Source organism: Streptomyces sp. NPDC058697 (assembly GCF_042715345.1).
In the GTDB taxonomy this organism is placed as follows: domain Bacteria; phylum Actinomycetota; class Actinomycetes; order Streptomycetales; family Streptomycetaceae; genus Streptomyces; species Streptomyces liliifuscus.
In genome coordinates this window covers 144,389-258,723 of sequence record NZ_JBHXSU010000013.1, presented here as the reverse complement: position 1 = coordinate 258,723, position 114,335 = coordinate 144,389, and the positions used below count along the sequence as shown (strand labels likewise).

General features: G+C 71.2%; 89 protein-coding genes, 3 tRNA genes and 5 pseudogenes (1 of these 97 cut by a window edge). 38 read left to right on the top strand and 59 right to left on the bottom strand.

Translation table 11 applies throughout. The features are described from left to right. Positions 1 to 561: the 3' portion of a TetR/AcrR family transcriptional regulator gene (locus ACFWXQ_RS28775; protein ID WP_383948236.1), read on the top strand. It extends 24 nt beyond the left edge of the window; the window shows 561 of its 585 coding nt (coding positions 25–585); its start codon lies off the left edge, out of view; it ends in the stop codon at positions 559 to 561. An 84-nt stretch (positions 562 to 645) separates the two neighbouring features. On the opposite strand, the gene ACFWXQ_RS28770 is transcribed toward ACFWXQ_RS28775, so the two are convergent. After that, a complete protein-coding gene (locus tag ACFWXQ_RS28770; protein ID WP_383948239.1) occupies positions 646 to 1,017 on the bottom strand; it encodes an iron chaperone in 372 nt (123 codons plus the stop codon). A gap of 200 nt (positions 1,018 to 1,217) precedes the next feature. Here ACFWXQ_RS28770 and ACFWXQ_RS28765 point away from each other — a divergent pair, with 200 nt between their 5' ends. Beyond that, positions 1,218 to 1,841, top strand: a complete 624-nt coding sequence (locus ACFWXQ_RS28765) for a calcium-binding protein (RefSeq protein ID WP_383948241.1) — start codon at positions 1,218 to 1,220, stop codon at positions 1,839 to 1,841. A 79-nt stretch (positions 1,842 to 1,920) separates the two neighbouring features. Here ACFWXQ_RS28765 and ACFWXQ_RS28760 read toward each other — a convergent pair whose 3' ends face one another. The 6 genes from ACFWXQ_RS28760 to ACFWXQ_RS28735 form a co-directional block, all read right to left on the bottom strand. Continuing rightward, positions 1,921 to 2,343: an LAETG motif-containing sortase-dependent surface protein gene (locus tag ACFWXQ_RS28760; protein WP_383948244.1), complete on the bottom strand. Its 423-nt coding sequence runs from the start codon at positions 2,341 to 2,343 to the stop codon at positions 1,921 to 1,923. A 241-nt stretch (positions 2,344 to 2,584) separates the two neighbouring features. Next, the gene (locus ACFWXQ_RS28755) at positions 2,585 to 3,490 is read right to left on the bottom strand and encodes an FG-GAP repeat domain-containing protein (RefSeq protein WP_383948247.1); all 906 of its coding nucleotides are present in this window, start codon (positions 3,488 to 3,490) and stop codon (positions 2,585 to 2,587) included. A 151-nt stretch (positions 3,491 to 3,641) separates the two neighbouring features. Next, positions 3,642 to 4,802 carry an alkaline phosphatase PhoX gene (locus ACFWXQ_RS28750; RefSeq protein ID WP_383948250.1) on the bottom strand — a complete coding sequence of 387 codons (1,161 nt, stop codon included), beginning with the start codon at positions 4,800 to 4,802 and terminating at the stop codon, positions 3,642 to 3,644. Between the two features lie 190 nt (positions 4,803 to 4,992). Next, on the bottom strand, positions 4,993 to 5,925 hold the full coding sequence (locus ACFWXQ_RS28745) for an oxidoreductase (RefSeq protein WP_383948253.1): 933 nt from the start codon (positions 5,923 to 5,925) through the stop codon (positions 4,993 to 4,995). 157 nt (positions 5,926 to 6,082) lie between these two features. Then, positions 6,083 to 7,978, bottom strand: coding sequence for a SulP family inorganic anion transporter (locus ACFWXQ_RS28740; RefSeq protein ID WP_383948256.1), 1,896 nt, complete (start codon positions 7,976 to 7,978; stop codon positions 6,083 to 6,085). After that, complete coding sequence (locus tag ACFWXQ_RS28735) at positions 7,975 to 8,580, bottom strand: carbonic anhydrase (RefSeq protein WP_383397123.1); 606 nt, start codon at positions 8,578 to 8,580, stop codon at positions 7,975 to 7,977. The genes ACFWXQ_RS28740 and ACFWXQ_RS28735 overlap by 4 nt, the downstream gene beginning before the upstream one ends. Before the next feature lie 296 nt (positions 8,581 to 8,876). Between ACFWXQ_RS28735 and ACFWXQ_RS28730 the strand changes: the two are divergent. The 3 genes and pseudogenes from ACFWXQ_RS28730 to ACFWXQ_RS28720 all read left to right on the top strand — a co-directional run. Further along, positions 8,877 to 9,287, top strand: a pseudogene (locus ACFWXQ_RS28730) (response regulator transcription factor); the annotation flags it as partial. Between the two features lie 981 nt (positions 9,288 to 10,268). Next, positions 10,269 to 10,571, top strand: a pseudogene (locus ACFWXQ_RS28725) (winged helix-turn-helix domain-containing protein); the annotation flags it as partial. 239 nt (positions 10,572 to 10,810) lie between these two features. Next, on the top strand, positions 10,811 to 12,286 hold the full coding sequence (locus tag ACFWXQ_RS28720; protein ID WP_383947264.1) for a sensor histidine kinase: 1,476 nt from the start codon (positions 10,811 to 10,813) through the stop codon (positions 12,284 to 12,286). A 175-nt stretch (positions 12,287 to 12,461) separates the two neighbouring features. Here ACFWXQ_RS28720 and ACFWXQ_RS28715 read toward each other — a convergent pair whose 3' ends face one another. The 6 genes from ACFWXQ_RS28715 to ACFWXQ_RS28690 all read right to left on the bottom strand — a co-directional run bounded on the left by ACFWXQ_RS28715 (position 12,462) and on the right by ACFWXQ_RS28690 (position 19,799). Beyond that, complete coding sequence (locus ACFWXQ_RS28715) at positions 12,462 to 13,229, bottom strand: SDR family NAD(P)-dependent oxidoreductase (protein WP_383947267.1); 768 nt, start codon at positions 13,227 to 13,229, stop codon at positions 12,462 to 12,464. Between the two features lie 88 nt (positions 13,230 to 13,317). Next, on the bottom strand, positions 13,318 to 14,688 hold the full coding sequence (locus tag ACFWXQ_RS28710; protein WP_383947270.1) for an MFS transporter: 1,371 nt from the start codon (positions 14,686 to 14,688) through the stop codon (positions 13,318 to 13,320). A 153-nt stretch (positions 14,689 to 14,841) separates the two neighbouring features. Beyond that, on the bottom strand, positions 14,842 to 15,426 hold the full coding sequence (locus ACFWXQ_RS28705) for a TetR/AcrR family transcriptional regulator (RefSeq protein ID WP_383947272.1): 585 nt from the start codon (positions 15,424 to 15,426) through the stop codon (positions 14,842 to 14,844). A 67-nt stretch (positions 15,427 to 15,493) separates the two neighbouring features. Beyond that, positions 15,494 to 15,853 (bottom strand): nitrite reductase small subunit NirD, encoded by a 360-nt coding sequence (gene nirD, locus ACFWXQ_RS28700; protein ID WP_383947275.1) that lies wholly within the window; start codon positions 15,851 to 15,853, stop codon positions 15,494 to 15,496. After that, entirely contained in the window at positions 15,850 to 18,456 is a 2,607-nt protein-coding gene (nirB, locus tag ACFWXQ_RS28695) for a nitrite reductase large subunit NirB (RefSeq protein ID WP_383947277.1), read from the bottom strand. The genes nirD and nirB overlap by 4 nt, the downstream gene beginning before the upstream one ends. Further along, positions 18,456 to 19,799, bottom strand: coding sequence for an NAD(P)/FAD-dependent oxidoreductase (locus ACFWXQ_RS28690; protein ID WP_383947280.1), 1,344 nt, complete (start codon positions 19,797 to 19,799; stop codon positions 18,456 to 18,458). The genes nirB and ACFWXQ_RS28690 overlap by 1 nt, the downstream gene beginning before the upstream one ends. A 290-nt stretch (positions 19,800 to 20,089) precedes the next feature. Between ACFWXQ_RS28690 and ACFWXQ_RS28685 the strand changes: the two genes are divergently transcribed. The 3 genes from ACFWXQ_RS28685 to ACFWXQ_RS28675 all read left to right on the top strand — a co-directional run bounded on the left by ACFWXQ_RS28685 (position 20,090) and on the right by ACFWXQ_RS28675 (position 22,951). After that, positions 20,090 to 21,394, top strand: a complete 1,305-nt coding sequence (locus tag ACFWXQ_RS28685) for a sensor histidine kinase (protein ID WP_383947282.1) — start codon at positions 20,090 to 20,092, stop codon at positions 21,392 to 21,394. Between the two features lie 25 nt (positions 21,395 to 21,419). Then, positions 21,420 to 22,070, top strand: a complete 651-nt coding sequence (locus ACFWXQ_RS28680) for a response regulator (RefSeq protein WP_383947286.1) — start codon at positions 21,420 to 21,422, stop codon at positions 22,068 to 22,070. Positions 22,071 to 22,165: 95 nt separating this feature from the next. Beyond that, positions 22,166 to 22,951 (top strand): sulfite exporter TauE/SafE family protein, encoded by a 786-nt coding sequence (locus tag ACFWXQ_RS28675; RefSeq protein ID WP_383947287.1) that lies wholly within the window; start codon positions 22,166 to 22,168, stop codon positions 22,949 to 22,951. Between the two features lie 31 nt (positions 22,952 to 22,982). Here the strand turns inward: ACFWXQ_RS28675 and ACFWXQ_RS28670 are convergent, their stop codons facing one another. Together ACFWXQ_RS28670 and ACFWXQ_RS28665 are read right to left on the bottom strand one after the other, a co-directional pair. Then, positions 22,983 to 23,603 carry a class F sortase gene (locus tag ACFWXQ_RS28670; RefSeq protein WP_383947290.1) on the bottom strand — a complete coding sequence of 207 codons (621 nt, stop codon included), beginning with the start codon at positions 23,601 to 23,603 and terminating at the stop codon, positions 22,983 to 22,985. 138 nt (positions 23,604 to 23,741) lie between these two features. Continuing rightward, positions 23,742 to 24,266: a hypothetical protein gene (locus tag ACFWXQ_RS28665; protein ID WP_383947293.1), complete on the bottom strand. Its 525-nt coding sequence runs from the start codon at positions 24,264 to 24,266 to the stop codon at positions 23,742 to 23,744. Positions 24,267 to 24,594: 328 nt separating this feature from the next. Here ACFWXQ_RS28665 and ACFWXQ_RS28660 point away from each other — a divergent pair, with 328 nt between their 5' ends. Then, a complete protein-coding gene (locus tag ACFWXQ_RS28660) occupies positions 24,595 to 25,260 on the top strand; it encodes an NADPH-dependent FMN reductase (RefSeq protein ID WP_383947296.1) in 666 nt (221 codons plus the stop codon). Between the two features lie 13 nt (positions 25,261 to 25,273). Here ACFWXQ_RS28660 and ACFWXQ_RS28655 read toward each other — a convergent pair whose 3' ends face one another. The 4 genes from ACFWXQ_RS28655 to ACFWXQ_RS28640 all read right to left on the bottom strand — a co-directional run bounded on the left by ACFWXQ_RS28655 (position 25,274) and on the right by ACFWXQ_RS28640 (position 30,045). Further along, complete coding sequence (locus ACFWXQ_RS28655; RefSeq protein WP_383947299.1) at positions 25,274 to 26,242, bottom strand: aminoglycoside phosphotransferase family protein; 969 nt, start codon at positions 26,240 to 26,242, stop codon at positions 25,274 to 25,276. Between the two features lie 60 nt (positions 26,243 to 26,302). Then, positions 26,303 to 27,460 carry a protein kinase family protein gene (locus ACFWXQ_RS28650; RefSeq protein ID WP_383947302.1) on the bottom strand — a complete coding sequence of 386 codons (1,158 nt, stop codon included), beginning with the start codon at positions 27,458 to 27,460 and terminating at the stop codon, positions 26,303 to 26,305. Between the two features lie 195 nt (positions 27,461 to 27,655). After that, positions 27,656 to 28,084, bottom strand: a complete 429-nt coding sequence (locus tag ACFWXQ_RS28645) for a VOC family protein (RefSeq protein ID WP_383947304.1) — start codon at positions 28,082 to 28,084, stop codon at positions 27,656 to 27,658. Between the two features lie 317 nt (positions 28,085 to 28,401). Beyond that, a complete protein-coding gene (locus tag ACFWXQ_RS28640) occupies positions 28,402 to 30,045 on the bottom strand; it encodes a M4 family metallopeptidase (protein ID WP_383947307.1) in 1,644 nt (547 codons plus the stop codon). A gap of 266 nt (positions 30,046 to 30,311) precedes the next feature. Between ACFWXQ_RS28640 and ACFWXQ_RS28635 the strand changes: the two genes are divergently transcribed. Beyond that, positions 30,312 to 30,725 carry a gamma-glutamylcyclotransferase family protein gene (locus ACFWXQ_RS28635; RefSeq protein ID WP_383947310.1) on the top strand — a complete coding sequence of 138 codons (414 nt, stop codon included), beginning with the start codon at positions 30,312 to 30,314 and terminating at the stop codon, positions 30,723 to 30,725. A gap of 39 nt (positions 30,726 to 30,764) precedes the next feature. On the opposite strand, the gene ACFWXQ_RS28630 is transcribed toward ACFWXQ_RS28635, so the two are convergent. The 5 genes and pseudogenes from ACFWXQ_RS28630 to ACFWXQ_RS28610 all read right to left on the bottom strand — a co-directional run bounded on the left by ACFWXQ_RS28630 (position 30,765) and on the right by ACFWXQ_RS28610 (position 36,099). After that, on the bottom strand, positions 30,765 to 31,811 hold the full coding sequence (locus ACFWXQ_RS28630) for a PP2C family protein-serine/threonine phosphatase (protein ID WP_383947312.1): 1,047 nt from the start codon (positions 31,809 to 31,811) through the stop codon (positions 30,765 to 30,767). Positions 31,812 to 32,158: 347 nt separating this feature from the next. Continuing rightward, a pseudogene (locus ACFWXQ_RS28625) lies at positions 32,159 to 32,452 on the bottom strand (PAS domain-containing protein); the annotation flags it as partial. A 131-nt stretch (positions 32,453 to 32,583) separates the two neighbouring features. Then, entirely contained in the window at positions 32,584 to 34,749 is a 2,166-nt protein-coding gene (locus ACFWXQ_RS28620) for a molybdopterin oxidoreductase family protein (protein ID WP_383947315.1), read from the bottom strand. Positions 34,750 to 34,916: 167 nt separating this feature from the next. After that, positions 34,917 to 35,216: a hypothetical protein gene (locus ACFWXQ_RS28615; RefSeq protein ID WP_055614138.1), complete on the bottom strand. Its 300-nt coding sequence runs from the start codon at positions 35,214 to 35,216 to the stop codon at positions 34,917 to 34,919. A gap of 154 nt (positions 35,217 to 35,370) precedes the next feature. After that, the gene (locus ACFWXQ_RS28610; RefSeq protein ID WP_383947323.1) at positions 35,371 to 36,099 is read right to left on the bottom strand and encodes a vancomycin high temperature exclusion protein; all 729 of its coding nucleotides are present in this window, start codon (positions 36,097 to 36,099) and stop codon (positions 35,371 to 35,373) included. 211 nt (positions 36,100 to 36,310) lie between these two features. Between ACFWXQ_RS28610 and ACFWXQ_RS28605 the strand changes: the two genes are divergently transcribed. From ACFWXQ_RS28605 to dnaG, 4 genes are all read left to right on the top strand, one after another. Continuing rightward, on the top strand, positions 36,311 to 37,210 hold the full coding sequence (locus ACFWXQ_RS28605; RefSeq protein WP_384090796.1) for a sirohydrochlorin chelatase: 900 nt from the start codon (positions 36,311 to 36,313) through the stop codon (positions 37,208 to 37,210). A 224-nt stretch (positions 37,211 to 37,434) separates the two neighbouring features. After that, a complete protein-coding gene (locus ACFWXQ_RS28600; RefSeq protein WP_383955152.1) occupies positions 37,435 to 38,757 on the top strand; it encodes a deoxyguanosinetriphosphate triphosphohydrolase in 1,323 nt (440 codons plus the stop codon). 121 nt (positions 38,758 to 38,878) lie between these two features. Continuing rightward, on the top strand, positions 38,879 to 40,144 hold the full coding sequence (locus tag ACFWXQ_RS28595; protein ID WP_383955155.1) for an NAD(P)/FAD-dependent oxidoreductase: 1,266 nt from the start codon (positions 38,879 to 38,881) through the stop codon (positions 40,142 to 40,144). A gap of 46 nt (positions 40,145 to 40,190) precedes the next feature. After that, complete coding sequence (gene dnaG / locus ACFWXQ_RS28590; protein WP_383955158.1) at positions 40,191 to 42,098, top strand: DNA primase; 1,908 nt, start codon at positions 40,191 to 40,193, stop codon at positions 42,096 to 42,098. 60 nt (positions 42,099 to 42,158) lie between these two features. Here dnaG and ACFWXQ_RS28585 read toward each other — a convergent pair whose 3' ends face one another. Further along, positions 42,159 to 43,181 carry a nucleotidyl transferase AbiEii/AbiGii toxin family protein gene (locus tag ACFWXQ_RS28585; protein ID WP_383955161.1) on the bottom strand — a complete coding sequence of 341 codons (1,023 nt, stop codon included), beginning with the start codon at positions 43,179 to 43,181 and terminating at the stop codon, positions 42,159 to 42,161. Beyond that, positions 43,178 to 43,888: a hypothetical protein gene (locus tag ACFWXQ_RS28580; protein WP_383955164.1), complete on the bottom strand. Its 711-nt coding sequence runs from the start codon at positions 43,886 to 43,888 to the stop codon at positions 43,178 to 43,180. The genes ACFWXQ_RS28585 and ACFWXQ_RS28580 overlap by 4 nt, the downstream gene beginning before the upstream one ends. Positions 43,889 to 44,026: 138 nt before the next feature. Here ACFWXQ_RS28580 and ACFWXQ_RS28575 point away from each other — a divergent pair, with 138 nt between their 5' ends. Next, positions 44,027 to 45,313 (top strand): RNA polymerase sigma factor, encoded by a 1,287-nt coding sequence (locus ACFWXQ_RS28575; protein ID WP_383955167.1) that lies wholly within the window; start codon positions 44,027 to 44,029, stop codon positions 45,311 to 45,313. A 252-nt stretch (positions 45,314 to 45,565) separates the two neighbouring features. Here ACFWXQ_RS28575 and ACFWXQ_RS28570 read toward each other — a convergent pair whose 3' ends face one another. The 4 genes from ACFWXQ_RS28570 to ACFWXQ_RS28555 all read right to left on the bottom strand — a co-directional run bounded on the left by ACFWXQ_RS28570 (position 45,566) and on the right by ACFWXQ_RS28555 (position 51,220). Further along, the gene (locus ACFWXQ_RS28570; RefSeq protein ID WP_383941906.1) at positions 45,566 to 47,494 is read right to left on the bottom strand and encodes an ABC transporter ATP-binding protein; all 1,929 of its coding nucleotides are present in this window, start codon (positions 47,492 to 47,494) and stop codon (positions 45,566 to 45,568) included. After that, positions 47,494 to 49,227 (bottom strand): ABC transporter ATP-binding protein, encoded by a 1,734-nt coding sequence (locus tag ACFWXQ_RS28565; protein WP_383941903.1) that lies wholly within the window; start codon positions 49,225 to 49,227, stop codon positions 47,494 to 47,496. The genes ACFWXQ_RS28570 and ACFWXQ_RS28565 overlap by 1 nt, the downstream gene beginning before the upstream one ends. Positions 49,228 to 49,393: 166 nt before the next feature. Next, positions 49,394 to 50,848: an FGGY family carbohydrate kinase gene (locus ACFWXQ_RS28560; protein ID WP_383941899.1), complete on the bottom strand. Its 1,455-nt coding sequence runs from the start codon at positions 50,846 to 50,848 to the stop codon at positions 49,394 to 49,396. 63 nt (positions 50,849 to 50,911) lie between these two features. Continuing rightward, positions 50,912 to 51,220 (bottom strand): YtxH domain-containing protein, encoded by a 309-nt coding sequence (locus ACFWXQ_RS28555; protein WP_383941896.1) that lies wholly within the window; start codon positions 51,218 to 51,220, stop codon positions 50,912 to 50,914. 165 nt (positions 51,221 to 51,385) lie between these two features. Here ACFWXQ_RS28555 and ACFWXQ_RS28550 point away from each other — a divergent pair. The 3 genes from ACFWXQ_RS28550 (at position 51,386) to ACFWXQ_RS28540 (ending at position 51,781) form a co-directional block, all read left to right on the top strand. Further along, a tRNA-Asn gene (locus tag ACFWXQ_RS28550) sits at positions 51,386 to 51,458 on the top strand. A 6-nt stretch (positions 51,459 to 51,464) separates the two neighbouring features. Beyond that, a tRNA-Asn gene (locus ACFWXQ_RS28545) sits at positions 51,465 to 51,537 on the top strand. 167 nt (positions 51,538 to 51,704) lie between these two features. Next, positions 51,705 to 51,781, top strand: a tRNA-Ile gene (locus ACFWXQ_RS28540). A gap of 120 nt (positions 51,782 to 51,901) precedes the next feature. Here the strand turns inward: ACFWXQ_RS28540 and ACFWXQ_RS28535 are convergent. Continuing rightward, positions 51,902 to 52,714, bottom strand: coding sequence for an LLM class flavin-dependent oxidoreductase (locus ACFWXQ_RS28535; protein ID WP_383941893.1), 813 nt, complete (start codon positions 52,712 to 52,714; stop codon positions 51,902 to 51,904). Next, positions 52,711 to 53,565: an alpha/beta fold hydrolase gene (locus tag ACFWXQ_RS28530; RefSeq protein WP_383941890.1), complete on the bottom strand. Its 855-nt coding sequence runs from the start codon at positions 53,563 to 53,565 to the stop codon at positions 52,711 to 52,713. Before ACFWXQ_RS28530 ends, ACFWXQ_RS28535 begins: the two co-directional genes overlap by 4 nt. Before the next feature lie 373 nt (positions 53,566 to 53,938). Between ACFWXQ_RS28530 and ACFWXQ_RS28525 the strand changes: the two genes are divergently transcribed. From ACFWXQ_RS28525 to ACFWXQ_RS28510, 4 genes and pseudogenes are all read left to right on the top strand, one after another. Beyond that, positions 53,939 to 54,781 carry a PhzF family phenazine biosynthesis protein gene (locus ACFWXQ_RS28525; RefSeq protein ID WP_383941887.1) on the top strand — a complete coding sequence of 281 codons (843 nt, stop codon included), beginning with the start codon at positions 53,939 to 53,941 and terminating at the stop codon, positions 54,779 to 54,781. Between the two features lie 4 nt (positions 54,782 to 54,785). Further along, positions 54,786 to 55,052: pseudogene (locus ACFWXQ_RS28520) on the top strand (hydrolase); the annotation flags it as partial. Positions 55,053 to 55,211: 159 nt separating this feature from the next. After that, positions 55,212 to 55,445 (top strand): type II toxin-antitoxin system VapB family antitoxin, encoded by a 234-nt coding sequence (locus tag ACFWXQ_RS28515; RefSeq protein ID WP_383941884.1) that lies wholly within the window; start codon positions 55,212 to 55,214, stop codon positions 55,443 to 55,445. Beyond that, entirely contained in the window at positions 55,442 to 55,849 is a 408-nt protein-coding gene (locus ACFWXQ_RS28510; protein ID WP_383941881.1) for a PIN domain nuclease, read from the top strand. Before ACFWXQ_RS28515 ends, ACFWXQ_RS28510 begins: the two co-directional genes overlap by 4 nt. Positions 55,850 to 55,955: 106 nt before the next feature. On the opposite strand, the gene ACFWXQ_RS28505 is transcribed toward ACFWXQ_RS28510, so the two are convergent. From ACFWXQ_RS28505 to ACFWXQ_RS28475, 7 genes are all read right to left on the bottom strand, one after another. Next, complete coding sequence (locus ACFWXQ_RS28505; RefSeq protein ID WP_383941878.1) at positions 55,956 to 57,056, bottom strand: glycoside hydrolase family 5 protein; 1,101 nt, start codon at positions 57,054 to 57,056, stop codon at positions 55,956 to 55,958. Between the two features lie 274 nt (positions 57,057 to 57,330). Further along, positions 57,331 to 58,896: a GAF domain-containing sensor histidine kinase gene (locus ACFWXQ_RS28500; protein ID WP_383941876.1), complete on the bottom strand. Its 1,566-nt coding sequence runs from the start codon at positions 58,894 to 58,896 to the stop codon at positions 57,331 to 57,333. Positions 58,897 to 58,982: 86 nt separating this feature from the next. After that, complete coding sequence (locus ACFWXQ_RS28495; protein ID WP_055618758.1) at positions 58,983 to 60,020, bottom strand: rod shape-determining protein; 1,038 nt, start codon at positions 60,018 to 60,020, stop codon at positions 58,983 to 58,985. A gap of 155 nt (positions 60,021 to 60,175) precedes the next feature. After that, positions 60,176 to 63,937: an SAV_2336 N-terminal domain-related protein gene (locus tag ACFWXQ_RS28490; RefSeq protein WP_383941872.1), complete on the bottom strand. Its 3,762-nt coding sequence runs from the start codon at positions 63,935 to 63,937 to the stop codon at positions 60,176 to 60,178. Beyond that, the gene (locus ACFWXQ_RS28485) at positions 63,927 to 64,961 is read right to left on the bottom strand and encodes an AAA family ATPase (RefSeq protein WP_383941869.1); all 1,035 of its coding nucleotides are present in this window, start codon (positions 64,959 to 64,961) and stop codon (positions 63,927 to 63,929) included. The genes ACFWXQ_RS28490 and ACFWXQ_RS28485 overlap by 11 nt, the downstream gene beginning before the upstream one ends. A 109-nt stretch (positions 64,962 to 65,070) precedes the next feature. Further along, positions 65,071 to 66,900 carry a trypsin-like peptidase domain-containing protein gene (locus tag ACFWXQ_RS28480; RefSeq protein ID WP_383941866.1) on the bottom strand — a complete coding sequence of 610 codons (1,830 nt, stop codon included), beginning with the start codon at positions 66,898 to 66,900 and terminating at the stop codon, positions 65,071 to 65,073. Further along, positions 66,897 to 67,247 (bottom strand): CU044_2847 family protein, encoded by a 351-nt coding sequence (locus ACFWXQ_RS28475; protein WP_383941863.1) that lies wholly within the window; start codon positions 67,245 to 67,247, stop codon positions 66,897 to 66,899. The genes ACFWXQ_RS28480 and ACFWXQ_RS28475 overlap by 4 nt, the downstream gene beginning before the upstream one ends. A 253-nt stretch (positions 67,248 to 67,500) precedes the next feature. On the opposite strand from ACFWXQ_RS28475, the gene ACFWXQ_RS28470 reads away from it, so the two are divergent. Next, complete coding sequence (locus ACFWXQ_RS28470) at positions 67,501 to 71,154, top strand: S8 family serine peptidase (protein ID WP_383941859.1); 3,654 nt, start codon at positions 67,501 to 67,503, stop codon at positions 71,152 to 71,154. Between the two features lie 85 nt (positions 71,155 to 71,239). Here the strand turns inward: ACFWXQ_RS28470 and ACFWXQ_RS28465 are convergent, their stop codons facing one another. From ACFWXQ_RS28465 to ACFWXQ_RS28455, 3 genes are all read right to left on the bottom strand, one after another. Then, positions 71,240 to 72,652, bottom strand: coding sequence for a carboxyl transferase domain-containing protein (locus ACFWXQ_RS28465; protein ID WP_383941857.1), 1,413 nt, complete (start codon positions 72,650 to 72,652; stop codon positions 71,240 to 71,242). After that, a complete protein-coding gene (locus ACFWXQ_RS28460; RefSeq protein WP_383941854.1) occupies positions 72,645 to 74,219 on the bottom strand; it encodes an acyl-CoA synthetase in 1,575 nt (524 codons plus the stop codon). Before ACFWXQ_RS28460 ends, ACFWXQ_RS28465 begins: the two co-directional genes overlap by 8 nt. A 117-nt stretch (positions 74,220 to 74,336) precedes the next feature. Then, positions 74,337 to 75,719 (bottom strand): SLC13 family permease, encoded by a 1,383-nt coding sequence (locus tag ACFWXQ_RS28455; protein WP_383941851.1) that lies wholly within the window; start codon positions 75,717 to 75,719, stop codon positions 74,337 to 74,339. 261 nt (positions 75,720 to 75,980) lie between these two features. Here ACFWXQ_RS28455 and ACFWXQ_RS28450 point away from each other — a divergent pair, with 261 nt between their 5' ends. Next, positions 75,981 to 76,706, top strand: a complete 726-nt coding sequence (locus ACFWXQ_RS28450; RefSeq protein WP_383941848.1) for a FadR/GntR family transcriptional regulator — start codon at positions 75,981 to 75,983, stop codon at positions 76,704 to 76,706. 208 nt (positions 76,707 to 76,914) lie between these two features. Beyond that, entirely contained in the window at positions 76,915 to 77,589 is a 675-nt protein-coding gene (locus ACFWXQ_RS28445; RefSeq protein ID WP_383941845.1) for a Type 1 glutamine amidotransferase-like domain-containing protein, read from the top strand. A 28-nt stretch (positions 77,590 to 77,617) separates the two neighbouring features. Here ACFWXQ_RS28445 and ACFWXQ_RS28440 read toward each other — a convergent pair whose 3' ends face one another. Continuing rightward, positions 77,618 to 78,238 (bottom strand): TetR/AcrR family transcriptional regulator, encoded by a 621-nt coding sequence (locus tag ACFWXQ_RS28440; protein WP_383941842.1) that lies wholly within the window; start codon positions 78,236 to 78,238, stop codon positions 77,618 to 77,620. A 67-nt stretch (positions 78,239 to 78,305) separates the two neighbouring features. Here ACFWXQ_RS28440 and ACFWXQ_RS28435 point away from each other — a divergent pair, with 67 nt between their 5' ends. Continuing rightward, the gene (locus ACFWXQ_RS28435; protein ID WP_383941839.1) at positions 78,306 to 80,657 is read left to right on the top strand and encodes a 2Fe-2S iron-sulfur cluster-binding protein; all 2,352 of its coding nucleotides are present in this window, start codon (positions 78,306 to 78,308) and stop codon (positions 80,655 to 80,657) included. Between the two features lie 46 nt (positions 80,658 to 80,703). Here ACFWXQ_RS28435 and ACFWXQ_RS28430 read toward each other — a convergent pair whose 3' ends face one another. After that, positions 80,704 to 81,810, bottom strand: coding sequence for a MerR family transcriptional regulator (locus ACFWXQ_RS28430; protein WP_383941837.1), 1,107 nt, complete (start codon positions 81,808 to 81,810; stop codon positions 80,704 to 80,706). A gap of 180 nt (positions 81,811 to 81,990) precedes the next feature. Between ACFWXQ_RS28430 and ACFWXQ_RS28425 the strand changes: the two genes are divergently transcribed. Then, positions 81,991 to 82,875, top strand: coding sequence for a RimK family alpha-L-glutamate ligase (locus tag ACFWXQ_RS28425; RefSeq protein WP_383941834.1), 885 nt, complete (start codon positions 81,991 to 81,993; stop codon positions 82,873 to 82,875). Between the two features lie 50 nt (positions 82,876 to 82,925). Here the strand turns inward: ACFWXQ_RS28425 and ACFWXQ_RS28420 are convergent, their stop codons facing one another. The 11 genes from ACFWXQ_RS28420 to ACFWXQ_RS28370 all read right to left on the bottom strand — a co-directional run bounded on the left by ACFWXQ_RS28420 (position 82,926) and on the right by ACFWXQ_RS28370 (position 96,660). After that, the gene (locus tag ACFWXQ_RS28420) at positions 82,926 to 83,291 is read right to left on the bottom strand and encodes a hypothetical protein (RefSeq protein ID WP_383941831.1); all 366 of its coding nucleotides are present in this window, start codon (positions 83,289 to 83,291) and stop codon (positions 82,926 to 82,928) included. Between the two features lie 283 nt (positions 83,292 to 83,574). Continuing rightward, positions 83,575 to 84,192 carry a hypothetical protein gene (locus ACFWXQ_RS28415; protein ID WP_383941828.1) on the bottom strand — a complete coding sequence of 206 codons (618 nt, stop codon included), beginning with the start codon at positions 84,190 to 84,192 and terminating at the stop codon, positions 83,575 to 83,577. Continuing rightward, positions 84,158 to 84,994 carry an FkbM family methyltransferase gene (locus ACFWXQ_RS28410; RefSeq protein ID WP_383941825.1) on the bottom strand — a complete coding sequence of 279 codons (837 nt, stop codon included), beginning with the start codon at positions 84,992 to 84,994 and terminating at the stop codon, positions 84,158 to 84,160. The genes ACFWXQ_RS28415 and ACFWXQ_RS28410 overlap by 35 nt, the downstream gene beginning before the upstream one ends. Further along, positions 84,991 to 85,227, bottom strand: coding sequence for a Trm112 family protein (locus ACFWXQ_RS28405; RefSeq protein WP_383941823.1), 237 nt, complete (start codon positions 85,225 to 85,227; stop codon positions 84,991 to 84,993). Before ACFWXQ_RS28405 ends, ACFWXQ_RS28410 begins: the two co-directional genes overlap by 4 nt. Beyond that, entirely contained in the window at positions 85,127 to 86,200 is a 1,074-nt protein-coding gene (locus ACFWXQ_RS28400) for a hypothetical protein (protein WP_383941820.1), read from the bottom strand. Before ACFWXQ_RS28400 ends, ACFWXQ_RS28405 begins: the two co-directional genes overlap by 101 nt. Positions 86,201 to 86,203: 3 nt before the next feature. Next, positions 86,204 to 86,959, bottom strand: coding sequence for a class I SAM-dependent methyltransferase (locus ACFWXQ_RS28395; protein ID WP_200398341.1), 756 nt, complete (start codon positions 86,957 to 86,959; stop codon positions 86,204 to 86,206). Further along, positions 86,956 to 88,278, bottom strand: coding sequence for a condensation protein (locus ACFWXQ_RS28390; RefSeq protein WP_383941817.1), 1,323 nt, complete (start codon positions 88,276 to 88,278; stop codon positions 86,956 to 86,958). The genes ACFWXQ_RS28395 and ACFWXQ_RS28390 overlap by 4 nt, the downstream gene beginning before the upstream one ends. Then, positions 88,275 to 93,302 (bottom strand): alpha-(1->3)-arabinofuranosyltransferase family protein, encoded by a 5,028-nt coding sequence (locus tag ACFWXQ_RS28385; protein WP_386269456.1) that lies wholly within the window; start codon positions 93,300 to 93,302, stop codon positions 88,275 to 88,277. Before ACFWXQ_RS28385 ends, ACFWXQ_RS28390 begins: the two co-directional genes overlap by 4 nt. Next, positions 93,299 to 93,994, bottom strand: coding sequence for a class I SAM-dependent methyltransferase (locus ACFWXQ_RS28380; protein WP_383955920.1), 696 nt, complete (start codon positions 93,992 to 93,994; stop codon positions 93,299 to 93,301). The genes ACFWXQ_RS28385 and ACFWXQ_RS28380 overlap by 4 nt, the downstream gene beginning before the upstream one ends. 107 nt (positions 93,995 to 94,101) lie before the next feature. Continuing rightward, positions 94,102 to 95,253 carry a glycosyltransferase family 4 protein gene (locus tag ACFWXQ_RS28375; protein ID WP_383955917.1) on the bottom strand — a complete coding sequence of 384 codons (1,152 nt, stop codon included), beginning with the start codon at positions 95,251 to 95,253 and terminating at the stop codon, positions 94,102 to 94,104. A 429-nt stretch (positions 95,254 to 95,682) separates the two neighbouring features. Next, on the bottom strand, positions 95,683 to 96,660 hold the full coding sequence (locus ACFWXQ_RS28370) for a DUF3068 domain-containing protein (RefSeq protein ID WP_383951511.1): 978 nt from the start codon (positions 96,658 to 96,660) through the stop codon (positions 95,683 to 95,685). 288 nt (positions 96,661 to 96,948) lie between these two features. Here ACFWXQ_RS28370 and ACFWXQ_RS28365 point away from each other — a divergent pair, with 288 nt between their 5' ends. The 8 genes from ACFWXQ_RS28365 (at position 96,949) to ACFWXQ_RS28330 (ending at position 107,372) form a co-directional block, all read left to right on the top strand. Further along, the gene (locus tag ACFWXQ_RS28365; RefSeq protein ID WP_383951509.1) at positions 96,949 to 97,101 is read left to right on the top strand and encodes a hypothetical protein; all 153 of its coding nucleotides are present in this window, start codon (positions 96,949 to 96,951) and stop codon (positions 97,099 to 97,101) included. Positions 97,102 to 97,103: 2 nt separating this feature from the next. Further along, entirely contained in the window at positions 97,104 to 98,345 is a 1,242-nt protein-coding gene (locus ACFWXQ_RS28360; RefSeq protein ID WP_307524758.1) for a CdaR family transcriptional regulator, read from the top strand. 189 nt (positions 98,346 to 98,534) lie between these two features. Next, the gene (locus ACFWXQ_RS28355) at positions 98,535 to 99,308 is read left to right on the top strand and encodes an IclR family transcriptional regulator (protein WP_383951506.1); all 774 of its coding nucleotides are present in this window, start codon (positions 98,535 to 98,537) and stop codon (positions 99,306 to 99,308) included. Further along, on the top strand, positions 99,305 to 100,291 hold the full coding sequence (locus ACFWXQ_RS28350) for an SMP-30/gluconolactonase/LRE family protein (RefSeq protein WP_383951503.1): 987 nt from the start codon (positions 99,305 to 99,307) through the stop codon (positions 100,289 to 100,291). The genes ACFWXQ_RS28355 and ACFWXQ_RS28350 overlap by 4 nt, the downstream gene beginning before the upstream one ends. A 72-nt stretch (positions 100,292 to 100,363) precedes the next feature. Beyond that, complete coding sequence (locus ACFWXQ_RS28345; protein WP_383951500.1) at positions 100,364 to 101,125, top strand: hypothetical protein; 762 nt, start codon at positions 100,364 to 100,366, stop codon at positions 101,123 to 101,125. After that, complete coding sequence (locus ACFWXQ_RS28340) at positions 101,118 to 104,483, top strand: hypothetical protein (protein WP_383951497.1); 3,366 nt, start codon at positions 101,118 to 101,120, stop codon at positions 104,481 to 104,483. Before ACFWXQ_RS28345 ends, ACFWXQ_RS28340 begins: the two co-directional genes overlap by 8 nt. Before the next feature lie 283 nt (positions 104,484 to 104,766). Then, the gene (locus tag ACFWXQ_RS28335; RefSeq protein WP_383951494.1) at positions 104,767 to 106,278 is read left to right on the top strand and encodes an alpha-N-arabinofuranosidase; all 1,512 of its coding nucleotides are present in this window, start codon (positions 104,767 to 104,769) and stop codon (positions 106,276 to 106,278) included. A gap of 185 nt (positions 106,279 to 106,463) precedes the next feature. After that, positions 106,464 to 107,372 carry a sulfite exporter TauE/SafE family protein gene (locus ACFWXQ_RS28330; RefSeq protein ID WP_383951492.1) on the top strand — a complete coding sequence of 303 codons (909 nt, stop codon included), beginning with the start codon at positions 106,464 to 106,466 and terminating at the stop codon, positions 107,370 to 107,372. A 248-nt stretch (positions 107,373 to 107,620) separates the two neighbouring features. Here ACFWXQ_RS28330 and ACFWXQ_RS28325 read toward each other — a convergent pair whose 3' ends face one another. Together ACFWXQ_RS28325 and ACFWXQ_RS28320 are read right to left on the bottom strand one after the other, a co-directional pair. Then, a complete protein-coding gene (locus ACFWXQ_RS28325; protein ID WP_383951489.1) occupies positions 107,621 to 109,141 on the bottom strand; it encodes a helix-turn-helix domain-containing protein in 1,521 nt (506 codons plus the stop codon). Positions 109,142 to 109,219: 78 nt separating this feature from the next. Further along, the gene (locus ACFWXQ_RS28320) at positions 109,220 to 110,125 is read right to left on the bottom strand and encodes a LysR family transcriptional regulator (protein WP_383951486.1); all 906 of its coding nucleotides are present in this window, start codon (positions 110,123 to 110,125) and stop codon (positions 109,220 to 109,222) included. 123 nt (positions 110,126 to 110,248) lie between these two features. Here ACFWXQ_RS28320 and ACFWXQ_RS28315 point away from each other — a divergent pair, with 123 nt between their 5' ends. The 3 genes and pseudogenes from ACFWXQ_RS28315 to ACFWXQ_RS28305 all read left to right on the top strand — a co-directional run bounded on the left by ACFWXQ_RS28315 (position 110,249) and on the right by ACFWXQ_RS28305 (position 111,330). Further along, entirely contained in the window at positions 110,249 to 110,539 is a 291-nt protein-coding gene (locus tag ACFWXQ_RS28315) for a hypothetical protein (protein ID WP_383951483.1), read from the top strand. A gap of 138 nt (positions 110,540 to 110,677) precedes the next feature. After that, a pseudogene (locus tag ACFWXQ_RS28310) lies at positions 110,678 to 110,929 on the top strand (transposase); the annotation flags it as partial. A 152-nt stretch (positions 110,930 to 111,081) separates the two neighbouring features. Beyond that, entirely contained in the window at positions 111,082 to 111,330 is a 249-nt protein-coding gene (locus ACFWXQ_RS28305) for a hypothetical protein (protein ID WP_383951480.1), read from the top strand. Between the two features lie 176 nt (positions 111,331 to 111,506). Here the strand turns inward: ACFWXQ_RS28305 and ACFWXQ_RS28300 are convergent, their stop codons facing one another. Next, positions 111,507 to 112,106: a hypothetical protein gene (locus ACFWXQ_RS28300; protein WP_386269452.1), complete on the bottom strand. Its 600-nt coding sequence runs from the start codon at positions 112,104 to 112,106 to the stop codon at positions 111,507 to 111,509. A gap of 935 nt (positions 112,107 to 113,041) precedes the next feature. Beyond that, positions 113,042 to 114,022 carry a helix-turn-helix domain-containing protein gene (locus ACFWXQ_RS28295; RefSeq protein WP_383951475.1) on the bottom strand — a complete coding sequence of 327 codons (981 nt, stop codon included), beginning with the start codon at positions 114,020 to 114,022 and terminating at the stop codon, positions 113,042 to 113,044. Between the last annotated feature and the right edge of the window lie 313 nt (positions 114,023 to 114,335).

Here is a 114,335-nt window from a genome sequence, read left to right as displayed (position 1 = left end):
TCCGCCATACATGGGCTCGACATCGCCCTCGACGAGATCGCCCGCGCGGCCGGAGTGAGTATCGGCACGCTCTACAACCGCTTCCCCAACCGCGCGGACCTGGTGAACGCCGTGTTTGCCGACCGGACCGAGACCGTCGTGCGGATCGCCGAGCACGCCCTGTCGATGCCCGACCCATGGGCGGGCCTCGTGCACTTCCTGGAGCGGATCTGCGAGCTGCAGGCCGCCGGCCGCGGTTACAACGACCTGGTCTCCCGGCGCCTGCCGCAGGCCACCCCGCCCGAGGACCATCTGCGCGGGTACGAGCTGATGACGCAGGTCGTCGAGCGGGCCAAGGAGGGGGGCGCGCTGCGGGCCGACTTCACCCCGGAGGACATGGCGTTCGTGACCTGGGGCACCGCACGCACGGTCGAGGCGACCGCGGGCGTCCGGCCCGAGGTATGGCGGCACCACCTCGCCATGATGCTCGACGGGATGCGCACCTCAGCAGCCCATCCGCTGCCCGAACCGCCCATGCGGCCCCAGGAACTGGCCCGCGTCATGGGAGCGGCCTGCGACTGAAATCCGCCTGTCGCCGACTGAAGTGCTCAATGGCCGACCTCGCGGCGGTCGCCCGTCAGAGGTCTCGCCCGGCCCGCACCGCCGTCACATCCACAGCACGCCGTCGTCCTCGTGTTCGTGCAGGCGGAAGGCGATCATCCGGCGCAGCAGGTCACCGGGCACGGGCCGGTCGTACGGGAGCTTGACCGAGCCCTTGCCGGTGACGAAGTCGGTGAGGTCGGCGTCGAAGGCCTCGCGGGTGCTGGGGGTGAACACGATGTTCGCGTGCTTCGCGTGGCCGCTGACCATGAAAAGGATCGTCCCGGACGGGTGAACCCACGCGGGATGGCCCCACTTGATCGCCTCACCCGCCCCGGGGACCGACTCGACGGCCAGCGCCCGTACCTGCTCAAGCACCTCGCGGCCCTGCCCCGCGAAGCCCTCGATGTACTCGTCGATCGTCTGCGGCTTTCCCATGGCGCCAGTCTGGCACTGCCCACCCCCGATGGTCGGCAACCGAGCCCCCATCGCGTTCAACTCAAGTCAGACGTACGGGACTTGAGCGCGGCCCCGCGTCGTTAATTGGGGGTTCTCCCCCCATGCGCCCCCACCGCTCCACTCCTACGGTTGATCACGGCAAGACCAGCCCGTGTTCATCAGGGGGAAGAGGAGGGGCATTGAAGACCTCAATGCGCAGAGCGGTACAGGCCGGCGTGACGACCGTGGTTCTGGGTGTGGCGACAGTGCTGTCGGCCGGACAGGCGCACGCGGCAACCGGTGTGAGTGTGAGCACTGTTCGTATCTTCGTCAACGCCGTGGAGGGGAAGGCGAACGATCTTTCCATCACCCGGTCCCTCGACACCGTCACCATCAGCGACGGAGGCGACACCGTCACCGCGGGAGCCGGCTGCACCCAGGTCGATGTCGACACGGTCCGCTGCCCGTACGGCGGCCGCACCCTCACCCTCGAAGGCGGGAACCTCGGTGACATCATCACCGTGACGGGGAGCGTGCCCGCCATCATCAACGGCGGCGCGGGCAACGACATCATCACGCTCGACCCCAACGCCACCGCGGGGACCACCCTGGACGGTCAGGCCGGGCACGACTCCATCTTCGGCGGTGGAGGGGCCGACCGAATCACCGGTGGCACCGGAGACGACGTCATGTTCGGCCGAAACGGCAACGACCGCCTGGACGCCCTCGACTCCTCGCAGGCCAACGACCGCTCCTTCGGGGACGCCGGTACCGACACCTGCGTCGGGGACCTCAACGACCTGAAGGACAGCTGCGAGAGCTGAGCCCTTCGCCCCCTCGGACATCGACGCGGCGGGGACCCTCCACAGGGTTCCCGCCGCGTCCTGTGCGTCCGCCGACGTGTCAGCGGGCGTCGCGGCGCTTGCGTGCCGCGAGCAGCATGCCGCCTCCCGCGAGGAGGACCACCGCACCGCCACCCGCGACGTACGGCGTGGCGCCGCTGCCGCCCGTCTCCGCCAGGTCGGTGTTCTTTTCCCCCGTGTCGGAGGCGGTGTCCTCGGTGCTTTCGTCGTCCTTGCCCTGGTCGTCCGCCGGGACGAAGTCCGAGGGCGGCTGGTCGCAGCCGATGCCGTCCTGGTCGCGGTCCAGGTCGTCGGCGTAGTGCTGCTCGTCGCTCCTGGGGATGTCGGAGAACCCGTTCTCGTATGCCTCGGTGCAGTTCTTGAACGGGTGGTCGCCGTCGTGGGCCTGGGCGGTGGTGGCCGACAGAGCGGTGAGCGCCAGCGCGGCGACGGCAACGGCGGCGGGCTTGCGGAGCAACTTCACGAGAGCACCTCAGATTTGGGTCGTTATCCGTACGCATGATCACGGAGGGCGATCAGTCGGATTTGAGGTGACGAAAGTATTAGGGGGCTGATGGTGCGGTGGCGGAATGACGGACCCGTGATGCGAACGTGACGTGACCGGACGGTAGCTCTCCGCTCATGGGTCCGTCATCTGTAAACCAAGAGGAGGGTGGCTCCCCGTGCGGGGCCCTCGCTCGTTCGCCGGTCTGCCGGTCTGCCGGTCAGGCGGAGCGGCGGACGGTGATGCCGGTGTTGTTGACCACGATGGCGTCGGCCCGGCCGTCGCCGGTCACGTCGGCGAACGCGCCGCCGGGGGAGTGATCTCCGTAGTACGGGTCGCTGGTCCAGGTTTCGTTGGCGGTGAAGGCGGTCCCGTTGGAGCGGCGGACGGTGATGCCGTCGTAGTTGACCACGATGGCGTCGGCCAGATCGTCTCCGGTGACGTCCGTGAACGCGCCGAAGGGGGCCCGCTCTCCGCCGTACGGGTTGCTGGTCCAGGTTTCGTTGGCCGTGAAGGCGGTTCCGTTGGAGCGGCGGACGGTGATGCCTTCGGAGTTGACCACGACGGCGTCGGCCAGATCGTCGCCGGTGACGTCCGCGAACACCTCGTAAGGGGGCTGGCTTCCGTAGTACGGGCCAGTGGTCCAGGCTTCGTTGCCGGAGAAGGCGGACCCGGTGGAGCGGCGGATGGTGATGCCGGTGTCGTTGACGGCGATGGCGTCGGCCCGCCCGTCGCCGGTGACGTCCGCGAAGTACGTGCCGTAGTTCCCGTAGTACGGGTTGGCGGTCCAGGCTTCGTTCGCCGCGAAGGCGGTTCCGGTGGAGCGGCGGACGGTGATGCCGGTGTCGTTGATCGCGATGGCGTCGGCCCGCCCGTCACCGGTGACGTCGGCCATCTGCGTGCTGTTGCTCCCGTAGTACGGGCCGCTGGTCCAGGCCTCGTTGCCGGAGAAGACGGACCCGGTGGAGCGGCGGACGGTGATGCCGGTGTCGTTGATCGCGATCGCGTCGGCCAGACCGTCACCGGTGACGTCCGTGAACTGGGTGTCGTAGTTCCCGAAATACGGGTTGCTCGTCCACGTCTCGTTCGCGGAGAACGCGGCCTCCGAGGGCGTGGCGAGTGCCACCACCCCCACTAAGGCACAGGCAGGGGCCAGAACCTTGACTAGGTGTCTCATACGCATGTCCTGTCGGATGAGTTGAGCAAGGAACGGAGGAGCTTGGCAGTCTATGAATCGGTTCATGAGCGGCACAGGGTGATGCCCGGCCATTCACGGCTCAGGCCCGGAACGGACCCCTCACCTCGTACGTGATGCCGCCGGACGAACTGCCGCTGGTGCCGCGCTGGCTGGAGAAGTAGAGGCGGGTTCCGTCGGGGGAGAAGGCGGGGCCGGTGATCTCCGAGCCGGACTGGCCGTCGATGCGGAGGAACGGGGCGATCACGTCGTTCGGCGTGATGACGCAGATCTCCATGTTGCCGCCGTCCTCCGCGACGAACAGGTCGCCCGAGGAGCTGCCGGTGATGTTGTCGACGCCGGTCAGCGGTGCCGTACCGGAGGTCACGAGCGAGTCGTCGTACGCCAACTCGTAGGTGTTCGCGGCCAGGTTGAGCTGCCAGACGCGGTTGTCGCCCTTGGTGGTGAACCAGACCGTGTCGTCGGCGTAGTGGCAGCCCTCGCCGCCGTTGAACTTCTTCGAGCCGGAGACCTGTGTACGGGTCGTGGTGGGGGAGCCGTCCGGGTCGGGCACGTTCGCCCAGGTGAAGGAGCCGGAGGTGGCGGTCCCGGCGACCATGACCTGGAGGGTGCCGGCGGACAGGCTGCCCCAGGTGGTGGGGACGAAGCGGTAGAGACAGCCGTTGGTCTCGTCCTCCGTCAGGTACACCACCCTGCGCACCGGGTCGGCGGCCGCCGCCTCGTGCTTGAAGCGGCCCATCGCGTCCCGGCGCACGGCCGCGTTGACGCCCCACGGGTCCGTCTCGTAGACGTAGCCGAGGGACACCTCCTCGCAGGAGAGCCAGGTGTTCCACGGGGTCTTGCCGCCCGCGCAGTTCTGCCGGGTGCCGGACAGGACGCGGTACGCGCCGGTGACCGCGCCCGCCGACGAGAACTTCACCGCGCTCGCGCCGCCGGAGGGGTTGATCTCCGAGTTGGAGACGTAGATCCAGCCGCTGCCGTCGGCGTAACAGGCCCCGCCGTCAGGGGCGTTGTGCCAGGTGTAGGACGTGCCGGTGACCGTCTGGCCGGACCTGGCTATCACCCGGCTGGTGAAGCCGCTCGGCAGCCTGACGCCGTTCGCGTCCGCCGCGCCGAGTGCCCCGTACGGGCCGGTGCCGGGCTGGGCGGGTGCGGCGTACGCGGCGCCGCGCCACAGGGTTCCGCCGAGGACGGCGGACGAACCGCCGAGTACGGCCGCGCGCAGGAGGGTACGACGTTCCACTGTCGCTCCAAGGGGGTGCTGTGACCGCCCCGTCCGCCGGTCGGCGACGGGGTCGCGCACCGCCGGAGCCTAGGAGTGCGGGGTGGACGCGCCATGGCCAGGCGGTGACGTGTACGCGTCACTGCCTGTGTGCCCCGTACGCCCGTGCGTCATGCCTTCCGCGGGCAGCACGTCGCGAGCATCCCCCGCTTCACACCTTCAGCGTGTCGTAAGTGACACCCGTCAGCCGCTCCGACTCCTCCCAAAGCCGTTGTCCCGCAAGGTCGTTGAGGGTCCACCCGGCGCGCCGCGACTTCGCCGGGGAGCCGCGGAGGCCGAGGATCGAAGGGCCGGTGAAGGAGTCCGGGCGTACGCCGGGTGCCGTCGCCGCGTACAGCGTGGGGAGCGCGCCGGCCTCCGCGGACTGGGCGAAGACGCGGGTGCCGATCTCCATGAACCGTTCGGAGCCCTTGCGGCCCCGCATTCTCGGGGCCACGCTCATGAGGTTGGTGGCTGCGTATCCGGGGTGCGCGGCCGCCGCCACGACATCGGAGCCGATGGCGGCGAGCCTGCGCGCCAGCTCGTGCACGAACAGCAGGTTGGCCGTCTTCGACCGCCCGTACGCGGTCCAACGCCCGTACTTGCGCTCGCTGTTGAGGTCGTTGATGTCGATGTTGGCCAGCGCGTGCACGAAACTGGACACGCTCACCACGCGGGCGCCGGGCGTGGCGAGCAGCGCCGGCAGCAACAGCCCGGTGAGCGCGAAGTGTCCGAGGTGGTTGACCCCGAACTGCGTCTCGAACCCGTCCGCCGTACGCCCCTGCGGCAACGCCATGACGCCCGCGTTGTCGATCAACAGGTCCAGCCGGTCGTACTTCCGCCCGTACGCCGCCGCGAACTCCCGTACGGAGTCCAGGTTCCCGAGATCGAGAGGCGCGAACTCGGCCTCCGCGTCCGGCACTTCGATGGCCACCCGGTCGGCGGCCTCGACACCACGGCTCTCGCTGCGGCACGCGAGGACGACCCTGGCGCCCCGCCGGGCCAGCTCACGGGCGGTGACATACCCGATCCCACTGTTCGCCCCGGTGACAACGACGGTACGACCGCTCTGATCGGGAATGTCCCGCGCGCTCCAACCGCTCATGGCCTTGGCTCCCTCCGCGTACGAGTGGCTTCACAGCGTAAGCACGCCCGAGGGCCGGCGCCCCCTCAGGGGCGCGGGGCTGTATCGATATGCGGCTCCGCCGCGTGGGCGCGACAAGCCACGGCCGACCCGCACGTACGAACGACCGGGGCGGAGCTCAACGAGAGGCGTACTCCTCAGGCATGGGCCGCGTATCGAGATAGAACCACTCGGCCGTGGGCCCGGGCCCCTGCGCCGGCCCCGCGGCCGTGGGCGCGTACGGCCGCCGGGGCAACTCGGCTCCGGCCGACGGCCGCCCCCGCTCACCGGCCAAGTCCGCCACAGGCGCAGGCGCCGGCGTGCCAACCGGCTTCGCCGGCCCCGGCATCAGCAACTCCACCCGCAGGCCGAACCCCCGCTGCTGGGCGACGAACTCCTCCACCTGGTTGCGGCAGGCATGATCCAGGTGGGTCACACCGGTCAGGTCGAGCCGAATGCGCGGCTTGCCCGCCTCCGCGGCGGCCTCCAGCGCCTCGATCAGCTGCGGCAGCCGCAGGAACGTGGCGTTGCCCGCCATGACGACCTTGGCGGTGTCCTCCTCCAGGTGCTGCTTGATGACGGTCTGCGACATGCGCAGTGCGGCCAACACGATCCCGGCGGCGAGGCCGAAGAGGACACCTTCGAGGAGCGCGGTCGCCACGATGACCAGCGTGGTGAGGGTCATGACCGCGAACTCGCCCCGGTCCTGGCGCCACATCTTCGGGAACTCCTCGGGGGCGAAGAGCTTCCAGCCGCTGTGTACGAGGACGCCCGCGAGGACGGCGATCGGGATCAGGGCGAGGACCTGGGGCAGGAGCAGCGCGAAGGCCAGCAGCCACAGGCCGTGCAATGTGCGGGACAGCCGGGTCTTGGCGCCCGCCTGGACGTTCGCGGAGCTGCGGGCCACGACCGCCGTGATGGGGAGCGCGCCGAGGAGGCCCGCCACGGTGTTTCCGGCACCCTGGGCGATGAGTTCGGGGTTGTAGCGGGTGCGCGGGCCGCTGTGCATACGGTCCACCGCGGCGGCCGTGAAGAGGCTCTCCGCCGAGGCGATCACCGTGAAGGTGAGGATCGCGGTGATGATCCCGACGTCGGCGAGTCCCGCGAACTCGTTCGGGCCGGGGACGTCCACGGACGCGAGCAGATTGCCCACCTGGAGCGTCTTCACGTCCACGCCCGGCAGGGAGGCGACCCCGATGCCGATCCCGACGGCCACGAGCGCGGCCGGGATCTTCTTGACCGGGCCCGGCAGCTTCTTCCACAGGAAGCTGAGCGCGATGGTGGCGATACCGAGTCCGGCGGCGATCAGCGCCTGGGGGTTGGCCACTGTGTCGGCGATGAGATCGGGGAGGCCCGCCATGTTCTCGATCGGGGTGCCCGGGGCCTTGGAGTCGGACATCGGGTACAACTGGCTGAACATCAGCGGGAGTCCGATGCCCGCGAGCATGCCCTGGACGACGGCCAGGGAGATCGCCTGGAAGATCCGGCCGAGTCGGACCAGGCCCAGGACGATCTGCAGGATGCCCGAGCCGAGGACGATCACACCGAGCATGGCGACGCCGAACTCAAGCACGGTCTCCGCCACGAGGGCCGCCAACCCGGCCGCCGGACCGCTGACTTGGAGGGTACTGCCGCGCGCCGCGCCGACCACCAGGCCGCCGATGACACCGGAGATGATGCCCAGCTCCGCGGGGACACCGGAGGCGACGGCCACGCCGATGCACAGGGGGAGCGCGACGAGGAAGACGACGAGGGAGGCGGTGATCTCGGTGGCGAGGTCGGCCTTGGGCCCCTTGGCGTTCTTGTCCGCCTTGGCCGTCCTGGCCGTCCTGTTCACCTCGTCCGTCCCGTTCGCCTCCTCCGTCCTGGCCGTCGCGGCCGCCTTGTCCATACGGGAGGTGGCCGGCGGCGTGATGTCCGGGGCGTACGTGGGGGAGTGGGCGGGGGCGTTCGGGACGGGGAAGTCCGGGACGGGCGGGGCGTCCGGGATCTTGGCGTGCGCCGGTACGCGTCCGCGTGCGTGCATCCCGCTCATACGGCGTGCACCCGGAAGCTGCCGTCCTCGTCCAGCTCGTGGACCTGGCCGGTGTCGACCTCGTAGTACCAGCCGTGCAGCCGCAGCCGTCCCGAGTCGAGCCGTGGCTTGGTCACCGGGTAACTCCTCAGTGCCGCGAGCTGGTTGACGACGTTGAGCTGGGCCACGGCCGGCATCGACGGGTCCTCGAAGGCCCCGTCGAGCAGCGGTGCCAGCTCCGGGCGGGCCAGGTCCAGCCAGGCGTCCACGCCGGGCAGCGCGGACAGGTCGTCGCCGGACTTCAGGGCGCCCATCGCGCCGCAGTGGGAATGGCCACACACGACGATGTCCTGAACGCCGAGCACCTCCAGTGCGTACTCGATGGTGGCGGCCTCGCCGGACGCGCCCTGCCGTCCGTGCGGTGGAACGATATTGCCTGCGTTCCGCAGCTCGAATATCTCTCCGGGCCGTGCGCCTGTGATCAGGGCGGGTATGACCCGTGAGTCCGAGCAGGTAATGAACAATGCCTCCGGATATTGGCCTTCGGCCAGCTTCCGGTATTCGCCGCTCTCGAAATCGACGCGCCTCTTGAACGAGCGGGCGCGGTCCAGCAGTGCCTTCACGGTTCCTCCCGGCAGGGGGTTCGACCAGGGCTTTCCCGTCGTGCTCCCACCGTAGAGGGGCGACTGCCAGGCGAAAGTTAAGGGAACACTAGAGCGCGACCAGGAATGGCACATATTTCGTCCCGGGCAGCCTTCCGAGGGCTCCGAATCACCGTCAACGAGCCATCCAGGGACGGTTTTTGAGCAGCCGGTCACATTACCTCGGGTATGGGCGACGTGCCCATGACGGCTCTTGTAGCGTGTTCGCTCCACGGCACGGAATTCGTGCTGTCCGGATTCATGGGGAGACAGGGCCTATGGGCGTACGAGTGCTGCTCATCGAGGACGACGAGACGATCGCCGAGCCGCTCGCCGAGGGTCTGGGTCACTTCGGGCTGACGGTCGACCACGTCTCGACCGGGGCCGCCGGGCTGAGAGGGCCGTACGGCGATGTCGTCCTGCTCGACCTGGGGCTGCCCGACATGGACGGCATCGACGTCTGCCGGGGGATCCGGCAGCACTCCGACGTGCCCGTCATCATCCTCAGCGCGCGCGGCGAGGAGGCCGACCGCGTTCTGGGTCTGGAACTCGGCGCCGACGACTATCTGGCGAAACCTTTCAGCCTGCGCGAGCTGGTGGCCCGCATACGGGCGGTCACCCGACGCACCCAGCAGGGCCGCGGCCTCCAACAGGGCCTCACCGAGGGCGATTTCATGGCGACACCGCCGGGCGGGACGCCTGCGGTGGGCCCGTTCGGCACGGGAACGCCGGGCACGGGCCCGCTCGGATCGGGTCCCGTCGGCACGGGGACCCTTGGGGCGGGGGTGCGGGTGGCGGGCGTGCTCGGCGACGGGGCGCCTGCCGCCTCCGCGGGGGCGCGTGGTGCCGGGTATCCGGATGCCGGGACTTCCGATGCGGGGTCCTCGGGCGCCGGGTTTTCGGGTGTCGGGTCTTCCGATGCCGGGTTCCGGGGTGCCGGGTTTTCGGGTTCGGGGTCCCCGGGTCCGAGGTCTCCGGGCGCCGGCTCGTCCGACTGGGCGTCTCGTTCCGAGGGGGCGTACGAGTCAGGGTTCTCTGCGAGTCACGGGGGCTCCGGCGAACGGCCCCGGGATGCGGAACCCCGGGCCGCGGAACCCCGGGACGAGAAACCGTTCAGGGGCGAGTCGTTCGGCGGCGAACCGTTCGCGAGTGAGTCGTTCTCGGCGGGGCCGGACATGCCTGGGCGGGACACCGCGGGGTGGGGCGGCTCTGAGTCGGGCAACACCGGGCGAGGAAGGGCCGGTTCGGGCGAACCGGGGCCGGCCGTCGCGGGGGCGGATGCCGCATCGGCAGCGCGGTCCTCGTACGACCGGAGCGACGGCACCGGCACGCGGTCTTCGTACGGCCCGTCCGACGGCACCCGCACATCGACCTCGTACGACTCCTCCGGAAGCACCCGTGCCGCGGACCCGTACGACCTGCCGTCCGGCGGTGCCACTCGGTCCTCCGACGCGTACGACCCGGACGATCGCTACGACCAGTCGTCCGGTGTCGGGCGGCGCTTCGACGAGTCGTCGCGCTCCTTCGAGGCCGGGCCGGGCTTCGAGTTCGCGCCACCGGTCCCGGCCGGGCGGCCGCGGCGGGGGGCGTCGGCGGGACCGGCCGGAGGAGCATTCCGCGACGAGTCGGCGCCGGCGTCGGAGCCAGAGCCGGAGCCGGTTGCCGTGACGGCGCCCGCGCCCGGCCCCCTCGTCGTCGACCGCCGCACCCGGCAGGTCTGGGTCGGGGACTCGCCGGTCTCGCTGACGCCGAAGGAGTTCGAACTGCTCGCGCTGCTCACCGAGGACCCCGGAGCTGTCTACTCGCGGCAGCAGATCCTGGACCGGGTGTGGGACCCGCACTACCAGGGCCCGACCAAGACGCTGGACGTCCATGTCGCCACGCTGCGAAGGAAGTTGGGCAACTCGGCGTGGATCCAGACCCTGCGCGGGGTCGGCTTCAGACTCGCCGTGCAGAACCGGCCGCCCTCGGCGGGCGGGGCCCCGGGCGGAACCCTGGGCGGGGCGACGGGCGGCTCGTACGGGGAGCAGCCCGGCAGACCGAACGGCTCGTACGGCGCGTCCGCCTTGTACGGCGCGTCTGGCTCTGCCGGTTCGTCTGGCTCGACCGGCTCGTACGGATCCTTCGAGTCCTTCGAGTCGTTCGGGTCGAGCGGCGCCTACGACGACCTCCCGGACGGCGGGTCCCAGGAACCCCGGCCGGCGGCCTTCCGGTGACGCGTCGGCTCCTGCTCAGCTACCTGAGTCTCGCCGTGCTGCTCCTGCTCTGCCTGGAGATCCCGCTGGGCTTCGTCTACTCGCGGGGCGAGCGGGAGCGGGTCACCAACATGGCGAAGGACGAGGCGGAGTCGGTCTCCGCGTACGCCTCGCTGGCCCTTTCCATGGGCGGCCGCGCGGAGCGGGACCTGCCCGGCAGGGTGAGCCGCTGCGCCGAGCGCATCGGCGGGAAGGTCGTGATCGTCGACCGGTCCGGCGCGCTGGTCACCAGCTCGCACACGCTGTCGGCGACGGAGACCCAGGGCCTCGCCGCCCGTCCCGGGATCGCGGCGGCGCTGCGGGGAACCGCCACGCAGGACGTCCGCACCTCCACCATCGGAGGCGTCCAGTACCTGTCCGTCGCGGCGCCGATCGCGCACGGCTCGTACAAACAGGGTGCCGTGTGGATCACGCTGCCCACACAGATGGTGCACGCCCGGGTGCACCATGTCTGGCTGCTGCTTGCCCTCGGCGGGCTCGCGGCCCTCACCGCCGTCGCGGTCATCGGCTTCGCCATCGCCCGCTGGACCGGCCGCCCCATCCGTGAACTGGAGCTAGCCACCCACGAGTTGGCCGACGGCGGCCCCTCCACACCGGTGGCGATCACCAAGGGGCCGCCGGAGGTACGGAGTCTCGCGGCCACCTTCAACCGTACGGCGGCCCGCCTGGAGCACCTCCTCGCCTCCCAGCGCGCCTTCGCGGGTGAGGCCTCGCACCAGCTCAAGACGCCCCTCGCCGCGCTGCGGCTGCGCCTGGAGAACCTGGAGCCCGACATCGCCCTGCACGCCCGGGGCAACCTGACCGCCGCGATGACCGAGACCGACCGGCTCGCCAGGATGGTCGAGGGGCTGCTGGCGATGGCCCGGCTCGACGAGAGCGCCGCCGTGCGCGAACAGGTGGACCTGGACCGGGTCTGCGCGGAGCGGCACCGGGCCTGGGCGCCGATGTTCGAGCAGCACGGGGTGCAGCTCGTGCTGCTCGGCGACTACGGTGGGCCGGTGCTCGCCCTGCCCGGCGCGGTCGAGCAGATCCTGGACAACCTGCTGTCCAACTCCCTTCGGGTGGCGCCCCGTTACTCCACCGTCTCCATCGATCTGCGCAGGCCCGAGACCCACGAACGCCGCTTCGGTCACCGTCCGGCGGGTCCGGCCCGCGTCGAACTCCACGTCACGGACGAGGGTCCCGGCATGACCGAGGAGCAGCGCCGGCGCGCCTTCGACCGCTTCTGGCGCGCGCCCGATGCGCCGAAGGGTGGTACGGGTCTTGGGCTGGCCCTTGTCCAGCGCCTTGCCCATGCGAGTGGGGGTGACGTCCTGCTGCGTGCGGGTGCCTCGGCCTCCGGCGGGCTTGACGCGGTGGTTCGGCTGCCGCCGGCCGCCCCGACTGCTGCGGTGGCCAGGCCGTTGGAGAGTGTGCCTCAGCGGGTGTCGTGAAGGTGCGGGCCCGGTGGGGGCTGGTCGCGCAGTTCCCCGCGCCCCTTAAAGGCAGGGGCTACCGCCCCCAAAGACCAAAGACAGGGGCGCAGCCCCGGCCTTTGTCTTTAGGGGCGCGGGGAACTGCGCGACCAGCCCCCACGCACCCGCACTCGACGTCATCGCATGTCGCCCCCTACAACGACGCACCCCCGTCGATCACAAGGTCCGTGCCGACCACGGACGCCGCCGCGTCCGAGGCCAGGTAGAGAACGGCCTCGGCCACCTCCTCCGTCGAGGAGACGCGGCCGAGCGGTGACTCCTCCTTCATTCGCGCGGCACGGTCGGCCTCGGTCTCGCCGGGCCGCAGGGACATGGCGGTCGCGGAGGCACCGGGGCTCACGGCGTTGATACGGATGCCGTCGGCGATGTGGTCGAGCGCGGCGCCGGCGGTGAGCGCGGACACGGCGGCCTTGGAGGCCGCGTACGCCGTGGTGTTGGGCCACTGCTTGTGCGCGCCCAGGTTGGAGGAGACGTTGACGATCGCCCCGCCGCCCGCCTGGGTCCGCATCTGCCGGACCTCGGCCTGCAGGGCGAGGAGTACACCGGTGACGTTGATGTCGAGCAGGGTCCGCCACTCCTCCTCGGGGAGGTCGGCGACGGGCTGCCCGCCGCGGAAGACGCCCGCGTTGTTCACGGCTATGTCGACGGAGCCGAATCGGTTGACGGCCGTGCGGACGAGCGCCTCCACGTCCGCCGGGCGTGCCACGTCGGCGACCTGCGCGACCGCCGTGCCACCGGCCCGTTCGGCGAGGGCGACGGTCTCGTCGAGCGCCGCCCGGGTACGGCCCGCCACGACGACGGAGGCTCCCTCGGCGGCGAACGCGAGCGCGACGGCCCGCCCGATCCCGGTTCCGCCCCCGGTGACGAGGACGGTGCGGTGCGAGAAGCGGGTGCGGTTCATGAGTGACTCCCTTTCGGACATGGTGAGTTGAGGAACGCGGGTGTGAGGATCAGAGGCGCGCGCGAGAAGACGGCGGCCGAACGAGGGATCAGACGCGGGCGAGTTGCAGGGCCAGGGCCGCGGTGCCGAAGAGGGCCGCGGTCACCGCCAGGCTCGCCGTGTCGCCGCCCACGCCGAGCACCAGGGCGAAGACGACGGTCGGCCCTGTCTCCATCGCCGTGTTGTGCACCCCGCCCGCGAGACCCGTCCGTTCCGCCGGCACCCGGTCGGTGGCCAGCACGGCGGCCCCGGCGAAGGAGGCGGCGACCCCGGCCGCCAGCAGGAGGAACCCGGGGAGAAGCCCGTACGCGTACGGGACCGTGTCGTTCATTCCGAGCAGCGCGAGGAGTACGAGTCCCACGGCGCCGACGGCCAGCCCGGCACCGGTGACGACGGGCGCCCCCCGCCGGCCGATGAGCCGCCCCGCCACCCGGCTCGACGCGAGGAGCGCCACGGCGAACGGCACGAACGCGGTCGACGTCCGCAGTGCCGACCAGCCGCGTTCGTCCTGGAGATGGAGCGAGAACAGCACGAAGACGGTGGCGGTCCCGGCCGCGGTCAGTGCGGTCGCGGCGAGCCCTAGCGCGCGCCGCCGGTCGAGCAGGAAGCGGGGCGGGAGCAGCGGATCGGGCGCCCGCCGCTCGACCCCGACGAACACGGCCAGCAGTACGACTCCGGCGACCAGCGGCCCCAGCACCCGGCCGGACGTCCAGGACCACGCGTCGGTGAGCACGAGCCCGTAACTGGCGGAAGCCAGCCCGGCCGTGGCCAAGAGGGCGCCGGGCAGGTCGAGACGGGGGCGGGCCGTGTGTTCGGGCCCACCCCTCCCGAAGTGCGGTTCGGTCGCCGCAGGCAGCACCCGGGGCGCCAGCGCGAGCGCCGCCGCCGTCACGGCGAGCGGTACGGCGAAGGCCCAACGCCAGGACAGGAGAGCGGAGATGACACCTGAGAGCAGATTGCCCGCCGTGGCGCCGAGGATGGACAGACCTCCCCAGGTGGCCATCGCACCGCCGTACGCGGCGGGGGAGGGGAACACCGTCCGCAGCACCGCCATCGCGGCCGGCGCGATCAGGGCCGCGCCGGCACCCTGGGCGAACCGGGCCGTGAGCAGCGCGTCGTACCCGGGAGCGAGCGGGGCGGCGACCGACGCGGCCCCGAAGACCAACAGCCCCGCGGTGAGCGCCCGACGCCCGCCGTACCGGTCGGCGAGCCGCCCCCCGAACAGCAACAGCCCGGCGAACGTCAGCCCGTACGCCGCACTGAGCAGGATCAACTCCTCGCGCTGCACGCCGAATTCCACCCCGATCTCCGGCAACGGCACAGCCACCGCGGCCAAGGTGAAGATCAGAGTGACCTGCACCCCACCGAGCAGCACGAACGCACCTCGACCGGCGCGAGGAGGCGCCACTGTTACAGTCATCGTTTCCCCCTATCTAGACCGATCGTTTCAAAAAGAGGGCAGCACTTCAGCACTTCAGGGGCGCGGGGAACTGCGCAATCTTTCAGGGGCGCGAGGAACTGCGCGACCGGCCCCCACGCACCCGCACACAACAACGACCCGGGCCGAACCGAATCAATCCAGCAAGGTCAGAGCCTGCTCGGCCGCATCCCGAACCCGCCCGGGATCGGCCGACGCCTTGCCGACCACCCGCAACCCCTGCATCAACACCAGCAACATCCGAGCCAACGCCCGAGGATCCCGATCCTCCGCAAGCTCCCCCTGTGCCTGCGCCCGCACGAGCGCCGAGTTCATCAGCGTCTCGACGTGATCCCAGCTGTGCTCCACACGACGGGCCGCCGCGGCATCGTGAGGCGCCAGCTCGGCCGCCGTGTTGGTGACGAAACAGCCCGCCGCCCGGCGGGCGTCGTCCGCGGCTTCGGCGGCGAACCGCCGCACCACCGCCCGCACGGCGGGCAACGCGGCCCCCGCCTGCGACAACTCGCGCAGCATCAGCGCGTCGCGCGACTCCCCGTACCGGTCCAGCGCCTTCAGATACAGCGCGTGCTTGTTGCCGAAGGTCGCGTAGATGCTGGCGCGCCCGATGCCGAGATGCTCGACGAGATCCGCCATCGACGTCGCCTCGTAGCCGCGCCGCCAGAACAGCTCCAGGGCCGACTGCAGCGCGGCGTCCGGATCGAACTCCTTGGTCCTGGCCACGAACCGCAGCCTAGGCCTTTCTGAAACGATCGGTCAATAAGGAATCCGCTGCTCCGCCGGGCAAGCCCTAGAGCGCCCGCACCTCGTACGTCGCCACCCGCACCGTCTCGTCGTCCAGGCACTGCCCCGACTCCAGGTCGAACCGCTGCTTGAGGAGCGGCGAGGCGACGAACGGGCGGCCCTGGTGGGTGCCCGTGAGGCCACGGGAGAGGACGGCCGCGCCGGAGAACGGGTCGCGGTTGTCGATCGCGTACATGCGGCCCGTGCGGTCCAGGAAGAGCGCGACCTGGTGGCCGTCCGGGAGCAGCGCAGCCACCCCGCGGCCGGGCATCAGCAGGGACAGGTCGCAGACCGTGAACCAGCCGTCCGTCAGCTGGAGTTGGACCGTGGTGGCGGTCGCCGTGGTCGTCTCGGGGGCCAGGGTCATCGCTGGGCGCTTCCTTCCAGGGGGCGCGTGCCGATGGTCAGCAGCGGCAGGTCGGGCTTGATCTGGTCGCGCTCGGGGACGAAGCCGACGACCGGGTCGGGGGTGTCCGGCGCGTTCACGAAGGAGACGAAGCGGGAGAGCTTCTCCGGGTCGTTGATGGTCTCGGCCCACTCGTCGCGGTAGGCCGCGACATGCGCCGTCATCAGGGACTCCAGCTCCTCGCAGATGCCCAGCGAGTCCTCCACGACCACCTCGCGGATGTGGTCGAGGCCGCCGGGGATCCGCTCCAGCCAGGTCGAGGTGCGCTCAAGACGGTCGGCCGTGCGGATGTAGAACATCAGGAAACGGTCGATCAGGCGGATCAGTTCGGCGTCGGAGAGGTCCTGGGCGAGCAGGTCGGCGTGGCGCGGGGTCGCGCCGCCGTTGCCGCCGACGTACAGGTTCCAGCCGTTCGCGGTGGCGATGATGCCGAAGTCCTTCGACTGGGCCTCCGCGCACTCGCGGGCGCAGCCGGAGACCGCCGACTTGAGCTTGTGCGGGGAGCGCAGACCCCGGTAGCGCAGCTCCAGGTCGATCGCCATGCGCACCGAGTCCTGGACGCCGTACCGGCACCAGGTCTGCCCGACACAGGACTTGACCGTTCGCAGCGACTTTCCGTACGCGTGCCCGGACTCGAAGCCCGCGTCCACCAACCGGGCCCAGATCAGCGGGAGTTGCTCGACGCGCGCACCGAACATGTCGATCCGCTGACCGCCGGTGATCTTCGTGTAGAGGCCGAAGTCCCGGGCCACCTCGCCGATCACGATGAGCTTCTCGGGGGTGATCTCGCCGCCGGGGATGCGCGGCACGATCGAATAGGAGCCGTTCTTCTGGAGGTTGGCGAGGAAGTGGTCGTTGGTGTCCTGGAGCGAGGCCTGCTCGCCGTCCAGGACATAGCCGTCGGCGCCGATCGTGGGCGCGAGCGAGGCGATGATCGAGCCGACCGCGGGCTTGCAGACCTCGCAGCCGTCGCCGCCCCGGGCGCCCTCACGCCCGTACCGGTCCAGGAGTTGCCGGTACGAGGTGATGCGCAGGGCGAGGACGATCTCGTACAGCTCCTCGCGGGTCTGGGAGAAGCAGCCGCACAGGCCCTTGTCGACCTCGACGCCGCTCGCCTCCAGTTCGGAGGTGACCAGCTGGCCGAGGACCTTGACGCAACTGCCGCAGCCCGTACCGGCCTTGGTGCACTTCTTCACCTCCGGCACCGTCGTGCAGGAGTGTTCCGTCACCGCGCCGCGGATCGCTCCCTTGGTGACGTTGTGGCAGGAGCAGATGATCGCCTCGTCCGGCAGTGAGGACGGGCCGAGCTGGACGGGCGCGCCGGCGCCGGCCGGGAGGACGAGCTGTTCCGGGGAGATCGGCGGGACCGAGCCGGTGAACGCGCGCAGCGTGCCGTACGCCTCCGCGTCGCCCACCAGGATGCCGCCGAGCAGTTCGCCGTTCCGGCCGATGACCAGCTTCTTGTACGTGCCGGAGCGGGAGTCGGAGTAGACGACGTCGAGGCAGTCCTCGGCCGTGCCGTGCGCGTCGCCGAAGGACGCCACGTCCACGCCGAGCAGCTTGAGCTTGGTGGACAGGTCGGCGCCGGTGAAGGACGCCTCGTCGGTGGCGATGGTCGCGGCGGCCGTCTCCGCCTGCTCGTAGCCGGGCGCGACCAGGCCGTACACCCGGCCGTCCGCCGCGAGCGCGCACTCGCCGATCGCGAACACGTGCGGGTCGTTCACGGTCCGGCACTGCTCGTCGACCGAGATGCCGCCGCGCTCGCCGACCGTCAGACCGCAGTCGCGGGCGAGCTGGTCGCGGGGGCGGACACCGGCCGAGAACACCACCAGGTCGGTGGCGAGTTCGGAGCCGTCGGACAGCTTCATGCCGGTTACGGCGCCCGAGGCGTCCGTGACGATCTCCTGTGTACCCACACCCGTGTGGACGCTCAGGCCCATGTCCTCGATGGTGCGCAGCAGGGCCGCGCCGCCGCCGTCGTCGACCTGCACCGGCATCAGGCGCGGCGCGAACTCCACGATGTGGGAGGTGAGTCCGAGCCCCTTCAGGGCGCCGGCCGCCTCCAGGCCGAGCAGTCCGCCGCCGACCACGGCACCGGTCGTCGCCCTCGACTTCGCGTACTCCTCGATCGCGAGGAGGTCCTCGATCGTGCGGTAGACGAAGCAGCCCTCGGCGTCCTTGTTCGGCACCGGCGGCACGAAGGGGTACGAGCCGGTGGCGAGGACGAGCGTGTCGTAGTCAACTGCCAGACCGGAGCGGGCCGTTACCCGCTTCGCGGCCCGGTCGACCGTCTCGGCCGGGTCGCCGATGTGCAGCTCGATCCCGTGGTCCTTGATGAACTCCATGTCCGTCATGGACAGTTCCTCGGGCGTGGTCCCCGAGAAGTACGAGGTCAGCTGCACGCGGTCGTACGCGGGGCGTGGCTCCTCGCACAGCACGACCACGCGGTGCGTTGCGGTCAGGCCGCGCTCGGCGAGCGCTTCGAGGAAGCGCTGGCCGACCATGCCGTGGCCGACGAGCACGATCGTGGGGGTGGCCTCCGTGGCCTCCGGGGTGGCGGTCATCAGGAGCCTCCATCGTTGGTGAGCAGGTGGAGCAGAGGGCCGCCGTCGGAGGGCAGCGGCTCTGCTCCCTCCCAGGCGCGGGCGAGCGCGCCGACGGTGCCGAGCTCGCCGACGAGCACTCCGCCGACCAGGCGGTCGTCGCGGACGACGACCTTGCGGTAGGTGCCGCGGGTGGCGTCGGTGAGCTGGATGACGTCGTCGCCGGGAAGCGGGGTGTGCTCCCCGAAGGCGGCGAGGTCGAGAGGGGTGCCGGAGGCGAGGCCGGGGCGGGTGAGGGTGAGACGGGTGAGGGCACGGGTGCCGGTGTAGCCCGCGGGGGCCCCGGCCGGGTTCGCACCCGAACCTGAACCCGGGGTCGAACCCGAACCCGAACCTGAACCCGCACCCGCACCTGAACCCGCACCCGGGACCGCACCCGTGTCCGCCGCGGCCAGCAACTCGGCCAGGACATCGGCCTGTTCGAGGGCGGGCGCGGCCAGACCGTAGACGTTTCCGTCGTGCTGGGCGCAGTCGCCGATCGCCCGGATGTGCGGGTCTGACGTGCGCAGTTGGTCGTCGACGATGACGCCCTTGTGCACGGCGAGCCCCGCGTCCTGGGCGAGGCCCACCCTCGGGTGCACCCCGCAGGCCAGTACCACCAGGTCGGCGTCGAGCGCGTACCCGTCGGCCAGCTCGACCGAGCGGACCGCGCCACCGACGCAGCGCACATCGCGCACCCGGCACTCGGTGTGCACCTCGACGCCGAGGTCCTTGAGATGCCGGAGCACCAACTTGGAAGCGGACGGGTCGAGTTGACGCTCCATCAGCCGTTCGGACTGCTGGGCCAGCACCACCTGCGCACCGCGTTCGGCGAGCGCGCGGGCCGCCGAGACGCCGAGCAGTCCGCCGCCGATGACGACGGCCCGGGTGTCCGGCCGTACGGCCTTGGACAGCCCGAGGCAGTCGTCCATCGTGCGGAACGCGTGGACGCCTTCCGGCAGTTCGTGCCGGTCCGGGCCGAACGCGCCGAACAGGCCGCGCAGGGGCGGAAGTACCGGGTTCGAACCGGTGGCCAGGACCAGGGTGTCGTATGCGATCACCGAGCCGTCGGCGAAGTGCACCAGCTGCTCCGCGCGGTCGATGTGCACCGCCCGGCCACGGGTCAGCCGCTCCGGCGTCGGCAGCGCGATGACCTCGGGGGCGTACCGCCCGGCCAGGACCTCCGCGAGCAGGACCCGGTTGTACGGGGTGTGCTCCTCGTCGCCGACGAGCACGGCGGACATGCCGAGCTCTCCGAGCCTGCGGGCGAGCCGTACGCCCGCGAGGCCGGCGCCGATCACCACCACACGCGTATTCGAGGTCATGCATCGCAGCGTGCGGTGCCGGTGTTACCCGGCCGCATCCCCTCTGTTTCCCGCGGGGAACGCTGCCCTCAGCGGGGCCGGGGCGCGGATGTGAGGGTTTTCGGCGGGCGGGGCGGGGGCACGGTGAGGTCGCCCGGAACGGGCCCGGGGTGCGGCTATCCCCACCTCGCAGCTCCGTGCGAGCACCATCGACCTCCGGCTCCGGCCGCGGCAGCCTTGAGAAGCCCGACCCGGGGCTGCCCTGACGCACGACCCGGGGCTGCCCCGATGCCCGACCGTAGGTTGACGACATGCGCAGACCGACCGCAGCGCTCGCGCGCGCGCTCGACGTACTGAGGCGTCCGGCCGCCGCCTTCGCCCCGAAGGCCCTCGCCGTACTCCTCTATGCCCTGATCGCGCTCCCGCTCGCCCTCGTCGGCTTCGTGCTCACGCTCGTGGGGCTCGTCGTCGGCGGAGCCCTGTCCGTGACGACGCTGGGCCTGTGGCTGCTGGCGCTGACCGTGCGGGGCGCGCTCGCCCTCGGGTCGGTCCAACGGGCCCTGGCGCGGCGGCTGTTGGGCCTGGAGATCGAGGAGCCGCCGACGCCTCCCGCGCGGGGCGTACTCGGCAGACGGCGGGCCCTGCTCCTGGGCCGGGCCGGCTGGCGGGCCGTCGGCTGTGCGCTGGCCACACCCTTCACGGCCGTCCTCGGGTTCGCCGCGGTCCTGGGCGCGTACGCCTACGGGGCCCAGACCGCCCTGCACCCGCTGCTCAAGCGCTGGAACCACCACACCGTGCGCGACGGAGACTCCGTACGGCATGTGTCGATCGAAGTCCTCGGTGTCCAACTCGACTCCTGGCCAAGGTGGTTGATCCCGATGGCGGCCGGGCTCGTCCTCCTGGCCGCCGCCCCCTGGCTGCTGCGGCACGCCCTCGCCCCGCACCGCGCGCTGCTCGCCGCCACGCTCGGGCCGAGCGACGCGGAGCGCCGCATCCGCACACTGGAGGAGACGCGCGCCCAGGCCGTGGACGACGCGGCGGCGACCCTCCGCCGCATCGAGCGCGACCTGCACGACGGCACACAGGCCCGGCTCGTCGGGCTCGCGATGCATCTGACGATGATCCGGGAACTGGTCGGAGCGGACGCCGACCGCGAACGGCTCCTCGCCGTCGTCGACACCGCGCAGGGCAATGCCAAGCAGGCCATCGCCGACCTGCGCCACCTCGTCAAGGGCATCCACCCTCCCGTACTGGACCAGGGCCTGGACACGGCCCTCGCCACCCTCGCCGCCGACAGCGCCCTGCCCGTCGAGGTCGTCACGGACATCGAGGCCCGCCCCGCGCCCGCCGTCGAGTCCATCGCCTACTTCTGCGCCGCGGAACTCCTCGCCAACACGGCGAAACACAGCGGGGCGGCCGGCGCCACGGTCACGGTGACCGCCCGCGCCGGGCTGCTGCGGCTCACCGTCCACGACGCCGGACGCGGCGGCGCGGCGATCGGCGCGGGCTCCGGGCTCACCGGCCTGCTGACCCGCGTACGGACCGTCGACGGCACGCTCACCTGCGACAGCCCGCCGGGAGGCCCTACGGTGGTCACGGTCGAGCTGCCTTACTGACTGCCTTGTCGATCACGGGGGCCATATGCGCGTTGTCATCGCCGAGGACTCCGCCCTGCTGCGCGACGGGCTGGCCCAGCTCCTCCAGCTGCGGGGCGTCGAGGTCGCCGCGGCCGTCGGGGACGCCGACGCGCTGCTCGCCGCCGTGGCCGAGCACTGCCCGGACGCGGCCGTCGTCGACATCCGGCTGCCGCCGACCCAGACCGACGAGGGCCTGCGGGCCGCCGTACGCCTGCGCGCGGACCACCCCGGCACCGGGGTGCTGATCTTCTCCCAGTACGTCGAGACGAAGTACGCCGCACAGCTCCTCGGCACCAACCCGGGCGGCGTCGGCTACCTGCTCAAGGAACGGGTCGTCGACATCGGGGAGTTCGTGGACGCGCTGGAGCGGGTCGCCGCCGGCGGCACCGCCCTCGACCCCGAGGTCGTCGCCCAGCTCTTCGGCGCGAGCCGCCGCGCCAGCGCCCTGGACGCCCTCACGGCCCGCGAACGCGAGGTGCTCGCGCTGATGGCAGAGGGCCGTACGAACCACGCCGTCGCCACATCCTTCGGCGTCTCGGAACGGGCCGTCGAGAAGCACATCGCCAACATCTTCACCAAGCTCGGCCTGCTGCCCTCCGACACGGGGAACCGACGGGTACTGGCGGTCCTGCGCTACCTGGAAACGGCGGGCTGACCCCCTTCGTCCACCGTTGCCCCGAACCTCTGAAGATCCTCAAGGTTCACAGGATTCGTGGACGGCACACCTACCTCGTCCATAGTGTCGCGATCATGCCCGACATATCGCTGACCATGGTCGTCGTCCTGTGCCTGACCGCTCTCGCGGCGGGCTGGATCGACGCGGTGGTGGGCGGCGGCGGGCTCCTGCTGCTCCCCGTACTGCTCCTCGGGCTGCCGAACTCGGGCTCGGCCGCCCAGTACGCGCTCGGCACCAACAAGGCCGTGGCGATCGTCGGCACCACGGGCGCGGCGGTGACGTACGCGCGCAAGGCGCCCGTGGACGTCGGAACCGCCGTACGGATCGGCCTGGCGGCGCTCGCCGGATCCTCGGCCGGTGCGCTGGTCGCCGCCGGGATGAGCACCGACGTGCTGAAGCCGGTGGTCATGGTCGTCCTGCTCGGCGTCGGCGCCTTCGTGATCCTGCGGCCCTCCTTCGGCACCGCGCCCTCGACCGCGCCCGTCTCCCCGCGCCGCGTCCTCGCCGCGATCGGCCTCGCGGGCCTCGGCATCGGCTTCTACGACGGGCTCGTCGGCCCCGGCACGGGAACGTTCCTCGTGCTCGCCCTGACCGCGCTGCTGCACCTCGACCTGGTGACCGCCTCCGCCACCGCGAAGATCGTCAACTGCTGCACCAACGCGGGAGCCCTCGCGATGTTCGCCTGGCAGGGCACGGTGTACTGGCAGCTGGCGGCCCTGATGGCCGTCTTCAACCTCGTCGGCGGGATGGTCGGGGCGCACACCGCGCTCAAGAAGGGCAGTGGGTTCGTCCGGGTCGTACTGCTGACGGTGGTCTTCGCGCTGGTGGCGAACCTGGCGTACCAGCAGTGGCTGGCGTAGCGGCCGACGTGGAGGCCACCATGGCCGGCTTCTATCGGCTGCCCGTCAGATGGGCGAAGACGACCACGTTCCCCTGGTAGCCCGTCGCCTCCGAATAGCCGCCGCCGCAGGTGATGACCCGCAGCTCCGGGCGCCCCGCGGCCCCGTACACCTTCTCGTCCGGGAAGTCGCGGGCGTCGTACACCTCGACCGCGTCGACCGAGAAGAGGGCGACCGTGCCGTCGCGGCGCTCGACCTCGATGGTGCTGTCCTTCTCCAGGGCGCCCAGATGGTAGAAGACGGCGGGTCCATCGGCGTTGTCGACATGGCCGGCGACGATCGCGGTGCCCTTCTCGCCCGGCGCGGTCCCGGCCGCGTACCAGCCGGCGAGGTCCGCCCGGCCGGCCGGCGGCACGTCGAGGCTGCCCTGCGGGGTGAGACCGAGGCCCAGGAGGGGGGCGTCCACCCGGATCGAGGGGATACGGACGCGTTCGGGCGGGGCGGGCAGCAGCGCGGCGGCCGCGGGCCGGTCCACATGGGCGCCGGCGCGTCCCTGCGCGGCCGAGGGCTGCGGCGGGGCATGCGTCTGCGCCCCACTGCGCAGCAGCCAGGCACCGGAGAGGAGGGCGACAAGGGTGACGGCGACTATCGAGCTGTTGGCGAACCGGTGCACGTATGTCTCCTCTCCGGTGGCTCGATTCCCCTGGTCGTTTGTCGGCTGGTCCCGCGTCCCCCTCCGGGACGCGAGGGGCGTCGGGCCCGGAGGGGGAGGGGACGGCGGTACCGGCGGACGGACAGCGGAGGGTGTCCGTCAGATCCCGTCGCCTCTCGCCCGGCGATGCAGGAGCCAGGTACCGCCCGCGGCGGCGACGGCAAGGGCCGCCACTCCCGCCGCGGTCTGCACGGGGTCGGGGCCCAGTGCGCCGCCGACCCCCGTCTTCACGCTTCCTCTCGGGTGGACCTGCTGCCCGCTCTCCTCGGTGGAGGTGAGCGTGACCACCAGGTCGCCGGTCATCCGCTTGCCGCTCGCACAGCGCGCGACGATCTCGTACGTGCCTGGCTGGGCGGACGGCGGCACCCGGAACTGCCCGACCGCGTCGCCCTCGTGCGGGCTGGGCAACAGAGTGAAGGCACCCGCGCCGACGGCACCGGCGTCACCCGCCACCGCGTCCGTCGCACCGCATGCCGCCGTGTTCACCGTGACCTCGGCGCCGGGCGCGACCGTGGCCGGGTACAGCTCGATGGACCCCGTTCCGACGCCGTACGCGGGGGCGGCGGCGAGGGCCACCGCGGCGACGGCGAGCGCGGTACCGGTCAGCGGACGGGCTGTGCGCATCGTTGCTTGCTCCTCCGAGAGGGCACGACCCGCGGCACCCCCATGTGCCGCTGCGTCGGTCACGCCCCTGCCCTACCGAGGAAAGTGGCAGTCGGGGACGTACGCCTCCTGATGAGACGTCAGAATTGATGTGAACGGGTGTCAGGCGGAGGTTCCGGGCGGGCCGTCCGGGGCTGTTTCGGCAGGTCATCGGCGTGTCGCCACCACATCCGCAAAAAGAACCCGAACGGAACGGCCGGCGCGTGTGAACGGGTGACCGGCCCTCCCGGGCGACCACCCGACCGGCCGACTTGACCTGAAGTTTGGTTGAGGTATGAGGCTGGGCGCCATGAACTCCACCACAGAGGTTCCAGTCCCCCTCCCCGCGTCCGACTCCCTCCCGGCGCCCGTTCCCCTCCCCGAGCCCGACTTCCTCCCCGAGCCCCTGAAGATCGCCGTGATCGTCGGGAGCAACCGGGAGGGCCGGTTCGGTCCGGTCGTCGCGGAGTGGCTGCTGAGCCGGATCCGGGACCGGTCCGACCTCGCGGTGGACGTCGTCGACACCGCTGACGTACACCTGCCGACGGCCCTCTCCCACTCCCCGTCCGCCGAGGTGGCCGCCGAGCTGGGCAAGGTCACCCCCCACCTGGCCGCCGCCGACGCCTTCGTCGTTCTCACCCCCGAGTACAACCACTCGTTCCCCGCGTCCCTCAAGGCCCTCATCGACTGGCACTTCCACGAGTGGCGCGCCAAGCCCGTCGCCTTCGTCTCCTACGGCGGCCTCTCGGGCGGCCTCCGAGCCGTCGAACAGCTCCGCCAGGTCTTCGCCGAACTCCACGCCGTCACCGTTCGCGACACGGTGTCCTTCCACAACGCGGGCGCGTCCTTCGACGACAAGGGCCACCACAAGGACCCCTCGGCCCCGGACGCGGCGGCAAAGGTGATGCTGGACCAACTGGCGTGGTGGGGGCTGGCGCTGAGGGAGGCGAAGTCGGTCCGGCCGTACGGAGGTTGACCGAAACCGTGCCTCAGTCCGCGGCTCCGGCCTCGGGTCCGGCCTCGGGTCCGGCCTCGGTCTTGGCCCCGGACCCGTACTCGGCCAGCGCCTCCGTCACCGCTCGGTTGGCCACGGTGGCGAGTACGGGATTGGTGACCCGGTAGTGGTGCTCCGCCACCAGGCCGAAGCACAGGGCCCAGCCGCGTCCCCGCGCCCAGGTCGTGTCGTCGACCTCGGCCGCCTCGCGGAACAGCCCACGGGTCTCCGGGGTGAAGACGGCCCAGGCGGCGAGTACGTCGGCCGCCGGGTCGCCGACGCCGAGGCCGCCGAAGTCGATGACCGCGCTGAGGCGGCCTCCGTGGGCGAGCAGGTTGCCCGGCAGGAGGTCGCCGTGGAGCCAGACCGGGTCCCCGTCCCACTGGGGGAGCCGCAGGGCCTCCTCCCAGGCGGCGGTCGCGAGGTCCGCGTCCAGCGTGCCGGCCGCGCCCAGGTCGCGGATCGCGGCACGGACGTCGTCCTCACCGTCGTCGGTGAGGGGCCCGCCACGCCAGGACGGCGGCCCGCCGGTGGCGTCGACCTTCCGCAGCGCCGCGACGAACCTGCCCAACTCGCCGGCGGCGTCGGCGAGTTCGGTCCGGCCGGTGAGAGGCGCGTCGAAGACGTTGTCGCCGTCCAGCCAGCGGAACACGCCCCACGGCAGCGCGTACCCCTCGCCGGGCGCCCCCTCGGCGAGCGGTACCGGCACGGCCAGCGGGAGGTGCGGTGCCAGCCGCGGCAGCCACCGCTGCTCCTTGTCCACCTGCCGGGCCCCACCGGGCAGCCGCGGCAGCCGTACGACCATGTCGTCGCCCAGCCGGTACATGGCGTTGTCGGTTCCGGCCGAGCGGACCTCCCGGACGGGCAGCTCCGCCCACTCGGGGAACTGCTCCGCCACCAGCCGGCCGACGAGCGCGGCGTCGATGTCGAGTTCGTCGGCGTGCATCTTCGGACCGGGTGGCATGGGTCTCCGTAAGTCGGTCGTGGGCAGTCGTCAGTCGTCAGTCGTCGGGAGATGGTGCGGTCAGGAGGCGAACAGGCGGTGGTCGACGCCGATCCGATGGATCTCCTCCACCGGATACGGGGTCCGCCTGCTCTCGTCCTGGAGCGTGCGGCTGAAGTCCGCGAACACCGTGGCCAGTGGCGCGTATCGCGTCACGATCTCCGCGGCGGCATCGGGGAGTTCGGCGGGGTGGGCACCGCGGGCGCAGGCGCGGATCATCTCCTCGCGGTCGTCCCTTCCGTACTCGTACACGGCGGTGATCAGCCATTTCACCAGGTAGGTGATCGTGTAGCAGCGGTCGTACGTCCGGTGTCGCTCGAAGAAGCGGGTGTGCTCGGGGGAGAGGCCGAAGCCGGAGGACAGGGCCAGGCCGTAGTCGGCGAAGTACAGGCGGCGGCCGTCGGTCAGGATGTTCTCGAAGTGGGCGTCGAAGTGGATGAGCCCGTGCGAGTTCATGAAGGACGTGCCCGCGTGCAGGGCCTCGTCCACCCAGGAACACGCCCGGTCCGCCGACTCGCCGCCCTCCCGGATCCGTTCGTCGAGCCATTGGTGGAGTGTCTGAGGTACGTACTCCAGGAAGAGGGTGAGGCTCGCCGAGGCCTCTCGGAGCCCTTCGAGCCGATGGCGCACCTCCTGGCTGCCGTCCCAGAACGCGACGACCCGGTCGACGTCGGCCAGCTCTTCGGGGAGAGCCGGTGCGTCGACCGTGCCGGCCGTGCCGAGGGTGTTGCCGTCGCCCGAGCCGTCCGTGTCGCTCGCGTAGTCCGGCAGTACGCGCCAGTGGTACGTCAGCGGAAAGCCCTGGAAGTCGTTGGCGAGCACCCAGTTCGTGGTCATCTCGTGCACGGCCAGTTCCTGCCAGGCTCCGAAGCCGGGCCCGCCGATGCCGTAGTGGCAGATGGCGGGCAGCCCGTAGACGTTCGCGGTCGACCGGACGTTCTCCGGCAGCGTGTCCGCCGCGGTCAGGGGCACGCGTTTGACGAAGACCTGGGTGCCGTCGACATCCAGGAGCGCCGACCGCCCGCCGATACCGGAACCGAGCGGCGCCGCCCCGCGAACGAGGGCGTTCAGTTCGTCGTCGCCGTACTCGGCCAACGCGACGGAAACGGCGCTGTACGTGGCCAGGCGCACACCGTGCGACCTGCTGGACCTGTCACCGCGGAACCGGGAATCGGGCATTGGATCAGAGTTCCACAGGGCCATGTCCAGGGACACCGGAATTCGCCACGGGACGATCTCGGAGCCCGCACGGCTCCATGTTGCTTGGACAAAGGGCGGAGGGACAGCGGTCTGGGCAGAGAACGGCGCCACGCCGCCGCCGACCTCTTCCGCGTGATCTGACCGTCTCCGACCGTCTCCGACCGTCTCTGACCGTCAGGGACGGGCGTACGGCCGGGTCATGATCTCCATGTTGTGGCCGTCCGGGTCGGCGAAGTAGGCGCCCCGGCCGCCGAACAGGTCGTTGGTCCGGCCGGGTTCGGTGTGGCTCGGGTCCGCGTAGTACGTGACGCCGAGGACCTCCAGGCGGGCGATCATGGCGTCGAAGCGGGTGTCGGGCACGAGGAAGGCGTAGTGCTGGGACTGGATCGGCCCGTCCCCGAACTCGTAGTAGTCGAGGGTCACGCCGTTGCCGAGATCGACGGGAATGAAGGGGCCGAAGGGAGCGCCGACCTTCAGTTCCAGGACCGCGGCGAGGAACTCGGCCGACAGGTGCCGGTCGGTCGCGTACACGACGGTGTGGTTCAACTGGGCTGTGGTCGTGGGCAGTTCGGAGGTGTTCGCGTGCTGCTGGTCATGTGACATCGGTGAGGTGTCTCCGGTCTTTGGGTGCGCGACGAAGAGCGCGTGCCATCGTGCGCACGGACGCTCTGGGGCATGGCGCACGCCTGGGCGGCGCGCCTGCTGCAAAGACACGGAGAAAGGGCGGGGCTCTGGCCCGCCTCGCGCTCACGCCGAGGCCGGGAACCCCACTCGTGCATGGCCCAAGGCCGACCCGGCAGTCACCCGACCGACCTTAGTGTCGGGCCGGGGGCGGGGCAACGCGATTTCCAGGCCCAGCCCCGGCGGGCTCCGACCTCCTACCGCGCTGCCCCGCCCCCGGCCCGCTCCACGAGCCCGGGTCAGTTCACGGACACCGCCGACCAGGCCGCCCCCACCGTCCGGTACTCCGCGCTCCCGGCCCCGTACAGATCCTTCGCCGCGCTCAGCGTGGCGACCCGCGCGCCCGCGTACTTCGTCGACGACGTCATGTAGACCGTCAGCGCCCGGTACCAGATCGCGCCGAGCTTGGCCCTGCCGATGCCGGTCACCTTCGCGCCGTTGCAGGTCGTGCCGTTGTGGGCGACGCCGCCGATGGTCTTCGGGCCGCTGCCCTCCGCGAGCAGGTACGCGAAGTGGTTGGCCACGCCCGAGGAGTAGTGGACGTCCAGGTCACCGACCGTGGAGGTCCAGCAGTCCGCGGAGTTGCCGTCCTTGGAGGGCTGGTCCATGTAGCGCAGTGCGGAGCGGCCGAAGCCGGACTTCACGATCTTCTCGCCGATCCGCCAGTCCCCGGGGTCGGCGGGGTTCTTGGCGTAGAACTCCACCAGCGTGCCGAAGATGTCCGACGTCGCCTCGTTCAGACCGCCGGGCTCGCCCGAGTACGTCAGCGCCGCCGTCTTGGACGTCACACCGTGCGACATCTCGTGCCCGGCCACGTCCAGGGACACCAGCGGCCCGAAGATCTTCCCGTCACCGTCCCCGTACGTCATGCAGAAGCAACTGTCGTCCCAGAACGCGTTGTTGTACGCGCTGCCGTAGTGCACCCGGTTGAACGAGCCCTTGCCGTCGCCCGCGATGCCGGCGCGCCCGTGGACGTTCTTGTAGTAGTCCCAGGTGGTGTCGGTGCCGTACTGCGCGTCCACCGCCGCCGAGGCGCGGCTCGAAGTCGCCCCGGTTCCCCAGTGGTTGTCGGCGTCGGTGAGGACGGGCGCGGGGGCACGCTGGTAGCAGATGATGAGGATGCAGGAGTCCGTCTTGTTCTTCGTGTCGCCCGTGTACGTGTTTCCCCGTGTGGGGTCGGAGAGTTGGTACGTCGAACCGGACCGTGTCGTCTCCAGCGGGACCTTGCCGCTGTAGAGGGAGCGGCCGTCGCCGGTCGCCGTCTCGATGCTGTCCCAGGCGTCGATCTGCCTGCCGGTCACCGCGTCGGTGAGGACCACACGGGCGACGGGGTTGCCGAGCGAGTCCTTGCCCCCGGCCTCGGTGCGCCAGGCCAGCTTCGGAGCGCCGTGCAGGGCGTCAACGACCAGCTGGGGCTTGGCCGTTATCCCGCGGAGCGTCTCGCCGACGTTCGCGAGGCGCAGTGCCGTGGCAGCCAGGTCGGCGGCCTTCGGGGCGGACACCGACGGCGTGATGCTCGCGAGGGAGAGCGGACGCGTGGTGGCCCGGTCGGCGGCCCGGTAGTCGCCGGCCGCCGTCAGGTGGACCACGAAGTCGCCGCCCAGCACGGGGAGTTGGCGGTACGTCCGGTCGTAGCGCACATGCTGGGTGCCGTCCGCGTCGACGACCACGTCACGGGCCTCGGTGCCCTGCGCGGAGGTGAGGCCCAGCCGGGCGGCCTGGTCGGCGAGGACCGCCGCCGCGTTGCCGAGGACGGTGTCCCGGGTCGGTCCGTCGGCCGGCACCGCGCTCGGGGCCAGCGCCCCCGTCAGCAGAGTGGTGGCCGCCGCCGATATACCGACGGTGGCGAGGCGCGAGCCTCGGATGTGCCGTGTCCGACTCATCGAACTCCTCGGGAAGGCACGCGAAACGCGTGGTGGTGGGGGGAGTGGGGAGTGGCTGGTGGGGGGTGTCCGCACAGTTCTAGGTGGCCCGGACCTGGCATGTCCATAGCGGACTGCCGGGGGATGTGTGAGGGGTGAGAATCGTTTCTGCAAAGGTCAATGGTCAAAGGTCAAAGGTCCGGGCACGCCGGGAGAGGCCGGCGGGAGCAAGCCCGGGGAGACCGCGGAGAGCAAGCCCGGAGACACCGGGGAGAGGAGACCATCGGGTGAGCGGCCGACTGCCCTTCTTCGTCTACGGGACCCTGCGCCCCGGCGAGCACAACCACGACCTCTTCCTGCGCGGCCGTACGCGCTCGGAGGTGCCGGGCAGGCTCACCGGCGCGGTGCTCTACGACGGACCGGGCTATCCGTACGCCGTCGAGGAACCCGGCGGCGTGGTGTGCGGGGAACTGGTCACGGCCGACCCCGGCCACTACGGCCAACTCCTCGACGCCCTCGACCGGTTGGAGGAGTACGCCCCCGGCGACCCCGGCAACCTCTACGAGCGCGTGGCCAGAGAGGTGACCCGCGAGGACGGCACGGACGTACGGGCCTGGGTGTACGTGGCAGCCCCCACGGTCGAGGCGGCGCTGCGGGCGCGGGGCAGGCGCATCGCCGGGGGCGACTGGCGGACGCGCTGAGGCCCCGGCCCGGGGGGCCCGCCATCCAGGTGTCGGACTCTACGGACGGAGCCGCGCCGCCATGACCGCCACGTCGTCCTCCGCCGTGCCGCCCGGGACGAGGCCGGCCAGGAGGACGGCCAACTGGTCCTCCAGGGAGCCGTCGCTGGGGAGGCGCTGCCGGGTGAGGCGGCCGAGCCACTCGTCGACGTCCTGTTCCCGGCGCTCCACCAGGCCGTCGGTGTAGAGGAGCAGGGTCCGGTCGGGAGCGCAGCAGCCGGTGACCGTCTCGTAGCCGCCGAACCCGGTACCCAGGGGCGGACCCACCGGGACAGGGAACAGACCGACCCTGCCGTCGGCGTCCAGGATCGCGGGCGGCAGATGGCCGGCGCTGGTGTACAGGCACTCGCCGCTCGGCGGATCGGCCAGGACGAGCAGACAGGTGGCGGGACGGTCGGTGCCGGAGCGGGTGATCAGCTCGTCGAGGTGTTCCAGCACGGTGTGCGGCGGCAGATCCTCGGCGGCCACGACGCGGAGCATCGCCCGGTAGTGGCTCATGGCCACGGCGGCCTCGACGCCGTGGCCCATCACATCGCCCATCGCGAGCAGCGTGCGACGCCGGGGCATCGGTATGACGTCGTACCAGTCGCCGCCCACCAACGCGCTGTCCCCGGCGGGCAGATAGCGCGTGGCCACCTCGATCCCGGGGCGTGGGCACAGCCCTTCGGTGAGCAGTGCGCGCTGCAGCTCCACCGCGATGCCGTGCTCACGCGCGTAACGACGGGCGTTGTCGAGGCCGATCGCGGCGCGCCCCACCAGGTCCTGGGCCATCACCACGTCCTGGTGCTCGAAGGGCGGTGAGTCCCCGACCCTGACGAGCACGACCACGCCCATCAGATTGCCGCGGGCGGTCAGCGGCACGACCAGATCGGAGTGGACACCCACCGCACGATGGGCGGCGAAATGCTCCATGTCCGGTATGGAACGGCCCAGTTCCTCGGCGCTGAGCTGGTTCTCCACCACGGGACCGCCGCTCTCCAGACAGCGCTGGACGCTCGACCCGTGCCGGTAGTGCAGCTGCTCGCCCACGGTCGCGCTGATCTGCACCAGATAGTCCTGGAGATGGGCACGGCCGCGACCCCCGCCATACGCAGCAGGACCGGACCGTGCCGCTCGGGCCGCGGACGGTGTTCGGGGAGGTGCTCCGAGCCGTGCGGGGCCGGGTACATCATCACCGCGGCCATGTCGGCGAGCTCCGAGGAGAGGAAGCCGGCCAGCTCGGCACAGGTGTCGTCGACGCGGAGCGTGGTGCCGATGCGGGTGGCGGCGCGGTCCAGCAGGGCCAGCCGCTTCCGCACCCGTTCCAGCTCCCGGTGCTGATGCCGTACGCCGTTGATCACCATGATGACCACGGCCACGCCCACGACGTCCCCGTCGGCCTCAAGCCGGTGGTACGCGCCGCGCCAGCTGTGGTGCTCCAGGCCCGCCTCGGAGAGCGTCACGCCGTCGTTGATGCCCTCACGGGAACGCCCGTCGGCCAGCACCTCACGCAGTACGCCCTTGCCGCGACCGGTGAACGGCAGTACTTCCTCGACGGCCAGGCCCAGATGCTCATCGGCAGGCTTCCCGCTGAGCCGGGCCAGCGCCGGGTTGACGTACAGATAGCGGAGTTCGGGATCGAGGATGCCGACACAGGCGGGGGTCGCGTCCAGCACCCCCAGCAACAGTCCGTCACCCAGGCGGTCCATGCCCCCATCCTGAACCGACCCACGAACCCACGCATGTCGGAGATACCCCGGGGAGGCATGACCTGTGCCCCGTCAGGGGCGCGGGGAACTGCGCGACAAGCCACAACGAACCCGCACCCGCCCCACGAAGCTCAGCCCACCCCCTCCACCCTCTCCACCCGCACCGCACAAGCCTTGAACTCCGGCATCCGCGAGGTCGGGTCGAGGGCCGGATTGGTCAACGTGTTGGCCCGCCCCTCGCCCGGCCAGTGGAACGGCATGAACACGGTGTCGGGCCGAATGGAAGTGGTGATCCGCGCGGGCGCGACGGCGCGTCCACGCCGGGACACCACGGCCACCGGCTCCCCCTCCACGGCCCCGACCCGCTCGGCCAGCCGGGGATGCAACTCCACGAAAGAGCTGGGCGCGGCGGCGTTCAGCTCATCCACCCGACGGGTCTGCGCACCGGACTGGTACTGCGAAACGACCCGCCCGGTGGTCAGCAGCACCGGATACTCCTCGTCCGGCTCCTCCGCCAACGGCCGATGGTTCACGGCGACGAACCGCGCACGGCCGTCGGGTGTGGCGAACCGGTCGAGGAAAAGACGCGGAGTACCAGGATGAGCACCCGGTTCCTGGCCCCCACCCTCCGGATCCTCGGCGGAGCCACCCGCTGAGCCGTTCCCGGAGCCCCCCGCCGCCCCGTCCGCCGGACACGGCCAGAAAACCCCGTTCTCCTCCACCAGACGCCGATACGTGATGCCCGAGTAGTCGGCGGGCCCGCCCGCGCTGGCCCGGCGCAGTTCTTCGAAGACCTCTTCCGGGTCGGTGGGGAAGCCCTTCTCCACACCCAGCCGGTCGGCCAGTTCGTGCATCACATGCAGATCGCTGTGGACGCCCTCCGGAGGAGTGATCGCCTGCCTGCGCAGCAGGACCCGCCCCTCCAGGCTGGTCGTCGTGCCGCTCTCCTCGGCCCACTGGGTCACGGGCAGGACGACGTCCGCGAGCGCGGCCGTCTCGGACAGCACGACGTCGGCGACCGCGAGGAAGTCGAGGGACTTCAGCCGCTCCTCGATATGGGCGGCCCGGGGCGCGGACACCACCGGGTTGGAGGCCATCAGCAGCAGGGCACGGATGTCCGTACCCATGGCGTCGAGCAGCTCGTACGCACTGCGGCCGGGCCCCGGCAGCGAGTCGGGGTCGACGCCCCAGACCTCGGCCACATGGCGGCGGGCCGCGGGATCGTCGAGCTTGCGGTAGCCGGGCAACTGGTCGGCCTTCTGGCCGTGTTCACGCCCGCCCTGCCCGTTGCCCTGCCCGGTGAGACAGCCGTACCCGGAGAAGGGCCGCCCCGGACGCCCGGTCGCCAGACAGAGGTTGATCCACGCGCCGACGGTGTCCGTGCCCTTGGAGTGCTGCTCGGGCCCGCGCGCGGTGAGCACCATCGCGGACTCCGGCTCGCAGAACATCCGCACTGTCTCCCGGAGTTGGGGGACGGAGACACCCGTGATGCGCTCCACGTACTCCGGCCAGTGCGCCATCGCGGCGGCCCGCGCCTCCTCCCAGCCGCTGGTTCGCTCCTGGATGTACGCCTCGTCCGTACGCCCCTCCGCCACCACCAGGTGCAACAGCCCGAGGGCCAGGGCGAGATCGGTGCCGGGGCGGGGCGCGAGGTGCAGGTCGGCCTGCTCGGCGGTCCGGGTGCGGCGCGGGTCGATGACGACCAACGTGCCGCCGTTCTCCCTGAGTTCGGTGAGATAGCGGAGCGCCGGCGGCATGGTCTCGGCGAGGTTGGAACCGACCAGGACGACGCACCCCGTCCTCGGGATGTCCTCCAGGGGGAAGGGCAGTCCCCGGTCCAGGCCGAAGGCCTTGATGCCGCCGGCCGCGGCGGACGACATGCAGAAGCGGCCGTTGTAGTCGATCTGCGAGGTGCCGAGCACGACCCGGGCGAACTTCCCGAGCGTGTACGCCTTCTCGTTGGTCAGCCCGCCCCCGCCGAACACCCCGCACGCGTCCGGGCCGTGCTCCTTGCGCGTGCGGGACAGCTCCTCGGCGATCCGGTCGAGCGCCTCGTCCCAGCCGGCCGGCTCCAGCACTCCCGCCCTGCGGATCAGGGGCGAGGTCAGCCGCACCCCGGGGGAGAGCAGCGCGGGCGCCGTACGGCCCTTGCCGCACAGGGCGCCCCGGTTCACCGGGAAGTCCGGGCGCTCCGTCACCTCGACCGGACTGCCGCCGCCGTCCGGCGTGGGCGTCAGATTCATGCCGCACTGCAAGGCGCAGTACGGGCAGTGGGTGGGCGTGGCGGTGGTCTGCATACCGGTCAGCGTGCGTCGGCCGTGTTTCGCGGCGCGACGCTCCCCGTTACACGGCAGGCACGGGGACCTCCCCGCCGGAACCGGCGGGACGTGAGGAAGTCCCGCCGGCCCCGCTCAGAAGCAGCGCCCACTCAGCCGCTGGTTCGGCCGTTGGTTCAGTGGCCGGCTCAGCACACGTACGCGTAGTACGGGACGTCGCCCGGGTCCAGACCGATGCGTCCGACCCCGCCGGGGCCGATCTGGATACAGCTCGGGTCGAAGCCGTCGACTTCGACACTGGCGGAGATCGTGTAGTTGCACACGTTGTGGATGTCGGCCCAACCGTCGCCGTAGGCACCGAGCTTGGCGCATCCCGGCTCCTTCGCCGCCGCGTCGTCGTCCGCCACGGCGGTCGTCATGGCGGCCGGAGCCGAGAACAGCGCGGCCGCCATGGCGGCGACGAACGCGGTACGCAGACCAGTCATCATGTGTCCCTCCTCTTGGGCCCGGTTCGGATCCGGCCCCCTGAAAAAGACACTATCCGTGATCAGTTGACTACAGAGCGCTGCGGAATCGGTTTCACGCGGCAGGGTGAGCGGTCCGCGTCAAACCCGGAGGCACGCGTGATCTGCGTCTCGTCGACTATCGGCCACCCGCCGCCAACGCCCGTTCCACGCCCGGCTCTTGGGGCCCGAGGAAGTGGGGATCCGGCTCGAAGACCGCGTCCAGGAGTGCCTTCCCCGCCGCGAGGACCTCCCGGGCGCCCCCGTAGTACCAGGTCACGTCGTGCACGGCGTCCACCCCGACCCCGTACGACGTGACGCCTGCCTCCTGGCAGAGCGCGACCGCGCGGCGGATGTGGAAGCCCTGGCTGATCAGCACGGCCCTGTCGACGCCGAAGATCTTCTTGGCGCGAACGCAGGAGTCCCAGGTGTCGAAGCCCGCGTAGTCGCTGACGATCCGCGCGTCGGGCACACCACGCTCCGTGAGGTACGTGCGCATGGCGTCCGGCTCGTCGTAGTCCTCGCGGCTGTTGTCCCCGGTGACCAGAAGCACCTCCACACGGCCGTCCCGGTACAGCTCGGCCGCCGCGTCCAGCCGGTGCGCGAGATACGGCGACGGCTCGCCGCGCCACAGCCCCGCCCCGAAGACGACCGCCACCTCGGTGCGCGGCACGTCCGCCGTCGTCCGCAGCCGGTCGCCCGCGACCACGTACATCCACGTCGACGGGAGCAGCGCGAGGACGCACCCGGCCATCACGGCCTGCACGGCCCGGCGCTGCCCGGTCCGGGTCCGTGGCAGGCGCAGTCTCGGCAGGCGTGGTCGTGGCAGGCGCGTTCTCGGCAGCTTCGGCAGCTTCGGACGACGCATCTTGACGGTCCCTCCCCAGGTGGCCTCGACCCTGAGGACGCCCATTCGGGTGATCCGGTTCGCCCGGCGCGCAGTGACCAGCTTCACCCCGGGAGCCGTAACCGCAGGTCACCGCGCCTCACAGACCCCGTACACCCCACCGTGAACCCCCGGAAAAGACCCGTCATTCCGGCGCAACGGGGTGGCAACCTCCGACCCGCACCATCGGTGCATGACGGTGTCGAACCCTTCTCGCTACGAGTCCGAGCCCCGCCCCGGCGGCCAGCCGCCGCGTGGCGTCCACTTCGACAGTACGGCGCAACTCATGAACCGGATCAGCAGCCAGCTCGGCAGCCAGCTCAGCCTCGTGTCTCTCGACGGCACCCGGCGCCCCGCCCCGCCCGCGCTCGTCCTCGTGGGCCACGGCAGCCGCGACCCGCGCGCCCTGAGCACCGTCCGGACCCTCCTGGCCCGGATCCGCGACCTGCGCCCCGGCCTGCCCGTGCACCTGGGACACATCGAGCTGAACGAGCCCCTGCTGCCCGACACGCTCGCGGGCCTCGGCACCGGCGACGCCGTCCTCGTACCGCTGCTGCTCAGCCGCGGCTACCACGTCAAGCGGGACATCCCCGAGGCCGCGGCCGCCGCGCGGGCGCACACCCGGGTCGCCGCGCCGCTCGGCCCGCACCCACTGCTCGTGGAGACGCTGTACGAGCGCCTGCAGGAGGCCGGCTGGCAGGCGCCCCGGGACGAGGCGGAGCGCAGGGCGAGCGGGGTCGTGCTCGCCGCCGCCGGGTCCCGCGACCCCGACGCGGCCGTCGACACCCGCCGCACCGCGGGCCACCTGGCCGAGCGGCTCGGAGTCCCCGTGGTGCCCGCGTACGCCTCCGCCGCGGCCCCCACCGTCCCCGCGGCCGTACGCGCCCTCGCCGCCCGGGGCCGCCATCGCGTCGCCGTCGCCTCCTACTTCACCGCCCCCGGCCGCTTCTCCACCGAGTGCGCGGCGGCGGCCCCCTGGATCGCCTCGGCGCCCCTGGGCGCCCACCCGTCAATGGCCCGCCTGATCCTGCACCGCTACGACCAGACCCTGGCGGCTCCGGCCACACCGGAACGGACCCTGGCCTCGGCGTAGGCGCTCCGCTTGGCCCGGTGTGTCGACTGCGGGTTCGTTGTGGCTTGTCGCGCAGTTCCCCGCGCCCCTTCGGGGCGCAGTCGGCGCCGATGTTTTTAGGGGCGCGGGGAACTGCGCGACCAGCCCAACTCAACCCGCACCCGCAAACGAACAGAACCCGGCAGACGCGCAGGCGCACAAAACCCCCGCCCCAATTGTCAGCCGCTCCGCTTACTGTTCAAGACATGGAAGGCACCAGCACCGAAACCACCCAACCCCCGTACGAGCCCCACATCGCACCCCCCGGCTACGACCCCACGTCAGTGGCCCGCTGGGCCACAGAGCCCGACAAACGCCCCGGCCGCACCGCCTTCCAGCGCGACCGCGCCCGCGTCCTGCACTCCTCGGCCCTGCGCCGCCTCGCAGGCAAGACACAGGTCGTCACGCCCGGCACGAGGAGCCAGGTCTGGGACGCGAGCCCCCGCACCCGCCTGACCCACTCCCTGGAATGCGCCCAGGTCGGCCGCGAGCTGGGCGCCGCCCTCGGCTGCGACCCCGACCTCGTCGAGGCGTCCTGTCTCTCCCACGACCTGGGCCACCCGCCCTTCGGGCACAACGGAGAACAGGCACTGAACGAGTTCGCGGAGGACTGCGGCGGCTTCGAGGGCAACGCGCAGTCGCTCAGACTGCTCACCCGCATCGAGCCGAAGCGCTTCGTAAGAAGCGAATCGGGTGGCGACCTCGTCAGCGTCGGCCTCAACCTCACCCGCGCCACTCTGGACGCCGCCACGAAGTACCCCTGGCCGCGCGGTGCCCACCCGACCGACCCGAAGTCCCCGAAGTTCGGGGTCTACGACGACGACCGCCCCGTCTTCGACTGGGTCCGCGAGGGCGCCCCCGGCACCCGTACCACCTTCGAGGCCCAGGTCATGGACTGGGCCGACGACGTGGCGTACTCCGTGCACGACGTCGAGGACGGCCTGCACGCGGGCCACATCGACCCCAACTGCCTGCACGCGGAGCCCGAGCGGCAGGAGATCTTCGCGGTCGCCGTCGGGCGGTACGTCCCGGTGGACACCGACCCCGCCGAGCTCGGCGAGGCCCTCGACCGCCTCCTGGACCAGGAGTGGTGGCCGCACGGCTACGACGGCTCGGCGGTCGCGCAGGCCCGGCTGAAGGACGCCACCAGCCAGCTCATCGGCCGGTTCTGCCTCGCCGCGGAGGCCGCCACGCGCACGGCGTACGGGACGGGCCGGCTCACCCGGTACGCGGCCGAGCTGGTCGTCCCGCGCGCGGCCCGGCTTGAGTGCGCGGTCCTCAAGGCCGTCGCCGACCGGTACGTCATGCAGCGCGCCGAGCAGGAGCGGCTCCGCGCCGATCAGCGGATCGTCGTCGCCGAGCTCGCTCAGGCGCTCACCGTCCGCGCGCCGGACGGCCTGGACCCGCAGTTTCGAGCCCTGTTCGACCAGGCGTCGGACGATCGTGCCCGCAAGCGGGTGATCGTCGACCAGATCGCGTCCCTGACGGACGCCTCAGCGCGATCACTGCATGCGAGGCTCACGGGGTAGCTGTGGCGTCCGGACGGGGAGGGCGTGACCCTGCGTGGCCTGATCGGGCCACTCCCTCTTCCCCCATCACGCTCCGTGCGGGACGCTCGCATATGGCGACATCCTTACGAGGAGGCATCAAGTGGTCGACGCAGATCAGACATTCGTCATCGTCGGAGGCGGGCTGGCCGGCGCGAAGGCGGCCGAGACGCTCCGGGCGGAGGGCTTCACGGGCCGCGTGATACTGATCTGCGACGAGCGCGACCACCCGTACGAACGCCCGCCGCTGTCCAAGGGCTATCTGCTCGGCAAGGAGGAGCGCGACAGCGTCTTCGTCCACGAGCCCGCCTGGTACGCGCGCAACGACGTCGAGCTGCACCTCGGCCAGACCGTCGACGCCATCGACCGGACCGCCAAGACCGTCCGCTTCGGTGACGACGGCACGCTCGTGCACTACGACAAGCTGCTGCTCGTGACCGGCTCCGAACCGCGCCGCCTCGACATCCCGGGCACGGACCTCGCGGGCGTCCACCACCTGCGGCGCCTCGCCCACGCGGAGCGCCTCAAGCACGTACTGACCGCCCTCGGCCGGGACAACGGCCACCTCGTCATCGCGGGCGCGGGCTGGATCGGCCTGGAAGTCGCCGCGGCCGCCCGTGAGTACGGCGCCGAGGTCACCGTCGTCGAGCCCGGGCCGACCCCGCTGCACTCGGTCCTCGGCCCCGAACTCGGCCAGCTCTTCGCCGAGCTGCACCGCGAGCACGGCGTCCGCTTCCACTTCGGCGCCCGGCTCACCGAGATCACCGGCCAGGACGGCATGGTCCTGGCGGCCCGCACGGACGACGGCGAGGAGCACCCCGCGCACGACGTCCTGGCCGCGATCGGGGCCGCCCCGCGCACCGGCCTCGCCGAGGCCGCGGGCCTCACGATGGTCGACCGCGCGCGGGGCGGCGGCATCGCGGTCGACGAGCAGCTGCGCACCTCCGACCCCGACATCTACGCGGCCGGTGACGTGGCCGCCTTCCACCACGCGCTGTTCGACACCCGCCTGCGCGTCGAGCACTGGGCGAACGCCCTGAACGGCGGCCCGGCGGCGGCCCGCGCGATGCTGGGCCGCGAGCTGACGTACGACAGGGTGCCCTATTTCTTCTCCGACCAGTACGACGTGGGGCTCGAGTACTCGGGCTGGGCGCCCCCGGGCACGTACGACCAAGTGGTGATCCGGGGAGACGCGGGCAAGCGCGAGTTCATCGCCTTCTGGGTGAAGGAGGGACGGGTGCTGGCCGGGATGAACGTGAATGTGTGGGACGTCACGGACCCGATCCAGCAACTGATCCGGACCCGGACCCAGGTGGACTCCGAGGCACTCGCGGACCCGCACGTTCCGCTGGACAGTCTGGTCTCATGACCGACGGCGGCGCTCGACTGTCACACCGTCCCCGTAGAATCCATGCGTGGCCGGCAGGATCAACGACGAGGACGTGAAGGCTGTTCGGGACGCGGTCCCGATCGACGCCGTGGTCTCGGAGTACCTCCAGCTGCGCAACGCGGGCGGCGGAAACCTCAAGGGTCTCTGCCCCTTCCACGACGAGAAGTCGCCGTCCTTCCAGGTCAGCCCGAGCAAGGGGCTCTTCCACTGCTTCGGCTGCCAGGAGGGCGGCGACACCATCACGTTCGTGATGAAGGTCGACCACCTCACCTTCTCGGAGTCGGTCGAGCGCCTCGCCGCCCAGGCGGGCATCACCCTGCGGTACGAGGAGGGCGGCTACAACCCCTCCCACCAGCGCGGCGAGCGCATCCGTCTGGTCGAGGCCCACAAGATCGCCGCGCAGTTCTACATCGAGCAGCTCGACACCAGCTCGGAGGCCGACACCGGCCGCAAGTTCCTCGCCGAGCGCGGTTTCGACCAGGCCGCGGCCACCCACTTCGGCGTCGGCTACAGCCCCCAGGGCTGGGACCACCTCACGCGCTATCTCCGCGGCAAGGGCTTCAGCGACAAGGAGATCCTTCTCTCCGGCCTCTCCCAGGAGGGCCGCCGCGGCCCCATCGACCGCTTCCGCGGCCGCCTCATGTGGCCGATCCGGGACATCGGCGGCGAGGTCGTCGGCTTCGGCGCGCGAAAGCTGTACGAGTCGGACAACGGCCCGAAGTACCTGAACACACCCGACACGCCGATCTACCGCAAGTCCCAGGTCCTGTACGGCATCGACCTCGCCAAGAAGGACATCGCCAAGAGCAGCCGGGCGGTCGTGGTCGAGGGCTACACGGACGTGATGGCCTGCCACCTCGCCGGCATCACCACCGCCATCGCGACCTGCGGCACGGCCTTCGGCGGCGACCACATCAAGATCCTCCGACGGCTCCTGATGGACAACGGCTCGGCACGCGTGATCTTCACCTTCGACGGCGACTCGGCCGGACAGAAGGCCGCCCTGCGCGCCTTCGAGGACGACCAGAAGTTCGCCGCCGAGACGTACATCGCGATCGCCCCGGACGGCATGGACCCCTGCGAACTGCGCCTCGCGAAGGGCGACGCGGCGGTCGCCGACCTGGTCGAACCGCGCACCCCGCTCTTCGAGTTCGCCCTGCGCCAGATCATCCTGCGCTACGACCTGGAGACCCCCGCGGGCCGCGCCGCCGCGCTCGACGAGGCGGCCCCGATCGTGGCCCGCATCAAGAACAGCGGCGCCCAGCACGAGGTCGCCGTCCAGCTCGCGGGCATGCTCGGCATCCTCGACACGCAGTTCGTCGTCAAGCGCGTCGCCCAGCTGGCCCGCTGGGCCCGCGACCGCGGCGGCAAGGGCCCCGCGCCCACGAGCGGTGGCCGCGCTTCGCAGAGTTACGAGAACACCGGACCCAGGCCGTCCTCCGGCCCCGCCCTGACCCTGCGCAACCCGGTCTTCGCCACCGAGCGCGAGCTCCTCAAGCTCGCCCTCCAGCGCCCCGACCTGGTCTCCCCGGCGTTCGACGCGTACGGCGTGGACGAGTTCACCGCCCCGCCGTACGCGGCCGTCCGCGAGACGATCATCGAGGCGGGCGGCGCGGAGCACGGCGTCCAGGACCCGCAGGAGTACCTGATCCGCGTCCGCGAGGCCGCTTCCGACGACGCCGTCCGCGCCATGGTCACCGAGCTGGCCGTCGAGGCCATCATGCGCAAGACCGTCGACGAGCACTACGCGGGCGAGCAGCTGGTGACCGTCCGCCGCCGCGCCGTCGAGCGCCGCGTCCGGGACGTCCAGGGCTCCCTCGCCCGCGCCAGCGCCCAGGGCGACCCGGCCCAGCTGGCCGCCGTGCAGAACGAGTTGTGGGTGCTCCAGCAGTACGACCAGGCCCTGCGCGAGAAGGGCGCGGGCGCGCTCTGAGCCGGGCCGGGCCCGCACTCCGGGACGAGGGGGCGTGTGAGGCCGGCGTTCCGAGGTGGGTCAGTCCCCGGCCGGGGAGTACGGCGGGCCTGGCGGCTGCCCGTCGAACGTCGGTGTCACGGCCCGCACCAGCCGGTCGGTGAACTCCCGCTCGGCGTCCGCGAACCGCGGATACTCCGTGACGAAGTGCTCCCACTCCACATACCCCAGCGCCTCCACCAGGTCCTCCAGGTAGACCCCCTCGCGGTACTGGCGGGGCCACTCGCCCGACAGCCGGAACACCTCGTGCAGCAGCTCGTGGCGCAGCGGGTGCCGTTCGGCGAGCAGCACGGCGTCGTACAGGTCCTTGCCCTGCGCGTGCATGTCGTTGACCAGCCACATCAGCTTCCAGGCCAGCGACAGCTCCGGAGTCGCGGCCCACACGACCGCGCCGCCCGGCAGCTCCACCGGCTCCGGCTCCTCGGGCAGCCGCTCGTTGAAGACGAAGTCCAGCTGGACGTGCCCGCCGGGCAGCCCGGGCGCACCCCAGGGCAGCACCATGCGGCGCCCCGGCACCCGGTCGTACGTCCAGATGTCCTCCACCACCGCGCCCCGCGCCGAGATGCCGACCTCCCGTCCGCGCTCGTCGGCCAGCGCCTGGGCAGCCTCGGCGATCCCGTCGAGCAGCCGGGCGGTACGCCCCTCGTCGACCCGCCAGGTGCGCGGTACGACGACGAAGTCCAGGTCACCGGGCTCGCGGGCGGCGTCCCCGAACCACGCCGACATCAGCACACTGCCGCGCAGCACCAGCGACTCGACCCACTCCGAGCCGGCGATCGCGGCGAGCACGAGATCCAGCGCCCGGCGCCGCGCGGACCGCCAGGCCTCGCCCCTGGCCGGGTCGGAGAAGCCGGGGTCGGTGGCGCGGTAGGCGTTCTGGTGGTGCTTCATGGCCGGGTCGAAGACCGGCCGCTGCACCGCGTCGTCGGCCTCCACCCAGTGCAGGGTCCGCGGCAGGTCCTGCGCCCGGCGGGTCGCCTCGTCCAGCGGCTCCCGGGGTATCCCGACGCTCTGCCAGCCGAATTCCTGCCATGTCCCGCTCATCCCAGCACCTCCTCGGTCGCTCTCGGCATCTGCTCCACGGGCGCTCCGTGCGACACGCGCGCCCCGGCTTCCTCGATCCACCCGTCGTCGACGGAGAGATCACTGTCGTGGAGCACGAACTCCCGCTCCACATCGGCCACTTCGAACCCGTACAGCTCCGCGAGCAGCAGCTCCAGCAGCCGTCCGGCCCCCTCCGCGTCCACGCCCCGGCACCGCTGGGTCACGAACCGCTCGTGCCGCCCGCCGGTGCCGCCGCTCCCGCCGCGGCGCCCTTCGCCGCGCACCCGCCGGGCGTTCCACGACAGATGGGCGCCGTGCGGCACGACCCGCGCGGCCAGGGCGTCGAGGTCGGTGCCCGCGTCGAGCAGCAGCTTCACGTGATGCTCGAAGTACCGCTCGTCGTCGCCGGTCCGGCAGGGTTCGCGCGGTACCTCGGGGGCCCACGGGGACGACTCGATCTTGACGCGTACGGGCACGAATCCGTCGGCCCGCAGATGTGCGGCGACTTCGCGGGCCCGGGCCGATTCGGCGGCGTACGACGGGGAACCCGTCAACGTGACCATCGGCTGCGAAGGCATCCGGCCGCGTGCCAGCACGATGTGCGTCAGCTTGAGACCGGCCCCGGCCGCCCAGCACCGCAGCCGTTCCGATTCGGCGGCGCTGTCGCAGCGGACCGTCACGTGAGTTTCGTATTGGGAACCGGACACTCGGGGATCGTGCCAGATCAGGGTACGAACGGGCACTCGAGTTTTCCGCGAGGGTAACCACGCGGTCACGGACCGGACTCAAAAAGTCACCGCACGCCCCTCGTGGCGACGATGTGTCGTACTCCACACTGGGTTCCGGTGCCTGAGTCCTCGGAGCGCGGCCGACCCGAACGCGACGGGTCCATTGTCCCCGCGGTTCCGCTCAACGTGTTCGGGACGGACAGCGGCAAGGCCGTCGTCCCCGTCCCGCTGCCGCACGCCTCAGCAGCGACATTCCTGGAGGTCGCCCCCGTGCAGACCCAGACCCTCACCCAGACCGACAACCCCGGCGACACGGACGCGGATTCCGGCGTCATCGGGGCCGTACCCGCGCAGAGCCGTGTCGCGCACCACCCCGAGACGGCGGCGGAGCCGGAGGGCTCACCGGCCGAGCCCGACGAGCCGCCCGTCACCCTCGTGGAAACCGAGGCGCCGGAGCCGGTGGAAGTGCCCCGCGGGCGTACGGACACCGGTGGGCCCTCGTCCGACCTGTTCCGCCAGTACCTGCGGGAGATCGGCCGGATCCCGCTGCTCACCGCGGCGGAGGAGGTGGAGCTGGCGCGCCGGGTCGAGGCCGGCCTCTTCGCGGAGGAGCGGCTGCGGCTGGCCTCCGACCTCGACAGCCAACTCGCCCTGGATCTCGACAAGTTGGTCGTCATGGGCCGGATGGCCAAGCGCCGGCTCATCGAGGCGAACCTCCGGCTGGTCGTCTCCGTCGCCAAGCGGTACGTGGGGCGCGGGCTGACCATGCTCGATCTGGTCCAGGAGGGAAACCTGGGGCTGATCAGGGCGGTCGAGAAGTTCGACTACGCCCGGGGGTACAAGTTCTCGACGTACGCGACCTGGTGGATCCGCCAGGCCATGTCCCGGGCCCTCGCCGACCAGGCCCGGACGATCCGAGTGCCCGTCCATGTGGTCGAGTTGATCAACCGGGTGGTGCGGGTGCAGCGGCGGATGCTGCAGGAGCGGGGGTACGAGCCGACGCCCGAGGAAGTCGCGGCGCACCTCGAACTTCCCAGCGAGCGGGTGAGCGAAGTCCTGCGGCTGGCCCAGGAGCCGGTGTCCCTCCACGCTCCTGTGGGCGAGGAGGACGATGTGGCTCTCGGGGACCTCATCGAGGACGGGGATGCGACGAGTCCCGTGGAGTCGGCGGCGTTCCTGCTCCTCCGTGAGCACCTGGAGGCGGTTCTCTCGACTCTCGGGGAGCGCGAGCGGAAGGTCGTCCAGCTCCGGTACGGGCTGGCCGACGGGCGTCCGCGCACGCTGGAGGAGATAGGCCGGATCTTCGGCGTCACCCGCGAACGCATCCGCCAGATCGAATCCAAAACCCTGAACAAACTCCGAGACCACGCCTTCGCGGACCAGCTGCGGGGCTACCTGGACTGACCTGGGCTTTTCTCGCCCCCGCCGCCCCTACCCGTCCCGTCCCTGGGGGCTGCGCCCCCAGACCCCCGCTATCGGCCTGAACGGCCTCGTCCTCAAACGCCGGACGGGCTGAAAATGTCGGCCCGGGCCGCGAAATCTCCAGCCCCTCCGGCGTTTGAGGAGCGGGGGTTCGGGGGCGGAGCCCCCGAGTAGTGACGGGAATGGGTAGGGGCGGCGGGGGCGAAAAGAACCCGCCGACCCCCCGGCCACCCCTCAGTCCACCTCCACCACGGCCTCCGCGAACTGGGCCTTGTACAGGCGGGCGTACGCGCCGTCCGCGGCAAGCAGGTCCGTGTGGGCACCCTGCTCCACGATGGACCCGTTCTCCATGACGAGAATGGTGTCGGCATCCCGGATCGTCGACAGACGATGCGCGATGACGAACGACGTCCGCCCGTGCGCGAGCTTCGCCATCGCCTTCTGAATCAACACCTCGGTCCGGGTGTCGACAGAACTCGTAGCCTCGTCCAGCACAAGGATCACCGGATCGGACAGAAACGCCCGAGCGATGGTGATGAGCTGCTTCTCACCGGCACTCACCCCCGACCCCTCGTCGTCGATGACGGTGTCGTACCCGTCGGGCAAGGTCCGGACGAACCGGTCGGCATGGGCGGCCCGAGCCGCCTCCTCGATCTCCCCACGCGTGACCTCACGCGAAGCCCCGTACGCGATGTTCTCCGCGATCGTCCCGCCGAACAGCCAGGTGTCCTGCAGCACCATGCCGATCCCGGCCCGCAGTTCGTCCCGGGACATCTTCGCGATGTCGACCCCGTCGAGGGTGATACGCCCGCCCGTGACCTCGTAGAACCGCATCAGCAGGTTGACCAGTGTCGTCTTGCCGGCGCCCGTCGGGCCCACGATCGCGACCGTGTGCCCCGGCTCCACCTTCAGCGACAGGTCCTCGATGAGCGGCTTCTCCGGGTCGTACCGGAAGGAGACCCCCTCCAGTGCCACCCGCCCCCGGAGCTCCTCCGGACGCGCCCCCGTCACCGGGTCCGCCTCCTGCTCGTCCGCGTCCAGCAGTTCGAAGATCCGCTCCGCCGAGGCGACCCCGGACTGCACGAGGTTCGCCATGGACGCGACCTGGGTGAGCGGCATGGAGAACTGCCGGGAGTACTGGATGAAGGCCTGGACGTCACCGATCGAGAGGGCGCCCGACGCGACGCGCAGCCCGCCGACCACGGCCACCAGCACATAGTTCAGGTTCGACACGAACATCATCAGCGGCTGCATGACCCCGCTGTTGAACTGCGCCCGGAACCCGGCCTCGTACAGCTTCTCGTTCTCCTCGGCGAACTGCGCCGCCGACTCGTCCTGCCGCCCGAAGACCTTGACGAGGTTGTGGCCGGTGTACATCTCCTCGATGTGCGCGTTGAGCTTGCCGGTGGTCCGCCACTGCTGCACGAAGTGCGGCTGCGACCGCTTGCCCACCCGGGTGGCGACGAAGAACGACAGCGGCACGGTGACCAGCGCGACGAGCGCGAGCAGCCACGACACCCAGAACATCATCGCCAGCACACCGACGATCGTCAGCAGCGAGTTGACCAGCTGGCCCATCGACTGCTGGAGGGTCTGCCCGATGTTGTCGATGTCGTTCGTGGCACGGCTGAGAACCTCACCGCGCTGCCGCTTGTCGAAGTACGACAGCGGAAGCCGCGACAGCTTCGTCTGCACGTCCTCGCGCATGTTGTACATCGTTTTGTTGACGGCCCGGTTCACCAGCCGCGTCGCCACGGTCATCAGCAGACCGGCCACCAGGAACGCCCCGAGCGCGAGCAGCAGCACCTCGCCGACCGCGCCGAAGTCGATGCCCTTGCCCGGGGTGAAGTCCGTGCCGGAGAGCATGTCGGCCATGCCGCCGTCGCCGCGCTCCCGCATCGCCGCGAGGGCCTCGGCCTTCGTCTGGCCCGCGGGCATCTCCCGTCCGACGACCCCGGCGAAGACGAGGTCGGTGGCCCGGCCCAGGATCTTCGGCCCGAGGACCGAGAGGCCGACGCTGAACACCACGGCGACGAGCATCACGTACAGAGTGGTGCGTTCCGGCTTGAAATGAGCCAGTAGCCGCTTTCCGGACTTCTTGAAGTCCATCGAGTGATGGTCGGGGCCCGTCCCGGCCATCATCCGCCCCATGGGCCCGGCCATCAGGCTGCCTCCGCTTCCGTCAGCTGGGAGAGCACGATCTCCCGGTATGTCTCGTTCGCCGCCATCAGCTCGTGGTGGCGGCCCGCGCCGACGACCCGGCCCTCGTCGAGGACCACGATCCGGTCGGCGTCACGGATGGTCGACACCCGCTGGGCGACGATCACGACCGTCGCCTCGGCCGTCTCCTGCGCGAGCGCCCTGCGCAACGCCGCGTCCGTGGCGTAGTCGAGAGCCGAGAAGGAGTCGTCGAAGAGGTAGATCTCGGGGCGCTGCACAAGGGTCCGGGCGATGGCGAGCCGCTGCCGCTGACCGCCCGACACATTCGTCCCGCCCTGCGCGATCGGCGCGTCCAGGCCGTTCTCCAAGCCCTCCACGAAACCCTTGGCCTGCGCCACCTCCAGCGCGTGCCACAGCTCCTCGTCGGTCGCGTCCGGATTCCCGTACCGGAGATTGGTCGCCACCGTGCCCGCGAAGAGGTACGGCTTCTGCGGTACGAGGCCGACCGTGCGCGCGAGCAGCCGCGGCTCGACCGTGCGTACGTCGACGCCGTCCACCAGCACCTGGCCGTCGGTGGCGTCGAACAGCCGGGGGACCAGGCCGAGGAGCGTGGACTTGCCGCTGCCGGTCGAGCCGATCACGGCGGTGGTCTCACCCGGCAGGGCCACCAGGTCGATGGTCCGCAGCACCGGCTCCTCGGCACCCGGGTAGCGGAACCCGGCGCCCCGGATCTCCAGATGACCGTGCCGTCGCAGCTCCAGGACCGGCGCCTTGGGCGGAACCACACTGCTGGAGGTGTCCAGGACCTCCTGGATGCGCTCGGCGCACACCTCCGCGCGCGGCACCATCATGAACATGAAGGTGGCCATCATCACGGACATGACGATCTGCATCAGGTAGGCGAGGAACGCGGTCAGCGCGCCGATCTGCATCCCGCCGCTGTCGATCCGGTGGGCGCCGAACCACACCACCGCGACCGACGACACGTTCACCACCGTCATGACGATGGGGAACATCAGCGCCAGCATCCGCCCGGTGCCCAGCGACACCTCGGTGAGGTCGGCGTTCGCCTTCCGGAACCGCTCCTCCTCGTACGCGTCGCGCACGAAGGCCCGGATGACGCGGTTGCCGGTGATCTGCTCGCGCAGCACCCGGTTCACCGTGTCCAGCCGCACCTGCATCGTGCGGAACAGCGGCCGCAGCCGGCGCACGATGAGGCTCACCGAGATCCCGAGCACCGGCACCACGGCGAGCAGCACTCCGGACAGCGGCACGTCGAGACCGAGCGCGAGGACGATGCCGCCCACGCACATGATCGGCGCCGACACCAGCAGGGTGAACGTCATCAGCGTGAGCATCTGCACCTGCTGCACGTCGTTCGTCGTGCGGGTGATCAGCGACGGCGCCCCGAAGTGACCGACCTCACGCGCGGAGAACGACTGCACCCGGTCGAAGATGCCCGCCCGGATGTCCCGGCCGACCGCGGAGGCCGTACGGGCGCCGTAGTAGACGGCCCCGATGTTGCAGACGACCTGGGCCAGCGAGATGCCGATCATCAGGGCGCCGAAGGACAGGATGTAGCCCGTGTCGCCGTCGACGACACCGTTGTCGATGATGTCCGCGTTCAGCGTGGGCAGGTAGAGCGTGGCGCAGGTCTGCAGGAACTGCAGCAGTACGAGCAGGGCGATGGGTTTCTTGTAGGGCGTGAGATAAGTACGCAGGAGTCGTATGAGCACGCTGGTCTCTCGGAGTCGGCGGCGGGGCGGTTGGTTGCCCTTGGCCCCTATCGTCGAACACTCCACCCGTGTTACCTCAACTGATTAAGCCAAGAGAGGTCCAAGAGCCGACCTGGCCTCGGTCCGAAGCCGTACGCCGTTCGGGTCGCCCGGGCTCCGGAGGGCCTCAGGGCCGGAAGGCGCCGGGGTGGGTCTGGTTCCGTACCGACACGTACTGCTGCCGCACGGCCTGGCCCACCGCCAGCTCCTCGCCGGGCTCCAGGATCTGCGCGGCGGCGCCCTGCCAGACGGGCGGCAGCCCCGGCTGGATCGTGCCCTGCGAGGTACCGAGCGCCCAGGCCGCCTGCCGGGCCGCGCCGATCGCCGCGTAGTCCGCGGGCTGCGGCACCACGATCTGCGTACCGAGCAGCGCGGGCGCGCAGGCCTGCACCGCGCTCAGCTCGGCGGCCTGGCCGAGGAGGAAGATCCGCCGCACCTCCACGCCCCGCTTGCGCAGCACGTCCAGCGCGTCCGCGAGCCCGCACAGCATGCCCTCGAAGGCGGCCCGCGCCAGGTGCTCGGGCTTCATCGACTCCCGCCGCAGCCCGGCCAGGGTCCCGGCGGTGTGCGGCAGATTGGGCGTCCGCTCACCTTCCAGATAAGGCAGCAGGACGAGCCCGTGCGACCCCGGGGTGGACTTCATGGCCAGGTCCGACAGGGCCTCCAGGTCGGGCACGCCGAGCAGTTCGGCGGCCCCGCGCAGGGCCCGTACGGCATTGAGTGTGGTGACGACCGGCAGGTGCATGCCGGTCGCGTCCGCCAGCGAGGTGATCATTCCGGAGGAGTCGACGAGCGCCTCGTGGTGCACGGCCATCACGGAACCGGAGGCGCCGAGCGACACCACCGCGTCCCCGAGCCCGATGCCCAGACCGAACGCCGCGGCCATCGTCTCGCCCGTCCCCGCCGAGATCAGCAGTCCCTCGGGCGTCGTCCCCGCGGCCTCCCACGGCCCCAGCACGTCGGGCAGCAGCGCCTGGTGCCCGAGCGCCAGTTCCACGAGATCCGGCCGGTACGCACCGGTCGCCGCCGACCAGTACCCGGTCCCGGAGGCCCCGCCCCGGTCGGTGGTCCGGCGGGCCGGGCGGCCGAGCAGCTGCCACACCAGCCAGTCGTGCGCCTGCAGCAGCACGCTGGTGCGCAGCGCCGCCTCGGGTTCGTTCTTCGCGAGCCAGCGCAGCTTCGTCACCGGCTGCGCAGCCTGCGGCACACAGCCCACGGCCTGCGCCCAGGCCTCGCGTCCGCCGAGGGCGTCGACCAGGTCGGCGGCCGCGACCTGCGCCCGCTTGTCACCGCCGACCATCGCCGGACGCACCGTGTTGCCCTGGGTGTCCACCGGCACGAGGCCGTTCTGCTGCGCGGAGACACCGATGGCCTGAACGCCTTCGAGGAGCCCGCCGCCCGCGGCCTCGCCCAGGGACAGCAGCCAGGCCTGCGGGTCGACGTCCGAGGGCCGGCTGCCCTCGGACAGGCCGTCCATCGGATGCGGGGCATACCCCTGCCTGAGCACGGCTCCGCTGTCCGCGTCGCAGACCACGATGCGAGTGAAATCGGGCGAACTGTCCAGCCCGGCGACTATCCCCATGGCGGAAATTCTGCCGTACGACCGGAGCAGGCCGTACCGGTCCGGCGGAGGCGGCCGTACCGGTTACGTGTTGCTGGTGCCCCAGTCGTCATCGGTTCGTGTGCCGTTCGTGTTGCGCTCGCGCAGGTGGCGGACCCTGTCGGCCACCGAGTCGGGGACCCGGTCACCGACCTTTTCGCTCACCGCGTGGTACGCCTTGCCGGCGAACTCGCGTCCCTGCTGGGCCGCGGACTCGGCGGTGTTGCGCACCGCCGGGTTCTGAGCGACCTGCTGTGCGGTCTTCCTCAGCTGCTCGTAGCGCTCGCGCCCGGCACGCGTGCCGAGCACGTATCCCAGGGCCAGTCCGGCGACGAACGTGAGCCGGTAGCGCATGGCTGCCACCCTTCTCTTGTGAGTCGGTCCCTTGCGGCGGCGTCGGTCGCAGGAGGGGATTACCGATTGGCGGAGCACCCCCCTGCTTGCGCTAATGTATGTGTCGCAGCGAGCGCACGCCCCCTGGCGAATACCCAGGGAGGTACGTTCGATGCAACGAGGCAATCCCCTGTAGCTCAATTGGCAGAGCAGCCGGCTGTTAACCGGCAGGTTACTGGTTCGAGTCCAGTCGGGGGAGCTTCGGTCTTCCGTAGCTCAATTGGCAGAGCAGCCGGCTGTTAACCGGCAGGTTACTGGTTCGAGTCCAGTCGGGAGAGCAAGCGAACGAGGACCCCGTCGGGGTCCTTTTTCATGTCCTCGGGAACCGCTCCGCCCCAGGTGGGGTCCTCCAGGGCAGGCGAAGTCGACCATCCGAAGCAGGAGATCGTATGAGCGGCTATGCTGCGGCAGACGGCGCGCACAAATGTGCGCGACGCGCCGTAATGGGGCGGTAGCTCAGCCGGTTAGAGCAGCGGACTCATAATCCGTCGGCCGTGGGTTCGAGTCCCACCCGCCCCACCAGGCGCTACGCGTGAAGAATCGATCCGACCAGGTGTTTAGCTGGTGGGGTAGCGCCCTTGAGGGGTTGTCAGGTCTCCTGAGGCTGTTGAGCCGGGAGCGGACGTCGGCGCCATCCCGTTCTTACCCCGCCGGGCCCTCGCGAAGCACGCCGCGCACGGTGTCCAGCCGTACACCCGGTTCGAACTCCGGCAGCCACCACGTCGCCCCGGCTCTCGCGTACGGCTCGGGATCGACGCCGAGCGGCAGACCGACGGCGATGTCGTACGAGTCCATCTCGCCGTCGCGCAGTTCGGTGAGGGTGTCGACGACCTCGGCGAGCTGGTCCGGGTGTTCGAGATTGGCCGGGAAGAAGCCGTCGAGCCGGGCGGCCCGGCGGATCGGCTTCGCGTTGCCCGGGAATCCGGCGGCCCACACCGGCACACCGGGCCGCTGAACCGGCCGCGGCAGGAACGCGATGCCGTCGACGGTGTAGTGCTCGCCGCGGTGGTGCACCGGCTCGCCGGACCAGGCAGCGGCCAGGATCGCCAGGGACTCGTCGAGCATCTGGCCGCGCCGCCGGTCGTCGAGCTCCTCGCCCGTCCTGGACAGCTCACCGGCGAACCTGTCGCTGCCGAGGCCGACCCCGAGGGTGAGGCGGCCCTCGCTGAGCCGGTCCAGTGTCGCGGTCTCCCGCGCCAGCTTGGCCGGACGTCGACGGGCGGGCGTCGACACCATCGGGCCGAGCCGCAGCCGCCGGGTCGCGGTCGCGACCGCCGCCAGCACGATCCACGGGTCGGCGACCTGCCGGACCGGCGCCCGCCAGCACAGCTGATCCCATACGAAGCAGCCGTCCCACTCGGCTTCCTCCGCGTCGGCGGCGAGACGTGCGACCTCCCGCGGGTCGGCGAGGTCCTCGAAGAGCGGCAGCCAGAGCGCCGACCGCAGCCGGTTCATGGGCGGGCTCCTTCGGTGTGCCGCACCAGGGCCGACACGAAGTCGTCCCACACCGGCCTCGGCAGATCGTGTCCGGCGCCCTTGAGGACCAGCAGCTCCGCACCGGGGATCGCGTCGCGCAACGCCTCGCCGTGCGGCAGCGGCAGCAACGGGTCGTGGTCGCCGTGGACCACGAGCGTCGGCGCCGTGATGTCGCCGAAACCGCCCCCGGCCGGCCCGTCGGACTCGACGGCATAGTGGTTGACCAGAGTCGACGCGTAGTTCCTGGCGCGCGCCACGTCACGTTCGGCCAGCGCCCGGATCGCGGCCTCGTCGAAGTACGGCGAGCCACCGGCGAACGCCCTCGCGCCCGCGACCACGTACTCGACGATCGCGGCCGCGTCGGAGGAGTCCGGCTCGGCCGGCATGGCCAGGTCGCCCGACGGCGGCGGCAGGTCGTCGGCTCCGGTCGACGTCGAGACGAACGTCAGCGACGCGACCCGGTCGGGATGGTCCACCCCGAGGACGAGTCCGCTCCCGCCGAACATCGACTGACAGACCAGATGGGCGCGCTCGATGCCCAGGGCGTCCTGGATGCCGAGCACGTCCAGGGTCAGGTCGTTGAACGAGTACCCCGGCTTTCCGGGCGGGTAGCAGGTCGAGCGGCCGGTGTCCCGATGGTCGTACCGGACCACGAACCGGCCGCGGGCGGCGACCCGTTCGCACAGTCCGGCGTCCCACCAGAGCATCGAGGCGGCCGCCCCGGCGACCAGCACGATCGCCGGGGCCGCGGGGTCTCCGAAGGTCTCGACGCACAGCTCGGCGCCGTTGGTCTTGAGGAGTTGTTCGCGGTGGGGTTGGTGTGAGGTCATGTCAGGCACGCTAGAGGCCGCCGGTTCATTGTGAGAAGCGATGATTTTCGATCGATTCGATCGCTTGTTGTAATGGCCGTGGCTGCGCGTCCACGAGTTGTGGCCGTCCCCGCCGCCGCGGGAGGTCTACCTGCACTGGCGGGCCGGGCGTACTCACTCGCCACTTGCCGGGCGGGCCATCGAGATCGCCGCCGAAGTCGCTGCCGAAGTCGCGGCCGGGCTCACGGCCGAACTCGCGCCGCCGGTGGCCAGTGCTTGATGCCTGCGGGGCAAATCAATCCACTTTGTTTCGGCTGGCCCTGTCTTGGCCGTGTCGGTGCCCGGTGGGATGGACCTGCCTCCGCTGCAGCTGCCTGAAAGGCCCTTGATGACCATGCCGCGTACACGCCCGTTCGTGCAGGTCGACGTGTTTTCCACGAGCCCCTACTCCGGCAACCCGGTCGCGGTCGTCCTGGACGGGACGGATCTGAGCGATGAGGAGATGCAGCGGCTGGCGCGTTGGACGAATCTGTCGGAGACGACGTTCGTGCTGCCCCCCACCGTCCCGGAGGCGGACTACCGGCTGCGGATCCTCACTCCGGACGGCGAGTTGCCGTTCGCCGGGCACCCCACCCTCGGGTCCGCGCATGCCTGGCTGGACGGTGGTGGCGTGCCGAAGCACGGCGACCGGGTCGTGCAGGAGTGCGCCGCCGGGCTGGTCACCGTGCGCCGTGGCGAGGGCGCTCTGGCCTTCGCGGCGCCTCCTCGTGTGCGAGAGGGTGCGCTGGACGAGGACCATCTGAAGCAGATCGTGGGCGCGTTCGGCATCACGCGTGACCGTGTCCTCGCCCACCAGTGGGTCGACAACGGGCCCGGCTGGGCCGTGATCCAGTTGGCGACGGCCGAGGAGGTGCTCGCCCTCGAACCCGACCTCTCCCTCGTCCCGGACGCGATGGTCGGCGCGATCGGGGCCCACCCCGACGGGTCCGCGCACCGCTTCGAGATGCGTACCTTCGCCCCCGGCGTCGGCGTACCCGAGGACCCCGCGTGCGGCAGCATGAACGCCGGTGTCGGGCAGTGGCTCACCTCCACCGGCGCCGCACCCACCTCCTACCGGGTCTCCCAGGGCGCGAGGCTGGGAAGGGCCGCGAGCATCGAGGTCACCGCCGACACGGACGGCACGGTCTGGGTGAGCGGCGCCACCGTCGTCTGCGTCCGAGGCGCCATCACGCTCTGACTGTAAGGACGCCGACGTCATCCTCCTGCGCACCGACGACCTGACCGTGTTCCCGGTCACCGACTCGGCCGCCCCCGTTGTCAGCGCCGGCCACCCCGGCCTGGTGGACACCGTCCTGGTCGCCGGCCGCGTGGTCAAACGCGACGGCGTCCTGGTCGGCGTGGACCTGCCGGCACTGAGGACCCGCCTCCTCGAATCCCGCAACCGCGTCGCGGCGGCCGCGGGCGTCCCACTCGACGGCACGTGGCGCCCGCGGCCGGTGTCGGAGTAGCCGCGCGAGGGCTGCACACGGTACGTCGGGTGCAGCACCGTTCCCGCATCCGAACCGGTGCGGGAGGTAACTCCTGGGCCGCCTGGTCGTGCGCCGCGGCTGCGCCGATGTTGGCGATGTATCGTAGATGCATACATCGTGGATGTAGGGAGGTGCTCGATGTCCGTCACGCAGATTGATCTCGATGACGAGGCGCTGGCCGAAGCGATGCGGCTCATGGGTGCCACGACGAAGAAGGAAACCGTGAACGCGGCCCTGCGGGACTACGTCGCGCGGATCAAGCGGCTTGAGGCGGCCGAGAAGCTCGCTGCGCGGGGCGCGCGGGGCGAGTTCGAACAGGCTTCGGCGGCGCATGACGCCCAGAAGCGTGCCCGGCGCACGGCCTTCGAGTGATCACCTATCTGCTGGACACCTCCGCTCTGTGGCACCTGTTCCGTGTTCCGGGGGCGCTGCGGCCTTGGGAGGGACACATCGCCGCCGGGGTGTTCCACATCTGCGAGCCGACGCGTACCGAGTTCCTCTACTCGGCAACCAGTCCGTCTCACCGGGATGAGCTCGCGGAGGAGCTGGACGCACTCTGCCTGCTCTCTCCGGTTCCGAAGAACGCCTGGCGCTGGGTCGACACCGCTCAGTACAAACTCACCCAGCGCGGCCGGCATCGCTCAGCCGGTCCGATCGACCTGTTGGTGTGCGCGACAGCGGTTCACCACGGACACACAGTCCTCCACGTGGACAACGACTTCGTGACGGTGTCCGGAGTGCTCAAGGAAGTCCAGCAGCGGGACGTGCGGGCCTGATCTGCTGACGCTGGTCCCCTATGCAGGCTGGTCGGCCTCACGAGGCTCCGCCTTCCGGTGTCGGTTGGCGGAGCCTCCGCGTTGTGGGTGGACCGAGGGGTCCGGACTACGGCTGTACGGGCTTGCCGCGCCCCCATGCCCAGGTGAGGCGGTCCGCGCCGGACTGGTTGGTGGTGGTCAGCCAGGGGCGGGCCGGATTGCCCGTCAGGGTCTGCAGGGAGTAGGTGTCGTCCGTGCGCAGGCCGGGCCAGTACACGGAGCCCATCTTGAGCTCGCGGAATGTGTCGGTGACGGCCTGGAGGTAGTTGATGAAGTTGTTGTCGGGGGTCGGCTTGTTGTAGTCGAAGCCCGTGGTCATCGGGGAGCCGAACTCGTCCGCGACGGTCCGGTTCGCGCAGTCGCCGATGCGTACCTTGAGGTCGGCCACCCACTGGTCGTAGGTGGCGTAGTCCTTCCAGAACCCGTAGTGGTGCAGCGACAGATACGTGCCCTTCAGGCGCGGGTCGGCGCAGACGGTCGTGACGTGGTCGTTGTAGCCGGCGCCACTGACGAAGACCTGGTTGCGCGGGACCTGCCGGTACGTGTCCAGCCACTTCGCGGCTATGTCCGCCCACTCCGTGTCGGTGTAGCCGTGCGGCTCGTTCATCGGCTCGAAGTAGACCCGCTTGTCGCTCTTGTAGGCCTTGACCACGGTGTTCCACATGGGCCAGTAGGTCGCCGTGTCGTCGATGAAGCCGTCCTTGCGCGGGCCCGTTCCCTCCCAGTAGGAGAGGATCACCTTGAAGCCCTTGTCCGAGGCTGCGTCGATGACTCCGCGATACGACTTCCAGTAGGGGCCGTTGACCGTGTACGGGTTGATGGGCAGCCGGACCGTGTTGGCGCCGAGGTTCGCGCGGAAGGCCGAGATCACTCGGCTCGCCTTGGTGTACGTCTGGGCGTAGGTGTCGGACGTCGACAGACCGGACAGTACGACCGGGTCGTCGGCGAAGTTGTCACGCGGGTCGGCCCAGTTCACGCCCTTGAACTGAGTCGTGTCCTTGGCGAGCCCGCTCGTGTGCCCGCTCGTGTGGCCGCTCGTGTGTCCGCTAGGCGCGGCGCCGGCCGGGCTCGCGGCGATGGTCGTGCCGCTGGTCCCGGCGATCAGGAGCGCCACGAAGGCGGCCCGCAGCCGGGGGGTGAACCGGGTGCCGGCGGGGGTTCTGCGCATCAGCTTGCCCTTTCAGGAGATGGCGGCTCGGCGCATGGCCCGGCGTGCGCGCGGCTGAGCGGCCGTCGGTGGTGTGCCGGGTCGGACGTCGGTGTTTACGTAAACATCGCAACGAGGCGTTGAGCCCGACCTCGCGGCCCAGGGCTCGACTTGGGGTGATGTTTACGTAAACATCGCGGCGCCGGAATCGTGGCACCCGGCGCAGCGATCGTCAAGGTTTCCTACGTGTAACGGCTGTTGGGTTGTGGGGCGGGTTGGGGTGGGGCTGTTCGGCTCACGGGTGTGCGTGCAGAGGGGACTGCCACGTCACCGTTGTTCCGGGGGTGGGGTCCCCGTCGCCGCCCGTGGTCCCGTCCCCGTCGTCGAACACCGTCAGCCGTACCCCGGGGCGGCCGTCCGGGAGGGTCGTCGTCGCGTCGACCGAGACGGTGACGCGGGTGGTGCCGGTGCGGCGGGACGCGGCCGCGAGGGCGCTGCGGAGGGCGGTGAGGAGGCGGGTGGCCACCGGGTTCGGGAGGCGGGCGTCGACGGGCCCCGTGAACTGTACGGAAGGCTGGAAGCCGAGAGCCGCCGCGGCGCCTGCCGTCTCGCGGAGGACCTTGCCCCGGAACGTGGTGGGGGCGTCGGCGGGCGGCTGTTGCAGCGCGAAGATCGCCGTACGGACCTCCTGGACGGTCGACCGGAGTTCCTCGACGGCCCGGCCCAGCATTGCGTGGACCTCGGTGTCCTGCTCCTCGTCGGCGGTGCGGCGCTGGGTGGACTCCAGCATCATGCCGGTCGCGAAGAGCCGCTGTACGACCAGATCGTGCAGGTCACGGGCGATCCGGTCACGGTCCTCGAAGACCGCGAGCCGTTCCCTGCGCTGCTGGGCGTCCGCGAGAACCAGCGCGAGGGCGGCCTGCGAGGCGAACTGCGTGGCCAGCCACTGCTCCACGGACGTGTACGCACGGTCGCCGCGCCGGCGCGGGAGGGCGAGGGTGCCGATGAGCCGGCCGCCGGCCTGGAGCGGCAGCAGCATGCTCGGCCCGAACCGGTGCCGTACCTCCGTCGTCATACGCGGGTCGGTCGCCGAGTCGTCGACGAACACCGGCTCCCCGCCCAGGAGTTGCTCAAGGACCGCGCTGCCCGGCGCGATGGTCGTACCGACGAGGCCGCCCGGGTCGTCGAGCGTCGACGCCGTCACGATCTCCATGCCGCCCTCGTCGGTGGGCTGGAGGATCACCCCGGCCGAGGCGTCGGCGAGCATTCTGGCCCGCTCGGCGACCGTCATCAGCGCGTCGGCCGCCGTCTCGCCGGTGAGCAGTGCCGTGGTCACGGCCGCCGCGCCCTCGATCCAGCGCTCCCGCTGACGGGCCGTCTCGTACAGGCGGGCGTTGCCGATCGCGATGCCCGCCTGGGTGGCCAGGACGCGCACCAGCTGCTCGTCCTCGCCCGTGAAATCGCCGCCGTCGCGCTTCCCGGTGAGGCGGAGGCTTCCGTACGCGTCGTCCCGTACGCGTACCGGAACGTCGAGGTGGCTGTCCGCGGGGCTGTCCGCGGCCTGCCCGGCAGCCGGCGGTTCGGCCGTGTGGAACTCCGTCGGGCCACCGTCACGGCCACCGCCACTGTTCTCGCCACCTTGCCCGGGGTCGGTGGCCTCCAGCGCCGCGTGCCGGGCGTCGGTCAGCTCGGCCGCGGTGTCCACGATGTGCTGGAGCGTGGCACGCAGCTCCGGGTCGGTGCCGACGCCCAGGACGGCTTCGAGCAGGCGGGGGAGCGGGCCACCGGGTGTGGGCGGCTCGGTGGGTTCGACGGGGTTGACGGGTTCGACGGGCTCTGGGGGTTCGGAGGCTTCGCTCATGCGGGCGGCGGAGGGTCCGGCTCTCTGCGTACGAGCTGCGTGTGGTCTGCGGAGGGTCTGTGGTCGGTCTGCGTTCGGCGCGGCGCTCAGGTGGCCAGCGGGTCGAGGGCCAGGGGCTCGATCCTGCCCTCCAGCATCGCGCCCAGGCCGAGGACCGCGCACACGTCGGGGCGTTCGGCGATGTGCACCGGCATGCCCGTCGCGTGCCGCAGCATCTGGTCGAGGCCCGGCAGCAGCGCGCTGCCGCCGACCATCATGATCCCGCGGTCGGCGAGGTCGGCCACCAGGTCCGGCGGGCAGACGCGGAGCACCTTGCCGATACCGTCGAGTACGGCGGTCAGCGGGGTCTGGATCGCGTCGCGCACGGCGGCCGTGTCGACCTGCACGGAACGGGCGAGGCCGGTGGCCACGTCCCTGCCGTGGATCTCGGTGGAGGCGGGGCCGTGCGGGGTGAGCCCGTTCCCGGAGAGGGCCAGCTGCAGCGGTCGTACGGACTGGGACGGGAGCATCAACTCGTGCTGGTGACGCAGGTGTTGGACGATCGCGTGGTCGATGGCCTCGCCGCCGACCGGGATGCGGGCGGCGGTCACGATCGAGCCGAGGGACAGCACCGCGACCTGGGTGGCGGCGGCCCCGCACACCATGATCATGGTGGCCTCGGGCCGCTCCACGGGCAGTCCGCAGCCGACGCCGGCGGCGATGAGCGTGTCGACGAGCTCGACGCGCCGCGCACCGAGTCCGACGAGCGTCTCGACGGCGGCGCGCTCCGCGAGCGGGTCGGCGTCGTGCGGGGTGCAGATGGCGGCCCGCAGCCGGGGCTTGCGGCGCAGGGCGCGGCGGACCTTGTCGCCGAGCAGCTGGCGGAGCATGCGCTGGGCCATCTCGATGTCGACGACCGTGCCGCCGGAGACGGGCCGTACGACGCGGATGTAGTCGGGCGTACGGCCCGTCATCTTCTCCGCGAACTCGCCGACGGCGATCAGGGCGCCGGTCTTCGTGTTCACGGCGGCGACACTCGGCTGGTCCACGACGAGCCCGGCGCCCTTCACGAAGACACGCGTCCTCGCCGCCCCCATGTCGACGGCGAAATGGCAGCGGCGCAACTGCTCCAGGCTGGCGGTCATCGCGGGTCCTCCCGAGAGCACGGACGGTGGGACTCGGCCGGGCGGCGGTCCTCCTTCGCATCGTGGGGGACCTGACGAGGTGTCGCCTTTTGAGGTGGGCCGGGTGGGGTGCCGCTGGATGGGTGGTCTTGCGGGGCGGCCTCGTGAGGCGGGCCTCAGGTGTTGGGGAGTGCCTGGATCAGGGGCGCCCAGGAGGCCGTCGTCAGCTCGCAGCCCGCGCGGAGCAGGCGCTGCCTGTGCGGCTCGGAGCGGGTGTAGCCGAGGAAGCGGAGGCCGATGGCGTTCGCGGCGGTCAGCTCGGCGACCGACGAGCCGACCAGTACGGCGTCCGACGGCGACGCGCCGAGCTGGTCCAGGGCCCGCAGGAGGCAGTCGGGGTCCGGCATCAGCCGGGTCAGCTCCTCGGCGCGGCCGTGCACTCCGCCGCCCACCAGGCCGGTCAGCCGCCCGTGGGCCTGCAGATACATCCAGACGGCGCTCGGCGCGTTGTCCGCGACGACGGCGACGCGCCGGCCGAGGGCGTTGAGCGTGGTGATCAGGGAGTCGGAGAACGGGGTGGCCGTGGCGGTCGAGACGGCCCGCTCTTCGATGCGGTTGAGCCGGCGGCGCAGATCGGCTCCCAGGGGGTGCCCGGCGAACGCCCGCAACAGGTCGAGCGGGTTCGAACGCCCCTCCAGGGGCGACACGGGCGCGCCCCCCGGCGACAGCGGCTCCCCGCTCAGCGCGGCGTCCGGGTGGCGCAGCTCGGCGAGGACCGCGGCGAGCTCCCGGGTGGCCTGCTCCTCCTTGGCCCGCGTGTAGAGGCGTACGAGGGGGCCGTCGAAGCCGATGAGTACGTGGGGGACGCCGACCAGGAAGGAGGCGGCGGCCTCCGGGGGCGCGGCGAACGACTTGGTCGCCGGCGGGAGGACCGGCGGCTCTTCCACCGTGATGGCCGGCCGGTCGGCGTCCGCGAGGCGGGCCGGGTTGCTGAGGGCGAGGTGGTGCAGGCGGCGGAGGTCCTCGTGTTCGGGGTGTGTGCGGAGCAGGTCGGCCAGGTCGGTGGCCGCTTGCTCGAAGTGGCCCAGTTCCAGGTCGAGTTCGGCGCGGGTGACGTAGAGGGTGAGGCGTAGGGCGCGCAGGCGGGTGCGGGTCGCCTCGGCGGCGGGGCCGGGGACGCCGTCGAGGGGTTCGCCGTACCAGAGGTCGAGGGCGCGTCGGACGGCGTCGCGGGCCGCCGTCGGGTCACCGTCCTCGCGACGGGACTTCGCTTCGGAGACGAGCTCCTCGCAGCGGTTCACGTCGATGCTGTGGTGCGGGGCGTACAGGGCGTAGCCGTTCCCGGTGGTGGTGAGAATGCCGGGACCCAGGATCTTTCGGAGCCCCGAGGAGTAGGTGGACAGACCTCCGGCGCGTCCCGGGGAGTGCCGCCCCCACAGCCCCTCGGTCAGCTCGACGTGTGTCACCGGACTGCCGTGACGCAGGAGCAGCATGGACAGCACTGCCTGTTCCTCGGGGGAATGGTTGAGGAGGACGTCGTCGCCCCGCTCGATCCGCACCGGGCCGAGCAGGCGGTAGCGGTACCGGTCCGCGGTGAAGGCTGCCGCGCTCGCGCCGAACGACGGGTCCATGAGGAACTCGACCGCGCGACGCTGCCGGTCCGTGTCCGCAGAGAGCAGAAGACGGACGGCCGCGGCGAGCCGCGACCTGAACGCCCGCTCGAACTGCCGGAGTTCCTCCGGAGCCTCCTCCGTGCCCAGGCTTTCCAGCAGGTGTCCGAGGTCCTCCAGGTCCTTCGACTCGCCGTTCTCCCGGTCCCGCACCAGCTCGAAGTGCGTGATCCTGACGGTGCCGTCCGGAGACATCAACAGGCTCTGGGGTGTGAGGCGACCGTGTGCGACACCCTGCTCATGCAGGGCCGTAAGACCCAGCGCGATCTGCCGCACCACGGACACGCACGCCGTGAAGGGCAGTCGTGAGCTCTCGGCGGGTGTGGCCCCCTCCACGAACTCCGTGACCAGATACGCCATGTCGTCCTCGACACCGAAGTCGTGGACGTCCATCACGTTGGCATGCCGGACACCGGCGAGAACGCGCGCGGCGTTCAGGAAATGCGCATGCCGCTCCGGCCCGATCGAGCGCGGGTACACGGCGACCGTCCTGCCGGACCGGATGTCCTCGGCCTCCATCACGTGCTTGCCCCGCCCCAGCCTCCGTACGAGCCGGTACCTGCCGAGCACCAGTCCCGCGGAGGCCGACTTCGGCGGGGCCCCGCCCATTCTCCGTACGCTCTCCTCCGTCACCGACGTGAACGGTTCGCCGGTGGCCGTGATGTCCCCGGGGCCCGGCACGGCGACGCGGAAGTCGCCGGCCGTCACTCCCGCCCGCGCGTCGATCAACGCGCCCACCCGCGCGGTGAGTTCGGAGGTGCGGCCGAGAGCCGTGCGGGGCAGCGTGCGCTTCAGCAGTTCGCGTACGCCGGGGCGGAAGACGTACGAACCCGCCGTACCCGGGACCGCGATCAGGGCGCCGCTGAGGATCACCTCGGCGAGGTGCTGCGGCTGCGGGTTCCTCTCGATCGCCGCGTGGACCAGGCGCATGACGGGCAACTCGGCGCGCCCGACGGCGAGATGACCGGCGAGCCGGAAGGCCTCGGGGGAGGCGAGAGAGCGGAAGCGGAGCAACAGCTCCTCGGGGGACAGCTGTTCGACGTCGCTGCGGCCCCATTCGTCGACCGGCGCGGGTGGCGGTTCGGCGCCCAACAGGCCGACCGCGCCCGGCAGTCGGCCCCCGCCTGCCACCAGCGCCGACCAGTTCGCCAGCCAGGGCGCCGAGGCCTCCAGGACGGGGAGGGGCAGCACGTTCCGGGGGAGGTCCTCCATGGCGTACGAGTCCACGTCGTACGCGGAGTTGGGCGCCGCGGGCCCCGGCGCGGCGATCCGGGCGGTGGTGGCGGGCAGTGCGGTGGTGCGCCACAGGCGTTCCGGGAGCGGCTGGACCACGGCGACCGACATCCTGGCGGACCAGCGGCGCAGTGTGGCGTACCAGCGGCTGCCCGCCGGTCCTTCCCGCCACTGCGGGCCCATGCAGTCGCTGATCAGCAGCGTGACCGTACGCCCGTCCGCGTACGCCTCCTGCGAGCCGGGGCGGCGTACCGTGCCGTCGGTCTCCAGCCGGTGCAGCTCCACCGTGCGGAAGATGCCCGACTGGGCCAGCGCCGTGTGCAGTTCGCGGACGAGCGGGTGCCAGATGGGCATCGTCGGGCCGGTGTCGTGCACGAGGTGGAGCGTCAGCCAGCGTTCGGTCGCGGGGCGCAGGACGGGCAGCCACCACTGGGGGGCGGCTCCGAGCCGGGCGATTCGGTGTGCGGTGGCCGCCTCGTCCAGTTCCTGGCCGAACGGGGCGGGGGCGCTCCGCTTTAGGGGGCGGAGGGCTCGTTGGAGTTTCAGGGGGTGGGGGAGCATGGGTGGGGCGGGGGCCCGGAGTGAGGTGTACGGGGTTGTGTTCGGGGTGGCTGCCTGGGATGCGTCTGTTTGTGTTGATGTGACGGGTAGGTGTAGGGGGACTCTGTTGTGTGGGTGGTCGGGGAATTGGGGGTGGTGGGTGGGGTGCGGTTGTTGCTCGGCTGCGGGTTCGTTGTGGCTTGTCGCGCAGTTCCCCGCGCCCCTGAAAGCGGGGAGTGCCGTGGGTGAATCCGCGTCAGCGCCCCTGCCCTCGCCCCCGCCCGCGCCCGTGCTCGTGTCCGAGTTGGGGGCGGCCGAGGGCGTGGTTGGGGAGTTGGGCTCGGGGGGCCTCATGTGGCTTGCCAGCCATAGGAGTTCGGCGAGGTCTACTGAGGTGGGGGGCTGGCCGTTGCCGGCCTTCGTGAGGATGTCGGCCAGGCGGGCGGTGCCGGTCGTGGGGTTGGCACCGGTGCCGGCGTCGGCCTCAGAAGGCATCCGAATCGTCCCCCGTACGGCTCAGATACGGCATCAGCTGCTCCGCCAGGTCGTCGCGCGACGACGCGTCGATGCCTGCGGTGCCCGTGAGGTAGATGGCGTTGAGGAGTTGGTCCGTGGCCAGCTCGCCGTCCGTGCCCCGAGACAGGAAGCGCTCGATCAACTCCCGTGCGTGCGTGTCGGGTTCGCCGAGGTGGGCGCGGACGATGCTCTCCAGGTGGGCGGCGCGGGGCTGGTGGAGTTCGAGGCGGACACAGCGGCGGAGGAAGGCGGGCGGGAACTCCCGTTCGCCGTTGCTGGTGAGGACCACGAAGGGGAAGGCGCGGCAGCGGACACGGCCGCGTGAGACCTTCACCCGTTCGTCCGTGCCGTCGACCATGACCTCGGCGGAGGGGGTGTGCCGGGCGGCGCGGACCAGCTCCGGGATCTCGTACTGGCCCTCCTCCAGGATGTTGAGGAGGTCGTTCGGCAGATCCAGGTCGCACTTGTCGATCTCGTCGATCAGCAGGGCGCGCGGACGGCCGTACGGAAGGAGCGACGTGCCGAGCGGGCCCAGGCGCAGATGGTCCTGGAGCCCGCCGTCGACGGGGGGTTCATCGTCCGGCGGTACCTCGCGTGCGGCGGCGCGTCCTGCCGCGTACAGGCGGGAGAGCGGGTCGTACTGGTAGAGGCCGTCGTGGAGCGTGGCGCGGCTGGTGATGTTCCAGCGCAGTACGGGGCCGAGCCGCAACTCCCTCGCCACCGCGTACGCGAGGCTCGACTTGCCGCTGCCCGGCGGGCCCGTCACCAGGAGCGGGCGGCGCAAGTACAGGGCGGCGTTGACGAGTTGGACCGCCCGGTCCGTGGCGCGATAGGTACGGGCGCGGTGCCGACGGTCCGGGGAGGTCGCCGAGGCGTCGTCGTCCTCGGCGGGGGTCTCCAGCTCCGGGCCGCCGTCGAAGGCGCGCCAGGGCGGTGGCGCGGGCAGCTCGGCGATGCCGTCGTGCGGTTCGCTCGTACCCGTGTAGACGGGCCACAGGGACATGGTCTCTCCGAACTTCTTCCGTGTTCCGTGTTCCGTGTTCCGTTGTGCGTTCCGTGCTTCAGTCGACGGCCTCGGGCCGCCGTTCATCAACCGATTTCCAGCAGCCTCCTCAGCCAACGGGGTTGTGCGCGTAGGCGACGGGGTCGGGGAGGCATTCGGGGTCCTCCCAGAGCAGTGCCAGGTCGTGCGCCCAGTGCGGTTCCGCGGCGCCGGACGCGTACGCCGTCTCGCGCAACTCATGGACGTACTGCGGGAGTTCATGGGGCGGCAGGTCCGCGAGGTGTTCGGCGAGGCGGTCCAGGAACTCCGAGCCCGGGCAGTCCGCGGGCCGCCCGCACAGGTGCTCGCCGCGGCAGCCGGAGCGCGGCCACAGCATCACCGGCACGGCCGCGTTCAGGCTCGCCTGGAACAGCCGTCTGACGCCGTCCGCGCGGGGCGGCGTACCGAAGCCCACCATGTCGGCGTCCCGGCGCAGGTCGATGGTCAGTTTCACCTGGTCCTGGCCGACGGCCCAGCAGTCGATGCGGTGCAGCCGGGCCGCCGACCCCGAGTCCAGGGACCGCCACTTCTGTCTCAGCTTGTGTTGAAGGCCGCCGCTGCGCCGCCGCTCCAGGTCCATCACGACGAGCGGTGCGAAGGAGCCGAGCGGGCTGTCGTCGTCCGCGCTGCGCTTCCAGCGCGCCACGTCCGCGTTGAGCCAGCGGCGCGGCAGCACGAAGGCGATCAACTCCCGGGCTCCCGGCTCCAGTTCGTGGTAGGCCTCGTCGATCCGTTGCAGCGCGTACGGGCGTACGCGGTCCACCGGGAGGCGGCGGGAGCCGACCACCCGGCGGTGCCGGTCGTTGTACGCGGACACCTCCACCAGGAAGTCCCGGTTGCCGGAGCCGCTGGGGGCGATCTCCACGAGGATCGGCGACCAGGTGTGCGCCGTGGTGCTTGGGCGGGTCGCGGTTGCGGGTGCCGGGCTGCGGCGGGCTTGTGGGTGTGGCCAGCTTCGGAGCGCCGACCGGAGTCGGGCGTCGTCCACGAAGTCGGCCAGGCGGGTTGCGAAGCGGGGGGTGGCGGACGGGTCCGGTACCTCTGAGAGGAGGTACCAGGCTGCGGCCCACAGGGAGCCGAAGCCGTGTGGGGGGAGTGGGGGGCCGAGGGGGCCCACCGCGTCCAGGTACAGCCGTTCGGGGCTGCATTCCGGAGTGCGGGGGATCCTGTTGTGGCTCGGCTGCGGGTGCGTGGGGGCTTGTCGCGCAGTTCCCCGCGCCCCTGAAGGGGCGCCCTGAAGGCCCTCCGCCGCCTCCACCAGGTGGCGTAGCCGTTCTTTCTGCGGCTGGTCGTACTCCGGGGTGGGGATCAGGGCGCCGAGGCGGGGCCAGTAGCGGGCCATGATCTGGGTGGGGAGCATGCGGCCGTTGCGGATCTCGGGGCTGCGGGCGGCGGCGGAGACCATGCCCACGACGCGGCCGGTGTCGGCGAGGGTCACCGCGGCGCCGCTGAAGCCGGGGGCCAGCGGCTGGCCGTGCGCGGCCCACGCCTCCAGCTGGACCCACTCGCCGGCGATCAACTGGTCGGCGGTGGCCCGGTATTCGGCGAGCGTGCCCTCGTCGTACCGCTTCGGGAAGCCGTACGCGAGGAGCCTGCGCGGGGGGTCCCCGTACGCGTCGGACGGTGTCGCGAACTCGGCCGGCTTCAACGACACCGGGCGGTCCAGTTCGAGTACGGCCAGGTCGCCCGGGTCGGTGTCACGGCCGTCCCAGCCGCCGTGCGCGATCACCCGGGCGGGCACCTGCCCCTCGCCGCCGTGTGCGAAGGACACAGCGACCGGGGCCGTGTCGCTGTGCGCGACGACATGGGCGCAGGTCAGGACGTGCCGCTCGGTGACCAGGAAGCCGGCACCGGTGTCGCGTCCGCAGTTGATTCTCGCGTGCCAGGAAGCGCTGCTCATGAGACCGGGGTGGCCTCCGGGGAGCCCGGGGCGGGCTCGGGCGACCAGGAGAGCTTGACGACGAGATGGCCCTCGACCGCGCTCTTGGCGATCAACGCGCCCGCCTCCGCGGTCAGTTTGACCCCGAACTCGATCTCCACCGTGTCGGGCTTGAGCGAGCCGTCCCGGAAGACGCGGAGCGCCGACTCGGCGGCCGCCCGCACCCCCTCCAGGGAGCCCTCGAACGTACGGGCGGCCTGGACCGTGCCGTCCGCGCGCGCGACCAGCCGGGAGCCGGACTCGTCCTCGACGCCTTCGACGACGATCACGGCACCGTCGTCGGTCTTGAACTCCACTAAACCGTCCATGCTGTGGCAGAACCCCCGTCATCCGTGACCGCTGACCTACCCATTGTCACGGACGGTGCTTGGCGCTGTCGCGGTTTCCACAGGTCGTTCACCGGCTCTCTGGCGGAAAACCGCCAGGGCAGCTTTCCGCCAAGTCCCGTCGGCACCGCCGCAACACCGGCCCCCCGAGACTCTTCGCAGCACCCGGGCACAACCCGGTCCGAGAAGCATCCGCGAAGACCCCCGCGAAGAATCCGGGAAGAGAGAGGTACGGATGACCAGAGGATCCGCGAGACGTGGGGCGGCGCTCGCGTCGGCCGGGCTCGTGCTCGCCCTGCTGCCCATGGGCGGGGCCGAGGCACAGGACGCCGAGGGACAGGACACCGGGACCGAGGCCCGTACCCGCGCCGCCTCCGCCGCCCGCACCGTCACCCTCGTCACCGGCGACAAGGTGACCGTCACCGACCTCGGCGGCGGCAGGAAGACGGTCGCCGTCGAACGGCCGCGGGGCGCCACCGGAGCCGTCCGCACGCAGACGGCCAACGGTGCCGTCACCGTCGTACCGGACGAGGCGCTGCCCTTTCTGCGCGCGGGCACACTCGACCAACGGCTGTTCGACGTCGGCGAGTTGATACGGCAGGGCCTCACGGACCAGAAGACCGGTGAGCTGCCGCTGATCGTGACGTACGAGAAGGGCGCGCGGGTGGCGACTCCGCGCGGCGCCGAGAGGACGCGCGGGCTGCCCAGCGTCCACGGGGCGGCCGTCGACGCCGACAAGGGGCGGACGTTCTGGCGGGCGCTGACCCGGCAGGACGGGATCGACAAGGTCTGGCTCGACGGGCGGGTCCGCGCCGACATGGCCGAAAGCAATGCCCAGATCGGTACGCCGGAGGCGTGGGAGGCGGGGCTGACCGGAAAGGGCGTCACGGTCGCCGTGCTGGACTCGGGGGCGGACCTCGGCCATCCCGACCTCGACGGGCGGGTCTCCGCTACCCGGAGTTTCATCGAGGGCGAAGAGGTCGCCGACCGCAACGGCCATGGCACACACGTCACTTCGACCGTCGGCGGCAGCGGCGCCGCCTCCGACGGCAAGGAGAAGGGCGTCGCGCCCGGCGCCACCCTCGCCGTCGGGAAGGTCCTCAGCGACCAGGGCTCGGGCAGCGAGTCGCAGATCATCGCGGGCATGGAGTGGGCCGCGCGGGACGTCGGCGCCGAGATCGTCTCGATGAGCCTCGGCTCGACCGAGCCCAGCGACGGCACCGACCCCATGGCCCAGGCGGTCGAGACCCTCTCGAAGGAGACCGGCGCCCTCTTCGTCGTCGCCGCGGGCAACACCGGCGCCCCGTCCTCCATAGGCTCGCCGGGTGCCGCCGACTCCGCGCTGACCGTCGGAGCGGTCGACTCCGCCGACCAGGCCGCGTACTTCACCAGCGCGGGCCCGCGGTACGGCGACAACGCGCTGAAGCCCGACCTGTCCGCGCCGGGCGTCGACATCCTCGCCGCCCGCTCCGGCCTCGCGCCCGGCAGCGGCGACTACACCGCCATGAGCGGTACGTCGATGGCGACACCCCATGTCGCCGGAGTCGCCGCACTCCTCGCCGAACGGCACCCCGACTGGACCGGCGCGCAGCTGAAGAACGCGCTGATGTCGACGTCGAAGCAACTCGACGCGTCCGCCTATGCGTTGGGGGCCGGGCGAGTGAGCGTGCCGAAGGCCGTGAAGGCCGACGTCACCGCCACGGGAAGCGCCGATCTGGGCTTCCACCGCTGGCCCTACGAGTCGAACGAGCCGGTCACCAGGACCGTCACCTACACCAACTCCTCCGACACGGCAGTCGAGTTGACTCTCACCGTGCGAGGAGCTCCCGACGGGGTCGCGACGCTCGCCGACTCCACACTGACCGTGCCCGCGCACGGGACGGCTTCCACGACCGTGACCGGGGACGGCGACAAGGCCCCGGTGGGCAACACCAGCGGGCAGATCGTGGCCTCGACGGCGGACGGAACGACCGTCGCACACACGGCCTTCGGCCTGGTCAAGGAGGAGGAGCGGTACACGCTCACCGTCCACGTCAAGGACCGCGCCGGGGACGCGACCGCCGCCGACCTCGTCGTGCAGCGCCTCGCCGAGGGCGTCGACCCCTTCCCGGCCCCGGTCGGTGACTCCGGCACGGTGGAACTGAGGCTGAAGCCCGGCACGTACAGCCTCAACACCTTCCTCGACGTACGCGGCAGCCGTGGCGCCGACTCGCTCGGGCTCGGGTTTCTCGCCGCACCCGAGATCGACCTCGACCGGGACCGCGAAATCACCTTGGACGGGCGGAAGTTGAGGGAGGTCGCGGCCCGTGTCGACCGGCGGACCGAGACCCGGCAGCTGCTCATGGAGTACGACCGCGCGGCGAACGGCTCGGACCTGTTCGGGGCCGTCCAGGTGCCGGTCAAGTACGACAGCGTCTTCGCGGCACCCACGGCGAAGGTGACGGAAGGCAGCTTCGAGTACCGGACCGTGTGGCGGCTCGGGAAGCCGATGCTGGAGGTGAAGGGGATCGGGGAGGCCGTCGCCCAGCCCGGGAGCACGCTCGTCGAGGGGCGCCGCAAACTGCCGCTCGTCGATGTCGGCACCGGGGAGTACGGCGGAAAGGACGTACGCGGCAAGGCGGTTCTCGTCCGGATGCGGGAGGGTGTTGAGCCCGCCGCGATCGCACAGGCCGCCCAGGACGCGGGCGCCGAGGCCCTGTTCGTAACGGACGACGTGCCCGGACGGCTCAACGCCTGGTTCGGCACCGACGACAACGCCGACCGGCCGATCCAGATCGCCACGGTCAACACGGCCGACGCGGCACGTCTGCGCGCGGCCGGAAGAGTTGAAACGAACGGGACGCGCAACACGCCCTACACGTACGACCTTTCGGAAGGGCATCGCGGGAGCATCCCGGCACGCGACCTGACGTACGAGCCCTCGCGCGGTCAACTCGCGGTGCTGGACACCAGGTTCCATGCCGTGCAGCCCGTGTCCGGCAGCGAGTTCCGGTACTCGCTCACCGACGACGCCTTCTCCATCGGCATCGGCTTCCAGGAGCGGATCGACTTCCCGGCCGAGCGCACCGAGTACGTCTCCACCGGGCCCGGCCAGCTGTGGCACGAGTCCGTCAATGTCGGCGCCGGGGACCTGGAGGAGCGCAGCGGGCTCGTCCGCTACCGCGGGGGCACGCATCCGGACCTCGACTGGTTCCGGCCCGTCTGGCATCCGTGGCTCGGCACCGGGCTCGGCTGGGGACAGCAACGGGCGGGAGGCCACCTGCAGTTCAACACCCCGGGCTGGGGCGACTCCGGGCCCGACCACACCGGCTTCGGCAACGTGTGGAGCGACGAGACCGGCATGACCCAGTTCACCGAGGTGTACCTCGACGGGGAACTGGTCGACCGGCGGATGAGCTCCGGCGCCTACGTCTCGGACGCCCCCGCGGACGAGCACACGTACAAGGTCGTCACGGACACGACGCTGGACGCGGACCGCTGGAAGCTCTCCACGAAGGGCCACTCCGAGTGGACGTTCCGGTCGGCGGCCACACCCGAGAACCGCTGGACCGTACTGCCGCTGCTCAACCTCGGCTTCGACGTCGACACGGACCTCGCAGGGAACGTGCGGGGCGGGAGCCGGCTGCCGGTGGGGATCCACTCCTCGTACGTGGCGGGCGCGACCGACACCGGCGCCACGGGGGCCATCGGCGGCGGGAAGCTCGAAGTCTCCTACGACGACGGGAAGTCGTGGCGGACGGTACGGCTGTCCGGAGCCGGTGAGGCTGCCTGGAAGGGGACGGTCACCGTGCCGCGCGGGGCGGAGCACGTGTCGTTGCGGGCCTCGGCGAGCGACGACCGGGGTGGTTCGGTGACGCAGGAGATCGTCCGGGCGGTGGGCGTGCGGTAGGGGACTGCACGGACCGTACGGGCGCGGACGGCGCCGCCTCCCCCTGGGGCCGGGAGGCGGTGCCTTCGTTCCTCCAACGGGCCTGCTAGGAAGGCGACTTCCGGGGCTCCACGATGCCGCGTACGACACCGAGGTCCACCAAGTCCTGGGGTCGGATGCGGAGTTGGTCGGCCGTGGCGCGTACCTCCTCCGGTGGCCGTTTGAGGATGGCCGCCGCGAGCTCGGGGGCGATGACGGAGAAGTAACTGTCCGGCGTGGCCCAGGTGTTGTCCGGTGCGGCGAGGGCCAGCGCGCCGCCCGAGCCGCCCTCACCGATCAGCAGCGTGGTGAGGGGCGTTCCGGCGGCGGCCACGGCTCCGAACGCGTCCGCGATCGCCGCGCCCGCGCCCTGCCGTTCCGCCTCGGCGTCGTTGGCGGCACCCGGGGTGTCCACCAACGTCAGTACGGGGATACGGAGTCGGTCCGCGAGCCGGATCAGCCGGGCGGCGGTGCGGTAGCCGGCGGGACGGGTGGCGGTACCCGTCTGGGCCGCGTAGGCCACGGTACGGCCGCCGTCCTTCAGTACGCCGAACCCGCAGAGCATCCCGTCGTCCGTGCCGCCGCAGCGGTCGCCGCTGATCGCCGCACGACGGGCGAGGTATGCGTCCAAGTAGGCGGTGGCACGCGGGCGTTGCGAGGAGCGGGCCTTGTCCACCGCTTCCCAGCCGGTGGCCGGCAGGTCGGTGTCGGCCAGCGCGGGCGGGGGCGGGACCGGCTCGGCCGACGGGTGGCTCAGCAGGTGCAGCCACAGTCCCAGCAGCTCGGGCAACTCCGCCGGGGGCACCACCGCGTCGACCGCTCCCGCCGCCAGCTGCGCCTCCGCCGTGTACGCCGCCGGGTCGGCCTCGGGCGGACGTACGCGTGAGCCCGCGAAGCCCACCTGGGCGCCCGGGAGCGCGAGGACGACATCGGCGCCCGCGCCCAGGGTGGCCCAGCCGCCACCGGTCGTGGGGTCGCGCAGGACCGCGATCTGCGGCAGCCCGGCCTCGCGGGTGAGCGTCGACTGCCGTGCCACGCGCTGGAGTTGGACCAGCGCGCGCATGCCCTCCTGCATACGGCTGCCGCCCGTGGCGACGAGGGAGGCGACCGGGAGCCGGTGCTCGCGCGCATGCGCGTGGGCCGCCTCCAGCCGGTCACCCGTACGCTCGCCCAGCGATCCGCCGAGGAAGCCGAACTCGAAGGAGATGAGCACGGTCGCCGTCCCGCCGACGGTCGCCGTGCCGCAGACGACCGACTCCTCCTCACCCGTGCGGGCGGCGGCGCGGGCGCGCGAGGCGTCGTAACCCTGCCAGGACAGGGGGCCGTCCGGACCGTACTTCGTTGCGGGGCTCGGCGGGCTCGGCGGGCTTGGAGGGCTTACGGGGACTACGGGGCTTACGGGCTCGGTCAGTTCGGTGAACCCGGACGTGACCAGGTCGATCGCCTCGCGGGCCGTGTACCGCGGCACGGACTCAGTCATGGGTCAGCGCACGCTTCATGATCTTGCCCATGTCGTTGCGGGGCAGGGCGTCGAGGTGGTGGACGACGCGGGGCCGCTTGTGGGGCGCGAGGCGGCGGGCCACATGGTCCGCCAACTCGTCGACGGAGGGCGGTGATTGGGGATCCGCAGGCACGATCCAGGCCACGATCCGCTCACCAAGGTCGGCGTCCGGTTCACCGGTGACCGCGGCCTCCCGCACGCCCGGGTGCTCCAGCAGCGCGTTCTCGATCTCGCCCGCCCCGATCTTGTAACCGCCGCTCTTGATCAGGTCGGTGGCCTTCCGGCCGACGATGCGTACGTATCCGTCGGGGTCGCGCACCGCCATGTCACCGGTGCGGAACCAGCCGTCCTCGGTGAAGGCCGCCGCGGTCGCCTCGGGGCGGTTCAGATACTCGGTGAAGAGGTTCGGCCCGCGGACCTGGATCTCGCCGACGGTCTCCCCGTCGTACGCCTCGACGGCCGTCGTCCCGTCCTCCTCCGTCAGCCGCAGTTCGACGCCCGGCAGCGGGACGCCGACCGTGCCCGCGCGCGGCTCGCCGTCGGCGCGGACGCTGGTGTTCATCAGGGTCTCCGTCATCCCGTACCGCTCGATGACCCGGCGCCCGGTCGCCTGCGCGATCCGCTCGTGGTCGTGCACGGGCAGGGCCGCCGACCCCGACACGAGCAGCCGCGCCCTGGCCAGGGCCTTCGCGAGCGCGGGGTCGTCGGGCAGGGTCTCCGCGATCCGGTGGTACATCGTCGGCACCCCGAACAGCATGGTGGCGCCCACGCTCAACTCCCTTGTCACGCCCGCCGTTTCGAAGCGACCAAGATGCCGTACGGATCCGCCGCGGCGCAGCGGGCCGAGGATGCCCAGGATCAGGCCGTGCACGTGGAAGAGGGGGAGACCGTGCACGAGGACGTCGTCACCGGTCCACTGCCAGGCGTCCGCGAGGGCGTCGAGGGTGGTGGCGATGGCCCGGCGGGGGATGACCGCGCCCTTCGGGGGGCCGGTGGTGCCGGAGGTGTAGACGACGAGGGCGGGGGATTCGGGGGTGAGGCCGGGGGGTGCGGCGGTGGTGGGGGTGCCGGTGGCGGGGGTGCCGGTGGTGGGAGACGCCGCCCCTGTGCCGCGTACGTCGATGTCCGCATCCACCTCCACGTTCACGTCGACGCGTTCCAACGCGGCGAGTGTGGGCGGGAGTTGGGTGCCTGCCGCCGCGAGCACCAGGGTTGGGGAGCTGTCCGACACGATGTGCCCCAGCTCGCTCTCGCCCGACTTCGGATTGAGCGGTACGGCGGGGACGCCGGCCAGCAGCGCGGCGACCACGGCGACGGCGGTCTCCAGGGTGGGGGTGGCCCAGACGGCGATCCGGCCCGCCTCCGCGACGCGGGCGGCGAGGGGGGAGGCGGTTGCCGCGAGCTCGCCGTAGGTCAGCGTGCGGTCGCCGAAGCGCAGGGCGGGCCGGTGCGCGCCGGGGCCGTCCGGGTCCGCCCGGGCCTCGGTCAGGGCCGGGAAGAGGTCCGGGGGGAGAGCCTGGGAGAGAGCCGGGGAGAGAGGGGGCACGTGTCGTACTCCTTAGTCGTTCGTCGAAGGCCGCCCGTCGGCAGCGGCCCGTCGGCAGTGGCCTGTCGACAGTGGCCCGTCGGAGGCCGCCCGTCGGAACGCACGGCCCGGCCGGTGTCATCCCCAGTCGGGGACCACCAGCGCGAGCCACACCACGGCGGGGACCACGGCCACCACGATCCCTCCGTACATCATCAACTGCCGGAAGAAACGCTCCCGGTCGACGCCGGGTGCCGCCGCGAGCACCAGCGCGCCGTTCGTCGAGAACGGGCTCACGTCCACCACCGTCGCCGACACTGCGAGCGCCGCCACCATGCCGACCGCCCCGATCTCGCCCTGGGCCAGGAACGGCACCGCGAGCGGGATCAGCGCTCCCATGATGCCGACGGACGAGGCGAACGCGGAGACCAGCGCGCCGATGTAGCAGAGGAGTACGGCGGACAGCAGCGGGACGCCGATGTCGCTGACGCCCTCGCCGGCCCAGTCGATCGTGCCCATCTCGTCCAGGACGCCGACGTACGTCAGCACACCGCAGATCAGCAGGACCGTCGGCCACGCGATCTGGCTGACGGCGTTGCGGCTGTCCTCCGGCCAGCAGGTGCTGAGCAGGACGGCGAGGGTGATCGAGGTGAGACCGGCGTCCAGGTCGAAGGCGAGCACGGCGACGACCAGGGCGACGAGAGCGGCGAGGGTGGCCATGCGGGCGGGGTTGAGCCGCGTGCTGTCGTCCTCGGGCTCCTCCGAACGGTCCTCCGTGCGGTTCTCCGTACGGTCCTTTTCAAGGTCGACTTCGCGGCCCGCGGGCGCGCTCTTCGTGTCCGCGCCCGCGCCGGCCGAGACCGAGGAGGACGAGGCCGACGCCGAGACCGGGGCCGTCTCCGCGACCGTGTCCTCGTTGCGCAGCTTCAGCCCGCCGAACAGGACGAACACCACGGCCGCGATCACGAGGTTGACGACGAGCGAGGCGAGGAACAGGGCGATCTCGTTGCCGGGCAGCTTCTCGCGTTCGACGATGCCGTTGACGATCGTCCCGTAGATGCTGATCGGGGAGAAGCCGCCGCCCTGCGCGCCGTGCACCACCATCGCGCCCATCAGCAGCGGGCTGATGTGGTAGCGGGCGGCGAAACTCAGCGCGATCGGCGCCACGATGGCGACGGCGGCCGGACTGACCGCGCCGATCGCGGTGAGCGCGCCCGTCAGCACGAACATCACCCACGGGATCAGTACGACCCGCCCGCGCACGAGCCGGATCGAGGCGTGCACCAGCCAGTCGGTGGTGCCGTTGGCGCGGGCGATCGCGAACAGATAGGTCACGCCGACGAGTACGACGAAGAGGTCGCCGGGGAAACCGGCGAAGATCGTGTCGGTGTCGAAGTCCGCGACGAGCTCGCCGACTCCGAAGGCGGCGGCGAAGGCGAGGGCGCCCATGTTGATGGAGCGGGTGGTGGCGATCACGAACACCACGACGAGCACAAGGATCGAGATCAGTTCGGCGGACATACGGGCTCCCGTCTTTGGGTCCCTTGTCGAGCGGGTGGCGAGCAGAGCGGCTGGTTGGCCAAGGTGGGGATTGGATTGGCCAAGTGGCTGAACCACATTGGGTGGTGCTCGTGTAGAGCGTCAAGAGATGTGACGTAAATTGGCTCAGCCACTCATCCACTGGGCCACTTGCCCACAGGGTCGCTGAGCCGGTCACCCCCGGTGTTACGCTGCGCCCGCAGGGGGACGAACCACCCGCAAGAGGGGACAAGGGGGACGGGCATGACCGACGCACTGCGCCCGATGACGGCCAAGCCGCGCCTGTACGAGCAGGTCCTCGACCGGTTGCGCAGTTACGCGGCCGAGGGCGGTCTCGGTGCCGGCGACCGCCTCCCGCCCGAGCGCGACCTGGCGGCCCGCCTCGGCGTCAGCCGCGCCTCGGTGAAGCAGGCCATCGTGGTCCTGGAGGTGCAGGGCCTGGTCGAGGTCCGCCACGGCGGCGGGACCTACCTGGTCCGCGACACCCTCGACGCCGAACCGGTGGAGCAACTCGTCGAGCGGCGCCGCCGGTTGCCCGACGTGCTCGACGCCCGCGAGGCCCTGGAGACCAAGCTCGCCGAGCTGGCCGCCGAGCGCCGCACCGACGAGGACGTCTCCGCCATGGACTCCGCCCTCGTCCACATGCGGGACGAGATCCAGGCGGGCGGCCACGGAATCGAGGGCGACCGGCTCTTCCACGCGGCGGTCACGGCCGCCGCACACAGCGGAATCCTCGCCGAGTTCATGCGCTCCATCGCCGACCAGATCACCGAGAGCCGCCACGAGTCGCTGCGCCAGCCGAGCCGCCCCACCCGTTCCCTCACCCAGCACCGCGCGATCTTCGACGCGATCGTCGCCCGGCAGCCGGGCCGGGCGGCCGCCGCGATGCGCCGGCACGTACAGACGGTGGCGAGGGTACGACTGCTGGACTGGGACCCGGAGGAGAACGAGGAACAGGGCAGCACCTGACGGCCGTAGCGGCGAACGGGTGTTCCGGCGGCCGTGGTTAGGATCCGGTGTCATGACCGCGTCCGGCACCACGCCCCATGCTTCCCCGGCATCCCATGATTCGCCCGCAACCCCCGCAACCCCCGCAACCTCTGCATCCCCTGTGAACGGGCGAGAGCCCACGATCCTCGCCACCTCCGGCGGCCACCGTGCAGGGGGCGGTCGGACCATGGTCACGTTCAACTCCCTTGTGCATCACGCGGTCGAGCTCTCGGGCGCCCACGGCCGCCGCCCCCGCGTCCTGTACGTCGGTACGGCCATAGGCGACGCGGAACACTTCACGGCCCGGATGACCGAGGCCGCACGCGTGGCGGGCTTCGACCTCACGCCCCTCCACCTCTTCCCGATGCCGAACCTCGACGACATCGAGGGCACCGTCCTCGACCAGGACGTCGTCTGGGTCATGGGCGGCTCGGTGGCGAACCTCCTCGCGGTCTGGCGGGTGCACGGCCTCGACGACATCCTCCGCCGGGCCTGGCGCTCGGGCGTCGTCCTCAGCGGGGTCAGCGCGGGCTCGATCTGCTGGTTCCGGGGCGGCACCACGGACTCCTTCGGCCCCGAACTCCGCCCGATCACCGACGCGTTGGGCTTTCTCCCGTACGGCAACGGCGTCCACTACGACACCGACGCCGGCCGGCGCCCCCTGGTCCATGAACTCGTCGCGGACGGCACCCTCCCCACCACCCACTGCACCGACGACGGAGTGGGTCTGGTCTACCGCGGCACCGAACTGGTCGAGGCGGTCACCGAAGTGCCCGGCAAGGGTGCGTACATCGTGACCCGCGACGGCGACACGGCCGTCGAGGAACGCGTCGAGCCGCGCCGGCTGCCGGGCGTTTCCTAGCGTTGCGTCGTGTTGCGCGCCCGCATCGCTACTGATCGCCGCGCAGATAGCGGGTGACCATGGCCACCAGCTCGTTCTCGAACGTCTCGACCGGGATGGTCCGCGGGCCGGCCATGAGCATGTGCGTGTTCATCTCCACCGTGGTCACGATCAGTTCGGCCGCTGTGTCGAGGTCCCGCACGTGGACGTCCGGGTGCCGGGCGAGGAGATCGCGCACCTGACCGACGCGTTTCTTTCCGTGCCGGTCGATCGTGTCGAGCACCTCCTGCGAGAACGACGCCTCCTCGATCATGATCCGCAGCAGCTGTGGATCGTCGCGGTGGTTGTCGATCGCGTCGCGGACCAGCGCCCGCACCGTCGCCTCCAGGCTCCCGGCGGACAGATCGAGCTCCTCGGCCTGCGCCCACGTGCCACGGTCGATGTGCCGCACCAGCAGCTCGGCGAGGATGGCGTCCTTGTTCGGGAAGTACTGGTACAGCGAGCCGATGGATACGCGGGCGCGTTCGGCGATGCGGTTGGTGGTGCCGGCGGCGTAGCCGTGCTCGGCGAAAACGTGAGCAGCGGCGGTGAGGATGCGGTCGCGGGTGAGCTCCGCGCGCACCTGGCTGGGCTTGCGACGTGGCTGAAGACGGCGGTCGGCCGACGACATCCGGGGTCCTCCTCAAGGCGCGAAAAGCGAGTAGCCAAAGAGCTGAGCCATTGCTCACAATAGTGCCATGACCTGCGAAAACAAGGCCACGTCCGATGTGCGGGAGAACCGGCTGAGCGCCCTGCGCCGACTGACGACGGTGGACGAGGTCGAGTCGACCGTCGGCCGCCCGGCGTCGGCGGTCATGCTCAAGCAGATCAGCGCTCTCGACGAGGGCTGCCGGACCGTCCTCGCCGGGTGTCCGATCGCGGCCTTCGGCTACCGGGACGCCGACGGCACCAACAGAACGACCTTCATCGGCGGCGCGCCAGGGTTCGTACGCGTCCACTCGCCCACGCGGATCTCGTTCTCCCTGCCCGAGCCGGGCGATCCGCACGGGGCGGTCTCGTTCTTCTTCCTCCTGCCGGGCGTCGGGGAGATCCTGCGCGTCAACGGTTCGGTGGCGGCACGGGAGGGCGCGGAGACGACGGTCGACATCGCGGAGGCGTACGTGCACTGCGCGCAGGCCGTTCTGCGGTCCCGCCTGTGGCAGCCGCCCGCCCTGGCCGGACTGGCCGGACCGGTCGCTCCGGCCGAGTCGGTCGCCGAGTTCGCGGGTGACGGGCCCCTGCGCGGGCCCGGCGTCGCCGAGTTCCTCGCCGCGGCGCCCTTCCTCGCCCTGTCCACCTGGGACTTGTCCGGCGGCAGCGACACGAGTCCGCGCGGGGACCGGCAGGCGGTGGCGCGGATCCTGGACGGCCACACACTCGTCATCCCGGACCGGAAGGGCAACAAGCGCGCCGACACGCTCCACAACCTGCTGCGGGACGACCGGCTCTCGTTCGCCGCGCTCGTTCCGGGGCGCAGCGGTGTGCTGCATGTCCGCGGCCGTGGCGCGATCACCGACGATCCCGCGCTGCTGGAGACGATGGCGCTGCGCGGGATGTCCCCGCACCTGGCGCTGCTCATCGACGTCGAGCACGCCGAGGTGACCGGCAACGACGCCGTGGCGCGCTCGCGACTGTGGACCCCCGGCGCGCACGTGGACCGCGGCACGGTGCCGGACCTGATGGCGCTGGCGGGGGAACACCTCGCCGCCGGTTCGGCCGCCGCCGAGGGCGGTCCACCCGCGTTCCTGTTGAAGGCAGTTGGGGCGATCCCGGGGATGGCCCGCTTGCTGCGGCTGGTGATGAACCGTGCCTACCGTTCCGGGCTGCGGAAGGAGGGCTACGAGGTCGTCAAGGAGGACCTCAATGAGGACATCGGGCCCGGCGCGGGCGGGCGGCGCCGCGGCCTCCTGCGCCGACGCCCTGCCGACGACGGCGGGACGGACGATGGAGGGAGGGGTAACCCGCTGCGGGAGGTGCGCATCGCCGAGGTGCGCAGGGAGACACCGAGCGCGGTCACCCTCGTACTGGAGGACCTTGTTCCGGAGGACCATGTTCCGGAGGGTGCCGGCGCGAGCCCGGGCTCGTTCGACTTCCGGCCCGGCCAGTTCTTCACGCTGGTCGCCGACATCGACGGCCGCCCGGTGCGGCGGGCCTATTCGGCCTCGTCGGCGCCCGGTTCGGCCCGGCTGGAGGTCACCGTCAAGCACGTCGAGGGCGGCCGGTTCTCCACCCACGTGCACCGGAGTCTGCGCGCCGGGGACTGCCTCGCGGTGCGCGGCCCGTCGGGGTCCTTCCACGCCGAGCCGCAGTCCCCGGACGCCCCGGACGCCACGGCTGCCACAGGCGCCCCCAGTGCCCCCGACGAGCTAGTGCTCGTCGCGGCGGGCAGCGGTGTGACGCCGATGATGAGCATGATCCGCACCCGGCTCGCCGTCCGGCAGGGCCGCGACCGGATCGCGCTCCTCTACAGCAGCCGCAGCGCGGAAGAGGTCATCTTCGCCGACGAGCTGACCCGGCTGGCGAAGGACCATCCCGACCGGCTGTCGATCACCCACGTCCTGACCAGCCGGGACGGCAGGCTCGACGCGGACGGCGTACGGCGATGGATCACCGGCCTCTCCCCGGCCTCGGGCGCCCACTACTACACCTGCGGTCCCGGGCCGTTGATGGACGCCGTCCAGGGCGTGTTGACCGGGCTCGGGGTCCCGGACGAACTGGTGCACCAGGAGCACTACACCAGCGGAGCGGACGCCGGGACCGCGGCGACGGTGCCGCAGCGGATGACCGTCGAGGACGACGGGCACCCCGTCGGCACGGTCGTGGTCGAGCCCGGCCAGACACTGCTCGACGCGGGACTGGCCGCGGGGCTGCCGATGCCGTACTCCTGCACGGTCGGGAACTGCGGTGACTGCATGGTGCGGCTGCGCGGCGGAGAGGTCACGCAGAACGAGCCGAACTGCCTCACGCCGGCGCAGAAGGCCGACGGCTACGTACTGACCTGCGTGGGCTGTCCGCTGTCGAAGGTCACCCTCGACATCGCGGACCAGTGATCGTCGGCCAATCGCGCGACCCGGCTGCCCAGGTCGGAGGCGAAACCTACTGAGATTCGGTGTTCACAAGGTCGGCCACCACACAACTCACGTTGTCCGGACCGCCGGAGTCGTTCGCCGCCCTGACGAGAGCCCGGGCGGCCTCGGCCGACGCGGGGGCCGCCGTGAGCGTGTCCCTGATGATGTCCTCGGGCACGACGGCAGACAGTCCGTCCGAGCAGAGCAGATAGCGGTCGCCGGCGAGGGCGTCGTGCAGCTGTACGTCGAGGTCCGGGGCGGGCCCGCTGCCCGTCAGCGCCTTGAGGAGCAGGGCGCGCTGGGGATGGGCGGTGGCCTCCTCCGGGGTCAGCCGCCCCTCGTCCAGCATCGACTGAACGATCGTGTGGTCGTGGGTGATCCGGAACAGGCCGCCGTCGCGGAGGAGATACGCGCGGGAGTCGCCGATGTGGACCAGGGCCAGTTGGGAGCCCGTCCACACCATCGCGGTGAGGGTGGTGCCTATCTCGGCCGTCGGGCCCGCCACCTCCTGAACGGCCCGGGTGGCGCCCTGGACCGCGTCCTCCAGGAGGTTGAGGACACTCCCGGCGGGGAGCGGTTCGTGGTCCAGGAACTTCAGGGCCTCGACGGCCGCGCTGCTCGCGGGCGCGCCCCCGGACCCGAAGCCGTCGGCGACGGCCAGGACGCGGGTGCCCGCGTACGCGGTGTCCTGGTTGGCGGGGCGTACGAGACCGGTGTCGGACAGGGCGGAGTAGCGGAGTTCCAGCATGGCGGTGTCCTTACTCGGATTGACCGGGGTACCCGTCCTGCTCGGGTCTCCCGGGGCGGTTCGTGACAGGTGGTCGACGAGGAAGGCGGCCAGGTCACGGCGGGTCGCCGTCTCCGACTCGATCCGCGCCCAGAACGCGCGGATCTCCCGTGCCGCTGCCGCCGGTTCCAGCGCACAGACCTCGCGGATCCCGGCCAGCGGCATGCCCAGCCGCCGCAGCCACGCCACCAGGCGTGCCTGCTCCAACTGCCCGGGCGCGTAGTAGCGGTAGCCCGTCTCCGGGTCCACCCGCGCGGGACGCAGCAGCTCCAGCTCGTCGTACAGCCGAAGTGCCTTCGGTGACAGCCGTGACGCCTTCGCGAACGCCCCGATCGTCAGCATCTCCATGCGCGCACCCCCATGAGCAGCCGGTCCGCCTGTCGCCAGGTCGGTCGGTCGTTCCTCGTCCGGTCACCGATGCTGTGGCCTCCCCAAAGGTGAAGGTCAAGCGGCCCGATCCGGTTCCCGGGGCGGTTGTTAGTCTGCGAGCGGGATCACCGGAGCCGACGTACCCATGAGGAGCCCGCCGTGGCACGCACCGCCGCCCGCATCGCACTCGTCACCTGCCGGGAGGTCGAGGAGTCCGGGTACGACCGTGATCTGCCCGTTCTCGCGGACGCGGTGGAGCGGGCCGGGGCGGACGCCGCCGTCGTGTGCTGGGACGACCCCGATGTCGGGTGGGACGGCTTCGACCTCGCCGTCATCCGCTCCACCTGGGACTACAGCTGGCGGGCCGCCGAGTTCGTGGCGTGGGCCGAGCGGTGCGGGGCGCTGACGGCACTGGCGAACCCCGTGGCCGTAGTCCGCTGGAATACCGACAAGCGGTATCTCGGCGACCTCGCGGCCGCCGGTGTGCCGGTCGTCGACACCCGGTACCTCGCCCCCGGCGACCCGGCCGACCTGCCCGCCGACCGTGAGTACGTCGTCAAGCCCACCTCGGGGGCGGGCGCCCGGAACGCCGCCCGCTACACGCCCGAGGACCACGAGAGGGCCGTACGGCATCTGGAGTGGATGCACGCGGAAGGGCTGACCGCGATGGTGCAGCCGTACGTACGGAGCATCGACACGGCGGGCGAACGGGCCCTCGTGTTCTACGGCGGGCGCTTCCTGCACGCCATCCGCAAGGGTGCCGTCCTGGAATCCGGCACCGCGTTCGACGCGGACAAGGTCGCGCACCCGAACCTCCGGCCGTGGGACCCGACCCCCGCCGAACTCGCCGTCGCCGAACGGGCGTTGGCCGCGGTTCCGAACGCCTCCGAGCTGCTCTACGCCCGAGTCGACCTGGTGGACGGCGACGACGGGGCACCCCGAGTCATGGAGCTGGAACTCGTCGAGCCCAACCTGTTCCTGTTCCTGCACGAGACTTCGGCACCGGTCGTGGCCGAGGCGATCGTCAGGGCCGCCACCGGCTGACGGGCCCTCCTTGACGGGCTCACCCAGCCCTCACAGCCGTGCACGAGCAGTCAGGTCAGTGCCTTCTCGATGGCCTCGAAGATGTCGGCGTCGGTCTCCTGCTGCCAAGTCGGCAGGTCGGCCCAGTCCGCCACGTACCCAGGCTTCGGGTCCTCGAAGTGCTTGAACATCTGGGCCGTCCAACACGTCGCGACGAAGCGGCCCTTCTGCTCGCGGGACAGCCGTGCCGTGGTGCCGCCGCTGATCTCGATGAACTGTCGGACCTGCTCGTATACGGAACCCGCGGCCTCGCGCTCCCACCGCGGAGTGTCGTCCCACGGCGTGACGTAGCCGGCCTTCGGCTCTCCTGGGAAATGCTGGTGGACTCCCGCGATCCAGGTTTCCCGAAACAGTCGTGCACCCTCGATCGGCGACATGCCCATCCCTCTCGTCACGGCGTGCTCAGAACGGCGACCTCCGCCCTCAGCTCCGCCACGCGGTGGTCGCGGCTCAAGGGACCGAACTCGTCGCACAGGGCTTGGAGTCTATGGGCGTCGCGGGTACGACTGACCGGGCGCCGGGGCAGTCTGCTCCAGGGCATCCCTCAAAGCGCTCTCCGCCAGGTCAAGTCGGCCGAGCTGTACTTAGCGCGATCCCCGCTCCTCGGCTCGCTGTATGCCAACGCCTGTAGGCCCACGGCTGTAGGCCAGGCCCCGTACATCAGGCGCGCGGACCCGTGGCCGCCATCCGTTGAAGCAATCCGTACGTGAACTCCGCCACGCAGTCGTGCGGTGCGCCTGATGTGTCCGGGGCTGTGAATGCCAGGCCCCAGCGTGTCGGGGCCGTTCCCTCCAGGGGGCGGGCGGGGGCGAAGGCGCGGGCCGCTTCGTCGACCGTGCAGGACCAGGGGGTCAGGTCCTCCAGGGTGCGGAGCTCGGGGGAGGGGGCGCCCGGTGTGCGGACCAGCCACTCGTTCCAGGCCGCGCCGTTCGGGGCCACCAGCACCTCGAAGCGGAGGTCGGGCCAGAGCGGGACCGGCCACAGGAGCGCCTCGCAGGACAGGTCGCCGAATTGGCGAGGTGTCGTCGACTCCGGTTCGCCCAGGATCGAGCGGTAGCGGGCGACCGCTCCCCGGCCCCGCGGCACATGACGCATCGCCTGCCAACGGCGGTTGGCCTCGCGCATGTCCGCGATCGAGGCGCCCAGCGTGTGGCGGGCGTCCTCCACGAGGTCCGGATTGTGGTCGGCCATGCGGCGCAGCAGGACCAGCTGGAAGTCGAGCGGGGTGAACGGGCCGGCGGGCCTATCGGGTCGCTTGGCGGGAGGCATGCGTCCCATCGTGGCGTACGTGTCCGGCGCGGCGGGCGTCGCCCGGGGTGCGGCCCGCCGGGAGGAAGAGCACCGAGTTCACGTACCGGACGTATCCCGGGCTCCGGAAGGCCAGCACCCGCCGCAGCAGGCCCTGGGAGACCACGTGCGAGGCGTGGGCCTGGTGGGACTCCAGGTCGAAGGAGGACAGGGGGAGCCAGGTGTCGTCGGGCAGGACCCAGCCCTTGTACCCGCGCTCGGTGAGGAACGACACGACCGGCCTGATGGGCTGGATACGGGCCTCCAGCTCGATGAACAGGGCCGGGCGGTCACGGGTGAGGAGGGTGGTCGCGCCGCGCAGCACCGCCAGCTCGTTGCCGTCCACGTCGATCTTGACGAAGCCGACGTCGTGGAGGTTCAGGCTGTCCAGGGTGAGACAGGGGACGTCCAGCGCGCGGGCGTGGATGTCCCGGCGGACGAGTGACGACACGCCCCGGTCGCCCTGGTCGCCGGACGGCAGCCACAGACGGGCCGTGCCCCGGCGGTCGCTCGCGGCGGCCCGGACCACCCGGACGTTCCCGGGCGTCGCGGCGGTCAGCAGCCGGGCCAGGTGCGGGACGGGCTCGACCGTCACCACCCGGTGCGCCCGCTGCGAGAGGCGGCGCGTCCAGGGGCCGTACCAGCCGCCGACGTCCACCGCCGTGCCGCAGCCGGGCGGGCAGAGATCGCCGAGCCGGGCCAGTTCGGGCTCGAAGCGCGGATAGACGAACCGGGCGGCGGCGGCGACCAGCCGCACCGGCACGAAGGGGGCCAGACGGGCTGCCAGGGTCATGTGGTCAACATCCGTTTCAAGAGGTTCTCGTGTTCGTCGTCCGTCACCTGTTCGCCGGAGGACGGTAGGAGCTGCGGGATGCCGTCCACGATCGGATAGCGGCGGCGCAGACGCGGGTTGTAGAGAGCGTCCTCAGTACTCTCCGGACCCTCCGTCTCCCTTTCGAGGAGATGCAGCGGCCCCTTGTCCAGCGGGCACGCCAGTATCTTCAGCAACGGGTCGTCGGGGTTCATCAGTGGTCAACTCCCTTGTGGGGGCTGGGGGTTGGGGCTCCGGCGGTGGATCGGTCTGTGCCGGTGGATCGGTCTGCGCCGGGGGGTCGGCCTGCGCCGGCGGGTCGTGCTTGGGCATCGCCAGGAGTACGGAGACCGCCAGCGCCGTACCGCCGATGCGCAGCGCCAGCCGCAGCGGATCCTCGGGCAGCGCCTCGCCGAACGCGAGCGTGCCGAGCACCGCGGTGAACAGACAGGTCACTGTCGTGCAGACCGGCACGATCAGCGAGGCCCGGCAGCGCTGCAGCGCCGCCTGCGACATCACCAGGCCGAACACGCCGGTGAACAGCAGGAGATAGGGGTACGGGGAGCGCAGCAGATCAACCACCGCACCGCCGAGGCCGGTTGAGGTCAGGTAGCTCGACACGCCCTTGATGGCCAGCGAGCTGACCCCGTACAACAGGCCCACCGCCACGCCGTATTCGACGCCCGTGGTCGGCATGCGGTGCCGGTGGCGGGCGCGGCGCTCGGCGGACGCGTACAGCCAGACGCCCATCGCGAGCGACGGTACGCAGACGAGCAGGATCAGCGGGGCCGGGGCGCTGCGGCTGACCGTGTCCGAGCCCTCCTTGAGGGACAGGACGACCATGAGCAGCGCGATCAGGATCGCGCCGATCGCGTACCGCTCGCGGCCCGAGGTCTCCTCGCCGAGCAGCACCGAGGAGAGCAGGACGAGGATCACCAGGCCGGAGACGAAGATGCCCTGCGCGGCGGCGATCGGCAGCGTGCGGTAGACGACGAGCTGCGCGCCGAAGCCGGACGCCAGGGCGAGGGAGCCGCCGATCCACAGCGGACTGCCGAGAACCAGCCGCAGCAGCCGGGCGGGCTGCCGGACGGTCACCTGGGGCATCGCCGCCAACGCCCGCTTCTCCAGCACGAATCCGGTGCTGTACAGCACGTTCGCCAGCAGGGCCGCGGCCACCCCCCACCACATGGTCTACGTCCTTCGCGCGTGCAGGAGCAGGATCGAGGACATCGACGGCACGGCGCACGCCAGCCGGTCCAGGGGGCGCAGCGGCCGTGGCACACCGTGGAAGGGCGCGCCCTTCAGCCGTACGACCTCGAAGCCCGAGGCGGTCACGAACTCCCGCAGCGCGCGGGCCGTATAGAGCCGCAGATGGCCCACGACCTCCTTGCCGGGGCGGCCGTGGATGGCGCGCAGGCTCACTTCGGAGAAGACGGGCTGGACACCGGCGAGCAGCAGGGCGCGGTTGTACCAGGCGGCCAAGTTCGGTGTGGAGAGCATGAGATGACCTCCCGGGCGGAGGATCCGGTGGATCTCGTCGAGCGCCGCGTCCGGGTCCACGAGGTGTTCGACGACCTCGCTGAACAGGACGGCGTCGGCGGAGGCGGACCTGAACGGCAGCCCGCCGTCGGTGAGTTCGCCGCGTACCGCGTACGGAAGGTGGGCGTGGGCGCGTCTGAGGGCGTCCTGGGACCAGTCGACGCCGACGATGCGATGGCCGGCCAGGAGCGGCGCCGCCGTCGCGGCAGCCGAGCCGTCGCCGCAGCCGATGTCGAGGACCGTCCGCGCACCGGACGTGGCCGGACCGAGCGCGGCGGCCAGCATCCGGGCCTGGCGCAGACTGCGGGGCGCGCCGGAGGCGACCGGCACGGCCGGGTCCTCGTAGAAGTCCCGCAGCCCGTGCGGAGGTTGGCCGCCGGACGGCCGGCGGGGCGGAGCCGTGGTCATGGGGCACTCTCCGTGGCGTGTTCCGTGGCGTGCAGGTAGTGCTCGAAGAGGTCGCGGAGATGGGAGCCGTCTCCGTGGCTGAGGAGCGTGCGGGACCAGCGGAACGCCACGTGCAGCCGGCCCGCGGTGGACGCCGTCGTGACCGTGAGGCCGCGCGGCATCCGGGCCGGCGCCGAGAACCACACCGCGTGCGCGCGCCCCGCCCCCTCACCGAAGTCGAGGGCGTACGGTATGCGGCCGATGTTGCTCAGCAGCGTGGTCGACGTCCAGGGTCCGGCGGCTCTCCGCAGCCCCCGGGTGAACGCGGCCCGCCAGGCCACCGGGACCACCGGTGCCGTCAACAGGGCAGCCCCGTGGCCGAGTTGGGGCCGTGGCAGCGCCTTGAGCGCACGGGTGCGGTCCGCCGTGCGCTGCAGCAGGCCCGCCATGTCGGAGGCGTCCAACTCCCCGGGCGCGAAGGGCACTTCGACGAGCCGCGTGCCGTTGCCGATCGGCATGTCGGTGTCGCGCGTGCGGTCGTCCACCGGCATGGTGATGCGCAACGGGCGCGGCCGGGCGCCGTGTTCCCGGTTCCAGTGGGCGATCATCAGGGCTGTGGCCACCATGAGCTGGTCGTTCACGGTGTACGGGGATCCCTTGGGCCGGCGCGGGACGCCGAACTCGGCGACGAGCATGCCGTTTCCGGGCGAGGGCTCGGGCGCGCCGTGCGCCACCCGCGCGGGCGGGGCCCAGGTCGAGGGCGCGTCGACCGGGCTCGGCGCCTCGGCCGTCGTACGGGTCGGCGGCGCCGTGGGGGAGTTGTCCTGGCCGCCGTACAGCTCGGCGGCGGTGGCGAGGACCCGCAGACAGGCCGGGCCGTCGAGGGCGGTGTGGTTGATGGTGACGAAGAGGACCGTGTCGTCGGCCTCCGGATCGAGGACGACTTCGAGGCGGATCGGCGGCGAGGCGGACAGCGGCGGGGCGTCCTGGAGCGCACGGTCGCGGGCGTGTTTGAGGGCGTCCCGGTCCGGCGGCGGAAACAGGACGACCTCCACGTCCGCGTCCGGGGTGAGCTCCCACTCGTACCGCCGCCCGTACCAGGGGCGCCGCGCCTCGCGCATCAGAATCCGCGGATGGCGGTGCAGGGCCCCGGTGAACGCCCGCCGCAGCCGGTCCGGGTCGAGACGGCCCGGCAGATGCACCTCGATGTGGACGGTCTCCGGCTCCTCCTCCTGGAGGCAGTGCCGGGCGACCTCGTCCACGACGGGGAACGGGATGCGGGCGGGCGGCCGTACGGGGCCGTCCGTGCCGTCGCGTGCCGGGTGGTCCAGCGTGGTCATGTGTGTTCGCCTTCCCCCGTCTCCTCGGATCGTGCCGGCCGCGGGTCCGGGTCCCCCGGGCGGGCGGGCCTGGCGTCCTCGGGGTCCGCCGGCCTCGCCGCTTCGGGCCGTTCCGGCCTCGGCTCCTGAGGCGGTGTCGCCTTGAACCTCGGCTTCCGGAAGCCGAACCGGGTGGTGGGCGGGTCGGGCTCCGGCTGCGCGGACCCCGGCCCACGGGCGGACACCGTCGGACCGGACGCCACCCTGGGCGCGGGCGGGGCCCCGGCCTCACCGGAGGCGGACCGCCCGACTCCTTGCTCCGGAGCCGTGCCGGGGGCGGGTGACGTGCCTGGGCCGGTCGGCACTCCGGCGGCTCCGGGCGTCCCGGCGGCCCTGGCCGACCCGGTGGCTTCGGCCGACCTGGACGACCCGGTGGCTCCGGGCGTCCCGGCTGTCCCGGCGGCCCTGGTCGACCCGGCGGCTCCGGGCGCCCCGGCCGCTCCGGCGGCTTCGGCCGACCTGGCTGTCCCGGCGGCTCCGGCCGACCCGGCGGCTCCGGCCGTCCCCGATACTCCGGGCATCCCGTGCTGCGCCTCCGGCGCCCGGGACGATTCGGGCGCACCCGGCCCCGCACCCTCCCCCCGCCGCCGCTGAGGCAACGGCTCGGTCGGCGCCTCGGTGCCCGGCGCCGGTGGTGGCAGCGCGCTCGCACTGGGAGCACCTGGATACCCCGGAGCCGCGGGAGTGCCGGAGTACCCGGGAGCGGCAGGAGCGCCGGGGTACCCGTGAGCGCCGGAAGCCCCAAAGCCCTGCCCCCCGCCGGGACCTTGACTCCCGCCGGGACCTTGGCCTCCGCTCGGACCCTGACCCCGGCCGGGGCCCCGAGCCCCGCCGGGACCCTGACCGCCGCCAGGACTCCGAGCCCCGTACGACGCCTCCCCGACCGACACCAACCCGGCGAACAGCCCGATCAGTGCCAGCAGTTGGGCCGTTGGCCCGAAGGCGCCCGCGCCCTCGGCGACCGGCTCTCCCGCCCCGCTCGCGGCAGCGACCCCCGCCCCCGCGAGGGCGAGGAACGCGATGGGTACGAGGAGGGCGTGCCGTCGCCATGCGAGCAGCGCCAGCAGTGGCACCAGCAGCGCGAAGAACCCGGCGATCACGATCCCGACCAGCGTGAGCGCGACCGTGCCCAGGATCAGACCGGGCGGCGGCGGCACCGGCCAGGGCTCGTCCGTGCTGGGCGAGTTCCGCCGGTACAGCACGAGCCCCGCCAGCAGGAGCACGGCGACACCGCCGCCGATCAGACCGGCCTCGTACAGCGTGGACGGCTCGTACGAGAGCTCGACCGTGCCGCCCGCGCCCGCCGGGACCCGCCAGCCCTGCTGCCAGCCGTCGAGCCGTACCGGGTCGAGCTTCTTGCCGTTCAGCGTGGCCTTCCAGCCGTCGTTGAAGTTCTCGTACGTCGTCAGGTACGAGGCCGCTCCCGAGCCGACGGACACCTCGCGGCGGTCGCCGAGCCAGTCCCGTATGCCGAGTTCACGGTCGAGCGCGGTGGGTGTGGTGACCGTGCCGCGGGTCAGCGTGACGTCGGTGACGGCGAGCGGTCCCGCGTCCCCGGCCTCGACCCGGTGCGAGCCCGAGCCGAGGGACAACTCGGTGTCCGCGCGCCCCTCCTGGCAGAGCGTCAGCTCGATCGGCCGCCGCTCGACGAGGTCCTGAACCGTGCCCTTCGCGCTGGTCTCGTACAGCTCGTCGTCGACGGCGAGGACCGGGCCCTCGCCGCAGGGGACGTCGAAGGTACGGGTGCCGCGGGGCTGCGGGGTGCGGTACTGGTCCAGGGCCGGGACGTACGCCTCGGTCAGGCCGACCGGCAGTTGCAGGTCCTCGTCCGCGAGCGGGTTGTGGACGGTCATCGGGGCCGTCTCGGTGATGGTGATGTCGAGCCGGTCCGTGGTGATCGGATCGAAGCGGACGACACCGTTCTCGTCGACGCCCGCGATCGTCGCGCCGTCCGGCGAGCTGATGTCGACCTCCGTCGGCCGGGTGGAGAGACCGCCCGCCGGAGCCAGCACGATCTCGCCCACGGCCTGCTTGTCCGGCCAGCGCAGATGGATGGTCGGGCTGTCCCCGGCGATCCAGGCCGTGGACAGATTGCCGTCGGTGAGGTTGCGCGGCGAGAGCCCGGTGCCGAGCAGGGCCGTCGAGTCGGCGGTCGCGGTGATCCGGTTCCGCTGCTCGGGGGCGACCTTGTACAGCAGCTCGTCGAGCTCGTCGCTCGGCACGGGGATCGCGCTCGCCTTCACCTCGTACGTGCCCGCCGACTCCGAGGTCCAGCGGCGGTGCAGCCCGGCCTCCGTGCCTGTCGGCGAGAAGCCGCCCGGGTCGGTGGCGCGGTGCAGCGAGACGACCTCGGCGGCCGCGTCGGTACGCTCGGCGTCCGTCGGGAGCCGCAGTATGCGGGTCACCTGGACGTCGGGGATGGTGATCTCGGAGAAGCCCGCGCCGGACAGTTCGGAGCGCCGGGCCGCCGAGTCGACGATGGTGACCTTCAGCCAACTCGTCGCCCCCTCCGGGGCCTTGATGCGCTGGCGCATGCCGTTGGCCTGGAGGGTGCTCGTCTCGGAGCCGCGCTCCGTCTCCACCCGCACCCGGGTCGGCGCCGAGCGCACGCTGTCCTGCGGCAGTGGGGTGACCCGGATCGAGTCGGGGATCTCCGTCTCGTCCGTGAAACCGATCCGCAGCCACTCTCCGTCCGCGGAGCCCGCCGCGCCCTCGGCCCAGGCGGTGTTCGGGTTGCCGTCGAAGGCGTTCACCGGGTCGTACTGCGGCAGATAGAACATCCAGTTGCCGCTCGACGACGCCGAAACCGAGCGCGCGCCCCGCAGTTCGGCCACCGTCTGGTGCCCGATCCCCTCGGTCGGCAGGATCTGGTGCGGTTCCTCCCCGGCGTTCTGGAAGCTGCCGGAGTGATTGCGTTCGTTGCGGGTGTACGTGTACGAGGTGTTGGCGTTGACCAGGCCGAACCGTGTGTCGGCGCGGCGCAGTCCGTCGCCCACCACCTGCAACTCGGGGGCGCCGAGCCCGGGATGGTTGTCGCCGGTCAGCACGGCGGCCCGGTCCCGCATGGCCGGGTCGGCGGACAGCGGCAGCAGCGCCTCGGGCCCGCCGGACACGACGGCCGTGTCGGCGACCGCCTTCAGACCGGCTTGCCCGGGCCGCGGCACGTCCGCGCTCGCCGGTTCGTAGATCTCGACGGCGCGCTGCCGCGGGTACAACCCCTCTATTTGTATGGGGGTGTTCTGCGCGATGCGCCCGCCGGTCATCACCGGACCGAGGCCGGTCACCCGCCGGTAGCCCGACTCCTCCAGGGTGCGCTTGACGGTCGTGGTCGGTACGTGGCCGAGCTGGTCGGGGTCGAGATCGTTGCGGACGACGACGTAGTAGAGGCCGGCCCGGCTCAAGTAGTCGGCCAGGCCCGGGACTTCGCCGCCCGTCAGCAGGGACTGCTCGACCGCGTCCATCGCGCGCCGGTTGCCCGCGGTGCCGAACGGCACGTAGTCCCGCTGGGCCCAGCGGGATTCGGCGAGCACGTCGAGGGGCTGGTCGATGGGCGAGCCCCAGGTGTAGATGCCGTGCGCGGTGGCGGGCACGACCAGGGCGCGCGAGTCCGGGGAGTACTTCTCCAGCCAGTCGGCCGTGGACTGCCAGTACTTGGGAAGCTGCTGGAACGAACCCGGCTGCAGGATCGACCCGTTGAGGTAGGGCCAGGCGAGACCGGGGAGTACGAGGACCGCCGCGATCAGGGCCACGTACCGGCGGCCGCGTACGGGACGGGCCCCGCGCGACTGCGAGGCGACGCCGACCAGGTGCATCAGCCCGAAGACCAGCGCGAGAGCCAGCCCCGTCTGGAACTTGTAGATGTTCCGGAAGGGCACGAGCCCGCCGTCCAGCCAGTCCTGGACGACCCCGTGGAAGGGCGCCCCGAACGAACCGCCGTACCCGGCAAGGGTGATGAGCGCCACCGACAGCACGGTCAGGACCAGCCAGCGCCGCTCGGGCAGGTCGCGGCGGGCCAGTCCGGCGAGACCGAGCCCCGCCGCGAGCGCCGACGAGACGATCACGACCACCGAGGCCGCGACCGTCCAGCCGGCCGGCAGCCAGGCCTCGCCGAAGTGCAGATAGGCGACCCAGTTCCCGGCGCCGCGCAGGGCCTCCGTCGCCGACATGGTGTCCGTGGTGGTCTGCGAACTCTCCACGTACGGAAGGAAGTTCTCGCCGTAGATGCCCAGCATGAGGAGTGGGACCACCCACCAGGCGGTCGCCAGGAGCACGCCCGGCACCCACCAGGCGATCAGCTTGCGCTGCCGGGGACCGCGCGGTCGGGAGAGGAGATACAGGCCGACTGGCAGCAGGGAGGCCAGAGTCGAGGCCGCGTTGACGCCGCCCATGAAGGGGATGACCAGCGCCGAGCGCAGGGCGGCGACCCGGGCGCTGTGGCGCTCGTTCGTCAGCGGCAGCAGCACCCACGGGAGGAAGGCGCCGGGGAGCGCGGCCGCCGAGGTCGAGCCGACGACGATCGTGAACACCGGCCACAGCGCGTACGCGACCGCGCCGAGCAGCCGGGACGCGTGACTGCCGATGTCCAGCCGCTCGGCCAGCCGCAGCGCGCCCCAGAAGGCGACCGCCACGATGAGCGACATCCACAGCCGCTCGGCCAGCCACACCGGGAGGTTGATCAGCTCGCACAGGCCGTAGTACGGCAGCATCGGGAAGGCGTAGCCGACGTACTGGTCCGCGATGCCGCCGAAGCCGCCCCGGTCGTGCCACAACTGGCCCAGGTCGGACAGGAACTGCCACGGGTCGAGCGCGACGCCGAGCTTCGTGTCGAAGGTCTGCCGGCCCGGGTCCACCGCGAGGAACAGCACGAACACCACGGCCCAGAACCCCAGCAGCCACCGCCGCGACCGCGGGCCCCGGGCAGGGCCGGGGTCGGGGGCGAGCGGACGGGTGCGCGCCGGGGGAGGGGCCTGGACCGTGCTGGTCATGGATACCGCCGGAGAATGAGGAGGAGGTTCCAGGTGGCGAACTCGCGCAGCCCCGGCGCCTTCGCGACGGCCTGGGCGAGGAACGGCCAGTAGCGGGAACGCGCCGAGACGACCGTGACGTCGTCCCGGGCGCGCACCTGCCGCAGGGTGGATCCGATGTGTACGGCGAAGAGGTTCTCGCCGAGGGTGTGCTTGGCGGGCCTGCCGGTACGACGGCTGTAGCGGGCGCGGGCCCGCTCGGCGCCCAGGTAGTGCCAGGGCGCCCACTCGTGACCGCCCCACGGGGACAGCCAGTTGGTGAACGACACGTAGATCAGGCCGCCGGGTTTCGTGACCCGCACCATCTCGCTGAGGAAGGTGCCCGGATCCGCCACGTGTTCCAGGACGTTGGAGGAGAAGCAGACGTCTGCCACCGCGTCGGCGAGCGGCAGCAGGTATCCGTCCGCGACCACCGCGCCCTGCGGTGGTTTCGGGCCGAGTTCCCGCATGTCCGGCTCGAAGAGGTAGCCGTGCGCGCCGCGCCGCCGGAACTCGTCCGTGAAATAGCCGCCCCCGCCGCCGACGTCCACGACGGTCCGGCACTTCACCGGGCCGTCATACGCCTCCACCTGGTCGGCTGCGTCGCGCGCGAGCAGCGAGTAGCAGCCCTCGGGGTCCGCCTGCTCATTGCGGAAGGCGCGGAAGAGGGCCAGGGAACGGCGGAAGGAGGGGTCCTTGAAGCCCGTGCCTGTACCCGGGCCTGTGCCGGGACTTGTGCCCGGACCGTTGGCCGGGTCTGGGCGATTCCCCCGCGCGGGCGTCACGGCGTCCAGCTCCTCACCGCCTCCGTCGCCACCGCTCGGAACTGGCGGACCGTGCGGTGCCAGCGGAACTGGGTGGCGCGGTCGCCCGCCGCCTTGCCCATGAGCGTCCGCCGGTGGGTGGACAGGGCGAGGGTGCACCAGGCCGCCGCGAACGAGGACTCGCCGCGGGCCAGCAGGCCCGTCTCGCCGTCCACGATCGAGTCGCGCAGGCCGGGTACGTCGAAGGCGATGGCCGGGGTCTCGCGGGCCGCCGCCTCCGTCACCACCAGGCCCCAGCCCTCGACGGCCGAGGGATGCAGCAGCAGCCAGGCCGCGCAGAGCAGCCGGTGCTTCTCCGCCTCGGAGACATGGCCCCTGAACTCGACGCCCGGGCCCGCGAGTTGTTCGAGCCGATCCCGTTCGGGGCCGTCGCCGACTATGACCAGTCGGCCGCCCGTGACCGGGCGGACCCGCTCCCACAGTCGAAGGAGCAGATCGATCCGCTTGTACTCGACCAGTCGGCCCATCGCCAGGAACAGCGGTTCCGGTGAGCGGTCGGTGGGTGGGCCCGGCTCCTCTACGCCGTTGTGCACGACCCGGATGCGCTCGCGCTCGACCCCGATCGCGCGCAGCGCGTGTGCCGTCGACGGGGAGACGGCGACCAGCAGGTTGTGGCGCTGTGCGCCGGCGAGGGCCCAGTGCTCGAGTCTTCGGCCGAGCCGGGCGGCGGGCGCCAGCGGTCCGTTGAACCGCATCCGCCACAGGTCGGTGTGCACGTGGTTGACCAGGCAGAGGGTCGGGCCGCGGTGCCACAGCGGGGCCAGGTACGGCATGCCGTTGCAGACCTCGACGAGCAGGTCGCAGTCGCCGATCTGGCGCTGGAACGCCGATCTGGCGCGCAGGTAGTGGCCGAGGTCGCCGCCCGCCGACACGACACGGTAGTCGCGGTAGGCGGCGGGGCCGCCGCACAGCAGCGTGACCTGGTGGCCGAGGTGGGTCAGGCCCTCGGCGAGTCTGTCGACGAGGAGTTCGGAGCCGCCCGCGGCTTCGTTGCCGAAATCACGACGGGCGAGGAAAACGATTCGGCGCGGCTGTGGGGGGAGCGCCGGGGGTCGCTGCGCGGAGCGGGGGAAGGCGGCGCGCAACGACGAAGGCACGTGCTGGGGCATGGGTGCTCCAACTCGTCTCGGGGTGCGGAACCAGCGTGAGGGTGGAGTGGGGGGTGAGGTGGGGCTCGGTGGGGCTTGGTGGGGTGGGCTCGGTTGTGGTCTCCCGGTGCGGGTTCGTTGTGGCTCGTCGTTCGTTGTGGGTACGCGGGCCGTGCCGGTACGTCGAGCCCGCCGCCTCCGGGTGTACTGCTGTGGGTCCGGAGGTGCTCCTGTTTTGGAGGAGCCCTACGCGGCGGGCTTCGACGTACCGGCACGGCCCGCTCCCGTTGCGTTGTGACTGCGGGGTTGATCCGTGCTGGTGATGCGGGCCGGCTGTGATGGGGATGTGGTCGGGCTGTGTTCGGGTGGGGTGGATAGTTTTCGCCCGCTGGTTCGATGCGGCTACTCACCGAAGTGATAATTTCGGGGCTTTATCCAGCTGACGTCTCATCACATTGTGAGCGGCTGCTGGGAGCTCTCGGACGTTTCGGGATGCGGACGCCCGCGTACCACCAAAACGACCCCCACAAGTGCGAGCAGGAAGCCCGCCACACCCGTCCCTACCGGCAACGTCTGCCCCACCATGCGCAGCATTCCGCTGTCCGTGTCGGCGAGATCGACCTGTTCCTTCTGGGTCTCGGTGGTGAAGGCGATCCGCTCGCTGTCGAGCAGCACCACGGCGTCCTTGTCGCCGCCGGGGGCCCGGAGCGTCTTGCGGGGGCCGATCGCCGCGTAGATGATCCGGCCCGTGCGCTGGTCGGCCACCAACTCGATGCCGTGGTTGGCGTACCACTCCTCGGCGAGCACCTGACCGCCGTCCGTCTCGCCGACGATCGTGCCCGGTACGAGCCGGGTTCCGGTCTTGGTGGCGGGCACCGTTCCGGTGAAGCGGAGGCCCTCGTACCCCTGGATCTTCTTCTTGCCCTTGTAGGCCAGGGTGACGGTCGAGCCGAGGGTGTTGTCCCACCAGATGTAGGAGCGTTTCTGCACGTCGAAGGGGAACTTCAGATATGCCTCGCCCTCGTAGTACGGCTCCTCGTCGCAGCAGTGGACCGGCTTGTTCGTCTTGCGGTCGGTGACCCAGCGCTCCATGGTCCACTGCAGCGAGTCGTGGGGGTCGGCGGCGGGCAGCGACTTGTCGGTGTCCACGGACGTGGACACGTCCCAGATGGCCCGGCCGCTCTTCTCGCTGTCGGCGACATCGCCGCGGACCTGGCGGGTGATGGTGATCTTCTTGTCGCGGACGGTCTCGATCTCGTCCGTGTCGAAATAGCTGCCCGTACCGGTGAAGACGGTCTTCGAGTCGATGTCCACGGGCGTGCGTTGAGCACGTGGCTCGACGTACCAGGCGAGCAGGGGGGCCAGGACGAGCAGGAACACGCCCAGACCCAGGACGACCAGTGAAAAGGGTGAGGCAGTACGGCGCATCCGGGCACTCCAGGGGGCTCGTGGTGACACGGCACGGGCTGTGCCGGCACGGTGGTGGAGGGTGCACGTGCGGTATGGGGCGGGAACCGTAGGCGCACCCTTGACGAAGTGTCAATGCGTTGTCGAGACTGGGGGCTCGCCGGACCGGGCCGGTGATGATGGGGATGCCCGTGCCCCCGAGGGGCGCGGGGAACTGCGCGATCAGCCGCATTCGGTCCGCAGATTTGGACGGCGCTCCCAGCGGAGTGCCCGGGTGGGGTGAACCTCCGACAGAGAGGCTGACCCGCGATGCCCAGACTGCTAGCCGCCCTGTTGACCGTGGCGGCCGCCGCCGCACTAGCCGTGGGCGCCGCCCTCGGTATCGTCGCGCTGCTCGATGCGACCCCCGACCAGCCGAACACGCCGCTCATCACCTATGAGACGGTCGGCCAGGAGCGCTGACCATGGCCCTACGCCGGGGACCCGTCACCGTGCGCTCGGCCTGGCACGACGTGCCGCGCCTCCAGGTCCGCCAGTTCGCGGCGCTCGCCATGGCCGAGGCGCCCATACTCGCCGAGGAGATCCTCCAGGAGATACGTCACGAATATCCCCATCTGCCCGTCGTGCTCGACGACTCCGGCGAGCCGATGGCGCTGGTCGGCATCCGGCGGGCCATCGAGGTGTTCGTCCAGCATCTGGAGACCGCCGAGGGCCGTCCGCGCGTCCACCCCGAGGTCTTCCAGGAGTTCGGCCGCGGCGAGGGCCTGCACGGCCGCAGCCTCGACTCGCTCCAGGCGATCTACCGGCTCGGCGTACGTCTCGCCTGGCGCCGTTTCGCCGAGATCGGGACGCGGGTGGAGATCCCGCCGCCCGCGATGTACGAGCTGGTCGACGCCGGTTACGAGTATCTGGACGGGCTGGTCGACCAGTCCGTACGCGGATACGCCGAGGCCGCCGCCCGGCAGGCCGGGGAGCGGTTGCGTCTGCAGCGGCGGTTGATGGAGTTGCTGCTTGCCGAGCACCACCGGGGCGATCCGGCCGAGGCGCTCTCGGAGCGGGCCGCCCGGATCGGCTGGCCGTTGCCGGACAAGGTCGCGGTGGGTGTGCTGCTGCGGCCCGCCCGCGAGGCAGTTGCCCCTGCGGTCGGGCAGGGCGTGCTCCTTGACATGGAGTACGAGCAGCCCCGGATGGTCGTGCCCGAGCCTGATGCCGCCGGGCGCCCCGAGCTGTTGCACCGGGCGCTGACGGGGTGGGCGGGTGCCATCGGGCCGCCTGTCCCGCTGGCCGACGCGGCGAAGTCGTTGCGCTGGGCCGAGGCGGCGGTACGGCTCATGGAGCGGGGGCTGCTGCCGCCGGGCGAGGTGCTCTACTGCACCGAGCACACGGAGGCGCTGGTCCTGCTCCAGCCCGAGGAACTGATCGACGACCTGGCACTGCGATGTCTGGAGCCGCTCGCCCACTGCGGGCCCACGCACGGGCGGCGGCTCGCGGAGACCCTGCTGGCGTGGCTGGAGACGCGGGGCGGGGCTCCCGAGGTGGCCGCGCGCCTCGGGGTCCATCCGCAGACCGTGCGGTATCGCCTTCGGCAGATCAGGGAGCTGTGGGGCGACGAGGTCGATGACCCGGACCGGCGATTCGAGCTGGAACTGGTGCTACGGGCCCAGCGGCTCCGGGGCGAGCTGGGAGACCCCCGCGCCCGGCGCTGAGTGACTTCCTTGCCCGCCCGCCCACCCGTTTACTGCGTGCCCTCGGGTGGTCGTCCGACCTGCCCCATCCGTAACCGCTCGCCCACCCGTTGTCGCAAGGCCATTGCCCGGCCGTAATCGGTATGAGTAGCCTGTGTTCGCTATGCCGATCGTCTGTTGAAATTTCGAACACAAGGGAGGGGGCCAGTTGTGGGACGCCTCGTACCTGCCGTAACCAGGGCTCTCGACATACTCGAGCTTTTCCTCGACGGAGACGGCACGCTCTCCGCCCCCGACATCGTGCGCAAGCTCCAGTTGCCGCGCACCACCGTGCACGAGCTGGTGACGACACTTGCCGCCCGTTCGTACATCACGCCCGTACCGGGTCAGCCGGGACGTTACCGGCTCGGGGTGCGCCCGTACCAGCTCGGCAGCCGCTATTCCGAGCAGCTGGACCTCGCCGCCGAGGGGCAGCAGGTCGCCCGGTCCGTCGCGGAGACCTGCGACGAGACCGTGCACGTGGCGATCCTGGAGGGCACGGACGTCATCTACATCGCCAAGGTCGACTCCACGCACGCGGTGCGCATGGTGTCCGCCGCGGGCCGCCGGCTGCCCGCCCACTGCACCTCCGTGGGCAAGATGCTGCTCGCCTCGCTCCCCGAGCCCGAGCTGACCTCGCGGATCCCCGACGACGCCGACCTGGTGCGGATGACGCCGAACAGCATCACCGAGCCGGCCGCCCTGCGCGAGGCCCTCACCGAGATCCGCGCCCGCGGTATCGCGGTGGAGAGCCGTGAGTCGAACCCCGACGTCAGCTGTGTCGCCGCGCCGGTGCGTGACCGCACGGGCCAGGTCGTGGCCGCGCTCTCCATCTCCGTACCGATGATCCGCTGGAGCGACGAGCGCCGCGCCGAACTGGAGCAGCTCGCCGCGAAGGGCGCCGCCGAGCTGTCGGAGCGGCTCGGACACCGGAGCGTGGGATGACGCACGCGTACGAGGTGGCCGTCCAGGCGGAGGCGGCTCTCGGCGAAGGCCCCACCTGGGACGCCGGTGCCGAGCGGCTGATCTGGATCGACATCCTCGGCTCCCGGGTCCACACGTACGACCCGGTCTCCGGCCGCCGCACGGTCATGGCGACCGAACAGCACGTGGGCGCCGCGAAGCCGCGCGCGGGCGGCGGCCTGATCGTCAACCTCCGTGACGGCGTGGGGCTTTACGGCCCGGGCGGGGAGTCTTCCGGTGCCTCGGGTGCCTCGGGTGCCTCGGGTGCCTCGGGTGCTCCGGGCGGCTCTGGCGGCTCGGGTGGCCTGGACGGCTCCGGCGGCTCGGGTGGCCTGAACGGCTCCGGCGGCCTGGACGGCTCTGGCGGCTTTCGGTGGTTGCATCGGGAAGTCGTCCCCGGCCGTCGCGCCAACGACGCGGCGGTCGCGCCGGACGGCGCCCTGTGGGCGGGCACCATGCGCTACGACGAGGCGCCGGGCGGCGGCACGCTCTCCCGTATCGCCCCGGACGGCACGGTCGAGACGGTCCTCGACGACGTGGCGGTGAGCAACGGCACGGGCTGGAGCCCCGACGGCCGCCTCATGTACTACATCGACTCACCGACCCGCCGGATCGACGTCTTCGACTTCGACGGTCAACGGGTCACCGACAGGCGCGAGTTGGCGGCAATCGAGGAGGATGCCGGCTTCCCCGACGGGCTCACTGTCGACGCCGACGGCTGTGTCTGGGTCGCCCTGTGGGACGGCGGCGCGGTCCGCCGCTACACCCCGGACGGCAAGCTGGACCGTGTCGTGGAACTGCCCGTACCGCGCCCCACGGCCTGCGCGTTCGGCGGCGCCGACCTGACCGATCTGTACATCACGACGGCCCGTACGGGCCTGACCGCCCCGCATCCGCTCTCGGGCTCGGTCCTGGTGATCCCCGGCGCGGGAAAGGGCCTGCCGCAACCGGCGTTCGCAGGCTGATGATCCTCCGGTGACAGGCTGTGAAATCTGGTACTTTCACGGCCTGTTGAGCGGTTGGGGGACCCATTGGCGGTGGACCAGGGCGCGGCCGGGAATCCGGTCCGGGAAACGGGCGCGGGTCCGGGGCCGGACACGGCACAGGAGCGCCAGGAGTACGAACAGGTCCTGGACACCGTGGTCACCTCGGTGTCGGAGTCGTACTACTCCCAGCTCGTCCAGGCCGTCAGCGTCGCGAGGGGCCGTGCGCAGGCCGCCCAGTCCACCGTCACCCTCTTCGCCGGCGGACTGATGGCGGCACTGAGCGTCACGGCCCTCGCGAACCGGCCCGTCCTGACCCAATGGATGGGTATCGCGTCCGTGGCGCTCTGGCTCCTGGCCGCAGTCCTCTATCTCTACGCCGTTGCCTCGCCCGTGCCCGAGGACCCGGACCGGGAGCGCAAGGTGGCGTCCCGCCAGGCCCTGATCGACCGGGTGATCAGGAAGGTGCGGGACGAGGCCGAGGAGATCGACAGGCGCCAGACCCGGGCCAACCGGACCGCGTTCGTGGCGGTCGCGCTGAGCGTCCTCACCTTCGCGACGGCGGTTCTGACCGACCCCGTGCGCGAGACCGCCGAGGGCACCGTCGTCATCGACCCTTCCTACGCCTCGACTCTGAAAGCCCTCTGCTCGAAGGAGTCCGCTGCCACGGGACAGGTGGACGGAAAGATCGTCAAGGACTCCCTCAGCACGTCGTTCGTCGAGATCGAACCTGCCCCGGGTGTCTGCGAGGTGCGGGGCGCCACCCTGCAACTGCCGCGTGGCAAGGTACGGGCCGTGAGGTGGCAGGATGCCTGAGCCGGAGACGACCGCCCACTTCCTCGTCCTGGGGCCGCTGCCCGCGGACGCTCCGGACGGCGGGGGCACCCACGCCTCCGTGCTCAGGGACCTCGCGGGACTGCACGAGGCGGGCCACCGGCTCGACGGGATCCTCGTCCTCGGTACATCGGGCGATCCGGCGGCGGTGAAGGACCTTGTGGCGGAGGTTCAATTCGCCTGCCTGGAGCGGGGCCAGGAGCCCTTCGTCACTCCCGTCCCCGGGCCGGCCGACTGCCGCACCATGCCCGCCAAGCGGTCGCTCGCACGTGATCTGGCGGGAAACTGGGACCAGGTCGCGTCCGATCTGTGGCGTGGCGAGATGACCGAGGACATCGTCCAGCGGCTGCGCACCGATGTCTTTCCGGACCTGGTCGCCTGGGAGGAGAACAGCGTGTCCTCCCGGACCGACTGGCATCCGGGTCTGCTGCCCGGCGAAGGCTCGCTGCACAGCGCGGTGGGTGCGCGCACGGTCGGCCTGGTCTGTGTGAACACCGTCTTCCGCATGGTGGCCGACGACGCGACTCCCGCTCTCGCGGGGTGCTTCAAGGAGCAGCTCGACCACGCGGTGGGCGAGGAGTTCGGGGACTGGGCGAAGCGCAACGATCTGACCCTGCTGCTGGCGGGCCACACCGGCACGCTGCCCGAACTGCCGGGGGAGGCCGCGCCGTTGCTGGCCCTCGCGGGAAGCGGAGAGCGGGAGACGAGAGGCTGGCACCTGCCCTTCGACGGTGCCGCTCCGGCGTACCTCCTGCTCCGCGCGGACCTGAGCGCCGACCGTCCGGTGGTCGTCGACACCGCCACCCGCAGGCAGTTGCCGACGACGATCCGGGTCCGCCCGTCCTCCACGCCGCCCCGTGTACCGGTCGCCCGCCGGCCGGAGGAGGCCTACGACGAAGGCCCCCTCCTCACCGACTTCTACCGGCATCTGTCGACCGGCCAGATGGTCCTCGCCCTGGTCTCGGGGCCGGACGAGGACGGCGCCATCGACACCGACGCGTTCAACCGCGGGCTCGCCGAGGCCGTCTTCGGCGCTGTGCCCCAGCCGGCGCCCGCCCTCCACGAGACCTGGGCCGCCGCGCGCCGGCAGCTCACGCCCGCACAGCTCGATCAGCACCTCAACGCCCTGTCCGTCCCGCCGGGGCATGACGAGCACACGGTGTTCGGACTGCTGCGCGCCCCTTGGTCACGCCTCTACGACTTCACGGGCAGCGACGCGCTCCCCCTCGTGCGCGGCACCCGGCTGGCGGAGACCGTTTCCCTCGTCGACGCCTGTCAGGACCCCCCGACCGGCAAGCAGGGCGCCCTGGAGATCATCGCCATGCACGGCTGGCCTCACGACGGGGGTGTCCCGCAGGACTTCGGCGACGCGTGGTCGGTGCCGCCCAGCGACGCGCGCGGCCTGTGGTTCCGGCGCTTCCGGGCGGAGCTGCTGACGAGGCCCGTGCTCTTCCTGTCCCTGTCTCCGAGCAGCCCCGCCCTGTGGGAGACCCTGCGGATAGCGGGCCGGGCCTCAGGTGAGAACGAGTTTCCCGGTTTCCTCGTCAGTCCGGAGGGCACGGCGGCCGACCGGGTCCGGCTGCGTGAGGCGGGGCTGCGGCACATCCGTACGACGCCCGCCGCGTTCGTAGGGGACCGCCTCGGGGCCGGAAACCAGGCACTGGTCGACGGACGGCGGGTCCTCACCGAGCAGTACGCCGGAACCCGCGACGGTGTCGGGATCGTGCAGGTGGCCCAGCAGGTGGACGAGGCGCCCGCCGGTACCTGGGAGTTCCTGCTCGGCAGGGATCCGACGTGGGGCGACATCCAGGACAAGAAGATCGTGGCCAGGCTCTCGCTGGCCGACGCCATCGAGGAGCGCGCCCGCCCCGTCGAAGGGGAGCGGCAGCCGATGATCCTGGTCAAGGGCACCGCCGGTTCCGGCAAGACCACCGCCCTGATGCAGGTTGCCTACCGGCTCCAGAAGAAGGGCATGAACGTCGGCTGGGTGGACCGCGGCGCGTCCCTGCCGCCCCGGGACATCGAGGAACAGGCACGCCGCCGGCGCTTCGACGCGATCTTCGTCGACGACGTCGACATGTTCACGCGTCGCGCCGCCCCGCTCATGAAGAACCTCTACGACGACGGTCGCACCCTGGTCGTGGCGGCGATCCGGGTGACCGCCCAGTCGGAGATCGACGCCGGCTTCCCGGCCGAAGTGGTCAGCTCCGACCAGCTGTTGACCGACGACGACCTGAAGAAGATCATCAAGGTACTCGACAAGAACCCCCTCATCGGCGACTTCAACCAGCCCTGGCTCATGTCCCAGAAGGTCGCGAAGCTCCGGGAGCGGTGCGACCAGGGGCTGCTCGCCGCGATGATCGAGGCGGTGACCGGCAGTTCCCTGAAGCAGAAGGTGGCGAGCGAGTTCGAGGCGCTGAAGCAGGCGGAGCGGGCCCCGTACGCGGTGGTGTCCTTCTCCGATTCCTCGCTGGTCTTCCAGCAGCGCGGCATCGACGCCGCGGACCTGGTGGAGATCGTCTCCCATCCGGACCCGCCGGACCGGAGTCACTGGGCCGCGGTGAACGAGCTCGTGGACATGAAGCTGCTGGTGCGCACCGTCGACGGCCGGCTGCGATGCCGCCAGCGGACCATCGCCGACACGGTCGTCCAGACCGTGCTGCGACATCGTACGGACGACCTGGCGATGGTCATCGCCAAGCTTCTGCACTTCTACGCGGGACGCTCCTGGCACATCACGGACAACCAGCACCGCGACCGCAGCGCCATGATCAAGCTGCTCAGCCACAACACCATGCGCGACCTGGGCCTGAACGCCGAAGCGGTACGGCGGATCTACGACGGGGCTCACCAGTTCCTGAACCGCGACCACCACTACTGGCTGCAGCGCGCCGAGTACGAGGCCGAGCAGGGCAGGCTCGATCTCGCCACGAACCATCTCGCGGCGGCGAAGGGCTGCTCCGGCGGTGCGGAGGACCACCTCGTCGTCAATGCCGATGCCAGGGTGCGACTGCGTTACTCGGTGCGGGACCCGAAGGATCGCGAACTGATCCGGGCAGCGGTCGACGCTGTTCACGACCTGTCCCGGGTCGCCACCAGATACCGGGACAAGGCCCCGCACGCATTTGTCGCACTCGCCCGCGAGGGCTGTCGCTGGCTGGAGCAGTGCGGTGGGGCGCTGACACCGCAGGAGTACGTGGACGCGGTCGACCTGATCACGGACGGCATCGAGCTCGGGAAGAAGTGCCTGCCGACCAACAACCAGGTCGGATACGCCATGGATGAGTACGGTCCGAAGGTGCGGAGGCTGGGCAGGCAGGGGCCCGGCCTGATGACCTGACCGCAGGCGGCCGACCGGAATCCGCATGTCGGAGTTCTCCGTGGACCATTGACGGGAAAGGGCTTTCTATCTACGGTCCGTCCGGGGTTGCGATCGTTCATCGAAATGTCGAACAGTGAGGCACTGGATGGAACCGCCTGAGCCGTGTCGCGGGCAACTCCCGGCCGGGGCGGGCGGATCGACGGTCGCGGCCATCGGCCCGCGAGGACCCGCACCAGCGCCCGCGCACTCCGCATGTGAAACCCACGTCACCTCCGGCACCAGGCGCTCCGAAAGGAACTCATTGCGTACCGCCCGCTTCACCCTGGACCCCGCCTTCACCATCGGCGAAGTAAACCCCCGGCTCTTCGGCTCGTTCGTGGAACACCTCGGCCGCTGCGTCTACACCGGCATCTTCGAGCCGGACCACCCCGCGGCCGACGGGGCGGGCCTGCGGACGGACGTGCTGGAGCTCGTCCGTGAACTCGGTGTCACCGCCGTCCGCTACCCCGGCGGCAACTTCGTCTCCGGCTACAAGTGGGAGGACTCGGTCGGCCCCGCCGAGGAACGCCCCCGCCGGCTCGACCTCGCCTGGCGGTCGACGGAGTCCAACCGCTTCGGGCTCTCCGAGTACATCGCCTTCCTGAAGAAGATCGGCCCGCAGGCCGAGCCGATGATGGCGGTCAACCTCGGGACCAGGGGAGTGGCGGAGGCCCTGGAACTCCAGGAGTACGCCAACCACCCGGCCGGGACCGCCCTGTCCGAGCAGCGGATCGCCCACGGCGACAAGGACCCGTTCGGCATCAAGATGTGGTGCCTGGGGAACGAGATGGACGGCCCCTGGCAGACCGGCCACAAGACCGCCGAGGAGTACGGACGGGTCGCCGCCGAGACCGCCCGCGCCATGCGGCAGATCGACCCCTCCGTCGAACTGGTCGCTTGCGGCTCCTCCAGCCAGTCCATGCCGACCTTCGCCGAGTGGGAGGCGACGGTCCTGACGGAGACGTACGACCTCGTCGACCACATCTCCCTGCACGCCTACTACGAGCCCCAGGACGGCGACCTCGACTCCTTCTTGGCCTCCGCCGTGGACATGGAGTCGTTCATCGAGAACGTCGTCGCCACCTGCGACCACATCGGTGCGAAGCTCAAGTCGAAGAAGAGGATCAACCTCTCCTTCGACGAGTGGAACGTCTGGTACATGTCGAGGTGGCACGCGATCGAGAACTCCGCCGAGCGGGACTGGGCGGAGGCCCCCCGCCTCCTTGAGGACAACTACAGCGTCATGGACGCGGTCGTCTTCGGCTCGCTCCTCATCGCCCTGCTGCGGCACGCGGACCGGGTGACCGTCGCCTGTCTGGCCCAGCTCGTCAACGTCATCGCGCCGATCATGACCGAGCCGGGCGGCCCGGCCTGGCGGCAGACGACGTTCTTCCCGTTCGCGCAGGCCTCGCGGTACGGGCGGGGGCAGGTCCTCGACGTACGCGTCGACTCCCCGACGTACGAGACGAAGAAGTACGGGGAGGCCGACCTGCTGCACGCCACCGCCGTGCGCGCGGCGGACGGCTCGGTCACCGTCTTCGCGGTCAACCGCAGCCGGACGGCGGCGCTGCCGCTCGAAGTCGCCCTGAACGGGCTGGAGTTGACCTCGGTCGTCGAGCACAGTGCGATCGCGGACGCGGATCCGGACGCCCGCAACACGCTCGCCGAGCCGGACCGGGTCGCTCCGCGGGCCGTGCGGGGGACCACGCTCCAGGGCGGCACCCTGAGTGCCGCCCTGGAGCCGCTGTCCTGGAACGTGATCCGGCTGGCCTGAGGCCCGGCCCGACCGCTTGTGGTGCCCCGGTCCCCTCCGGCCGGGGCACCTGTCCGTGGGGCCCGTGAGGGTGTCTGTGCGGTGTGCTCATCTCGCGCTCAGGCAATCCTCACCTTCGGCACCTACCGTCCCGTGGGTCCCTTCCACCTTTCGAGGGGACAACGCGACAAGACGGGACGGACACGATGCGCACGCTGGTACTGCTCGCCCTGGCGGGCCTCGGTGCCCAGCTGGTGGACGGCAGCCTCGGCATGGCCTATGGCGTGACCTCGACCACCCTGCTGCTCTCCATGGGCACCAACCCGGCCGCCGCCTCGGCCACCGTGCACCTCGCCGAGATCGGTACGACGCTGATGTCCGGGGCCTCGCACTGGCGGTTCGGGAACGTGGACTGGAAGGTCGTGGCCAAGATCGGGGTCCCGGGGGCGGTCGGGGCCTTCCTCGGCGCGACCGTGTTGTCCGGGCTGTCCACCGGGACCGCCGAGCCGGTGATGTCGCTGATCCTGCTGGGGCTCGGGCTGTACGTGCTGTCCCGGTTCACGTTCCGCGGCCTGCCCAAGGGCAACCTCGGCAAGCCGCTGCGCAAACGGTTCCTGTCGCCGCTCGGGCTGGTCGCCGGGTTCCTGGACGCGACCGGGGGAGGTGGCTGGGGGCCCGTCGGTACGCCGGCGTTGCTGGCCGGTGGCCGGATGGAGCCGCGCAAGGTGATCGGGTCCATCGACACGAGCGAGTTCCTTGTGGCCGTGGCCGCGAGCCTCGGCTTTCTCTTCTCGCTCGGCTCCCAGGGGCTGAACTGGGGGTGGGTCGCCGCGTTTCTGCTCGGCGGGATGGTGGCGGCGCCGGTGGCGGCCTGGCTGGTGCGGTTGCTGCCCGCTCGGGTGCTGGGGTCCGCGGTGGGTGGGGTCATCGTCGTCACCAACGTGCGTACGTTGCTGAGGAGCGACTGGGTTGCTGCGTCGGGGGTGGTCAGTGGGGTCGTGTATGGCCTGGTCTATGTGGTGTGGGCTGCGGCGCTGACGTACTCGATCCGGGCGCATCGGAGGGAGAAGGTGCTGGAGGGGGATGCGGGGGAGCGGAGGGTTGTTGCCGTGTAGGGGGCCTCGGGTTGTTCGTGGGTGCGGGCCCGGTGGGGGCTGGTCGCGCAGTTCCCCGCGCCCCTTAACGGCGCGACTGCAGCTCGGCGGTCGCGCCCGCGCGGGGGAGCCGCACATGTCACAGCCCCGCGCCCCTCAAGGGCGCCCCGCGCCCTCTTCGGGCGCGGCGAATGGTCTCCCCCGTGGACCATTCGCCGCTGCACCGGATGGTTGGGGTGTCGGTGCCGACTGCCCCTCCAGTGAGCACGTTAGGAGGCGGCGTGCTTCGGGGACCACCGTGCACGGTGGCCAGATTCGTCCGTGGGGTGTGCACGGTGCGCAGTCGTGACGCGCAGGGCGTGGACGAGGTCGTGGATGCCCGAACCGGTGGTCAGCAGGTCGCGGTTGAGGAGGCGTTCGGCGGCGCGCAGATGGGCGCGGACCGTGTTGCGGCTCAGACCCACCCGCGCGGCCGTCCGCTGGGCGTCGGTGTTGGCGTCGATCCAGGCCTCCACGGTGCGGTACAGATCGCGGTGCCGGGTGTCCTGGAGGGGGTGGAGGAAGGGCTCCGCCCACGCGGTGGCGGGAGCGGTGCGCAGGAGCTCGCCGAGCGGCGGCGCGACCGGCTGGACGGCATCGGTGGGATCGGGCTGGAGGGGGCTGAGGGACAGGGCCAGATCGAGCGTGGCACGGGTGCGTACCTCGCCCAGGTCGATGCCCAGGGCCTCCTCCGCCCGGCGGCAGTGGGCCGTGACGGTGGTGCGGCTGAGGTGCAGCAGACGGGCCACGCCGGACCGGGTGAACGTCACGGCCAGGCGGACGACGTCCACGGTGGGCTTGGGGGCGTCGTGCAGCGGCTCCAGATAGGCGCGCGCCCAGGCGAGGGCCGCCCGGCGGGGCAGTACGTGGACCAGCGAGGGCCGTCCCCGGTAGGCGGCCAGCCGGTCGGGGGAGTTGCGGGCGACGGCCAGGGCGTGCACGGCCTCGCCGTACGCCTCGCCCGTGGCGGCCAGCGGATGGGGCCTGCTGACGCCCAGCGCGTACCCGGGGTTCTCCCTGACCAGTCGGCGCAGCATCTCGCCCTGCTGGAAACGGCCGCCGAGTTCCGGGTCCTCGGCGACGGGGCAGATCAACTGCTCCTTGAACACCGGGCAGTTCACCATCAGCCCCGGGCCGTGGTAGCCCGACGCGTCCAGATAGGTCCTGGCCAGCCGGTCACGGTCGGCGGGCGGGCAGTGCAGGAGATGGACCCGTACGCGCTCCGCGTTCAGCAGCGGCGGTACGTCACCGGTGGTCATCCGCCGTGCCAGGGTGACGTCCCCGGCCAGCAGGGCGGTCAGGACCGCGAACCGCAGCTGCGCCGCCTTCGCCTCGTACCCGCGTGAGCCGGCGTCGCCCTCCGACGCCCGTCCCAGCAGTTCGACGAGGCCACCGGCCTGCGACGCCAGCAGCACGGCCTCCCGGGACAGCGCGGAGGCGCTGACGGTCACCAGCACCGGACGCGGCTCGCGCGCGCCGAAGGCCTCCAGGTGCACCTCCAGCTCGCCTGACTGCGTCGTGGCCGCGGCCAGCCGTCCGTGGGTCAGGTGCGCCACCTGGTCACGCAGCTCGTCGGCGACCTGCCGGGGGAATCCGGCCGTCGCCGCCTCCACCGTGCCCTGGCGTCCGATCCACGCGGCGTCCGCCCCGATCCGCCGCCCGAGCCACCTCAGCACTTCCGCGGGGCTCCCGTGCCGTCGTACGAGCCGCAGCAGCTCGTCGAGACTCTCCGCCTGCCCCAGCGCCTCCACAGCTCAACTCACCTTCCCGCCACCGCGAAGAACCTCCAAAAGCGAACCATAAAGGCTGTTCCTGTCTCCCCGCCCCCGTCAGGCCACCGCCGTCGGCGCCAGGGACCGGAGCTCGCCCAACGCCGCCGCGACGGCCGGGCGCTCGTGGCCGCCGGCGCGGGTACAGGTGAGGAGTTTGCGGTGCGGGTCGCCGGTGCACCGGACGCGGGTGATCGGCAGATGCGGGGTCAGATGGGCGAGCCGGGGGATGAGGGCGATCCCCAGACCGTGGGCGACCAGATGGGCCATCACGTTCCAGTCCAGCGCGTGGTGGACGACATCGGGGGTGAAGCCGGCCGCACCGCACGCCGAGAGCACGTGCACCCGGCAGGGGCTGTCCTGGACCGGCGCGATCCAGTCCTCGCGCGCCGCCTCCGAGAGGTCCACCCGGCGCAGCCCCGCCAGCCGGTGGCGGTCGGGCACGACCAGGTCGAACGGGTCGTCCAGCAGCGGCTGCTGGTCGAAGCGGGCGTCGCCGAGCGGCGGGTTGCGCGGGGTCGCCTCGACGACCGCGAGATCGGTCTCGCCCTCGAAGAGCAGGTCGAAGCTGGACGGGACCTCCGCCTCCTGTATCCGTACGGAGAGCCGGGGGTGGCGTTCCCGCAGCCGGGCCGCCATCGGGGCGAGCAGCACCGAGATCGCCATCGGGAAGCCGCTCACCCGCAGCAGCCCGGCCGGATCGCCGTGGTCGGCCCGCAGATCCAGTTCGGCCCGTTCCCAGCGGGCCTGGATCGCGTCGGCGTGCGTGATCAGGCTCCGCGCGGCCTGGGTGAGCCGTACGCCGCGTCCCTGGGGCTCCAGCAGATCGACGCCCAGCTCACGCGCGAGCTGGCGGACCTGCTGCGAGGCGGCGGACGTCGTGAGGTGCAGGGCGCGGGCCGCGGCGGTCACCGTGCCGTAGTGCTCGACGGCCCGCAGTACATGTAGCCGGCGCAGATCAATCATGAAGTCCACGCTTCAAGGTGACGTCCGGAAAGTCAACCTGGACGTACACGAAGCTTCGGCTGCACGCTGGAGGTGTCGCGACGGTCCACCATCCGGCCACCCCGCACAAGGAGTTGCAGACAGATGACCAGCACAGCCCATACCCACGACCGGCCCGTCGGCGACGCGTGCCCGTACTGCGGGTGGCCCGACCGTGCGGAGCCCTTCCAGGTGGTGTCCCGGCACGGCACCGCGGCGGGCCACACGGTGTGGACCCGCTGCGGGTGCGGTTCGCTTCAGATGCGTGTCGTGGACGCCCGCGGCATGAAGGTCGCCTCGCGCAGCCGGCCGCCCGCCGAGGGGGTCACCTCCGGTGGGGTGGGGTGTTCGCTGCGGGCCGGTGGGGGCGGGCCGCGCAGTTCCCCGCGCCCCTGAGCTTGTCATTTAAGGTCCGGCGTCGAACGCGGCTCGAACTTGGTCGGCGTTTCACAGTTCAGCGGACGTGAGGGCGGCCTCCGTCTGATCATTTGCCTCCGTCACAGAGGCAGAGGAACCAGCACGAAGGCCGTGGTCGTGAGGCTGGAGCATCAAGGCGTCCTGCGGGATGCGTTCGCGGAAGTGTCACGCTTCCGGACGGAGTTGTACGCGTGTCTGACCGCTCGGAGCAACGCGCTGTTCGAGTTCTGCGATGCCCTGCTGTGCACGGACGGGCCGGTGCGGACGCTGGTCGACCTGGCGCTCGCCCCGGAGCACCGCCGTGGGCACGGCGCCCTCTACGGCGGTCTCAATGAGGGACGGATCGATGTCGCCCGGCTGCGTCGGGCTCGCGTCCTCGCGACCGGCGAGGCATACAACCGTCCCGCCCACCAAAAGGTCGGCACCAATCCCCGCCGTGGGAGCGGCACTGACACCGTTGACGGAGCCCCGTAGCCTGCTTTTTGACGCAGAGCGGCGTGATTTTTTGGCGGGAGACCTTGATGACAGGCGGCAGCAGGTCCAGCACGGATATCAGAGGCGGCCACATCGGACTGGTCGTCACGATCATTGCCCTGGTCGTCATTGCCAGTTTTTCCGGGCCTCGCTGGACTTTGATCGTCGCGGGGTGCTTCACCGCCTGGTTCATCCTCGCGCTGACCGTCATCCGCATCAGGGGCGGACGCGGCGGAGAAGCCCTTCGACGGGCCTACGTCGCCACTTTCGGCTGGGGCGACTACGTCACCCCCTGAACGGGTTAAACGACAAGCTCAGCGATGATGCTTCGGCAGGCACGGTCTTCCAGGCAGGTCACGGGGCGTCGAGAACTCCATGATCCTGGAAGCCGTGCCTGTTCCGCTCTCCCTGGCCGGCCAACCTGGCGGACCGTCATGAACCGGATGCCCGCCGACTACGCCGAAGCCCTGCATCATGGGCAGTTGCGGATACGGTCCACGACTCGCCAGTTCACTCCGGAATCCCGGTAGCTGTAGGCAGGCGGCAGCAACTCGCTTCCAGAGTTTGTGTAGTACATCATAGGCTCAGTGCCCGTGGTCTGGTTATTCACCCACGAACCGGTAGTGACCCACGGAATATCGTAGTAGCCGCACCGATACATACCGATGTTGTCTCCGGACCGGTTCTTGTACTTGTATGCGCAGAACCATCCATATTTCGTCCAGCCGTTGCACTCGCCGGCATTCTCTACTGTCGCAGAGACATCCCCCAGCGGGCGCGGCCCGTTCTCTCCCGGCACAGCGACATTCAGGACCGCCCCGCCGAGTTCGATCTGGTTGGGTGACACTTGAGTGCCGCTCCCGGCCAGCTTGCCCAGGTAGCCGTCCACCTTCTCTTGTAGACCGGCGGCCTGCTCACCGCTCAGCCCCGCCTCGCGAGCCAGAGCAACAAATGCCGCCCGATCAATGCCCGCGGCGCTCGCCCTGGCGCCTCCTGCGACCAAAGCAACCCCCATCAGCGCCATCACGCTGAGAAGAACCACTAATCGGGACCTCAATGAACCGATACCCATCAGACCTCATTTCTTCCGTTGCCTCGGAGCGTTCGATGGTGCACAAACCTTTCCTGGCAGTGGGGACCGTTCGATCAGTCGCCACCAGCGCCGCCTTGACGAAATGACCGGACCTGCCCTGGTCGCATACGCACAACCATGAGCGATGCGATGGCGACGAACATGCCACAGGCTACCGAGTGGGATGAGCGGAAACTTATCCAAAACTGCTTCATCCATCCGCGCGCGTTTCGATTCCCCCAGGTCCTGCAACGGCACACGCAAGGAGCTGAGTTGTCGGCGGGTGATCAAAGACCACTTCTCCACCGACGTCACCTACCTGCGGATGGGACAACTTCGGTGTGATCAAGAGTTCAAAGACGGCGGGTTCTCAGGGCTGGCCGGTCTACAGCCCGGAACAGCGCCCCGACCCCGCAACTGCAAGAGGATAGATAGCCGCGGGATGCGACGGTCAGTCGTTCGCGGCGTTGCACGCCAACCGTGAGACGTAAGTGTCGACGTTGGTTTCCTGGAGACGTACGAGGCAGACGCCATAGAAGAGCCCGCCTCGTTCACCGTAGACGCAGGCGTCACGTCGTGCTGGTGTTGTCCGATAGCCGCTTGTGTTGAGAACGTACAAGCAGTCGCCGGCCGAAGTTGGTTCTGCCATTTGGGATGAGCTCTGCCCGTTGGCCGATGCAGTACCGGTACTGGCGATCAAACCGCCGATGGCCAGTGCGCCCGCCGTAGCGATGGCGGCCAGTTTTATGCGAATCACTCATACCCTCCGGATCAAGTTTTTTGCGGTGAATCAGCCCTACCGTATGGGCGAGGGCGGGCTGGAAACAGGCGTCGTGTGCTGCCGTGATCGTGTGGGGTGTGACGGCAGTTGGCCTTCCTCAGGAGAGGGTGCACTGCGTACCGGGACTTGTCGTTACGTGTGAACGCATAGTTCTTTAGTCCGCGCGCACTCTCGCGTACTGCTGGCGGAATTGGCGCGGGGAGAGACCGTAGGCGTTGCGGAAGGCCTGGCTGAAATGCGGGGGGCTGGTAAATGCCCACCGGGCCGCGATCGCGTGGATCGGGCGGGCGGCCAGCCGAGGGTCGGCGAGGTCGCGCCGGCACTGTGCCAGGCGGCGTTCGCGGATCCAGCCGGCGACGGTGTGGCCTTCCTGCTGGAACAGTTTGTGCAGGTAGCGCAGGGAGATGTGGTGGGCGGCGGCGACCGTGTCCGGAGTCAGCGCGGGATCGCCCAGGTGGTCATGGATGAAGGCGCGGATCTGGGCCATCAGCGCGTTCCGCCGGGTGTGGGGCGGCACCTCGCTCCCGGCCTCCAGCGCGTCGGCCAGCGCCGTGGTCAGCACGTCGAGGGTGAGGGTGGACAGCCGGGCGGTGTCGGACGGGCTGAGTTCGTGCATGCGCAGGGCGAGCTGCAGCAGGAACTGTGACGACAGCGCCCCGATGCCCCGGCTGCCGGGGATGCGCACCGCGCTCAGCCGCCGCAGGTCCCGGGGAGACAGCGGCAGCAGCGAGCGGGGGAAGCGCAGGAGCAGCAGTTGGCTCGCTGGGGCATCTGGTGTGAACTCGGCCTGGTAGGGGCGTGAGGGGTCGTAGAGGATGAGGTCCCCGACACCGAAGTCCGTGCACTGGCGGTCTTGCGTGATCATGGCTTCACCGCGCACGAGGCAGCTCAGCTTGAGTACTTCAGGATCGGCCTGGCGGATGAGCTTGGGGGTGCGGTGGACCGCGTACGGCATCGAGGTCATCAGCGTCGCCTGCACGGCGCCGAACTCGCTGACACCGGCGTGAGCCTGAAATGCGTCCTCCACCTGCGGGGCGCAGCGTAATTCGTAGGGCACCCAGAGCTTCGCGTTCACTTCGCGCCAGAAGGCGAAGCGCTCCCCCGCCGCCACTTCGGCGGTGCTGACCATGTCCATAGCGCCAGTGTTGTTGCTGCGGGGCCGGACCAGCATCGCCCGAACAAGCCGAACCCAATCAGCCACCGCCGTACTCGTCTCGCCCGGAACCCGACCGCGGCTCACCAACCCAGCGAGAGATGACCAGTTCGCAAACAGGTTCTGAAGGGCGCCGCTTCGCGCGCCCCGAAGCCCGTGCCGCCGGAGGGAGCAGTTCCGCGCGCCCCTTAAGGGGCGCGCCCCCCGGGGCCCTCAGCCCCCAACCGCCCCCAGACGCCCGTCCCCCACGCCCAACCAACCCAGAAGGACCACCGGGGTGGTGAGATATCGATAC

Excerpts from the sequence above, each read along its gene's own strand:
- ACFWXQ_RS28505 (WP_383941878.1), bottom strand. The coding sequence starts at position 57,056 with ATGCGCAGAACCCCCGCCGGCACCCGGTTCACCCCCCGGCTGCGGGCC.
- ACFWXQ_RS28610 (WP_383947323.1), bottom strand. The coding sequence starts at position 36,099 with ATGCGTCGTCCGAAGCTGCCGAAGCTGCCGAGAACGCGCCTGCCACGA.
- ACFWXQ_RS28400 (WP_383941820.1), bottom strand. The coding sequence starts at position 86,200 with ATGTGGTGGGGGGTGGCCGCGGCCCTGCTGGCGAACGTGCTGTACAGC.
- ACFWXQ_RS28385 (WP_386269456.1), bottom strand. The coding sequence starts at position 93,302 with ATGACCAGCACGGTCCAGGCCCCTCCCCCGGCGCGCACCCGTCCGCTC.
- ACFWXQ_RS28390 (WP_383941817.1), bottom strand. The coding sequence starts at position 88,278 with ATGACCACGCTGGACCACCCGGCACGCGACGGCACGGACGGCCCCGTA.
- ACFWXQ_RS28350 (WP_383951503.1), top strand. The coding sequence starts at position 99,305 with ATGACGCACGCGTACGAGGTGGCCGTCCAGGCGGAGGCGGCTCTCGGC.
- ACFWXQ_RS28675 (WP_383947287.1), top strand. The coding sequence starts at position 22,166 with ATGCCCGACATATCGCTGACCATGGTCGTCGTCCTGTGCCTGACCGCT.
- ACFWXQ_RS28555 (WP_383941896.1), bottom strand. The coding sequence starts at position 51,220 with ATGCGCTACCGGCTCACGTTCGTCGCCGGACTGGCCCTGGGATACGTG.
- ACFWXQ_RS28660 (WP_383947296.1), top strand. The coding sequence starts at position 24,595 with ATGAACTCCACCACAGAGGTTCCAGTCCCCCTCCCCGCGTCCGACTCC.
- ACFWXQ_RS28770 (WP_383948239.1), bottom strand. The coding sequence starts at position 1,017 with ATGGGAAAGCCGCAGACGATCGACGAGTACATCGAGGGCTTCGCGGGG.
- ACFWXQ_RS28300 (WP_386269452.1), bottom strand. The coding sequence starts at position 112,106 with ATGGGTATCGGTTCATTGAGGTCCCGATTAGTGGTTCTTCTCAGCGTG.
- ACFWXQ_RS28620 (WP_383947315.1), bottom strand. The coding sequence starts at position 34,749 with ATGCAGACCACCGCCACGCCCACCCACTGCCCGTACTGCGCCTTGCAG.
- ACFWXQ_RS28655 (WP_383947299.1), bottom strand. The coding sequence starts at position 26,242 with ATGCCACCCGGTCCGAAGATGCACGCCGACGAACTCGACATCGACGCC.
- ACFWXQ_RS28340 (WP_383951497.1), top strand. The coding sequence starts at position 101,118 with ATGCCTGAGCCGGAGACGACCGCCCACTTCCTCGTCCTGGGGCCGCTG.
- ACFWXQ_RS28480 (WP_383941866.1), bottom strand. The coding sequence starts at position 66,900 with ATGAGCAGCGCTTCCTGGCACGCGAGAATCAACTGCGGACGCGACACC.
- ACFWXQ_RS28435 (WP_383941839.1), top strand. The coding sequence starts at position 78,306 with ATGACCTGCGAAAACAAGGCCACGTCCGATGTGCGGGAGAACCGGCTG.
- ACFWXQ_RS28515 (WP_383941884.1), top strand. The coding sequence starts at position 55,212 with ATGTCCGTCACGCAGATTGATCTCGATGACGAGGCGCTGGCCGAAGCG.
- ACFWXQ_RS28740 (WP_383948256.1), bottom strand. The coding sequence starts at position 7,978 with ATGAGCGGGATGCACGCACGCGGACGCGTACCGGCGCACGCCAAGATC.
- ACFWXQ_RS28525 (WP_383941887.1), top strand. The coding sequence starts at position 53,939 with ATGCCGCGTACACGCCCGTTCGTGCAGGTCGACGTGTTTTCCACGAGC.
- ACFWXQ_RS28685 (WP_383947282.1), top strand. The coding sequence starts at position 20,090 with ATGCGCAGACCGACCGCAGCGCTCGCGCGCGCGCTCGACGTACTGAGG.
- ACFWXQ_RS28640 (WP_383947307.1), bottom strand. The coding sequence starts at position 30,045 with ATGAGTCGGACACGGCACATCCGAGGCTCGCGCCTCGCCACCGTCGGT.
- ACFWXQ_RS28470 (WP_383941859.1), top strand. The coding sequence starts at position 67,501 with ATGACCAGAGGATCCGCGAGACGTGGGGCGGCGCTCGCGTCGGCCGGG.
- ACFWXQ_RS28305 (WP_383951480.1), top strand. The coding sequence starts at position 111,082 with ATGACAGGCGGCAGCAGGTCCAGCACGGATATCAGAGGCGGCCACATC.
- ACFWXQ_RS28715 (WP_383947267.1), bottom strand. The coding sequence starts at position 13,229 with ATGAACCGCACCCGCTTCTCGCACCGCACCGTCCTCGTCACCGGGGGC.
- ACFWXQ_RS28500 (WP_383941876.1), bottom strand. The coding sequence starts at position 58,896 with ATGAGCGAAGCCTCCGAACCCCCAGAGCCCGTCGAACCCGTCAACCCC.
- ACFWXQ_RS28650 (WP_383947302.1), bottom strand. The coding sequence starts at position 27,460 with ATGCCCGATTCCCGGTTCCGCGGTGACAGGTCCAGCAGGTCGCACGGT.
- ACFWXQ_RS28475 (WP_383941863.1), bottom strand. The coding sequence starts at position 67,247 with ATGGACGGTTTAGTGGAGTTCAAGACCGACGACGGTGCCGTGATCGTC.
- nirB (WP_383947277.1), bottom strand. The coding sequence starts at position 18,456 with ATGACCGCCACCCCGGAGGCCACGGAGGCCACCCCCACGATCGTGCTC.
- nirD (WP_383947275.1), bottom strand. The coding sequence starts at position 15,853 with ATGACCCTGGCCCCCGAGACGACCACGGCGACCGCCACCACGGTCCAA.
- ACFWXQ_RS28450 (WP_383941848.1), top strand. The coding sequence starts at position 75,981 with ATGACCGACGCACTGCGCCCGATGACGGCCAAGCCGCGCCTGTACGAG.
- ACFWXQ_RS28360 (WP_307524758.1), top strand. The coding sequence starts at position 97,104 with ATGGCCCTACGCCGGGGACCCGTCACCGTGCGCTCGGCCTGGCACGAC.
- ACFWXQ_RS28680 (WP_383947286.1), top strand. The coding sequence starts at position 21,420 with ATGCGCGTTGTCATCGCCGAGGACTCCGCCCTGCTGCGCGACGGGCTG.
- ACFWXQ_RS28365 (WP_383951509.1), top strand. The coding sequence starts at position 96,949 with ATGCCCAGACTGCTAGCCGCCCTGTTGACCGTGGCGGCCGCCGCCGCA.
- ACFWXQ_RS28410 (WP_383941825.1), bottom strand. The coding sequence starts at position 84,994 with ATGACCCTGGCAGCCCGTCTGGCCCCCTTCGTGCCGGTGCGGCTGGTC.
- ACFWXQ_RS28315 (WP_383951483.1), top strand. The coding sequence starts at position 110,249 with ATGACCAGCACAGCCCATACCCACGACCGGCCCGTCGGCGACGCGTGC.
- ACFWXQ_RS28420 (WP_383941831.1), bottom strand. The coding sequence starts at position 83,291 with ATGTCGCCGATCGAGGGTGCACGACTGTTTCGGGAAACCTGGATCGCG.
- ACFWXQ_RS28485 (WP_383941869.1), bottom strand. The coding sequence starts at position 64,961 with ATGTCCCTGTGGCCCGTCTACACGGGTACGAGCGAACCGCACGACGGC.
- ACFWXQ_RS28445 (WP_383941845.1), top strand. The coding sequence starts at position 76,915 with ATGGTCACGTTCAACTCCCTTGTGCATCACGCGGTCGAGCTCTCGGGC.
- ACFWXQ_RS28690 (WP_383947280.1), bottom strand. The coding sequence starts at position 19,799 with ATGACCTCGAATACGCGTGTGGTGGTGATCGGCGCCGGCCTCGCGGGC.
- ACFWXQ_RS28585 (WP_383955161.1), bottom strand. The coding sequence starts at position 43,181 with ATGAGCGGGACATGGCAGGAATTCGGCTGGCAGAGCGTCGGGATACCC.
- ACFWXQ_RS28495 (WP_055618758.1), bottom strand. The coding sequence starts at position 60,020 with ATGACCGCCAGCCTGGAGCAGTTGCGCCGCTGCCATTTCGCCGTCGAC.
- ACFWXQ_RS28320 (WP_383951486.1), bottom strand. The coding sequence starts at position 110,125 with ATGATTGATCTGCGCCGGCTACATGTACTGCGGGCCGTCGAGCACTAC.
- ACFWXQ_RS28665 (WP_383947293.1), bottom strand. The coding sequence starts at position 24,266 with ATGCGCACAGCCCGTCCGCTGACCGGTACCGCGCTCGCCGTCGCCGCG.
- ACFWXQ_RS28600 (WP_383955152.1), top strand. The coding sequence starts at position 37,435 with ATGGAAGGCACCAGCACCGAAACCACCCAACCCCCGTACGAGCCCCAC.
- ACFWXQ_RS28430 (WP_383941837.1), bottom strand. The coding sequence starts at position 81,810 with ATGGAGATGCTGACGATCGGGGCGTTCGCGAAGGCGTCACGGCTGTCA.
- ACFWXQ_RS28370 (WP_383951511.1), bottom strand. The coding sequence starts at position 96,660 with ATGCGCCGTACTGCCTCACCCTTTTCACTGGTCGTCCTGGGTCTGGGC.
- ACFWXQ_RS28330 (WP_383951492.1), top strand. The coding sequence starts at position 106,464 with ATGCGCACGCTGGTACTGCTCGCCCTGGCGGGCCTCGGTGCCCAGCTG.
- ACFWXQ_RS28490 (WP_383941872.1), bottom strand. The coding sequence starts at position 63,937 with ATGCCTTCTGAGGCCGACGCCGGCACCGGTGCCAACCCCACGACCGGC.
- ACFWXQ_RS28405 (WP_383941823.1), bottom strand. The coding sequence starts at position 85,227 with ATGAACCCCGACGACCCGTTGCTGAAGATACTGGCGTGCCCGCTGGAC.
- ACFWXQ_RS28465 (WP_383941857.1), bottom strand. The coding sequence starts at position 72,652 with ATGACTGAGTCCGTGCCGCGGTACACGGCCCGCGAGGCGATCGACCTG.
- ACFWXQ_RS28710 (WP_383947270.1), bottom strand. The coding sequence starts at position 14,688 with ATGACTGTAACAGTGGCGCCTCCTCGCGCCGGTCGAGGTGCGTTCGTG.
- ACFWXQ_RS28535 (WP_383941893.1), bottom strand. The coding sequence starts at position 52,714 with ATGAACCGGCTGCGGTCGGCGCTCTGGCTGCCGCTCTTCGAGGACCTC.
- ACFWXQ_RS28375 (WP_383955917.1), bottom strand. The coding sequence starts at position 95,253 with ATGCCCCAGCACGTGCCTTCGTCGTTGCGCGCCGCCTTCCCCCGCTCC.
- ACFWXQ_RS28440 (WP_383941842.1), bottom strand. The coding sequence starts at position 78,238 with ATGTCGTCGGCCGACCGCCGTCTTCAGCCACGTCGCAAGCCCAGCCAG.
- ACFWXQ_RS28745 (WP_383948253.1), bottom strand. The coding sequence starts at position 5,925 with ATGAGCGGTTGGAGCGCGCGGGACATTCCCGATCAGAGCGGTCGTACC.
- ACFWXQ_RS28605 (WP_384090796.1), top strand. The coding sequence starts at position 36,311 with ATGACGGTGTCGAACCCTTCTCGCTACGAGTCCGAGCCCCGCCCCGGC.
- ACFWXQ_RS28615 (WP_055614138.1), bottom strand. The coding sequence starts at position 35,216 with ATGATGACTGGTCTGCGTACCGCGTTCGTCGCCGCCATGGCGGCCGCG.
- ACFWXQ_RS28530 (WP_383941890.1), bottom strand. The coding sequence starts at position 53,565 with ATGACCTCACACCAACCCCACCGCGAACAACTCCTCAAGACCAACGGC.
- ACFWXQ_RS28415 (WP_383941828.1), bottom strand. The coding sequence starts at position 84,192 with ATGGGACGCATGCCTCCCGCCAAGCGACCCGATAGGCCCGCCGGCCCG.
- ACFWXQ_RS28295 (WP_383951475.1), bottom strand. The coding sequence starts at position 114,022 with ATGGACATGGTCAGCACCGCCGAAGTGGCGGCGGGGGAGCGCTTCGCC.
- ACFWXQ_RS28570 (WP_383941906.1), bottom strand. The coding sequence starts at position 47,494 with ATGGCCGGGCCCATGGGGCGGATGATGGCCGGGACGGGCCCCGACCAT.
- ACFWXQ_RS28645 (WP_383947304.1), bottom strand. The coding sequence starts at position 28,084 with ATGTCACATGACCAGCAGCACGCGAACACCTCCGAACTGCCCACGACC.
- ACFWXQ_RS28455 (WP_383941851.1), bottom strand. The coding sequence starts at position 75,719 with ATGTCCGCCGAACTGATCTCGATCCTTGTGCTCGTCGTGGTGTTCGTG.
- ACFWXQ_RS28395 (WP_200398341.1), bottom strand. The coding sequence starts at position 86,959 with ATGACCACGGCTCCGCCCCGCCGGCCGTCCGGCGGCCAACCTCCGCAC.
- ACFWXQ_RS28560 (WP_383941899.1), bottom strand. The coding sequence starts at position 50,848 with ATGGGGATAGTCGCCGGGCTGGACAGTTCGCCCGATTTCACTCGCATC.